Source organism: Streptomyces sp. NPDC051822 (assembly GCF_044452745.1).
Taxonomy (GTDB): domain Bacteria; phylum Actinomycetota; class Actinomycetes; order Streptomycetales; family Streptomycetaceae; genus Streptomyces.
On record NZ_JBITBZ010000003.1, the window covers coordinates 1 to 111855 of the forward strand.

Below are 111855 nucleotides of genomic sequence, written 5' to 3' on the forward strand. Positions count from 1 at the left end.
TGTGTTTTTTTTTTTTTGGTTTTTTGTTGGGGGGGGGGGGGGGGGGGGGGGTGGGGGGGGGGGGGGGGGGGGGGGGGGGGGGGGGCGGGGCCCCCCCCCCCCCCCCCCGGCCCCGGTTCCCGGCGCGGGAACCGGACGAGCTGAGGAGAGCACACCCATGCAGTTCGGCATCTTCACCGTCGGGGACGTGACCCCCGACCCCACCGACGGCCGTACTCCGTCGGAACACGAGCGCATCAAGGCGATGGTCGCCATCGCCCTCAAGGCCGAGGAGGTCGGCCTCGACGTCTTCGCGACGGGCGAGCACCACAACCCGCCGTTCGTCCCGTCGTCGCCGACCACCATGCTCGGCTACATCGCCGCCCGCACCGAGAAGTTGATCCTGTCCACGTCCACGACGCTGATCACCACCAACGACCCGGTGAAGATCGCCGAGGACTACGCGATGCTCCAGCACCTGGCCGACGGCCGGGTCGACCTCATGCTGGGGCGCGGCAACACCGGTCCGGTCTACCCGTGGTTCGGACAGGACATCCGCCAGGGCATCAACCTCGCCAAGGAGAACTACACACTGCTGCGCCGGCTGTGGCGCGAGGACGTCGTGGACTGGGAGGGCACGTTCCGTACGCCGCTCCAGGCCTTCACCTCGACACCCCGGCCCCTCGACGGCGTCCCGCCCTTCGTCTGGCACGGATCCATCAGGTCCCCCGAGATCGCCGAGCAGGCCGCCTTCTACGGCGACGGCTTCTTCCACAACAACATCTTCTGGCCCGCCGACCACACCCGCCGCATGGTGCAGTTCTACCGGCGCCGGTTCGCCCACCACGGCCACGGCCGGCCGGAGGACGCCATCGTCGGCCTGGGCGGACAGGTCTTCATGCGGAAGAACTCCCAGGACGCCGTACGGGAGTTCCGCCCCTACTTCGACAACGCTCCCGTGTACGGGCACGGCCCGTCCCTGGAGGACTTCACCGAGCAGACCCCGCTGACGGTGGGCTCTCCCCAGCAGGTCATCGAGCGGACCCTGTCGTTCCGCGAGAGCGTCGGCGACTACCAGCGCCAGCTGTTCCTGATGGACCACGCGGGCCTCCCCCTGAAGACCGTCCTCGAACAGCTGGACATCCTCGGCGAAGAGGTCGTGCCCGTGCTGCGGAGCGAATTCGCCAAGGGACGTCCGGCCGACGTGCCGGAAGCCCCCACGCACGCGTCCCTCCGAACCGTCCGGGAGGTGTCCGCCGCATGAAGCTGATCGTCGTCTCCGCGGGGCTGAGCACCCGCTCCTCCACCCGCCTGCTCGCGGACCGGCTGGCCGAGGCGGCCCGCGACGACCTCGCCGCCCGGGGGCAGGCGCCGTCGACCCGGGTCGTGGAGCTGCGGGAACTGGCCGGCGACATCGCCGACCACCTCGTGACCGGCTTCCCGCCGCCGCGACTCAGCGCCGCGATCGACGCGGTGACGGGGGCCGACGGCCTGATCGTGGTGACTCCCGTGTTCGCCGCTTCCTACAGCGGCCTCTTCAAGTCCTTCTTCGACGTGATCGACCCGGACGCCCTCTCCGGGAAGCCGGTCCTGACCGCGGCGACGGGCGGTACCGCCCGCCACTCCCTGGTCCTCGAACACGCGGTGCGCCCGCTCTTCGCCCATCTCCGCGCCGTCGTCGTCCCCACCGCCGTGTTCGCGGCCTCCGAGGACTGGGGCTCCGGGGGAGACGAGTACACCGACGGCCTTCCCGGCCGCGTCCGCCGGGCGGGCGCCGAACTCGCCGCGCTCATGGCGGCGCGCCCGGTCCGTGAAGAGCCCGAGGACGACGTCACCGTCCTCGAACGGCAACTCGCCGACCTGCGCTTCGACTGAGACGGGCCCCCGGGCCGGGCGACGGCGGGGTGGTTCCCACGGTTCATGGCGGGCCGGTGCACATGGTTCATACTGGTCCGCCGTATGAGCGTGAACCGAGTGACGACGAGGACCGTGCCCGAGGAACCCGAGGACCTACGGACACCCCTGCGCGGCCGGGACGCCGAACTGGCGTTCATCGAGGCGCGGCTCGACGCGCTCGACCGGGGCGAAGGCGGGATCATCCGCGTCGAAGGCCCCGTCGGCATCGGCAGGTCCAGGATCCTCGCGGAGGCCGCGGCAGCCGCGGGGCGGCGCGGGACGAGGGTCTTCCAGGGAGCGGCGGACCCCGACGAACAGTTCGTGCCGCTCGGCCCGCTCCTCGACGGTCTGCTCTCCGGCGAGGAACCGCTGTCGGGGGCCGTCCGCCTCAGGGACCTCGCCACGACACCCGGCCAGCGCTTCTGGCTGCTCCAGGAACTCGGGGACCGCCTGAGGGAGACGGCTCGGAACGGCCCCCTGCTCGTCGTCCTCGACGACCTCCAGTGGTGCGACGACCTGACCCTTCTCACCTTCAACACCCTCGCGGCCGGCCTCTCGTCGCACCCCATCCTGTGGCTGGTCGCCGTGCGCGGCGGCAGCGTGCCGTCGGGAGTGCGCACGACCCTGGACCGGATCCGGCGGGCAGGCGCACACGAGCTGGCGCTGGGACCGCTGGACGACCGGGCGACCACCCGGATCACCGAGGACGTCCTCGGCGCCGCCCCCGACCCGGACCTGCTCCGCGTCGCCCGCCGCGCCGAAGGAGTCCCGCGGCTGCTGGTCGAGCTGCTCGGCTCGCTGCGGGAGACGGTGACGATCGGGAACGGCACGGCCAGGCTGCCGGCCGGACCCCCCGCCCCACGGGCACTCCCCTCCGTCACGCGCCGCCTCGACCAGCTGTCCGACGAGGCACGGGAGCTGGTGCAGACCGCGGCCGCCGTGGGCGCCCCTGCCACCGTCGCGCTGCTTGCCGAACTGCTCGGCAGGTCCTCGGCGGCGCTCATCACAGCGGTACGGGAATCCCTCGACGCCGATCTGCTCACCGAAAGCGGGGACCGCCTCGCCTTCCGCCACGACCTGGTCCGCGAAGCGGTGGAAGCCGGCCTCCCCCTGCCCCTGCGTCAGGCCCTGCGCGGCCAGGCCGCCGAGCCGCCGCCGGGGACCGCGGCCTCCCCCGTCGAGCGTCCCGGGCCGTCGGCCGGGAGAGCACCGGCGGAGGCGGCGGGGGCCGGGGGAGCGGGGCCGGGAGACGTGACGGAGGCCGGCCGGCTGCGCACCGCCGCGGCGGAACTCGCGGCCACCGCTCCCGGACCCGCCGCGGAGCGCAGCCTCAAGGCCCTGGAACTCACCAGGGCGGACGCTCCGGAGCGGCCGCGGGTCATCGCCGAGACGATCCCGCTGCTCTGGCAGACGGACCGGGCCGGCCAGGCGCGTGAGCTGGGAGCCTCCGCTCTGACGGCCGGCGGTCTCGGACCGGAGGACGAGGCACGGATACGCCTCGCCCTGGCACGCCTCGCCGTAGGGTTCGACTTCTCCGAGGCGGTCCGGCAGGCCCGCGCCGGAGCGGCACTGACCGAAATCCCCGGGGACGTCAGGGGGCGACTGCTCGCCATGCTCGCCGTCGGCCTGTCGATGTCGGGCGAGCACGCGGCGGCGGAGCAGGTCGCCGCGGAGGCGTGGGAGACCGCGGCGGCGGCGGGGGACCGCTCCGCCGAGGCCACGCTGACGACGGTCCGCTCGGCCGTGAGCTTCCACCGCATGGACCTCGCCGAGGCGTTCCGGCAGGCCGAGCGGGCCGCCGCACTGGCCGACGCCCTGGGCGTCAGCACCTCGCTGTGGGTTCCCGAGGCCTTGTGGCACGCGCTCCTGTCGAACACCACCGGACGTTCCGTGGAGGCGCTCGCCGCCGCGGAGGACGGCATCCGGATCACCAGGGAGCAGGGCAGGACGGCGGCCACCCGGATGTGGCTCATGACCCGCTCCCGCATCCTCCTGGAGGCCGGACGGCTGACGGACGCCCGGGCCGACGCCGAAGCCGCGTCCGAGACGACCGACGATCTCCGTCCCGGCAACCTCGCCGACGTCACGCTCCGGTACGTGATGATGCGCGTCGCCCTCCACACCGGCGACCAGCGGACCGCACGAACGTACGCGGCGGAGGCGCGGCGCATGCGGAGCGACGTCGCACCCGTCGTCCGGCACTTCGGCTCCTGGATGCTGGCACTGATGGCCGACTTCGAAGGCCGGCCCGACCGTGCCATGGCCGAACTGGACGAGGTGATGACGTCGCCCGCCGCGGACCGGCCGGCCTACGCCGGCCTGGTCGACCCCGCCGACGCCCCGGTCCTCGTCCGCCTGGCGCTGCGCGCCGGGGCGCACGAACGGGCCGCGCAGGCGGTGGCCCTGGCCGAGCGACTGGCCGCGCTCAACCCCGAGCTCACCTTCCTCGCCGCCACCGCCGCGCACGCCCGGGGGCTCCTCGACAACGACCTCGCCCCGCTCGTACGTGCCGTCCGGCTGTACGAGGACTGTCCTCGGCCGCTGGCCCGGGCGTCGGCTCTGGAGGACGCGGGACGCAAGCTGGCGGCCACCCGCAGGCCCGAAGCGGTGCCGTACCTCGACACGGCCCTCGCGCTCTACGCGCGAGCGGGCGCCGAGCGGGACGCCGCACGGGTCCACCGGCGCCTGCGGGCCGCCGGCGTCCGCCGCCGACCCTCGACGGCCGGACGCTCCGGTGCGTGGCCCGAGCTGACGGCCGCGGAGACACGGGTGGTACGGCTCGTGGCCGGAGGGCTGACCAACCGGCAGGCGGCCGAGCACCTCTCCCTCTCGCCGCACACGGTGGGTTCGCACCTGCGCCGGGCCTTCACCAAGCTGGACGTCACCTCGCGCGGGGAGCTGACCCGGCTGGCGAGGCGTCGCGACAGCGGAGAGTAGTCGCTTCGTATCCCCCGCGGGCGTCGTGACAATGGACGATTCGTGTGATGTGCCGGGGGCGTCGCTTCCTCAGAATGATCAAGAGCCGCGGAACGGCGAAGTCCGCGGGGAACCGTTGATCGAGAGAGGAACAACGCATGACCGTAAGGCTCCAGCGAGCCCGACCCGGCAGCCCCGAGCTCCAGGCGCTGGTCGACGAGCTCGCCGAGCTGCTCGGCCGGTCCGTCGCCGTCGACGACCCGCTGGTCCGCATGGTCTGCACAAGCCGCCACTTCGGCGACGAGGACCCGGTCCGCATCGGCACCCTGTTGCAGGGCCGCGCCGACAACGCGACCATCCGCTACGTCCTCGACCAGGGCGTGACCCAGTGGTCCCGGGCCGGATTCATCGAGGGCCGTGACGATCTCGGGCTGCTGCCCCGTTACGTCGTGCCCCTGCGCGAGCGCGGGCATCTCCTCGGACTGCTCATGGTGGTCGTGCCCGAGAAGACGCTCGCGGAGCACGAGACACGTGCCGTCGCCCGGGCCGCGGACGCCATGGCCGCCCAGATGCACGGAGAGCACATCGCCGGCGACACCCGGAAGGCCGACGAACGGGACCTCGTCCTCGAACTCGTCGGCACCGACGTCGCCGCCCGCACCACCGCACGGCGGCGAGGCAGGGAACTCGGACTGCTCGGAGCAGCCGAGCACGTCCTCGTCACCGTCGTCCAGCTGAGCTGCGCGACCGAGCTCGTACGGCAGTCGGAGGCGGCCCTGTGGGGGGCGCTGGAAGGGTTCCGGCGGACGCGTTCGGCCCACGGCCTCATCGCGATCGGCAAGGAGCGGGCGACACTGCTCCAGCTGCGCGACCGCCCACCCGGCCAGGACGAGGTCACCGCGCAGTCCGCTCGCATCCTGGACGAACTCCGTACCTTCCTGGGCCCGTCGGCGGACCCCGTGGTCGGCGTCGGCGGCCGGCACCCCGGCCTGGACGACGCCTGGACGTCGTACGAGCAGGCGCTCGTGGCGGCGCGCGCGGCACGCCGGCTGCCCACCCTGAAGAGCGCCGGTGACTGGGAGCTGCTCGGGGAGCTCGCGGTGCTGTTCCAGCTCCCCGAGCACGCCCTGAACGCGACTCTGGTCCCGAAGCCGCTCCGTACCCTGAGCGGCACTCACGGCGGCGACCGCCTGCGGGACACCCTGCGCTGCTTCCTCGAACACGCGGGATCGATTCCCCGGACCGCGGACACGCTCGGCATCCACCGCACCTCGCTCTACTACCGCCTGCGCCAGATCCAGGAGATCACCGGACTCGACCTCGACGACGGTGCCCACCGGCTCACTCTGCACCTGGGCCTCAGGATCGAGGAACTCCTCGTCCCGGGCGGCGAAGGTGCCGCCTGACCAGGGCCCTCCGACCATGGACGTGCTTCGACAAAGCGAGGAGGATCCACGGCCCGATTCCTACAGCTCGCGGTGGTGCGGGCGGCGGGCCGCGTTCGATGATGTCCGAGACGGGCGGGACCGATGGACCGCCTCTGACCAGGGGAGAGGTCATGAAGGAACTGATCACGACGGACGGCGCGCGGCTCGCGTACCAGGACACCGGCGGCGCGGGCGTCCCGCTGGTGATGCTGCACGGCTGGGGGCAGACGCAGGCGATGTTCCGCCACCAGACCGAAGGTCTTGCGCCCGGCCGTCGCGTCGTCACCGTCGACCTCCGCGGCCATGGCAAGTCCGGCAAGCCGCGTCACGGCTACCGCATCGCCCGGCTCTCCCGCGATGTGCTCGAACTCGTCGACCATCTCGGTCTCGACCGTTTCGACGCCCTGGGCTGGTCCATGGGCGTCTCGGTGTGGTGGAGCTTCATCGACCAGTACGGGACCGGCCGGATCCGGCGCTTCGTCGCCGTCGACCAGCCCGCGGCGGTCGCCGCCGTACCCTGGATGACCGAGCGGGAACAGCGGGACTCCGGCGCCATCTTCGACGTGTCGGGGCTGTTGTACCTGGGTGCGGCCCTCTCGGGGCCGCAGGGCGCCACGGTCCGCGCCGACTTCGTGCGCGGCATGTTCTCCGGCGAGCCCGACCCCGACGTGCTGGCCTTCGTCCACGAGGAGATCCTGTCGACACCCGCCTACGCGGGCGTACCGCTGCTCTTCGATCACTGCGCGCAGGACTGGCGCGACGTGCTTCCCCGGATCGATGTGCCGACGCTGGTGATCGGCTGCGAGGGAAGCCATGTGCACCCCGATTCGCAGCGCTTCGTCGCCGAGCGGATTCCCTGCGCACGCCTGCACGTCTTCCCCTCCGACGTGGCGAGCTCGCACTTCCCCTTCCTGGAGAACCCCCCGGCCTTCAACGCCGTGGTGGAGAAGTTCCTGGCCGAGGAGCCGGCGAACGAGGTGTGAATCCGCCCTCCACCCGCCCGCACCTACGGCTAGGACTCCCCATGCCCCTCACACTGATGTCCCGTGCGCCCGAACGGGTGCCCCGGCAAGCGCCCGAACCGGCCCCGCCCCCCGCCCGCTCGGGGTGGCTGGTCCAGATGCTCTCCGAGATGCCGGGGACGAACGACCCGAACCACATCTACCTCGGCGTCCACGTCCGTGGACCCGTGACCGTCGTCCACGAGCGTGCCAAGACCCTGTTGGAGCCGAACGACCTCGTCTTCTGCGACCCGGCCCGACAGCACCTGCTGCGGTTCGGCGAGGACTGCCGGATGATCTTCTTCCGGGTGCCCCGCTGCTACCTGGGCGTCACGGAGCCGGAACTGAACCAGGTGCTCGGCGTACCCGTACGCGGCGGGGAGGGGATCGGGGCGCTGGCGTCCGACTTCCTGACCGCGCTCGCCGCCAAGGCCGAGTTCCGCCGGTCCACCATCGGGGACCGGCGTGCCCGGACGGCCGTACACCTCCTCACCGTCCTGGTCATGGAACTCCTCGAAGCGGACACCACGGACGAGGCCGACGACGCGTCCGGGGCCGGCCACGAGATGCTGTCCCGTATCCACGGCTACATCGAAGAGCACCTGATGGACCCGGACCTCTCACCGGAGTCGATCGCCCGCGCCCACCACATCTCCGTCCGGTACCTGCAGAAGCTCTTCCAGAACGACGGCAGCACGGTGAGCCAATGGGTACGGCGGCGCAGGCTCGAGTTCTGCCGACTCGAACTGGGCCGCTCCGGCCGCAGGATCACCATGGCCGCGGTGGCACACCGCTGGGGCTTCAGCAGCCCCTCTCACTTCAGCCGCACCTTCCGCGGGGCCTACGGCATGAGCCCCAGCGAATGGCAGGCACTGGCGACCTCGGCCCTCGCGACGACGACCGCCGGCGCCCCCCAGGACGAGCGAAGGCGCTGAGCCGTGTGTGCGCCGCCGTGCCGGCGCGGATGCGCGCACGTACAAGAGGTGCCGCTGCCGCGGTCCTACCGTGAGCAACCGTCGCACGGACCTCTCGCCGAACTCCGGGCCGCGCCCAGACCGTCGTGACGACGCCCCAACCGTGGCCCGATACCGAGAAGAGAACTCGCATGACCAACCCCACCGTCGTCCTCGTGCACGGTGCCTTCGCCGACGCGACTGGCTGGATAGGCGTCATCTCGGAACTGCGGAGCAGCGGCATCCCGGTGATCGCCCCGGCGAACCCGCTGCGGGGCCTGACGTCCGACGCCGCCTACCTCACCTCCGTCCTGGCCCAGGTCGACGGCCCGGCCGTACTCGTCGGCCACGCGTACGGCGGTGCGCTGATCACCGTGGCCGGCGCCGCGGAGAACGTCGTGGGGCTCGTGTACGTGGCCGCGTACGTGCCCCACGAGGGCGAGACCCTCGGCCAGCTCCAAGGGGGCTTCCCCGACCCCCCGCTGACGGGCAGCCTGAAGGAGTGGACCTACCCGCTCCTCGACGGCGACTCCGGGGTCGAGGTCACCATCGAGGAGGCGGCCTTCCCCTCCGTGTTCGCGGCGGACGTGCCCGAGGACGTCGCCGGCGCCCTGGCGGCGTCCCAACGCCCGCTCGCCAGGACCGCCTTCACCGAGACCGCGTCCGCGGCGGCGTGGCGGACCAAACCGTCCTGGGCCCTGGTGGCCGGGGCGGACCGCACGATCAGCCCCGAGGTCCAGCGCTTCGGCGCCGCACGCGCCGGCGCCGTCGTCGTAGAACTCCCGGACGCCTCCCACGCGGTCACCCTCTCCGAGCCCACCCGGGTCGCCGCCCTGATCATGGACGCGGTACGGGCGGCGAGCTGACCGACCTCTCTAGAGCCAGTCCCGCCGCTTGAACACCACGTACAGGCTCGTGCAGACCACCGCCATCAGCAGCACCGCGAACGGATACCCGCCCGCCCAGTGCAGCTCCGGCATGTGGTCGAAGTTCATGCCGTAGATCGTTCCCACGAGTGTGGGAGCAAAGAGAATGGCCGCCCAGCTTGAGATCTTCTTGATCTCCTCGTTCTGTTCGAAGCCCGCCTCCGCCAGCGCCCGCATCTCCGCGTTCTGTTGCTGGGTGACCAGGGTCGCGTTGACCGTGAGGATGTCCGTGAGGGCCTGGCGGAAGCCGTCGACCCGTTCGCTGGTGTGGGTGACGTGGTCGGCCACGTCGCGCAGGTAGCGCTGGAGTTCCTCGTCGGTGCCGTACTTCGCGAAGCCGGCCATCAGGGCGTGGAGCATGCCCACCAGGGGGCGGGTCGCGCGCTGGAACTCGACCATCTCGCGGGAGAGTTCGTAGATGCGGCGGGAGACCGCCGGGTCGCCGCCGAAGACCTCCGTCTCGATCTCGTCGATGTCGTTCTGGACGCCCGCCACCACCGGGGCGTAGCCGTCGACGACCGCGTCGAGGATCGCGTACAGGACCGCCTCCGGGCCCAGGGCGAGGAGCTCCGGGTCCTTCTCCATGCGGCGGCGGACCGTGGAGAGGTCCGGGGCGGCGCCGTGGCGGACCGTGATCAGGAAGTCCGGGCCCACGAAGACGTGCAGTTCGCCGAACTCCACCTCCTCCTGGGCGTCCAGGTAGCGGGCGGCGCGCAGGACGACGAAGAGGGTGCTGCCGTACCGTTCCAGCTTGGGGCGCTGGTGGGCCTCCATAGCGTCCTCGACGGCCAGCTCGTGGAGGTCGAACTCGGCGGCCAGGGAGAGCAGTTCCTGCTCGGTCGGGCGCTGGAGGCCGATCCACGCCATGCCATCCGGGTGTTCGCGCAGCTGGCGGAACGTCTCCGCGAGCGTCGCGGGGGAGGAGACCCGGTGGCCGTCCCGGTACAGGCCGGCCTGCATCACGCTCGGCCGGTCCGCTGGCGGCTCCGGGGAGGGTGCGGCGGCGTTCGCGGGTGGCTCCGCCGGGGAGCGGCGCCACGCGGCGCGGGGACGGCGGTCGGACATCGTCGTACACCTCCAGGGCGCCTGGCGGGATATGTCGTACATATCCTCGGTCGTCTCTCGGGCAGGATATAGGCGTGCACGGTCCGGTGCGGCATCCCGCCCCGGGGCTTCGAGGGGTACGGCGCACCCGGCCCCTTGCGGACCGTCCTTGTCCGCAAGCCCGAGTAGCGTGCGGCCATGGCCCTCAAGAAGATCCGCCCCGTGCTCGGCCCGCGCGCCCTCAACCGTGCCACCCTCGCCCGCCAGCTGCTCCTGAGCCGCTCCCCGACGGGTGTCACGGAGGCCGTCGGTCACCTCCTGGGCCTCCAGGCGCAGAATCCCAAGCCGCCGTACTACGCGCTCGCCGCCCGTCTCGACGGGTTCCGGCCCGAGCAGCTGTCCGCGCTCATGGAGTCGCGGGCCGTCGCCCGCATCGTGACCATGCGGTCCACCGTCCACACCCACACCGCCGAGGACGCGGTCGCGTTGCGCGGGCTCTTCCAGTCCGGGGCCGTCGACCGGGAGCTGGCCGCCTTCGTCTCCCGCGGCGGGCTCGACGGCGTCGACCTCGACCGGCTGGCCGCCCGCTCCCGCGCGCTCGTCGAGGAGCGGCCCCGTACCCCCAGGGAACTGCGCGACGAGCTCCTGAAGGAGTGGCCCGGCGCCGACCCGCAGTCCCTCTCCGTCGCCGCCCGCTGCCTTGTTCCCCTGGTGCAGGTCACCCCGCGCGGCCTCTGGGGGCGCGGCGGACGGGTCGCGCTCACCACGACCGACACCTGGTTCCAGGGCGTCGCCGACCGGGCCGCCGGTCTCGACGAGACCGTGCTGCGCTATCTCGGGGCCTTCGGGCCCGCCTCCGTCAAGGACATGCAGGCCTGGTGCGGCATGACCCGGCTCGGTGAGGCGTTCGAGCGTCTCCGGCCCGGGCTCCTGGTCTTCCAGGACGAGCGCGGCACCGAGCTGTTCGACCTCCCCGACGCGCCCCGGCCGGACGAGGACACCCCGGCCCCGCCCCGATTCCTCCCCGAGTTCGACAACCTGCTCCTCTCGCACGCCGATCGCACCAGGGTCGTTCCCGCCGAGCACCGCTCCCGCACCTGGAGCGGCAACCAGGCGCACCGCGTCTTCCTGCTCGACGGCTTCCTCGCCGGGACCTGGTCCCTGGACGAGGCGAAGGACCGCACCACCCTCACCGTCGAACCCTTCGCGCCCGTGACGCGTAGCCGGCGTGCCGCGCTCACGGCCGAGGCCGAGCGGACCCTCCGGCTCATGACGCCTCCGGGCACGCCGTACGACATCCGCCATGGCGAGGCACGCTCCTGAGGGGCGCCAGTTCTCCTGGTCTGCAAAGCGCCTTTACGCTTCCGTATGGCGAACGGCCCACGGGGACTACGAACCGCCTTGCCGGTCCTGGGAGAGGGATGCCGCCCCTCGTCGGCGTCATCGCACACCACTCGGAGGGAGCACGCAATGCCGAGAACGACAGTGGAGGAAGTCGAGGCCGCCCTCACCGAGGCGGGCTGGTCCCGGGGACGTGACGTCGGTTCCCGGCTGCCCGAACTCCTCGGCTTCGTCACCGACCGATTCACCGAGGAAGGCCATCCGGTCGAACCGTTCCCGGCCGCCCAGGACTTCGTCAGGGAATTCGGCGGACTGCGCCTGGTGATTCCGGGAACTCCGCCCGACTCCGTCGGATTCACACCACACTGGATCCACGAGGAGAGCGGCGAGGACGTCGCCGAACTCGCCGCGAACATCGGCAAGAAGCTCTTTCCCGTGGGATACGAGTCGTTCGACGGAGCCATGGTCCTCATCGACGAGACCGGGCGGTTCTTTCTCATGCACCACACCGGTCCCTATTTCCTGGGAGCGGACACGTACGAGGCCATCAGCTGTCTGCTGCGCGGTCCCCAGCAGGAAGCGCGGGACTACTTTCTCTGACCTCGTTCCGGGAACGGCCTCCTCCCTGCTCGTCCAGGGGGACGATCACCAGCCAGAACGACCCGACCGGTGACGGGCGCGAGGTGCGCCCCCAGGGCGACCCCGAGCACGGCGCGCCGGCCTCCCTCTGCCGCTCCTGCGTGGCCCTGGCCGACGCCCTCGGCATCACCGTCATCCAAGACGCCCCCCAGGTCGTGTCCGGAAAGTCCCGCCTGAGCCGCCCGGGCAGACGGCGCTACTTTCCGGACACGACTTAGAGCGGCGCGGCCCGCTACGGGCCGCCAGAACCTGTGCCGCGTCCAGCGTCACGGCAGCGCCCCCGCCCGTCGGGCCGCCACCACCGCCTCCATGCGTGTGTGCGCCCCCAGCTTCCGCATCGCCGAGCGCAGATAGCCCTTCACCGTCTCCGGCCGCAGTCCGAGACGCGCCGCCGCCGTCGCGTTCGTCGCCCCCGAGGCCACCGCCGCCAGGACGTCCGTCTCGCGCGGCGTCAGAGCCGGCCCCGCAGCGGATCCGGAGGCCGTGGCCACGGCGGAGCCCGAGGCGGACTCCAGGCGCCCGCACACCGCGAGCAGCCGCTCCCGCAGCTCCGGGTCCGCGACCCGGGGCGCCAGCTCGCGCAGCTCCCCGTACGCCTGCCGGACCTCCTCCCAGGACGGCCCCGAGGCCGGCGGCGCGAGCAGCCGGCCGACCTCGTCGACTACCGCGAGCGCCTGCTCCACGTCCCGGGCCGCCGCCACCGCCGCGTCGAAGACCCGCTCGCCGATCGGCAGGGCGTCGCGCATCGCCCCGTACAGCACGCCCCGTACCTTCCGGCGGACGACGACCGGCACCGCGATCACCGAGCGCAGCCCCTCCGCGGAGACCGGGCCGTCGTACTCGTGCGTGATGTGCCGCGCCGAGGGGTAGTCCGTCACCGCGCACGGCCGGGCGAGGGCCAGGCACTTCCCGCCGAGACCCGAGCCCGTCGTGATCGTGAGCCCGCGGAGGGCCGGGGTCACCGCCCCGTTCAGCTCGCCGATCCGCAGCACGCGCCCGTCGTACAGGAGTCCGCCGAAGACGACCGGGAGGCCGGTGGCGCGGCGCAGCCGCAGCAGCGCCCCGCGCAGCTCCGTGGATCCGGTGTGCTCCCGCACCGCTCTCTCCCCTCGCTCCCCGTCGCAGGCCGGCCGGTTCACCCCCGAACGGGGGTAGTGAGACCTGGGTCACTGATTACACGATGTCCGGGACCGGTGCCGCAACGAGGAGGACATATGACCGTGACGAGCGTGACCGGCGCGACGGAGAGGTTCCGGGCCGCCCGGGACTTCCTGCTCCAGCACCGCGAGGACTACGAGACGGCCTACGAGGGCTTCGCCTGGCCCCGGTCCGACCGGTTCAACTGGGCGCTCGACTGGTTCGACGTCATCGCCGAGGGGAACGGGCGGACCGCGCTCCACCTCGTCGAGGAGGACGGCTCCGAGACGAAGGTGTCCTTCGCCGGGATGGCCGCCCGCTCGAACCGGGTCGCGAACTGGCTCAGGGCCCAGGGCGTCCGCGCCGGCGACCGGATCATCGTGATGCTCGGCAACCAGACCGAGCTGTGGGAGACCGTCCTCGCCGCGATGAAGCTGCGTGCCGTCGTCATCCCGGCCACCCCGCTCCTCGGCCCCGCCGACCTGCGCGACCGCGTCGAGCGGGGCCGCGCCCGCCATGTGATCGTGCGCGCCGAGGACACCGCCAAGTTCGACGACGTCCCCGGCGACTACACCCGGATCGCGGTCGGCGGCGAGGGGGTGAGCTGGCTGGGGTACGAGCTCGCCGACGGCGAGTCCGACGTGTTCGAGCCCGACGGCGTCACCCTCGCCGACGACACCCTGATGCTGTACTTCACCTCCGGTACGACCGCCCGGCCCAAGCTGGTCGAGCACACCCACACCTCGTACCCGGTCGGGCACCTCTCGACGATGTACTGGATCGGCCTCAGGCCCGGCGACGTGCACCTCAACATCTCCTCGCCCGGCTGGGCCAAGCACGCCTGGTCCAACCTCTTCGCCCCGTGGAACGCGGAGGCGACCGTCTTCGTCCACAACTACACGCGCTTCGACCCGGCCCGGCTGATGGGCGAGATGGACCGGAACGGCGTGACCAGCTTCTGCGCCCCGCCGACCGTGTGGCGGATGCTGGTCCAGGCCGACCTGAGCCGCCTGAAGACCCCGCCGCGCGAGGTCGTCGCCGCGGGCGAACCGCTCAATCCCGAGGTCATCGAGTCGGTGCGGCGCGCCTGGGGCGTCACCGTCCGGGACGGCTTCGGCCAGACCGAGACAGCCGTCCAGGTCTCCAACAGCCCCGGCCAGCGGCTCAAGGAGGGCTCCATGGGCCGCCCGAGCCCCGGCTTCCGCGTCACCCTCGTCGACCCGGTCAGCGGGGCGCCGGACGTGGCGGAGGGCGAGATCTGCCTCGACCTGTCCGCGAACCCGGTGGGCCTGATGTCCGGCTACCACGGCGACCCGGAGAAGACGGCCGAGGCGATGGCCGACGGCTACTACCGCACCGGCGACATCGGCTCACGGGACGAGGACGGCTACATCACGTACATCGGGCGGGCCGACGACGTCTTCAAGGCCTCCGACTACAAGATCAGCCCCTTCGAGCTGGAGAGCGCCCTCCTGGAGCACGAGGCCGTCGCCGAGGCGGCCGTCGTCCCCGCCCCCGACCCGCTGCGGCTCGCCGTCCCCAAGGCGTACGTCGTCCTCGCGGCCGGCTGGGAGCCGGACGAGGAGACCGCGAAGGCCCTCTTCGCCCACTCGCGGGCCGTCCTCGCCCCGTACAAGCGGATCCGGCGCATCGAGTTCGCCGAACTGCCCAAGACCGTCTCGGGCAAGATCCGGCGCGTGGAGCTGCGCCGGCTGACCGCCGAGGGTGGCGGCAAGGAATACGTCGAGGGAGAGCTCGGATGACCCTGTCCTACGCCCACGGAGTGTCCACCACCGCACTCCTCGGCGACACCATCGGCGCCAACCTGGACCGGGCCGTCGCCGCCTGGCCCGACCGGGAGGCGCTCATCGACGTCCCCACCGGACGCCGCTGGACGTACGCCCGGTTCGGCGCCGACGTCGACCGCCTCGCCGGGGCCCTGCTCGGCAGCGGCGTACGGAAGGGCGACCGGGTCGGCATCTGGGCGGTCAACTGCGCCGAGTGGGTCCTCGTCCAGTACGCCACCGCCCGCATCGGCGCCGTCATGGTCACCATCAACCCGGCCTACCGCGCGCACGAGTTGGCGTACGTCCTCGACCAGGCGGGGATCACCCTGCTCTTCGCCTCGCTCTCGCACCGGACGAGCGACTACCGGGCGATGGTCGAGCAAGTGCGTTCGGAACGCACGGAGTTGCGCGAGGCGGTCTACTTCGGGGACGAGAGCTGGGACGCGTTCCTCACCCGTACGCCCGGAGAGCTGCGCCCCGAGCCGCTGTCCTGCGACGAACCCGTCAACATCCAGTACACCTCGGGGACGACGGGCTTCCCGAAGGGAGCCACGCTCTCCCACCACAACATCCTCAACAACGGCTTCTTCGTCGGCGAGATGATCGCCTACACCGAGCAGGACCGGATCTGTCTCCCGGTGCCCTTCTACCACTGCTTCGGCATGGTCATGGGCAACCTGGCCGCCACCTCGCACGGCGCCTGCATGGTGATCCCCGCGCCCTCCTTCGACCCGGCGGCCACGCTCAGGGCGGTGCAGGAGGAGCGGTGCACCTCGCTCTACGGCGTCCCGACGATGTTCATCGCCGAGCTGAATCTGCCCGACTTCGCCTCGTACGACCTCTCCACACTCCGCACCGGGATCATGGCGGGCTCGCCGTGCCCCGTCGAGGTGATGAAGCGGGTCGTCGCCGAGATGAACATGGCCGAGGTGTCGATCTGTTACGGCATGACGGAGACCTCACCCGTCTCCACCCAGACCCGGCGCGACGACGACCTGGAGCGCCGCACGGGAACGGTCGGTCGGGTGATGCCGCACGTCGAGGTGAAGATCAGCGACCCGGCGACCGGTGTCACCGTGGAGCGCGGCACTGCGGGGGAACTCCGCACCCGCGGCTACAGCGTGATGCTCGGCTACTGGAACGAACCGGAGAAGACCGCGGAGGCGATCGACACCGGCCGCTGGATGCACACCGGGGACCTGGCGGTGATGCGCGACGACGGCTACGTGCAGATCGTCGGCCGCATCAAGGACATGATCATCCGGGGCGGCGAGAACGTGTACCCGCGCGAGATCGAGGAGTTCCTCCACGGACACCCGAAGATCGCCGACGTACAGGTCGTGGGAATCCCCGACGAGCATTACGGCGAGGAGATCCTGGCCTGCGTCGTCCCCCGCGATCCCGCCGACGCCCCCACCCTGGAGGAGCTCACCGCCTTCTGCCGGGACCGGCTCGCCCACTACAAGATCCCGCGCAGGGTGGAGATCCTCACCGAGTTCCCGATGACGGTGAGCGGCAAGGTACGGAAGGTGGAACTGCGACAGCGGTACGGAATCGCCGGGCGTACGCGGTGACATGCCGGCGACGCCCCGAGGCTCACCCGCCGTTCCGCTCCTGGGCGGCCATGACCTCGTCGCCGTGCTCGAAGGCCCAGGCGCCGAACGCGTTGATCGGCGCCAGCAACGTCCGTCCCAGGGCGGTCAGTTCGTATTCGACGCGGGGTGGCGCCTCGGCATAGGAACGTCGTTCCACGAGGCCGTTGAACTCCAGCCGGCGCAGCGTCTCGGTCAGGACCTTGGGGCTGATGCCGCCGATGCGCTCACGGAGTTCGCCGGGGCGCCGGGGTCCCTCCCGCAGGCTCCAGATCAGCACGGCGTTCCAGGTGTGGGAGAGCAGGTCGAAGGCGAGGCGGGCGCGGCAGTCGGCGAGATAGGCGTCGGTCGTCACGTACCGAATGGTGCCTGACGGCTTTCCTAGTGTCGTCCCCGAAGCGGATGAGGCAGACGCGGAGAGGGGCGGAGAGTTGAAGATCGGTGTGCTGGGAACGGGGAACATGGCCGACGCACTGGCCACGCACTGGGTGCGGGCCGGGCACGAGGTGTTCGTCGGAGGCCGGGACGAGCAGAAGGCCCGACGGCTCGCGGCACGCATCGGGGGCTCCGCGGGACACGGCGGTCCGGACGAGGCGGCGTGCTTCGGCGAGGTCGTGCTGGCCGCACTGCCGTACGGCGCCGGGACGGACGTCGTCAGGGAGTTGCGGGGGCCGCTGAGCGGGAAGGTCCTGCTCGACTGTGCCAATCCGGTCGGGCCCGGCTTCCGGCTGCGGACGGAAGGCGGCCTTTCGGCGGCGCGCCGTCTCGCCGCGGCGGCACCGGGTGCGCGGGTCGTCAAGGCCTTCAACCTCTGCCACGAGGACGTGTGGCGGATGACCCCGCCGGCCTTCGACGGTCAGCCCCTCGCGGTTCCCGTCTGCGGGGACGACGAGGCGGCGCTCGCTCGCGTGTACCAGCTGGTACGGGACGTGGGCTGCGAGCCGGTGCCCGGAGGGGGGCTGGACCGGGCCGGACTGCTGGAGGCGACCGCCGCGCTGTTCATCGGACTGTGGGTGGCGGAGCAGGTCGACGTACGCGCGATCGCACCGCCGTTGGCGTACGCGACGGGCCCGAGCGAGGAGAGCGGGGGAGGCGCACCGCAGATCGGGTGAGGCGCACCGGGCATCGGGTCGGGCGCACCCGGCACCGGGGGGTTCGCACAGGGCTGCGCGCGAGGGGTCCTCAAGGGGCGGTTTCCTCCACCTCCCGGCGCATGCAGACGCGGGGCCATGCGGAGAGGCCGTGGGCGGACTCCGCGCGGCTGATGGCGCGCAGGCCCTCCGTCAGGGCCGGGTCGGACTCCGTGAGCGGGCGGAAGCCGAGCCGCGTGTAGTACGGGGCGTTCCACGGCACCTCGGTGAACGTCGTCAGGGTCAGCGCCGCCAGGCCCTGCTCCCTGGCGGACGCCGCCAGGTGCTCGATCAGCGACCGGCCGACGCCCCGGCGCGCGGCCCCGGGATGCACCGACACCTGCTCGATGTGGGCCGCGCCGTCGACCGTGTCGGCCAGGAGATACGCGACCGGACGATCGGCTGCGTCCACCGCCACCCACGCCCGGCCCGCGCAGCGGTACGACTCCATGACGTCCAGCGGCAGGGGGTCGTCGTCGGCGATCGCCGCCATGCCGAGGGTGCGGAACGGCTCGCCCGCCGCCCGTTCGATGTCCTGGAGCAGCGGGAGTTCGGCCGGAGCGGCCGCTCTGATGCGCATACGACAGTATGGCGCGGGCTCAGCCCGGACGGTCACCCGCGGCCGGACGGGGATCCGGCGGCGGCCGGTTCCGGTCCACCTCCGCCGGCCGGTCGAGCAGCCCGCCCTCCCGCGAGAAACGGGGCAGGAACAGGGCGAGCGCCGGATCGCCGTACAACGCCACGTACAGCTGGACCAGCCGGCCGTCCGTCACCTCGCTCCGATGCGCCGGCAGCGGATACCGCTCCCGCAGGACGGCGAGGAGGCGCCGCGCCGCCCGGGTGGGCGGCAGCAACCGCAACAGCGTCAGCGCCGCGAGCAGCGGCAGCGCGCCCGCCGCGAACACCACGGTCAGCACCGCACCGGTCGGCGCCGTCGCGTACGCCCCCACCGCGAGCGTCAGCGGTACGCAGCCGAGCAGCGCGCTGGCCGCACCCAGCCGCCCGGGCGATCCAAGGAGACCGGCCGCCCGCAGTTCGCTCCGCAGGGAGTCCACCGCCCGCCGCGCCTCGGGACGCATCACGAGGTCCCGCAACGGGAAGGCCCGGCGGAGCGCCCGGTGCACACCCAGCTGTACGGGGTCGGCGGTTCGCCCCGGCCCGCCGTTGGCCCGAATCGTATGTTTGCGGCCCGCCGCGACCGCCCCGCGCTGGTGCAGTGCCACGAGTGCCACGGTGACGGCCGCCCGCCGCCCGCCCCGCAGCAGCGCCAGTGCCTGCGGCGCCGGCACCTCGTCAGGGGGCGGGGCTCCGCTTCTCCGGCTGCGGGTTCCCCACAGCACCGCGGCGAGCAGCAGCTGCCCGCAGGCCGCTCCGATGAACCACCACATCCCCGTCGGCATGACGCCCACCCCCCGAGGGTGTTGTGCCCGGAAGACCGTGATCGTCACGCGTGAATGGCCGATTTCGGATGTCGAGGTCCTGGGGTTCCGGGCCCCTCGGGGCTCAGGCGCCCGTGGCCAGGCCTTCGGCGGCGTCGTTCACCGGCTGCGGGGTGCCCGTCAGGTCCAGGACGAAGAGCGGGAGACCGATCTCGGCGGCCCGTGACCGGGCCTCCGGTGTGTAGCCGGCCAGCGAGAAGCACACGCTCACGGCGGATGCGCCGAGTCCGTTGAGCCACAGGCACTCGACGGCCCTGAGCCCGGTGGGCCGGGTGCTCGGGTCGACCTGCGCGACGAGCCCCGGGGCCCGCAGGTCCACACCGGACGCGGGACGCTCCTCCGGCTGGACGACGTCCCGGAACCCGAGCCACCGCAGGTACCCGGCGGCAGCGGCGACCGCGTCCCGCGCGGTCCTGATCGTCAGGGGCTGGAAGGCGCCCCGGACCGGAGCGGGGCGGGGTCCGGTGGGCGGCAGGGGTATGTGCACGGGATAGCGCTCGGCGAACGGACGCGGTCGCGGGGGCGTGAGGGGCGCGTGGGGCCCGGGGGACCCATGGGGTCCGTGTGGCGCCGGCGGAGTCGGGGACGCGGTCGCGCGCGGCGGATCCTGGGGCTCCGACCCACCTGTGCCGGTGCCGGTCCCGGTGGTACCGGTGCTGGGCGCCGGCCCGGCGCCGAACCACTCCGAGCCGCGCTCGACCGCCCGGGGCACCGGGGGCCCGCCCGCGGCGGACCCGGTCGAAACCGGCCCGCCGACGTCCGCGACGTCCCCGACCGCTCCGATGCCCGAGCCGTCCACTGGCGCCTCGTCCGCCCCTCCGGAGGCCCCCGGCCGCACGGGTCGAACCGGCCGGACCGGTACCCGCAGGACCGTCCCGCACGAGCAGCCCAGCTCCGGGTGGGGCCAGTCGTCCTCCCGGCCGCAGGCGCCGCAGCGGACGGTGACCCACGCGTCCGTCCAGTTCCGGTGCGTGATCCGTTCCGCCGTCGCACCGGCCGTCACGGGCGGCGCCACCGGGCTTCCGCACGCGCAGGGGAAGACGGGCGCCGCGTAGGCCTGCGTGTGCAGGCATTCAGGACAGCGCACCGGTACCGACTCGCCCACGGTCAACCCCCTGTCGTTCCGACCGCCCCATCGTCCACCCATCCGCCCCTCCGGGGGAGGCACTTCGGCCACTTCCTCCGTCCCGGCGGGCGGACTTCTCTTGACGGCTCTCCGGAGCCCGACCTACATTGCTTCCGTATAGCAGAACAGTATTTCCGCATTACGGAAACAAGCGGAGAACAGTCGTACCGGGCTCTCGCAGCCGACCGGTGGGCTGGGATCCGCCCGGCCGAAGCAGGAGCACTCCCATGCCTCGTATGACCGCCGCCGCAGCGGCCGTTGAGATCCTCAAGCGCGAAGGCGTCACCCAGGCGTTCGGCGTCCCCGGCGCGGCGATCAACCCCTTCTACCGCGAGCTCAAGAACGTGGGCGGCGTCAACCACACGCTCGCCCGCCACGTCGAGGGCGCGTCCCACATGGCCGAGGGCTACACCCGTGCCAAGGCCGGCAACATCGGTGTCTGCATCGGTACGTCGGGACCGGCCGGCACCGACATGATCACCGGCCTGTACTCGGCGATCGCCGACTCCATCCCGATCCTCTGCATCACCGGTCAGGCTCCGGTCTCGAAGCTCCACAAGGAGGACTTCCAGGCCGTCGACATCGCCTCGATCGCCAAGCCGGTCACGAAGGCCGCCACCACCGTCCTGGAGGCCGCTCAGGTCCCCGGCGTGTTCCAGCAGGCCTTCCACCTGATGCGCTCCGGCCGCCCCGGCCCGGTCCTCATCGACCTGCCGATCGACGTCCAGCTGACCGAGATCGAGTTCGACCCGGAGACCTACGAGCCGCTGCCGGTCTACCAGCCGCGCGCCACCCGCGCGCAGGCGGCCAAGGCGCTGAGCTTCCTCCTGGAGTCCGAGCGCCCGCTGATCGTCGCCGGCGGCGGCATCATCAACGCCGACGCCACCGACCTCCTCGTCGAGTTCGCCGAACTGACCGGCATCCCGGTCATCTCCACCCTCATGGGCTGGGGCACCATCCCGGACGACCACGAGCTGGCCGCCGGCATGGTCGGCGTCCAGACCGCGCACCGCTACGGCAACGCGACCTTCCTGGAGTCGGACTTCGTCCTCGGCATCGGCAACCGCTGGGCCAACCGCCACACCGGTTACAACCTGGACGCCTACACCAAGGGCCGGAAGTTCGTCCACGTCGACATCGAGCCGACCCAGCTCGGCAAGATCTTCGCCCCGGACTACGGCATCGCCTCCGACGCCAAGGCCGCCCTCGAGCTCTTCATCGAGATCGCCAAGGAGCTGAAGGCCGCCGGCACGCTGCCCGACTTCTCCACCTGGGCCGCCTCCGCGCAGGAGCGCAAGGCCACCCTCCAGCGCCGTACGCACTTCGACAACGTCCCGATCAAGCCGCAGCGCGTCTACGAGGAGATGAACAAGGCCTTCGGCCCGGACACGCGCTACGTCACCACCATCGGCCTCTCGCAGATCGCCGCCGCGCAGTTCCTGCACGTCTACAAGCCGCGCCACTGGATCAACTGCGGCCAGGCCGGCCCGCTCGGCTGGACGATCCCGGCCGCGATCGGCGTCGCCACCGCCGACCCGGAGACCCCGGTCGTCGCGCTCTCCGGCGACTACGACTTCCAGTTCATGATCGAGGAGCTGGCGGTCGCCGCCCAGCACAAGGTCCCCTACGTCCACGTCCTCGTGAACAACGCCTACCTGGGTCTGATCCGTCAGGCGCAGGGCGGTCTGGGCATCAACTTCGAGGTCAACCTCGAATTCGAGAACATCAACACCCCGGAGATCGGCGTCTACGGCGTCGACCACGTCAAGGTCGCCGAGGGCCTCGGCGTCAAGGCCATCCGCGTCACCGACCCGGACAAGCTGGGCGAGGCGCTCGAAGAGGCCAAGAAGCTGGCCGTCGAGCACCAGGTCCCGGTCGTCGTCGAGGCCATCCTGGAGCGCATCACCAACATCGCGATGAGCAAGACGGTCGACATGAGCGACGTCACCGAGTTCGAGGAGCTCGCGACCGAGCCCGGCCACGCGCCGACCGCGATCAAGGCCCTGCAGGTCTGATCCAGGTATCCGGATCTGATCCGGGAGTCCTGACACGGCCCCCGTCCCGCTGAGCACCGGGACGGGGGCCGTTTCGCGGTCAGGGCGTACCCGTCCCCTGGGCCCGTACGAGCACCGCGCCCGCCTCCGTCCACTCGTACAGGACCGACCGCCCCGCCCGGCCCCTCCGTACGAGCCCGGCGTCGAGCAGCACCTTCAGATGCCGGCCCACCGAGCCGAGGCCCTGGCCGGTCAGGGCCACCAACTGGCTCGTGGACTTGGGGGATCCGAGCCGTACGAGGACTCCCGCGCGGGCCCCGCCGAGCAGCGCGCCGAGCGCCTCGGGCACCACGGGACCCGCCGCGTCCGCGAGGGCGCCGGCGCACGCGTACACGACGGCGTACCGCTCGGAGCCCTCCCAGGAGACCCAGCCCTGGTTCGGCGTCACGGGCACGAAGAGCAGCCGGCCGCCGTCGACCCGTCGCGGCGGGTACGCGCGCGGGTTGACCTGGAGCCGCCCGTCGCCCAGCCAGCGCATCCTGCCCGGGTTGAGCTCGTCGAGCGCGGCCGCCCAGCCGTCCCTGGCGAGCCGTGCGGTCCGTGCCACCACATCCGCCTCCAGGACCCGGCGCCGGCGCGGCCAGTCGGGCAGCACCGTCTCGTGCCACACCCACTCCAGGACGCCCGCCATGCGGTGCGGCAGGTCCCGCGCCGACCGCAGCGGCTCGGGTACGGGCCCGCCGATCGCCGTCTCCAGCTCCGGCAGGACGTCGGCCGGTTCGGCCTCCCTGACCGCCACGACCTCCTCCTCGAAGGACTGCTCGCGCTCGCCCAGCGGTGTCGGCGTCAGGAAGCCGGCGTTCCAGGTGGGCCCGAGGGCCGCCCGTACGAGCAGCGCGTCGAGCGGTTCCGCGGCGAGGCGCTCCCGGTACGCGGACAGGTGCGCGGCCAGCCAGGCCCGCTCGCCCGGGTGCGCGGCGGCCGTCACGTGGAGGGTCTTGAGCGCCGCGACGGTCTCGGCGAGCGGCGAGACGACGAACCTGCTCCCGGCCAGGGAGTCCGTGCCGATCTGCCACCAGCCCATGACACCGACCCCCGTTGTTTCGCACCTCGGCGAAACAATACCGGCGCGTTCGAGCCGCACCGGAGACTCCCCGGCATGCCCCGCTACCGCGACCTGTTCCGCACGCCCGAGTTCACCCCGCTCTTCCTCACCGGCTCCGCCCACTGCGCCGCCCAGACGGTCGCCGGGCTCGGTTTCGCCACCCTCGTCTTCCGCACGACCGGTTCCCCGTTGCTCTCCGCCCTCGCGATGTTCGGCCCCTCCCTCGCCCAACTGCTCGGCGCGACCACCCTGCTCTCGGCCGCCGACCGGCTGCCGCCGCGCGCCACCATCGCGGGGATGGGGCTCTTCTTCGCCCTGGCGACCGCGGTCCTGGCGATCCCCGCGCTGCCGACCTGGGCGGTCTTCGTGATCCTGTTCGCCGAGGGACTCGTGGCCTCGCTGGGCGGCGGAGTGCGCTACGGGCTCCTCAACGAGATCCTCCCCCGCGAGAACTACCTCCTGGGCCGTTCGGTGATGAACATGTCCGTCGGCGCCTTCCAGATCGGCGGCTTCGCCACCGGCGGCGTCCTGATCGCCCTGCTCTCACCGCGCGGCGCGGTCCTCGTGGGCGCCGGGCTCTACCTCGCCGCGGCGCTCCTCGCCCGCGTCGGCCTCGGCGCGCGCCCCCCGCGCGCCAAGGGCCGCGCCTCGGTCGCCGAGACCTGGCGCACCAACCGGCGGCTGTGGTCCTCGCCCGCGCGCCGCCGCTGCTACCTGGCACTGTGGGTACCCAACGGCCTCGTCGTGGGCTGCGAGTCGCTCTTCGTGCCGTACGACCCCGAGCGCGCCGGGCTCCTCTTCGCCTGCGGCGCGCTCGGCATGCTCGCAGGGGACACCGTCATCGGCCGTTTCCTGCCGGCGCGGCTGCGCGGCCGGATCCGCTTCCCGCTGCAGGCGCTGCTCGCGGCCCCGTTCCTGGTGTTCGCCCTGGACCCCGCGCTGCCGCTCGCGCTCGTCGCCGTGACGGTCTCGGCCGTCGGCTACGGGGCGAGCCTCCTGCACCAGGAGCGGCTGATGACCCTGGTGCCGGAGGAGCTGAGCGGTCACGCCCTCGGGCTGCACAGCTCGGGCATGCTGGCCCTCCAGGGGGTGAGCGCGGCGGTGGCCGGCACCCTCGCCCAGTACACGTCACCGCGCACGGGCATGGTGCTGCTCGCCCTCGCCTCGCTCACGGTGACCCTGGCACTCGCGCGGGCCGACCGGAGGGCCGGCGGGGCGCCCTCTAGCGAGGCGCCGTCGAGCGGTGCACGACCGTCTCCTCGCACGGTCCGTCGGCGAACAGCTTGAGCGCCTCCATCTCGTCCTTGTCGACCGACAGGCCCCAGCGCAGCTTGGTGCCGACCCACTCGCCGACGTAACGGCAGTACCGGGCGTTCTCCGCGGGCACCCACTCGGCGGGGTCGCGCCCGGCCTTGTCCCGCTGGCTGCGGGCGGTGACGGCGACGAGGGTCGCGGCCGCCCCCTGGTCGTTGGCGAACTTCTCGCGGCGCGCGGCCGTCCAGCCGGACGCCCCCGACTCCCAGGCCTCGGCGAGCGGGACGAGGTGGTCGACGACGAGGGTGGCGGGATCCGTGACGTTCTGGCCGTCGTAGTACGAGGTCCAGGAGCCTCCCGAGAGGGTGCAGTCCTTGCCGGTCCTCGGGGCGTCGACGGCCTCGGCGACGAGCACCTCCGCGCGGGTGTCGCAGCCGTCCGCCGGGTCGAGGCCCTTGTTCCAGTGGGCGAACGCCGTCTCCTTGTAGCCGGCCGGGTCCTCCGAGGCCTCGGGGAGCTCGGCGAGCGCGTCGGGGAAGAGGACGACGTTGGCGGAGAGGGCGTGGGAGGGGACGGCGAGCGGGGACAGGATCAGGGCGAGCGGCGCGAGACCGCGCATCAGGTTCTTGATCATGTCCCAGTGGATAGCGCCGTCCGAGGGGCGCATGGAACCGGAATCGCGGTGCGCTCCTCCGAGCGGGTGCGGACATTCACCGCAGAAACGATGCGCTGCGGGTCCGCACGGTCGGGGCGCACGCAGAAGAGCGCGGAACCAGGGACCGTAAACCTGGTTCCGCGCTCTCGTCTGATGACCGCCCGACGGCACGAGGCTGGCGCGACAGGACGTTCGCGCCGCCGGGCGGAGTCTTCGGGGTGTACGGGAGGAGTCTCAAGGTCCCCTTGAGGGGGGCGTTGGGACCGCGGCGGTGTCGACGGGCGCACCGGCCGTCCCTTCTTTCAGGTCAAGAAGGGGGGCCCGGCGTCCTTACCACCGCACTGGCTCGGCACCGCCGCGGTCCTCACGCTTGTCCGGTTCGCCGGCCACCCCTCATCCGGGTCGGCGATCCGGACCACGTACGGCACTGACCTCCCGTCAGGTGCCGTACGCAGTCTTGGTGTCGCTGTGCGGTCAGTCCTCGCGCAGGGCGCGGACCGCCTCCGCCACGCGCTTGCCGTAGTCCGCGTCGGCGGCGGCGAAGTGCGCGAGGTTCTTCTCGATGACGTCCTCGCGGGACACCTGGGACAGACCGCCGGCGATGTTGGCGATCAGACGGCCCTTCTCGTCCTCGGACATCAGGCGGTAGAGCTCACCGGCCTGGAAGAAGTCGTCGTCCTTGGTGTGCTGCGGCGCCTCGTGGGTGCCGGTCCAGCCGTGGATCGCGAGCGGCGCGGAGAGCGCGGCGTCTGTCTGGGCCGGGCCCTGGTACGAGTTGGGCTCGTAGTTCTTGTCGTGGCGCGAACCGTTGCGGGTGGCCATGAGGCCGTCCCGGCCGTAGTTCTGCGCGACGGTCGCCTTGGGGGCGTTCACCGGCAGCAGGGTGTGGTTCACACCGAGGCGGTAGCGGTGGGCGTCCGCGTAGGCGAAGAGCCGGCCCTGGAGCATCTTGTCCGGCGAGGGGCCGATGCCGGGGACGAAGTTGTTCGGGGAGAACGCGGCCTGCTCGACCTCGGCGAAGACGTTGTCCGGGTTGCGGTCGAGGACCAGCCGGCCCACGCGCTGCAGCGGGTAGTCCGCGTGCGGCCACACCTTGGTGAGGTCGAACGGGTTGAAGCGGTAGTCCACGGCCTCGGCGGCCGGCATGACCTGGACGTAGAGGGTCCAGGAGGGGTTCACGCCGCGCTCGATCGCCTGGAGCAGGTCGGTCTGGTGCGAGTTGGCGTCCTTGCCGACGAGCTCGGCGGCCTGGTCGGCGGAGAGGGAGCGGATGCCCTGGTTCGTCTTGAAGTGGTACTTGACGAAGAAGGCCTCGCCCGCGTCGTTGGTCCACTGGTAGGTGTGCGAGCCGTAGCCGTTCATGTGACGGTACGAGGCCGGGATGCCGCGGTCGCCCATGAGCCAGGTGATCTGGTGGGTGGCCTCGGGGGCGTGCGCCCAGAAGTCCCAGACGTTGTCCGGCTCCTGCTTGCCCGTGAAGGGGTCGCGCTTCTGCGAGTGGATGAAGTCGGGGAACTTGATCGGGTCCTTGATGAAGAACACCGGGGTGTTGTTGCCGACGAGGTCGTAGTTGCCCTCTTCGGTGTAGAACTTCAGGGCGAAGCCGCGGGGGTCGCGGACCGCGTCCGCGCCGCCGAGCGAGTCGGCCACGGTGGAGAAGCGGATGAAGGTCTCGGTCTTCTTGCCGACCTCACCGAGGAAGTTCGCCCTGGTGTAGCCGGTGACGTCGTCGGTCACCTCGAAGTAGCCGTACGCGCCGGAGCCGCGGGCGTGCACCACGCGCTCCGGGATCCGCTCACGGTTGAAGCGCGCGAGCTTCTCCAGCAGGTGCTGGTCCTGGAGGAGGAGAGGGCCACCGACGCCGGCGGTGGCGGAGTTCTGGTTGTCGGCGACGGGGGCGCCGGACTCGGTCGTAAGCACGCGCTTCGACATCGTGACCTTCCGTACGGGAACTCTGCTGAGGTGCGAGGAGCGTAAATTCGGCTCGAACGTAACGTCAACAGTTTGTTGAAAAGGAAGTGTGGTGTTCCGGTCGGCGGCGACGCCTGGGCGCGACAGGACAGGTGTCAGCGCCGCCGCCGACCGGAAATCAGGGGGCCCCGGTGAAGGGGCGCTGGGTCAGACCTGCTGGCCGGAGAGGCGCTCGACGGCGCGCAGCAGGGCCGAGTGGTCCAGGCCGCCGTCACCCTGCGCGCGCAGTGAGGCGACGAGCTGGGCGACGACCGCGCCGACCGGGAGGGCCGCACCGACGTTGCGGGCGGCGTCGGTGACGATGCCCATGTCCTTGTGGTGCAGGTCGATCCGGAAACCGGGCTTGAAGTCGCGGTTCAGGAAGTTGTCCTTCTTGCGGGTCAGGACCGTCGAGCCGGCCAGGCCGCCGTTGAGGACGTCCAGGGCGGCCTGGAGGTTCACGCCGGACTTCTCCAGGAAGACCACGGCCTCGGCGCACGCCTGGATGTTGACCGCGACGATCAGCTGGTTGGCCGCCTTCACCGTCTGGCCGGAGCCGTGCGGGCCGCAGAGCACGATGGTCTTGCCGAGGGCCTCCAGGATCGGCAGGGCCTCGTCGAAGTCGGCCTGCTCGCCACCGACCATGATCGAGAGCACGGCCTCGATGGCGCCGGCCTCGCCGCCGGAGACGGGCGCGTCGATGACGCGGATGCCCTTCTCCTTGGCGTTCTTGGCGAGGTCGACCGAGGTCTGCGGGGTGATCGACGACATGTCGACGATCAGCGCGCCGGACTTCGCGTTCTCCAGGATGCCGTTCTCGCCGTAGGCGATGGCCTCGACCTGGGGGGACGCGGGCACCATCGTGACGATGACGTCGGCGTCCTTCACGGCCTCGGCGATCGACGGGGCGGCGGTGCCACCGGCCTTCGCGAGGCGGTCCAGCTTGTCCTGCTCCAGGGTGAAGCCGGTGACCTGGTAGCCGGCCTTCAGGAGGTTCTCGGACATGGGGGAGCCCATGATGCCGAGGCCGATCCACGCGATCTTGGGAAGGTTGCTCATGGTGAGGGTGCCTCTCAGAAAAACTGGTGGTACGGGGAGGGGGTCGGCCGGTCAGCGGGCCGCGCGGGCCTCGGCCGGGAGCCACTCGAAGGACGCGGCGGCGTCGGCGGCCTTGTACTCCAGGCCGATCCAGCCGTCGTAGCCGGCCTTCTTCAGCTCGTCGAGGAGCTGCTCCAGGGGCAGGTCGCCGGTGCCCGGCGCGCCACGGCCCGGGTTGTCCGCGATCTGCACGTGGCCGGTCTTGGCCGCGTACTCGGCGATGACCTGGCCGACGTCCTCGCCGTTCATCGACAGGTGGTAGATGTCGAGGAGGAACTTGGCGTTGCCGAGCCCGGTGGCCGCGTTGACCTTGTCGACGACCTCGATGGCGGAGGGGGCGCTCACCAGCGGGTAGAGCGGCGACTCCGGCTTGTTGAGGGTCTCGATCAGCAGGATCGCGCCGATCCGGTCCGCCGCGCGGGCGGCCAGGACCAGGTTCTCCAGGGCGAGGGTGTCCTGGATCTGCGGGTCGACGCCCTCGACGCGGTTGCCGTAGAGCGCGTTGAGCGCCTTGCAGCCGACCGAGGCGGCGAAGTCGGCGGCCACCTCGATGTTGGCGCGGAAGCGGTCCGACTCGTCCCCGGGCACGGAGAGGGCTCCGCGGTCGGGGCCCGGGAGCTGCCCGGCGTAGAAGTTCAGGCCCACCAGCTGGGTGCCGGCGTCCTCAAGGGCTTGCCTGAGGGCGTCGAGCTCGCTCTGCCCGGGGGTGGCGGTGTCGATCCAGGGCCACCACAGCTCGACCGCCGTGAAGCCCGCCGCGGCGGCGGCCGCGGGGCGCTCCAGGAGCGGGAGTTCCGTGAAGAGGATCGACAGGTTCACATCGAAGCGCTGGTCCGAGAATCCCATGAGGGGTGCGCTCCTTCCGTATCGCGGAAGTAAGTTTCTGTCTGACGGAATGTTGCAAGGTGGGTGGCGCGCTTGTCAAGAGGTCCCCGCAGGTCCGGGGCTCCCCTCCGGCCGGGTGGGGCCGTAGCGTGGGCCCATGGTGCGTTTGAGAGTGGAGTTCACGACCGAGCCGTTCGACCTCGACGAGGCCCCGGCGCACGCGGTCGTGGCCCGAGAGGTCATCCAGTCCGCCGAACTGGACGCGGTCGACGTCGGCCCGTTCGGCAACACGGCGGAAGGCGGCGCCGACGCGGTGCTCACCGCCGTCGACGCGCTGCTGCGCCAGTCGCTCGCGGCCGGCGCCACCCGCGTCTCGCTCCAGGTGAACGTGATCGGGGAGGATGGCAAGTGAGCGAGCACCCCTTGGTCGCGGCGGTGAGGCCGCTGGTCGACGCCATGGGCGCCGAGGTGCTGGTCCCCGCGCAGGCGGAGGCCGACGACGTCGTCCTCTCCTGGGAGGGGGAGGACGTGCTCGCCGTACGGCTGCCCCAGCTGTCGGACTCCCTCGATCACATCCTGGCCGCGATGGAACGGCGGCACGGGATGCCACTGGCCGAGCTCGACCGCAGGTCCAAGCAGGAGGTCGTCCGGCTCCTGGAGGCGCGAGGCGCCTTCTCGGTGCGCCATGGAGTGGAGACGGTGGCGGGTGCACTGGGTGTCAGCCGCTTCACCGTCTACAACTACCTCAACAGGGAGACCGCCCTGAACAGGGAAAAGGCCCCCAAGAGCGACTAGTTGATCATGTGTGACCAGGAGCCGTCGTCCGTATGTCGGGACGACGGCTTTTGCGTGGCCGACTTTTCAACAAAGTGTTGACGTTGTGTTGCGGAGGGCGTTAGCTATCCGCAGCCCGTCCGACGCACAGCGAAAAACAGCCACGGAGGCTTCCCGTGACTTCAGGTACGACACCGGGTCTCACCCGGTTCAACACCTCGGCGGACAGCGAGGCCGTCGCCGCGCTCCACGAGGTGTGTTCCAGTTCGGCGTGGGGGAGCAGGATTCTCGCCCAGCGCCCGTACACCACCGCCGAAGCCCTCTTCCTCGCCAGCGACGCCGCCATGGCCGAGCTGACCGCCGAGGACCTGGCCGAGGCGATGGCGGGGCACCCGCCGATCGGTCGTCCGAAGGCAGGGGACCCGACCTCCTCCCGCGAACAGAGCGGGATGGCCGGCGCCTCCACGGAGCTCAAGGCCGAGATGCTCGAACTCAACCTGGCCTACCAGGACACGTTCGGACACGTCTTCCTCATCTGCGCCACCGGCCTGACCGGCGAGCAGATGCGCGACGCGCTCCGGAAGCGGATCGGCAACTCGCCCGAGGAGGAGCGGGAGATCGTCCGCACCGAACTGGGCAAGATCAACCGCATCCGGCTGACCCGTCTCGTGGAGACCCCTGAGACCCCCGAGACCTCCGAGGAAGAGAGTTCCGCATGAGCACCGACACCACGGCCTCGGTGTCCACGCACATCCTGGACACCAGCGTCGGCCGCCCCGCCGAGGGCGTCGCCATCTCGCTCGCGGCCCGCAGCGGCTCCGACGCGGAATGGATCACGCTCGGCGGTTCGGCCACCGACGCGGACGGACGATGCAAGGACCTCCCGGCGCTGCCGGAGGGCACCACCCATGTACGTCTCGACTTCGAGGTCGAGCAGTACTTCGTGAACAAGAAGCAAGCCGAGGCGCAGCAGGACGCCCCCCGCGTAAGGGACAGCGGTGCGTTCTTCCCGGAGGTGGCGATCACGTTCGCCGTCACCCCGGGCGAGCATTACCACGTACCGCTGCTGCTCAACCCGTTCGGCTACTCCGTATACCGAGGGAGCTAGCAGACATGCCCACGATTCTCGGCCAGAACCAGTACGGCAAAGCAGAGAACCGCGTCGTCAAGATCACGCGGGACGGCGACACCCACCACATCAAGGACCTGAACGTCTCCGTCGCCCTCTCCGGCGACCTCGACGACGTCCACCTCACCGGCTCCAACGCCCACTGCCTCCCCACCGACACGACGAAGAACACCATCTTCGCGTTCGCCAAGGAGTACGGCATCGAGTCCGCCGAGCAGTTCGGCATCCACCTCGCCCGCCACTTCGTGACGAGCCAGGAGCCGATCAAGCAGGCCCGGATCCGGATCGAGGAGTACTCCTGGGAGCGCATCGCCTCCTCGGACGCCAACTCCAAGTTCATCGGCGCCGAAGAGGTCAACCACTCCTTCGCCCGCAAGGGCCAGGAGACCCGCGTCACCCAGGTCACCTACGACGGCGAGAAGTGGGAGGTCATCTCCGGCCTCAAGGACCTCGTCGTCATGAACTCCACCAACTCGGAGTTCTGGGGCTACATCAAGGACAAGTACACGACGCTCCAGGAGGCGTACGACCGCATCCTGGCCACTCAGGTGTCCGCCAGGTGGCGCTTCAACTGGACCGACGACGACCAGCGCATGCCCAACTGGGAGCGGTCCTACGAGCAGACCCGCAAGCACATGCTGGAAGCCTTCTCGGAGACGTACTCGTACTCCCTCCAGCAGACGCTCTACCAGATGGCCTCGCGGATCATCAACCACCGCTCGGAGATCGACGAAGTCCGCTTCTCGCTCCCGAACAAGCACCACTTCCTGGTCGACCTCGAGCCCTTCGGCCTGAAGAACGACAACGAGGTCTACTACGCCGCCGACCGCATGTACGGCCTCATCGAGGCCACCGTCCTCCGCGACGGAGCCACGGCGCAGATCCCGGTCGACATGACCAACCTCTAAGCGGCATCTGAGTGACCGGGCCCCGCCCGCCCGCAGTCGGGCGGGGCCCGCACCAGACCGGAGGGAACCCCCATGGCACAGCCCGCAAAGGGGCCGGCAACCGCCGAAGGCCCGTGTCCCACCCCGCCGTCCACCCCTGCCACGGCCTCGACAGAGTGCCACCCGGTGGACGAGAAGCTCCCCGCCTCGCGGCTCGTCCCCGCGGCGCTCCAGCACATCGCCGCCATGTACGCCGGCGTGGTCACCCCTCCGCTCATCATCGGCCAGGCCGTCGGCCTGGACGCCGCCGGGATGACCCGGCTCATCGCGGCCGGCCTGCTCATCGCCGGCTGCGCCACCCTCCTGCAGACCCTCGGCATCGGACGCTTCGCCGGCAACCGGCTCCCGTTCGTCAACGCCGCCTCCTCCGCCGGAATCGCGCCGATGCTCGCCATCGCGGAGACCAGCGCCCCCGGACACCGACTCCCCGCCATCTACGGTGCGGTGATGGTCGCCGGCGTCTTCTGCCTCGCCGTAGGACCCTTCTTCGGCAGGCTCCTGCGCTTCTTCCCGCCGCTCGTCACCGGCGTCGTCATCACCCTCATCGGGGTCACCCTGATGCCCGTGCCCGTCGGCTGGGCCCAGGGCGGCGACAGGACCGCCGCAGACTTCGGCGCCATGAAGTACCTGGCGCTCGCGGGCTTCACCCTCGTCGTCATCCTGCTCTTCCAGCGCTTCGGCAAGGGCTTCGTCAAGCAGATCGCGCTGCTCCTCGGCCTCTTCATCGGCACCCTCGCCGCCGTCCCCTTCGGGATGGCCGACTTCACCGCCCTGCGCGAGGCCCCCGTCGCCGCCCTGCCCACCCCCTTCGCCTTCGGCGCCCCCGAGTTCCAGCCCGCCGCGATCCTCTCCCTCTGCATCGTCATGCTGGTCCTCATGACCGAGTCCAGCGCCGGGATGCTCGCCCTCGGCGAGATCTGCGAGCGGCGCAGCGACGGACGGACCATCACCCGCGGACTGCGCACCGACGGCATCGCCACCCTCCTCGGCCCCGTCTTCGGCGGCTTCCCGACCTCGGCCTTCGCCCAGAACGTCGGCGTCGTGTCGCTGACCCGGGTCCGCTCCCGGTACGTGGTCGCCGCCGCCGGCGGCGCCCTGATCGTCCTCGGCGCCTTCCCCGTCCTCGGCGCGGTCGTCTCGATGGTCCCGATGCCCGTCCTCGGCGGCGCCGGCATCGTCCTCTTCGGCTCGATCGCCGTCAGCGGCATCCGTACCCTCTCGGAAGCCGGACTCGACGACAGCTCCAACATCATCCTGGTGGCCGTCGCGCTCGGAGCGGGCATCATCCCGCTCGCCGCGCCCACCTTCTACGCCGGCTTCCCGGCCTGGGCGCAGACCGTGCTCGGCTCCGGCATCAGCGCGGGCGCGCTCGTCGCCGTCCTGCTCAACCTGTTCTTCCACCATCTCGGCACCCGGAGCCGTCACACGGCCCCGGCACTCAAATCCTCCTAGGGTCCTGCCGTGCCCACACCACCCCAGAGGAATGAAGGAACCACCGCCATGGCAGCACCTTCGGCAGCCCAGCGCATCGTCATCGAGAACGCGGCGATCGCCACGGTCGACGCGAACGACACCGAGTACGCCTCCGGCCACCTCGTCGTCGCCGACAACAAGATCGAGTCCATCGGTGCCGGCAAGGCTCCCGAAGGCCTGGAGAACGTGGTACGGCGGATCGACGCCACCGGTCACCTGATCACGCCCGGTCTCGTCAACACCCACCACCACTTCTACCAGTGGATCACCCGGGGTCTGGCGACCGACCACAACCTGTTCAACTGGCTGGTCGCGCTCTACCCGACCTGGTCGCGGATCGACGAGTCGATGGTGCGCGTCGCCGCCCAGGGCTCCCTGGCGATGATGGCCCGCGGTGGTGTCACCACCGCCATGGACCATCACTACGTCTACCCGAAGAACTCCGGCGACCTGTCCGGCGCCATCATCGGCGCCGCCTCCGACATGGGCGTCCGCTTCACCCTCGCCCGCGGCTCGATGGACATGAGCGAGAAGGACGGCTTCCTGCCGCCGGACTTCGCCGTCGAGACGACCGAGGGCGCGCTCGCCGCGACCGAGGAGACGGTGAAGAAGTTCCACGACGCCTCCTTCGACGCGATGACCCAGGTGGCAGTCGCCCCCTGCTCCCCGTTCTCCATCTCCACCCAGCTGCTCAAGCAGGGCGCCGAGCTGGCCCGCCGCCTCGGCGTGCGCATGCACACCCACGGCTCGGAGACCGTGGAGGAGGAGAAGTTCTGCCACGAGCTCTTCGGGATGGGCCCGACGGACTACTTCGAGTCCACCGGCTTCCTCGGCGAGGACGTGTGGATGGCGCACTGCGTCCACATGAACGACTCCGACATCGCGGCCTTCGCCCGCACCGGCACGGGCGTGGCGCACTGCCCGTCCTCCAACGCGCGCCTCGCCGCCGGCATCGCCCGCGTGCCCGACATGCTCAAGGCGGGCGTACCCGTCGGCCTCGGTGTCGACGGCACCGCGTCCAACGAGTCCGGCGAGCTCCACACCGAGCTGCGCAACGCCCTCCTCATCAACCGGCTCGGCGCCCACCGCGAGGCCGCGCTCAACGCCCGCCAGGCCCTGCGCCTCGGCACCTACGGCGGCGCGCAGGTCCTCGGCCGCGCCGACAACATCGGCTCCCTCGAAGCCGGCAAGCTCGCCGACTTCGTCCTCTGGAAGATCGACGGCCTCGGCCACTCCTCGATCGCCGACCCGGTCACCGCCGTCGTCTTCGGCGCGGCGGCCCCGGTGACCGCCTCCTTCGTCAACGGCAGGCAGATCGTCGAGAACAACCGACTGCTGTTCGCCGACGAGGAGCAGATCGCGCGCGACGCACGCGCGGAGGCGCAGCGCCTGGCCCGCATCACGGCCCAGGGCTGACCCTCCCCATGGAGTCCGACCGAGGGGGACGGCCCTCGGTCGGTCGCCGCGGACCCGAGCGGGGTCCGCGGCAGCCTGACCGGGAGGCGCCGTACGCAGAAGACGTACGGCGTCTCCCGGGACGGTGATGTCCGCCCGCACCCCCACCGGGCGCCCCGTCACCGCGTCGCGACTCCCCACGCGCGCACCCCACACCGCATCACCACGCATCGCCCCGCACCGCCCCCGCAACGAGCCGCACCTCCTGCACCTCGCACCGCATCGCACCACCTCCCTGAACCCCGCGTCCCCGCCGACGTGTAACCGACCGGAGGAACCGCCGTGGCCGCCAAGCCCCAGGTTCGCAATGCACCAGACGCAGGCTCCGCCCCCGAAGACCGGGAGACACACCCGGTCGACGAGACGCTGCCCCCAGTAAAGATGCTCACCAGCGGCCTCCAGCACGTGGCCGCCATGTACGCGGGCGTCGTCGCGCCGCCCCTGATCGTCGGAGCGGCCGTCGGCCTCTCCGGCACCGAACTCACCTTCCTGACCGGCGCCAGCCTCTTCACCGCAGGCCTCGCCACCTTCCTCCAGACGCTCGGCATCTGGAAGATCGGCGCCCGCCTGCCGTTCGTCAACGGCGTCACCTTCGCCGGCGTCGCTCCGATGCTCGCCATCGTCGACACCACCGACGACAAGGCCGACGCGCTGCCCGTGATCTTCGGCGCGATCATCGTCGCCGGCCTTCTCGGCTTCCTCGCCGCCCCCTGGTTCTCCCGGCTCGTGCGGTTCTTCCCGCCGGTGGTCACCGGCACCGTGATCACCCTGATAGGCGTCTCCCTCCTCCCGGTCGCGTTCGGCTGGGCCCAGGGGCCCAATCCCCAGGCCGAGGACTACGGTTCGACCACCTTCCTCACCCTGGCCGGCATCACGCTCGTCGTCGTCCTGCTGCTCCGCCGCTTCACCCGCGGTTTCCTCAAGCAGATCGCCGTGCTCGTCGGCCTCGTCATCGGCACCCTCATCGCCATACCGTTCGGCGTCACCGACTTCTCCCCGGTGACCGAGGCGGACATCGTCGGCTTCCCGACGCCCTTCCACTTCGGCGGCCCGCAGTTCGCCCTCGCCGCGATCATCTCCATGTGCGTGGTCATGCTGGTCTCCATGACCGAGTCGACGGCCGACATGCTGGCGCTCGGCGAGATCGTCGACCGGCCGGCCGACGAGAAGACCATCGCGGCCGGACTGCGCGCCGACACCCTCGGCTCCGCGATCAGCCCGCTCTTCAACGGCTTCATGTGCAGCGCCTTCGCGCAGAACATCGGCCTGGTCGCCATGACCCGGATCCGCAGCCGCTTCGTCGTCGCCTGCGGCGGCGGCTTCCTGGTCCTGATGGGCCTCTCGCCGGTCGCCGCCTCGCTCATCTCGGTCGTCCCCCGGCCGGTCCTCGGCGGCGCGGGCGTCGTCCTCTTCGGCTCGGTCGCCGCCAGCGGCATCCAGACCCTCGTCAAGGCAGGCCTGGAGAAGGACAACAACGTCCTGATCGTGGCCGTCTCCCTGGCGGTCGGCATCATCCCGATCACGGCGCCGGAGTTCTACCACGCCTTCCCCGAGACCGCGAAGATCATCCTGGACTCGGGCATCTCCACCGGCTGCGTCGCGGCCGTCCTGCTCAACGTGGTCTTCAACCACCTGGGCCGCGGCAAGGACGACGACGACGTCACCGCGCCCATGGAGCCGGGCGAGGAGATCTCCGGCAGCGCCACGGCGAAGGCGGCGCACGTCCACTGAACCCGCCCGACGCCCCACCGCCTGCCCCGGTCCCCGCGCACACCGCGGGGCCCGGGGCGGTCGTGCTGATCAACCCCAACACGTCCACCGCAACGACCCGGATGATGACCGCCATCGCCGGGCGAAGCCTCGCCCGCGCACTGCCCCTCCACGCCCCCGGCGGCGCCTTCCGCGTCCGCGGCGTCACCGCATCCCGCGGCCCGCGCATGCTCACCGACCCGGCCGCACTGCGCGCCGCGGCCCCCGAGGTCCTCGCCGCGGGCCTGCGCGCCGTGGCCGCGGGCGACTGCGCGGCGCTCCTCGTCGGCGCCTTCGGCGACCCGGGCGTGGCGGAGCTGCGCGCGGCGGCAGGCGTCCCCGTCGTGGGCATCGGCGAGGCGGCCCTCGCCGAGGCGGCCGCGGACGGCACCCCGTTCGGCATCGCCACCACGACCCCGCTCCTCGCCGACGCCATCGCCGCGCACGTGACGGCCCTCGGCATCGCCGACCGGTACACCGGCCTCCGCCTCACCACGGGCACCCCCGAACACCTCTCCGCGCAGCCGGCCCTGCTCGTCGACCGGCTGGAGCGAGCGGTCCGCGCCTGCGCGGAACGGGACGGGGCGCGGGCGGTCGTCATCGGAGGCGGCCCACTGGGGGAGGCTGCCGAGGAACTCCGTACCCGCTGCGGGATCGGGATCGTGGCCCCGATCCCGGCGGCGTGCCGCGCGGTCGTGCGCCTGCTGTCCGGCTGACCGCCACCCGGCCGGGCCGTGGGCCAGGGCAGGTGCGCGGCCAGATGCCCGGCCAGGTGCGCGGCCATCACCAAGATCAGCACCAGCTTCAGCATGAGCGACACCGCCGTCACCGCTCCACCCCGATCCGGCGACGGCACTCGTCGGCCAGCGCCGGGTACGCGGCGGCGATCGCCTCGTACAGCCGCCGCCGCAACAGCCGTTCGGCCTCGCCGCGCCCGGTCTCCCCGTACAGGCCGTCGAGCAGTCCCTCGTACCGCGCGAGGGCGTGCCGCAGATAGCTGACCTGCCACCGCACGAGGGCGCCGGCCGGCGCCCCGCGCGCCGCACCCTCCCGCGCCCCCAGCAACTGCCGGTGGCGCGCCGCCCGCCGCTCCAGTTCGGGTCCGGGGAGCCTGGGCACCTCGATCGGTTCCGCGCGGATCGAAGCGAGTACGGCGGCCCGGCGCCGCTCGGCGTACGCCACGGCGGCCGCCGAGCGGGCCGGGGCGAGTGCCGAGGTCTCCGCGAACTCGGGGGTCCGCTCCACGGTCTCGACCCGCGCGAGGAGGTAGAGCCGCAGGGGCGAGAGGGACCAGCGGCGCGGGTCCCGGCCCTGCAGATCGGGTGTTCCGAGCAGGTCCCGCATCATCGTGTCGGTCCAGCCGCGGCGACGTACCCCGGCGAAGGTCACGTAAGTCGTACGGTCCGTCATGATTCCCCCTGAATCGACTACGGAGAGTGATGTTCTCAGTGAAGCGCACGCCACTGACAACGCCCCCTTGCCCGGCTCCGCCCACCTGTGCGATATAGGTCTGGACCTTTTCGACGGACGGAGGCCGGCCCGTGCAACGCCCGCTCGCCGCAAGCCTGTTGACCCCCCTGGTGCTCGCCCTCACCCTCGCCGGGTGCGCGGGCGCCGCCGCACCCCCGCCCAAGGACACCCGCGCTCCCACCGCACCCGCCGGAGTCACCGCGACCGCGGGCAGCGCGAGCACCGTCCACGTCATGTGGAACGCGGCCACCGACGACCGGGCCGTCACCGGCTACGCGGTCTACCGCGAAGGCCGCAAGGTCAAGGACCTCCCCGCCACCACCCTGATGACCGACGTGGTCGGACTCGCCCCCGCCACCCGCCACCGCTTCACGGTCCGCGCCCGCGACGCCGCCGGCAACGCCTCGCCCCCGAGCGCCACCGTCACCGCCACCACGCTCCGCGCCGCCGCAGAGGACCGCACACCCCCCACCACGCCCACCGCCCTGCGCGCCGCACCCGACGGCAGCCGCGCCGCCACCCTCCGCTGGTCCGCGGCCCGGGACGACACCCGGGTCACCGCCTACGACGTCTACCAGGCCGACACCCGCATCCACACCGTGCCCGGCACCGCCACCACCGCCCACGTCACCGGCCTGCGCCCCGGCACCGCCTACGCGTTCACCGTCCGCGCCCGCGACGCCGCCGAGAACTCCTCCCCGGACAGCGCCCCCGCCGACCTCACCACGGCCCCCGCCCCGGGCGCGCCCGCGAACACCGCCCCCACCGCCCTCGCCGTGACCTCGGCCGACCGCGCGATCACCGTGACCTGGACCCCACCCGACACCGGCGCGCCGGTCACCCACCACGAACTCCACCTCAACGGCCGCTTCGCCACCACCATCATCTGGGGCACCGCCCCACCCCCCGGCCGCGCGACCTACACCTTCCCGGTCCAGGACCCCCCGGGCGCCCGCTACACCGTCACCCTCCGCGCCCGGCTCCCCGACGGCACCTGGGGCGACTTCTCGGCACCCCGGACGGCGGTGGTGCGCTGACAGCCCCTCAGATTGGCCGGAACCGCCCTCTTTCGCCCCGGACCGCCGCGCCTCACCCTGCGAACAGGGGACGCAGCGGCCACCGGGGGGAGGGGCGCCCATGTTCGAGCCGATGTCAGGGCCCTCGCCCGGGCCCCTCTACGTCCCCGCGCTACCCGCCCGCCGCAGCGCGCTCGCCGCGTACAGCCGGCTCCGACCCCGGGCACGCGCGTGCGTGACGCCGCTGTGGAGCATTCCTCCCCGGGTCGGCGGGGCCCGCGTCATGGGCCGGAGACCGCCTCACCCGCTCGACCCCGACCGCACCGCGCTCGCCGCCCACCTGAGGACCGCCCTGCGCACGATCGAGGTCGCGCAGCGCGGCCGGCCCGCCTGGGTGGACGCCTTCCACACGGAGGACGGGACGGAGCCGCTCGCCGCGGAGCCCTGGCTGACGGCGGCGGGCAGCCCGCTCCGGCCCGTGACGGGCGTCGAGCGGGCCCCCTCGCAGCAGACGGCCACGGCGGAGGCCGCGTGCCTCAGCGGAAACGGTCTCGGCGTCCGCGTGTTCCTGACCGTTCCGCCGGACGAGGGACTGAGGGACGCGGTCGGCGCTCTCCTGACCCGGATCGCGTTCGCGCACTGCCCGGTGGACCTGCTGCTCGACCTGGGCTCCGTCGTCGACGAGCACCACCCGGCGGAGAAGTGGGCGCTGCGCGCCCTCGCCCTGCTCGGCCCCCTGCACCCCTGGCGCACGGTCGTCCTGCTGGCCGGTTCCTTCCCCCGTACGTTCCCCGAGGACTACGGGGCGCCCCTCGCGGAGGCGCACCGCTTCGACTGGGACGTCTGGCACATGCTCACCGACGCCGCCGCAGCCGAACACACGGATCCGCCCGTCGTCTACGGCGACTACGGGGCCTCCCACACCGGCAGCGCCGACACGCCCCCGCGCGCGGGGGGCGGCCCACCGTGGGGCGTGGTGCGCTACACGACCGAGCGCACGTTCCTCCTCGTACGCGTGCCCACCGGGGGGCCCGGCCACGCGGACACGATCCGCTCGAGGGTTGGGGAGATCGTCCAGGCGGAGGGCTTCAGAGGGGAGGAGTTCAGCGAGGGCGAGCGCTGGCTCGCCTCCTGCGCGGCCGGAACGGGCCCTGTGGGGGTCGGCGGTCCCGAGGCATGGGCGCGAGCGGGCCACGTCCAGCACATGGCCCAGGTCGTCCGCGCCCTGCGCAGACGGCTGTGATTCCGCGCCGCTCCCCGCCTGCGTCGTCCGTCCGATTCGTCCCCGCCGAACTACTCTGGGAAGCGTGGCCGAGACCGTTCTGACCAACACCGGGCTCGAAAGCTTCCTCGACGGAGCGCCCGAGCGCCGCGATCCCGTGTTCGTCCGCGCCGCCGAGGCGGTTCTGGGGCTGCTCGCCCTGCGGGGAGCCGACCGGGGGAGCGGAGTGCCCGAACCGACGCCCGCCCTCGTGCGGCAGCTGCTCGTCGAGGACCTGCCCACGTTCGTCTACGCGGCGCCGGGAGAGCTGGACGTCTATCCGGCCGTGCTCGGCGAGCTCGCCGGTCGGTTCGACGGGGACCTGCGCGAGCGGGTCGCCGCCGTCGTGGACGAAGCAGCGCCCGACTTCGAGCGCGCCATGACCGACCCCGGCAACCTCACCTGGCACCGCTGGTACGCCTCGCTGCTGCGAGCCTGCGGCGCCGACCTAGCCGACCCCGACGACGTACGGAGCCGGCTCGCCGCCCTCGACGGGGCGCCGCTGCCCGACGGTGTGCACCGGGCCGACCTCATGGGGCGGACGGCCCTCGCGGACGTGCTGCTCGCCGAGGCGCTCACGCGCGCGTACGTCCGGGACGCCGAGGAGCCGCCCGCCATCGGGCCGCTGCTCACCGACCACGCCGTCGCGACCGGCATCGGGAAGGTGGCCGCCGCGCTCCAGGACCGGTGGACCGCCGCCGGGCTCGCCGAAGAGCTCGCCGGAGCGTACGCGCGGTTCGCGCCGGGACCCGACGCCTTCCCCCATCTGGTCCTGGCCGACGCCCTCCTCGACGAGCACCTCGACCACTTCGGGGACGTCGCCGTCCCCGTACCGCCGCCGCCCGCGATCGAGGCCGGGCCGGCCGAGCGGGACGCGGACACCCTCATCGCCGCCGTCGAGGAACTGGCGGAGGAGGAGTTCGAGCCCTACGGCGGGGAGGCGCCCCATCTCCTGTACGTGGTCTACCGGCGCGGCTGCTCGGCCGACTCCGTCGCCCGCAAGGCCGCCGAGTACGAGGACTGGTCCGTCGATCCGGACCTGGAGGACCTGCCGGTACCGGTTCCGGCAGAGGCGTCCGACGGGTACGCGCTGCCGCCTCTGCCGGAGCTCGTGCGGCTCCTCGGCACGGCGGACCTGACCGAGGCCGACCGGGCCGGGCTCGAAGGGGCCGCCCGCGATCTGGCCACCGTCCTCGACCGGCTCGCCGCCACCGGTCTGGTCTTCCGCACCGGCGACGCCTTCGGGCTCACCCCGCGCGGCGCGGGCGTCGTGCGCTACCTGCTCGGCGTACGAGGAGTCGCCGCGCCGGACGCCGACGAGGCCCGGGGGTGGGCGGCGCCCGAGATGGTGGCCGCCGCCGCGGGCTGGCCCGGGTGCGTCGCCACGCGCGTGCTCGCCGACTGGCTCCACGCGCGCGGGGACACCGCCGAAGCCTGGTCCGACCTGCTCGCCGCCCTCGGCGCCGTCCACGCCGGCACCTCCGACGCGGCGGCCGTCCGGGGGCTGTTCCACGCCCTCGACACCGCCGCCGCCCCGCCCGAGGCCCTGCGCGGGGCCCTGCGCGACCCGGTGATCGGCGCCTACGCCCACCAGGCCCTGCGCCTGCGGGGTGAACCCTCCGACCTGATCCAGGTGGGCCCCTCGGCGCGGGCGCTGTACGTCCTGGACGCGCTGCCCGCCAAGAAGGGCCCGCTGGAGTCCCGGCGTACGGCCTTCGACGAGGCGGCGGCGGCCTGGCCGGGCGGGTCCGCCGCTCTGGTGCGGGCGATGGCCGTGGCGGACCGCCATGAGACGGAGCGGGTCCTCGGCCCGCTCGGTCTCACCGCTCCCTGAACGTCACCCCGTGGTGAGGTACATGGAGGACGGTCCCGAGCCCGCCGTGTTGCGGCAGCTGTGGTTGCCGGTCGGACGGGCGTTGACCAGGGCGAGGCAGCGGCCGAGGGCCTGCTGGCCGTAGGCGTTGGGGTGCATGGACTCCTGGACGAGCCCCTGGGTGCTCTGGCTGTCGATCCAGCGCGCCCACTCGCTCGTCGTCCCCGAAGCGGGCACGGTCGAGGTCACCTGCTTGCTCGCCTTGGCGCAGACCTCGCGCCCTTGGAGGGCGTCGCGCAGGTCCATGAACTGCACGCCCTTGGCCGCGGCGACGCCCTTGAGGCGGTTGGCGATCTGCGGGACGAGGGAGTCGCGGGCCCAGTCGGAGTCGGCGTTCCAGAAGGGGCAGCCGCCGGTGTTCGTACGGGCCCAGCCGCTCTCGGAGTAGCGGTTGTCGGCGGCGCGGGGGATGGGGGAGGGGTACGACTGGAGGACGATCCGGTAGTCGGAGGAACCGTATCCGGCGCCCGTCATGACGGCCCTGATCTCGTCGACCGAGCGGCCGACGTCGGCCATCACCCCGTCGATCTTGGCGTCGACCTCGGCCTGCTGGTCGTCGTGGCAGTACGAGTACCAGACGATGTAGTCGGTCGCGCAGGTGGAGATGATGTCGGCGAACCCGAGGTCGTTGCCGCCGATGGAGAGCGCGATCAGCTTCACGTCGTGCGTGGCGGCCACGGCCGCCAGCTGGTCGGCCTGCGGGGCCTCGCCCTTGTAGGCCACGCCGCCCTGCGAGGCGCGGAAGACGTTGTCCGTCGTCGCGCCGGAGCAGGCGAGGTTGACGAGGGAGCTCGCGATCGGGCCCGCGCTCTTCACCTCGGAGGTGTCCGAGCGGTGACAGCCGCCCGCCGTGGCGCCGTACACCCGCGAGGTGTCGTACCCGCTGCCGGTCCAGGCGCGGTCGGTGCCGTTGCGGCTGCCGGAGTTGGTGAGGCTGTTGCCGAACCAGCGGCCGGCCTCGCCGGAGATGTAGCTGTCGCCCATGGCGACGACGGCGGTGGGGCCGCTGCCGGGGGAGGCCTGGGCGGCCGGAGTGGCGACGGAGGCGAGCCCGGCGGCGGTACACAGTGCCAGGAGTGCGCGGAGCGCACGACGGGGGGACGAAGGCATGGCTGTGCTCCTGCGGTGTGCGGTACGCAGTGATGTGGGGGACAGCCGCCGGCGCCGGTGACATGGCGGAATCTCGCACGCCCTGGCTTGTTACCGCTAGGTAGCTGCATATCTCGGTTCCGTCACGTCGCCTGCTACCTCACAGGGGGCACGAAAGGGCCCCGCCTCCCGGTGTTGTGCGACACCGGGGGCGGGGCCTTGATCGAAAAGGTCGTGGCGGCAGCTGTGCGGGCAGCCGGCCGACCCGTCTCGTGTTGCCGCGGTCAGCCGACCAGCTGCTCGTAGGCCGGCAGGGTCAGGAAGTCCGCGTAGTCCGCGTCGAGGGAGACGTGCAGGAGCAGGTCGTGCGCCTGCTGCCACTTGCCGGCCGCGAAGGCCTCCTCGCCGATCTCCGTGCGGATGGCGGCCAGCTCCTCGGCGGCGACCTCGCGGGCCAGCTCCGGAGTCGCCGTCTTCCCGTTCTCGAAGACGACGCCCGCGTTGATCCACTGCCAGATCTGCGAGCGCGAGATCTCGGCGGTGGCCGCGTCCTCCATCAGGTTGAAGATCGCGACGGCGCCGAGGCCGCGCAGCCACGCCTCGATGTAGCGGATGCCGACCTGCACGGCGCTGACCAGGCCCGCGTACGTGGGCTTCGCGTTGAGCGAGTCGATGGCGATCAGGTCGCCGGCCGCGACGGACACGTCCTCGCGGAGGCGGTCCTTCTGGTTGGGCTTCTCGCCGAGGACGGCGTCGAAGGAGGCCATCGCGATCGGCACCAGGTCGGGGTGGGCGACCCAGGAGCCGTCGAAGCCGTCGCCGGCCTCGCGGTCCTTGTCGGCCTTGACCTTCTCGAAGGCGACCTTGTTGACCTCGGCGTCCTTGCGGGACGGGATGAAGGCCGCCATGCCGCCGATCGCGTGCGCGCCGCGCTTGTGGCAGGTGCGCACGAGGAGTTCGGTGTACGCGCGCATGAACGGGGCGGTCATCGTCACCGCGTTGCGGTCCGGCAGGACGAACCTGGCTCCGCCGTCACGGAAGTTCTTGACGATGGAGAAGAGGTAGTCCCAGCGGCCCGCGTTCAGACCTGCGGCGTGGTCGCGGAGTTCGTAGAGGATCTCCTCCATCTCGTACGCGGCCGTGATGGTCTCGATGAGGACCGTGGCGCGGACGGTGCCCTGCGGGATGCCGACGTAGTCCTGGGCGAAGACGAAGATGTCGTTCCAGAGGCGGGCCTCCAGGTGCGATTCCGTCTTCGGCAGGTAGAAGTACGGGCCCTTGCCGAGGTCGATGAGCCGCTGCGCGTTGTGGAAGAAGTACAGGCCGAAGTCGACGAGCGCGCCCGGCACCGGACGTCCGTCGAAGGTGAGGTGACGCTCCTCCAGGTGCCAGCCGCGCGGTCGCATGACGACGGTGGCGAGCTGGTCGGCGGGCTTGAGGGCGTACGACTTGCCCGAGCTCGGGTCGGTGAAGTCGATGTTCCGGCTGTATGCGTCGATCAGGTTGACCTGGCCCAGGACGACGTTCTCCCAGGTCGGCGCCGAGGCGTCCTCGAAGTCGGCGAGCCAGACCCTCGCGCCGGAGTTGAGCGCGTTGATCGTCATCTTGCGGTCGGTCGGGCCGGTGATCTCGACGCGGCGGTCGTTCAGGGCCGCGGGGGCCGGTGCGACCTTCCAGGAGTCGTCGGCGCGGATCGCGGCGGTCTCCGGCAGGAAGTCCAGGGTGGACGTACGGGCGATCTCGGCGCGGCGCTCCGCCCGGCGGGCGAGGAGCTCGTCCCGGCGCGGGGTGAACCGCCGGTGCAGTTCGGCGACGAAGGCCAGGGCGGCCTCGGTGAGCACCTCTTCCTGACGCGGCAGGGGCTCGGCATCGACGACGGCCAGGGGGGACGGCGCTGGTGCGGACATGAACTGTCACTTCCTTCAGCGGACTTCACGGGCGGTGCCAGACGGCCGCCGGGCGTCGCGGAACGGCACGGAGTGCCGCAGGCGCCGAGATACGGCCGCAAGCGCCTTCTGTACGAGCAGGCGCTTCTGAACAGTGGATACTAGTTTCCTCATGGTGGAAGTTCAATGGTTTGTTGATGTCGAGATTCTCCGGATCGACAGACCATGTCGCTCAGTGCCAGGCCGTGCACACCCCGCTCACCCCTCACTCCGATCACTCCAAGTGGGACAGGTCCGCCTCCGTGTCGATGTCGTACGGCTCGGCCACATCCGAACAGTCCACCGGCGTGATCGCATCCCGGTGCGCCGCCAGATAGTCCCGCGCGCCCCTGTCGCCCACCGCCGTCTCGGCGATGCCCGCCCAGTGCCCGGCGCCGAACAGCACCGGATGGCCGCGCTCCCCGCCGTACGATGCCGCCGCGAGCGAGTCCCGCGAGCCGTACGCCGCCCGGACCCGGGCCACGGCCTCCGCCCCGATCCCCGGCTGGTCGACGAGCAGGACGAGCGCCGCGTCCACCCCGCGCGGATCGGCGGCGAGGGAGACAAGGCCGGCCCGCAGCGAGGAGCCCATCCCCTCCGCCCAGTCCGGGTTCTCCACCAGCACGCAACCGGTCAGCTCCGCCCGCTCCCGTACGGCATCGGCCGACGCCCCGAGCACCACGTGCACCACCTCGCACCCGGCCGCGCGCAGCACCCCCACCGCGTACTCGACCAGCGGCCGCCCCCGGTGGGAGAGCAGCGCCTTGGGCCGGCCGCCGAGCCGTCGCCCGCCCCCGGCGGCGAGGACGAGACCGGCGACGACGGGGTTTCGATCATGCGCTGTTGTCATGGGAAGTGCATACCGCATGAGGCGGAATGACACGGTCGCCTGAATTCCGTCCACCAAGGGTGGCGCGCCGGGGTGGCGAAGGAGTTAACTGGCCCGCGGCCCGCGGCTGCCGACCCCGTTTCACGGGTCGAACGGGCGAGGCCGGGTGTGTTCGGGGTACGGCGTTCTGCGCACAGTGTCGTGCGAGGGGGAGAACCGTGTTGCGAAGCGTGGGGCAGAGGCGAGTGACCGGCGAGGGCGTGGACCCGAGAGTGGCTGAACTACGGTCCGCCGTGTCCCGGCTACGACGCGAACTTGCCGCCCACCGTGTGGAGTTCACCGACCGGGGCATCGCGGAGGACGAGCTCGCCGCCCTGGACGCGATGGCGCTCAGCGGCGCCCCCGAGGTACGGCGCCTTCGCCGCTCGCTGCTGCTCGTCGCGGGCTGCGTCGGATCCGTCAGCGCGCTCGCCGAGGCACTCGCCGGCGTCCGCCGCGCCGTCGAACTCTTCGGGCCCCCGCCCGCCCAGGACGCCGGTCCTACCGCCTGATCGCGAGGCGTCCTCGCACCCGCCCGGGACCCCGTCCTACCGTCTGATCAGCCGGCGCGCGGTCGCCGTCGCCACCGCCGCGGTGCGCGAGTCCACGCCCAGCTTCGCGAAGACGTGCACCAGATGCGACTTCACCGTCGCCTGGCTCAGGAACAGCACCTTGCTGATCTGCTGGTTCGACAGGCCCTCGCCGACCAGCTGGAGCACTTCGAGCTCCCGCTTCGTCAGGGCCTCCGCCGGGGTCCGCATCCGGTCCATCAGCCGGTGCGCCACCGCCGGGGCGAGCGCCGACTGACCGGCTGCGGCCGTCCGGACCGCCGCCGCCAGCTCCTCCGGCGGCGCGTCCTTCAGGAGGTAGCCGGAGGCGCCCGCCTCCACCGCCGCCAGGATGTCCGCGTCCGTGTCGTACGTCGTCAGGACCAGCACCTTCGGGCCGCCGGGCGCCGCCGTGATCGCCGCCGTCGCCTCCGAGCCGTGCATCCCGGACCCGAACTGCAGGTCCATCAGAACCACGTCCACACCGCCGGCCGCGGCCAGCTCCACCGCCCGTTCGGCGGTGGCCGCCTCCGCGACGACGGCGAAGTCCGGCTCCGTGTCGAGAACCGCGCGCAGACCCGCCCGTACCACCGGATGGTCGTCGGCCAGGAGCAGACGGATGGTCATGGTTCACACTCCAGCGGGGAGAGGGAGGGACACGGCGACGGCCGCGCCCTGGCCGGGCGCGGACTCCACGGTGAACGTGCCGCCCAGCGACTCCGCCCGCGAGCGCATCGCCGGAAGCCCGAAACCGCCGTCCGACGAGGGCCGGCCCACGGCGGCGGGATCAAAACCCTTCCCGTCGTCGACCACGTCCAGGGTGACCGAGGCGTCCATGAACGACAGGGTGATCTCGGCCCGCGAGGCCCCCGCGTGCCGCACCGTGTTCGCCAGCGCCGACTGGGCGATCCGCAGCAGCGCCACCTCGTACGGGGTCGGCAGCTCGACCGGCGTACCGCTGACCGAGAAACGCACCCGCGGCCCCGCCCCGACCGGCCCGTGCGCACCCGGTCCGGCGCCCGGCTCGCACAGGCGCTCCAGCGCCGCCGCCAGGGAGCCGTGCTGCAGGTCCGGCGGCGACAGGGCGCGGACGAAGCGCCTGGCCTCCGCCAGGTTGTCCTGGGCCGCCTGCCGCGCCCGTTCGATGTGTCCCCCGGCCGGGGAGCCCGGCGGCAGGGCCCGCTCCGCCGCCCGCAGCAGCAGCTGGATCGAGGACAGGCCCTGCGCGAGGGTGTCGTGGATCTCGCGCGCGAGGCGCTCCCGTTCGGCGAGCGTCCCCGCATGCCGTTCCGCCGCCGCCAGCTCCGCCCGGGTCGCGAGCAGCTCCTCGATGAGCCGGCGCCGCCGTTCGCTCTCCCGGTACAGGGCCTGGTAGCCGAGGACCGTCGCCACCGCGACCGCCGCGCCGAGCAGCGGCCCGATGAAGACGCCCGGGTTGAGCGGGGCGCCGTGTCCCAGGTACGACAGGATCGCCGCGCCCGCCGTCAGCGCGACCACCGGCAGCGACCAGCGCGCGGGGAGCAGGTGCAGCTGCACGAAGTACAGCGGGAACGCCACCCAGAGCGCCTCCGGGGTGAGCCACAGCAGGACGAGCCAGGACGCGCCCAGGACTCCCAGCCACACGGCGGCGCCCCGCCGCGAGTCGCGCACCGACGGCAGGTAGGAACCGGCCGCGTAGACCGCGCCCGTCACGACCGCCATCGCGGTCCCGGCCGCCGACCCGGCCCGGACCGCCGTGAGGGCGAGCAGGCCCGCCGTCAGCAGGTGCAGGCAGAGGCGCAGCGCGCGCGGGGCAGGGGTGGGGGAGGGCCGCTCGGTGGGGTGGGGGGACGAACGCCGTGGGGGGCGGAGGGAGGAAGGGGGGCGCATGGTTCCTCCAGCGTAGACAGCGGCAGACAATCCGGACTCAACCGAAAGTTTGATTGCGGGGCCATCCGTGGCGCGATGCCGGCCGGGCACCCCGCGGACCACTCTGGTCAGCATGTTCGTGGCATGGAGAGACCTCGGATTCGCCAAGGGGCGATTCGCACTCATGGGCACCGTGATCGTGCTGATCACCCTGCTCGTCGGATTGCTGTCAGGGCTGACGGCCGGACTCGCGCGGGAGAACATCTCCGCGATCACCGGGCTGCCCGCCGACCGGCTGGCCTTCGCGGCGCCGCCGTCCGGGCAGGCGGTCTCCTTCACCAACTCGACGGTGACGGAGGAACAGTGGCGCCGCTGGTCGGAGCGGCCCGGGGTGACGGCCGCGGCACCGCTCGGCATCCGTACCCTCAACGCCGCCGCCGGGGACCGGACCGCCGCCGTGTCCGCCTTCGGTACGGAGCCGGGCGCCGGTCTCGCGCCCGCGGCGCCCGCTGCCGGGCGGGCCGTCCTCTCGGAGTCGGCCGCCGAGGAACTGGCCGTGACCACCGGTGACGCCGTCCGCCTCGGCCCCCTGGAGCTCACCGTCGCGGCGGTCGCCGGCGACGCCTCGTACAGCCACACCCCGGTGGTGTGGACCTCGCTCGACGACTGGCAGAAGCTCGGCCACACCGGCACGACCGTGCAGGAGCAGGCCACCGTCATCGCCCTGAGGGGCGCCGACGGAGGCGAGGGCGCCGACTGGGCGGCCGGGGACGAGGCCGTCGGCACCGAGGCGCGGACCGTCGACGAGGCCCTCACCGCCATAGGGTCCTACCAGGCGGAGAACGGCTCGCTCCAGCTCATGCGCGGCTTCCTCTTCGCCATCTCCGCCCTGGTCATAGGAGCCTTCTTCACCGTCTGGACCATCCAGCGCAGCGGCGACGTCGCCGTCCTCAAGGCGCTCGGCGCCTCGACCCCGTACCTCCTCAAGGACGCCCTCGGGCAGGCCGTCCTCATGCTCACCGCCGGCACCCTGCTGGGCACCGCGCTCGCGGTCGGCATCGGCGCGCTGGTCAGCGGCGGGAACGTGCCCTTCGTACTGGAGCCGCTCACCGTCCTCGGACCGGCGGCGGTGATCGTCGTGCTCGGTGTCCTCGGCGCGGCGCTGTCCATCCGGCGGATCACGGCCGTCGACCCTCTGACCGCCCTCGGGAGCGCCCGATGAGTCTCGTCCTCGATTCCGTCACCCTCACCTACCCCGACGGGGACGGCCGCCTCACCGCCCTCGACGCCGTCTCCCTCGACGTCCCCGCCGGTACGCTCACGGCGGTCGTCGGCCCCTCCGGCTCCGGCAAGTCCAGCCTCCTCGCGGTCGCCGCCACCCTGGTGACCCCGGACCGGGGACGCGTGGCCGTCGCCGGTACGGACACGGCGGCGCTCACCCCGGCCGACAAGGCGCGACTGCGGCGCGAGCACATCGGGATCGTCTTCCAGCAGCCCAACCTGCTGCCCTCGCTGAACGCGGCCGAGCAGCTGCAGGTGATGGCCCACCTGTCCGGGCGTCCGCCGAAGGCGGTACGGGGCCGGGCCCTGGAACTCCTCGACGCGGTGGGCCTCGCGGACCAGGCGCACCGCAGGCCGCACCAGCTCTCGGGCGGCCAGCGGCAGCGGGTGAACATCGCGCGGGCGCTGATGAACGAGCCGTCCGTGCTGCTCGTCGACGAGCCCACCAGCGCCCTGGACCACGAGCGGGGCGCGGCCGTCATGGACCTCCTGGCGAGCCTCACGGTGGAGCGCGGCACGGCGACGGTCCTGGTCACCCACGACCGCGCGCACCTCGCCCGCACCGACCGCACGGTGACGGTCCAGGACGGCAGGCTCACGGCGGAGCCGGTACGGGCCTAGGGGGTGTCTTTCCGATCATGCCGGGCTCGCGGGGTCTGGCGCCGCGCCTCGCCGCGTTGTCGTCGGTTGCCATGGCTCCGCCATGGCGCCCTCCTCGGCCTTGCGATCCACGGCACCAGACCCCGCTCCCTGATCCGACCTGATCGGCAAGACACCCCCTAGGTGTATTGACCCGCAGGGTTGTTGACACGGCTGATGGGCGGGTGTCCGTTGAGTGCGGTGTGGCAGCGGTGGTGGTTGTAGGTGTGGAGGAAGTCTGTCAGGGCTTCGGTCCGCTCGTGGTTCGAGGTGTAGGGCCGCAGGTAGGCCCATTCGTCGAGCAGGGTGCGGTTGAAGCGTTCGACCTTGCCGTTCGTTTGGGGCCGGTAGGGGCGGATCTTCTTGTGGGCGATGCCGGCAGCGGTGAGGGTCCGGGTGAAGAGCTTGGACTTGTAGCAGGCGCCGTTGTCGGTCAGGACGCGTTCGACGGTGATGCCGTGGTCGGCGAAGAACACGTTCGCCCGTTGCCAGAAGGCGATGGCCGTGTGCTGGCGTTCGTCGGGCAGGACCTCGCTGTAGGCCAGGCGTGAGTGGTCGTCGATGGCTGAGTGGATGTAGCTGTAGCCGATGACCGGCTTGCAGCTGCGGCGCTGGTCGGTGGTGGCCTGGCGGTTGCGGTCGCCGGCCGTCCTGCCGACGGTCCGCCATCCACCGCCGTCGGGGATGTTGCCGAGCTTCTTGATGTCGACGTGGACCAGCTCGCCCGGCCTGGCCCGCTCATAGCGTCGGATCGGCTCGCCGGTGGGCCGGTCGAGCCAGGCCAGACGGTTCAGGCCGTGCCGGACCAGGATGCGGTGCACGGTCGAGGCAGACAGGCCCAGGACCGGGCCGATCCGTGCCGGGCCGAGCTTGCGCTCGGTCCGCAGCCGGCAGACACGGCTTTCAACCGTGGCGGACGTCCGGTGCGGGGTCGTGTGGGGTCGACTGGAACGGTCGTGCAGACCCGCGTCGCCCTCGGCCCGCCAGCGGCGGACCCATTTGTGGGCCGTGGGCCGGGATATGCCCATCTCCGCGGCAACGTGCGCCACCGGGCGGCCGGACAAGACACGCTCGACCAGGATCCGCCTGCCGTGAACGGTCAGCCGGGCATTACGGTGGGACACGAAGACCTCCGTGTGCGGTGTGGAGCCTAGACACCTCCACCACACCGGAGGTCTTCGCCACGTTCAAGACCAGGCCAGTGTCAACAACGCTCGTGATCAATACACCTAGGGGCTGAGCCGGTCAGCCGAACCAGACGACGAGGCGGACGTTCTCGTCCCCGTGGAGGGCCGCCAGCCCGCCCATCGCCGCCCACACCGGGCCCCAGTCGCCGTCCGGCGGGGCGAACATGCGGGGCGTGAGGGTCACGGCGCGGTACACGGCGCCGTTCCAGGGGACGTCGGCGCCCGGTGGCCACTCCTGCGGCATCAGGTCCTCGCCGAAGAGCTCCTCCGCCGCGTCGAGGACCTCGATCGGTGTCCAGGGCACCTGGTGCAGGGCGAGTTCGCCGCCGGGTCCTGGCCGCCACTCGCCGACGCGGTTCCCGTCGGGCCCGTCGCCGAGCGGCACGTCCCAGTCGACGGCCGCGACCTCGGCCCACGTGGCGTACGAGTGACCGTGGTGCAGCTCATCGGACATGCGCGGGACCGGCTCGGAGACGTCCTCCGGGCAGCCCCGCCGGTCGAACAGGGCCCGGTCCACCCCGAGGGCGCCGCCGAAGCCGAAGAGGCACTCCCACGCGTGCCGGTCGCGGCCGAGCGCACCGGCCGGAAGGCCGAGCGCGAAGTCCCACCGGCCACCGTGCTCGCGTATCTCGATCACACCGTCGATGTCGACACCCATGGCTACGACCCTAGGGTCCGTGCCAGGGGTCTGTGCCAGGGTCCGGATCTGTGATGGGCTCAGGCCTGCCCGTTCCCGTTCCCCGCCGTGTTCGCGAGCGCCGCCGACAGTTCGCGGGCGACCTGCTGGAGGATCGGGACGATCTTCTCCGTGGCCGCCTCGGTGACGCGGCCCGCCGGGCCCGAGATGGAGATCGCCGCGGCGGTGGGGGAGTCGGGTACCGGCACCGCGAGGCAGCGGACTCCTATCTCCTGCTCGTTGTCGTCGACGGCGTACCCCGTCTCGCGGACCGCGACGAGCGCGTCGAGGAAGCCGTCCGGCGTGGTGATGGTCTTCTCGGTCGCGGCGGGCATGCCGGTACGGGCGAGCAGCGCGCGCACCTCGTCCGCCGGGGTGTGCGCGAGGAGCGCCTTGCCGACACCGGTCGAGTGCGGCAGCACCCGCCGGCCGACCTCGGTGAACATGCGCATCGAGTGCTTGGACGGCACCTGGGCCACGTACACGATCTCGTCGCCGTCGAGCAGCGCCATGTTCGCGGTCTCGCCGGTCTCCTCGACGAGCCGCGCCAGGTAGGGGCGGGCCCAGGTGCCGAGGAGGCGGGAGGCGGACTCGCCGAGCCGGATGAGGCGGGGGCCGAGCGCGTACCGCCGGTTGGGCTGCTGGCGCACGTAGCCGCAGGCGACCAGGGTCCGCATCAGGCGGTGGATGGTGGGGAGGGGCAGTCCGCTGCTGGCGGAGAGCTCGCTCAGCCCGACCTCGCCGCCGGCGTCGGCCATCCGCTCCAGGAGGTCGAAGGCACGCTCAAGGGACTGGACGCCCCCGCTTGCGGCGGGCTTGGCGGCGTCGGTGGTGCTGGCGCTGGACGTCGGCACGTCAACGGTCCTTTCGGGGCAGGCGGGCAAGGCAGCAGCCTACCGGGCCACCGGCCGGGGCACCCGGCCCCGGGGTCGGCGTCGGCGCCGGTCAGGGGGTGTTTGTCCGGTGTCGGCAGGGCCCCGGGCGGGGGCAGGGTCCACCCCGCATGTGCGGAGCTACGTTCTACTGTACGGAACTTCCATTCCACTTTGTGGAAACGTCTAAGCCGGGTTCGATGACGGCCGATGCTGGAAGTGTGCCCTTGACGACATGTCGCCTGGAAGTGAAGACTCCTTTTCAACAGTTCGTTGAATTTCCTGCTGCAGTGCTTGAAGAAGGGGTACGGGTGGACGTCAACCTGGTCCTGCGCTCGACGCGTGTCAACACCCCCGAAGGGACCCGCCCGGCGTCGATCGCCGTCTCCGGGGAGACGATCGCGGCCGTGCTGCCGTACGACGCCGAGGTACCCGACGGCGCCCGGCTCGAGGACGTCGGCGACGACGTCGTCCTGCCCGGACTCGTCGACACCCACGTGCACGTGAACGACCCGGGCCGCACCGAGTGGGAGGGCTTCTGGACCGCCACCCGGGCGGCGGCGGCCGGTGGCATCACCACCCTGCTCGACATGCCCCTCAACTCCCTCCCGCCGACCACCACCGTGGAGAACCTCCGCGTCAAGCAGGAGGTCGCCCGCAGCAAGGCCCACATCGACGTCGGCTTCTGGGGCGGGGCGCTCCCCGACAACGTCAAGGACCTGCGTCCGCTGCACGACACCGGCGTCTTCGGCTTCAAGTGCTTCCTGTCGCCCTCGGGCGTGGAGGAGTTCCCCGAGCTGGACCAGGAGCAGCTGGCGACCTCGCTGGCGGAGATCTCCGGCTTCGACGGCCTGATGATCGTGCACGCCGAGGACCCGCACCACCTCGCCGCCGCGCCCCAGCGCACCGGCGGCGCGTACGCCGACTTCCTCGCCTCCCGCCCCCGGGACGCCGAGAACACGGCGATCGAGAACCTGGTCAACCAGGCCCGCCGGCTCAACGCCCGCGTCCACGTCCTGCACCTCTCCTCCTCCGACGCGCTGCCGCTCATCGCCGCCGCCAAGGCAGAGGGCGTCAAGATCACCGTCGAGTCCTGCCCGCACTTCCTCACCCTCACCGCCGAGGAGATCCCGGACGGCGCCACCGAGTTCAAGTGCTGCCCGCCCATCAGGGAGGCCGCCAACCAGGACGCCCTGTGGCAGGGCCTCGCGGACGGCACGATCGACTGCATCGTGTCCGACCACTCCCCGTCCACCGCGGACCTCAAGACGCCCGACTTCGCGTCCGCCTGGGGCGGCATCTCCTCCCTCCAGCTCGGCCTGCCCGCCATCTGGACCGAGGCCCGCCGCCGCGGCCACACCCTGGAGGACGTCGTCCGCTGGATGTCCGAGGGCCCGGCCCGGCTCGCCGGACTCACCCGCAAGGGCGCCATCGAGGCCGGCCGCGACGCCGACTTCGCCGTCCTCGCCCCCGACGCCACCTTCACCGTCGACCCGGCCGAGCTCCAGCACCGCAACCGGATCACCGCCTACGCCGGCAAGACCCTCAGCGGCGTCGTCACCTCCACCTGGCTGCGCGGAGAGCGCATCGTCGACCACGGCACCCTCGCCGAGCCGACCGGCCGCCTCCTCGAAAGGAACAACTGACCCGTGAGCACCGGCATACCCTCCTTCACCGGCGACGCCAGCCCCTACGGCGGCGGCGACCCGTACGCCGACTACCGGATGGCCGACTTCCCCTTCACCCGGTACGCGGACCTCGCCGACCGCCGCCTGGGCGCCGGCGTCATCGCCGCCAACGACGAGTTCTTCGCCGAGCGCGAGAACCTGCTCAAGCCCGAGGCCGCCGAGTTCGACCCCGAACACTTCGGCCACAAGGGCAAGATCATGGACGGCTGGGAGACCCGCCGCCGCCGCGGCATCTCCGCCCAGCAGCCCCACCCCACCCAGGACGACCACGACTGGGCCCTCGTACGCCTCGGCGCGCCCGGCGTCGTCCGCGGCATCGTCGTCGACACCGCCCACTTCCGCGGCAACCACCCGCAGGCCGTCTCCGTCGAGGCCACCTCCGTCGCCGGCTCGCCCTCGCCCGAGGACCTCCTCGCCGACGACGTGAAGTGGACGACGCTCGTCCCGCGCACCGCCGTCGGCGGCCACGCCGCCAACGGCTTCGCCGTCGACGTCGAACAGCGCTTCACCCACCTCCGCGTCAACCAGCACCCCGACGGCGGCATCGCCCGCCTCCGCGTCTACGGCGAAGTCGCCCCCGACCCGGCCTGGCTCGCCGTCCTCGGCACCTTCGACCTCGCCGCCCTGGAGAACGGCGGCCAGGTCGAGGACGCCTCCGACCGCTTCTACTCCCCGGCCACCAACACCATCCAGCCCGGCCGCTCCCGCAAGATGGACGACGGCTGGGAGACCCGCCGCCGCCGCGACAAGGGCAACGACTGGATCCGCTACCAGCTCGCCGCCGACTCCGAGATCCGCGCCGTCGAGATCGACACCGCGTACCTCAAGGGCAACAGCGCCGGCTGGGCCGCCCTCTCCGTCGCCGCCGAAGGCTCCGACGAGTGGACCGAGATCCTGCCCAGGACCCGCCTCCAGCCCGACACCAACCACCGCTTCGTGCTCGACACACCGGCGGTCGGCTCCCGCGTCCGGATCGACATCTACCCGGACGGCGGCATCTCCCGCCTCCGCCTCTTCGGCTCCCTCACGGACGCCGGTACGGCGCGGCTGACCGCCCGCCACCAGGAGCTGGGCGGCTAGCCCCCCCCGAACTGGGCGGGTACGACACCCCGCCCGGCCCGCGAGGGCGCACCGACCCGACAGCACCGGTGCGCCCTCCCCCTTTTTTTTGGGGCTCGGTTCGCCTCCGGGGCGCTCAAGCCGGGCTCACAGGGCCGCCCGTGCTCGCCTCCCTCGTTCCTCGGGAGGCTCCGCGCGCTCGGCCCTGTTCCCCCGGCCGCGCCCCTTCGGCTCACTCGCCAGGTCCTACCTGGTGGGCGTCACACGCCTACGGGCGCACGCCCACACCCCGTCACGCCGCATGCCCGCCGTCCACCGCGAACTCCGCGCCCGTCACGTACCGGCCCTCGGGGCCCGCGAGGAAGGCGACCATCGCCGCCACCTCCGTCGGCGTACCGAAGCGGCCGAGTGCCGTCATCGTCGCCTGGCCCTCCGCGTACGGGCCGTCCGCCGGGTTCATGTCCGTGTCGACCGGACCGGGGTGGACGATGTTGGCCGTGATGCCACGCCCGCCGAGTTCTCGGGCGAGGGCCTTCGTCAGGCCGACGAGCGCCGACTTGCTCATGGTGTACAGCGTGCCGCCGGGACCCGGCACCCGCTGGGTCATGCAGGTGCCGATCGTGATGATCCGCCCGCCCTCCGGCAGCCGCCCGGCCGCCGCCTGAGAGGCGAGGAAGGCGGCCCGGACGTTGACCGCCAGGACCCGGTCCACGTCCGCGAGGGGCAGGGACTCCAGCGGTCCGAGGACCCCGACGCCCACGTTGTTCACGAGGACGTCGAGCCGCCCGAGCGCGTCCGCCGCCCAGGTCACCGCTCCCGCCGCGTCCCCGGCGTCGGCCGCGTCGGCCCGCAGGGGCAGCGCCTTGCGGCCGGCCGCCTCGATCCGCGCGGCGACCTCCTTGGCCCGGGCCTCGTCCCGTACGTAGGTGAAGGCGACGTCGGCGCCCTCCCGGGCCAGCCGCACGGCCGTGGCCGCGCCGATCCCCCTGCTGCCGCCCGTCACCAGGGCCGCCGTACCGTGCATCGTGCCGTTCGTCGTGGACATCCCGAAACCTCCGCGAGTCGTACCAAGTGGTTGCGGGTTCAATGAAAGTCGCCGGGGCCGCCGGACGCTGGCGGGAATCGGACCCCGACCCGACCCCGCCCCGGGCACCCCGCCCCGGGCTCACTGATGACTTTCCCCGGGCGGCGCGGTCGGTACGGGTGAGACACGATGGTCCGGAGAACGAAAGGGCACCCGCCATGGCCACCCTCAGCCTCACCCAGTTCCTCACCCTCGACGGCGTCCACCAGGCCCCCGGCGGCCCGCAGGAGGACCCCAGCGGCGGATTCGAGCACGGCGGCTGGTCCGTGCCGTTCGGCGACGAGGGCTTCGGGCAGTACATGAACGAGGTCTTCACCCGCCCCACCGCCTTCCTCCTCGGCCGCCGCACGTACGAGATCTTCGCGAGCTACTGGCCGCGGCACGACGACCCCGCCGACCCCGTCGCCTCCAAGCTCAACGCCCTCCCCAAATACGTCGCCACCACCACCCTCGACTCCGCCGACTGGACCGGGACCACGCTCCTGCGCGGCGACGTGGTGAAGGACGTCGCCGACCTCAAGGAGAGCCTCGGCGGCGAGATCCAGATGCACGGCAGCGGCGGCCTCGCCCGGACCCTGCTCGACCACGACCTGATCGACACCCTGCACCTGCTCGTCTTCCCGGTGATCCTCGGCACCGGCCGCCGCCTCTTCTCCGACGGCGTCCGCCCCACCGCCTTCCGCAACACCGCGTCCCGCACCACCGGTTCGGGCGTCGCCCTCCTCACGTACGAGCTGGTGGGACGGCCCGAGTACGGCAGCTACTGACAGGGAGGGCCGCGGAAAGGTGTAGCCACCACGGGCCCTGCCGGGTACGGTGATCGCTCCGCGTGCGAGCCGTCGAAGTCTCCACATCGCCCTGAGAGTTGGAGAACGGCCCACGATGTCGGCTTCGATCGCCGCCCCCCTGCCCCTCAGCGCCCCCCGGCGCGCCTGGCTCACCGACCTGCCCGTCCTGCTCGTCGCCGTCGTCTGGGGCGCCAGCTACCTCGCCGCCAAGGGCATCACCACCACCCACACCGTCATCGCCGTCCTCGTCCTGCGGTTCGCGGTGGTGCTGCCCGTCCTCGTCGTCGCCGGATGGTCCAGGCTGCGGGCGCTCAGCGCGGCCCAGTGGCGCGGCGCCGCGACCCTCGGGCTGATCCTCAGCGGGATCTTCCTCCTGGAGACGTACGGCGTCGTCCACACCTCCGCCACCAACGCGGGCCTGATCATCAGCCTCACCATGATCCTCACCCCGCTCGCCGAGGCCGCCGTCACCAGGGTCGCCCCGCCCCGCGCCTTCCTCGCCGCCGCCGGGCTCTCCGTCACCGGAGTCGTGCTGCTCACCCAGGGCGGCGGGTTCACCGCCCCCTCCCTCGGCGACCTCCTCATGCTGCTCGCGGCCCTCGCCCGTACCGTCCACGTCCTGGCCATGTCCCGGACCAAGGCCGTCGAGTCGGCCGACTCGCTCTCCCTCACCACCGTCCAGCTCGGCTCCGCCGTCGCCGTCTTCGCCGTCATCGCGGCCTTCCCCGGCACCGGCGCCTCGCCCTGGACGGTGGCCCTCGACTTCGGCCCTCGCGAATGGGCCGGACTGCTCTTCCTCTCCGTCTTCTGCACGCTCTTCGCCTTCTTCGTGCAGATGTGGGCGGTGCGCCGCAGCTCCCCGTCCCGCGTCAGCCTCCTCCTCGGCACGGAACCGCTCTGGGCCGCCGCCGTGGGCATCGCCCTCGCGGGCGACCGCCCCGGGGTCCTCGGCCTGGCGGGCGCCATCCTCGTGCTCGCGGGCACCACTTGGGGCCGCCGGGCCGCCGACAAGGACGCCGGGTAGGTTCTTCGACCATGCGTTCACTGGTCTACGACAACGAGTTCCGCGCCCGAGCCCGCCGCACCCAGGGCTGGGGACTCGCCCTCCTGACCGTCGCCGCCCTGTGCTGGGTCTGGTTCGGTGTCCTGCTCCTGACCCCGTACGAGGACGGTGACGGCGGCGGCAGCCCCTGCCCCGCGCTCCTCACCAGCGAGTACGTCCACCACGACGACTGCGTCGAGGCCCGGGACTGGCCCGGCCTCCTCGCCGTCCTCGGTGGCTCCGTCCCCTTCGCCGTCATCGGCGGCGTCCTCTACACCAGCGGATCCGTCTCCCACCGGATGGCCGAGCACCTCGCCGAGGTGAAGCGCCTCGACACGGCGAGGGACTGACCCCGCACACGGGCGGGCCGCTCAGGACTTCTTCGGCACCCGGTCCGACACGATCAGGAGCACGACGCCGAGGACCGCGATCACGATGTCGGCGAACAGCTCCCGGCCCTGCAGGAACCCCACGTTCTCCGTGACGAACCGCGTCACACCGAAAAGCCGGAACCAGCCGTCCGTCAGCTCGCGCACCACCCCGGCCACACCGAAGAGGGCGAGCAGGAAACCGATGACCTCCAGAGACTTCTTCATGAAGTGATCATGACCGGGGGCGGTTCCCCGCCGCGTCCGCCTCCGGTCCACGCTCCCCGCTACCGAAGTATCGACCTCCGCGACTTCGGTACCTCCCCGGGCCGCCCATGCCCCGCCCGGCGCCCCCGCCTGCGTACATTGCGGACATGACTCGCACGGACCGGCAGCGCCGGCTGCTCCCCTCCCACCTGGTCGAACCGGGCGCGAGCGGGACGGCCCGGCCGCGCCGTACCGTCCGCGACTGGATCGTGGACATCTCGCTCTTCCTCCTCGCGTCCCTCGTCGGCCTCGTCGCCGCCGACGCCGCGGCGGAGTACAGCAGCGAGCCGGTCATCCTCTTCGACCAACTCGCCGGCGCCGCCGCCTGCTGCGCCCTCTGGCTGCGCCGCCGCTGGCCCACCGGCCTCGCGATCGCGCTCACCCTGGTGAGCGTGGTGGCCCCGGTCGCGGGCGGCGCCCTCCTCGCGAGCCTGTTCAGCGTCGCCGTACGCCGTCCCTTCCGCGAGGTGGCCTGGCTCGGGGCCCTGGCCGTCGCCGCCTCCACCGTGCAGGTGTTCATCCGGCCCGACCCCACCCTCAACGCCGGCGTCTCCGCCGTCCTCGGCTTCGTCCTGATCCTGCTCGTCACCGCCTGGGGCATGCTCGTCCGCTCCCGCCGCCAGCTCGTCGAGGCCCTCAGGGAACGCGCCCGCCGCGCCGAAGCGGAGGCCGAACTGCGCGCCGCCCAGGCCCAGCGACTCGCCCGCGAGTCCATCGCCCGCGAGATGCACGACGTCCTCGCCCACCGGCTCACCCTGCTCAGCGTGCACGCCGGAGCCCTGGAGTTCCGGCCGGACGCCCCGCCCGAGCAGATCGCCCGCGCCGCCGGGGTCATCCGCGACAGCGCCCACGAAGCGCTCCAGGACCTCCGCGAGATCATCGGCGTCCTGCGCGCCCCCGGCGAGAACGGCGACGGCGGGCACCGGCCGCAGCCCACCCTCGCCACCCTCGACGCGCTGATCGACGAATCCCGCGAGGCCGGGGCGGACGTCGTCCTCGACAGCACCGTGGACGACCCGGCGACCGTGCCCGCCGCCACCGGCCGCACCGTCTACCGCATCGCCCAGGAAGCCCTGACCAACGCCCGCAAGCACGCGCCCGGCACGAAGGTCACCGTCACCGTCCGGGGCCGCCCCGGCGACGGCCTCACCGTCGGCGTCCACAACCCGGCACCCGCCGGACCGGTCCCGCACGTCCCCGGCTCCGGCCAGGGCCTCATCGGACTCACCGAACGCGCCGCCCTCGCCGGCGGCAGACTCGAACACGGCCCGGACCCCGACGGCGGATTCACCCTGCGCGCCTGGCTACCGTGGCCCTCATGACCATCCGGCTGCTCATCGTCGACGACGACCCCCTGGTCCGCGCGGGCCTCACGTTCATGCTCGGCGGCGCCGAGGACCTGGAGATCGTCGGCGAGGGCGCCGACGGCCGCGACGTCCCCGAACTCGTCGACCGGCTCGCCCCCGACGTCGTCCTCATGGACATCCGGATGCCCCACGTCGACGGGCTCACCGCCACCGAACGGCTCCGCTCCCTCCCCGGCGCCCCCGAGGTCGTCGTCCTCACCACCTTCCACGCCGACGAGCAGGTCCTGCGCGCCCTGCGGGCCGGCGCCGCGGGGTTCGTCCTCAAGGACACCCCGCCCGCCGAGATCGTCGCCGCCGTCCGCCGGGTCGCGGCCGGCGACCCGGTGCTCTCCCCGGCCGTCACCCGCCAGCTGATGACCCACGTGGCGGGGGAGCCGCACCGCCCCCGGCGCCCCGCGGCCCCCGACCGGCTCGCCGAACTCGCCGACCGCGAGCGGGAGGTGGCCGTCGCCGTCGGCCGCGGGCACTCCAACGCCGAGATCGCCGCCGAGCTCTACATGAGCGTGCCGACCGTCAAGACGTACGTGTCGCGCGTCCTCGCTAAACTCGGCCTCAACAACCGCGTCCAGATCGCCCTGCTCGTCCACGACGCGGGCCTCCTCGACGCGGAGGACGGCGCCTAGGGGGTGTCTTGCCGATCAAGCCCTGAATAGGCTGACCGGATGACCGACACCACCGCCGAAGCCGCCGCCCTCGACCTCGCCCGGAAGGTGCTGGACGCCCAGCCGTTCAGCCGCCTCCTCGGAGCCACCGTCACCGCCTTCGGCGACGGGGGCGCCACGCTGGAGCTGGCGATCCGGGAAGACCTGCGGCAGCAGAACGGATTCGCGCACGGCGGGGTCCTGTCGTACGCCGCCGACAACGCGATCACCTTCGCCGCGGGCACGGTCCTCGGCCCTGCCGTCCTGACCGCCGGCTACTCCATCGACTACGTCAGGCCCGCCGCCGACGGCACCCTGCGCGCCCGCGCGGAGGTCCTGCACGCGGGCCGCAGGCAGGCGGTGGTCCGCTGCGAGCTGCTGACCGTCGACGCGGACGGCGTGGAGACGCTGTGCGCCCTGGCCCAGGGCACGGTCCGCTCGACGAACCCCTGAGAGCGGCCGCCCGGACGTGGCGTCGACCGACTGGGTGACCGGCCGGTCGTGACGTCACCCGGCTATTCGGTGGCGCCGTCCACCCGTACCGGCCGGTGCTCCCGGCGCGAGCGCTCGCACGCCTCCGCGATCCGGAGTGCCGCGAGGGCCTCCCGGCCGTCGCACGGGTTGGCCGCCTCGCCCCGCACCAGCCGTACGAAGGCGTCGAGTTCCGCCTCGTACGCGCCGCCGAACCGCTCCAGGAACCCCGACCAGGGCTTCCCCGGCGCGGCCGGCCCCTGCGGCTCCACCGAGGTGAGCGGGGTGCGGTCGTCCAGGCCCACCGCGATCTGGCCCCGGTCGCCCGCCAGTTCCATGCGGACGTCGTACCCGGCGCCGTTGCGGCGGGTCGCGGTCGCCGTCACCAGCGTGCCGTCGTCCAGGGTGAGCAGCGCGGCGGCCGTGGACACGTCCCCCGCCTCCCGGAACATCGCGGGGCCCGCGTCCGAGCCCGTCGCGTACACCTCCACGACCTCCCGGCCGGTCACCCAGCGGACGATGTCGAAGTCGTGCACCAGGCAGTCCCGGAAGAGACCCCCGGAGAGCGGCAGATACGCGGCCGGCGGCGGCTCCGGGTCGGACGTCACCGCCCGTACGGTGTGCAGCCGGCCGAGTCTTCCCGACCGGACGGCCTCGCGTGCCGCCCCGTACCCCGCGTCGAAGCGCCGCATGAACCCGAGCTGCAGCTCGGTCCCCGCCTCCGCCACCGCCGCGAGCGCGACCCTCGTCCCCGGCACGTCCAGGGCGATCGGCTTCTCGCAGAACGCGGGCAGCCCCGCCGCCGCCGCGCGGGCGATCAGCTCGGCGTGCGCGGCCGTCGCCGACGCGATCACCACCGCGTCCAGGGCGTGTCCGAACAGCGCCGTCACGTCCGGCGCCGCCTCCGCCCCGAGCGCCCCCGCGACCCCGGCGGCCCGGGTGGCGTCCGCGTCCGCGACGACCAGCGACGCGACCTCCGGGTGACGGGCCAGCACCCCCGCGTGGAAGCTCCCGATCCGTCCCGTACCGATGAGTCCGATGCGCATGGGCCCACCGTGGAGGCGCCCGTCCACCGTGTCAAGGAGGTGTCAGGACAACCGGACGTCACGACGTCCCGTCAGCGGCTTCCGGCCGTCACCTTCCTGTCCTCGGCGCCCCGGGCTACGCTCCCCCCGTGTCCAAGCAGTCCGGCTCCTCCCTGCCCCCGCTCGCCGTGGACCGCACCAGTCCGGTCCCGCTGTACTTCCAGCTCGCCCGGCAGCTGGAGGACGCCGTGGCGGACGGGAGGCTGACACCGGGCACCCTCCTCGGCAACGAGATCGACCTCGCCACCCGTCTCGGACTCTCCCGCCCGACCGTCCGCCAGGCGATCCGGACGCTCGTCGACAAGGGCCTCCTCGTCCGCCGCCGGGGGATCGGCACCCAGGTCGTGCACAGCACGGTCCGGCGCCCGCCGGGACTCAGCAGCCTCTACGACGACCTGGACGCCGCAGGACAGCTCCCCGCCACCCGGGTCCTCGTCAACCGCCTCGAACCCGCCACCGCCGAGGTCGCGGCTGCCCTCGGCGTACCGGAGGGCCACGAGGTCCTCTATCTGGAACGGCTCAGGACCGCGCACGGCGAGCCCCTGGCGTACCTGCGCAACCACCTGCCGGCCGGGCTCCTGGAACCGGACGGCGAGCGGCTCGGGACCACCGGCCTCTACCGGCTGCTCCGCGCCGCCGCCCTCACCCTGCACAGCGCCCGCCAGGCCGTCGGCGCCCGCGCCGCGACCGCGGCGGAGGCGGCGCTGCTCGACGAGCGGGCGGGCGCCCCGCTGCTGACGATGGAGCGGGTCACGTTCGACGACACCGGCCGGGCCGTCGAGTACGGCTCGCACCTGTACCGGGCCGCCCGCTACTCCTTCGAGTTCCAGCTGATGGTCCGTCCGTAGCCCTGGACGGCCCCCCTGACCGGCGCCAGGATCCGCATGACCGATACTGCAATGCACGCAGGACACAGCACGCAGAAGGACACAAAGGAGGGCACCGCCTCGTGACCAGGCTTCGGACCGGAGGGGTACGCGCCGCAGTCGGCGCCGTGCTCGCGCTCGCGCTCACAGGAGCACTCGCCGGATGCAGCAGCACCGGCGGAAAGCGGGCCGAGGACGCCCGCAAGGCAGCCGAGGCCCAGGGCAGGGCGGCCGTCGACACCCCCCGCTGGACGGTCGCCATGGTGACGCACTCGGGTGACGGCGACACCTTCTGGGACATCGTCCAGAAGGGCGCCAGGCAGGCCGCCGCCAAGGACAACATCAACTTCCTCTACGCCCACAGCGACGAGGCCCAGCAGCAGGCGCAGCTGATCGACTCGTACGTCTCCAAGGGCGTCGACGGACTCATCGTCACCCTCGCCAAGCCCGACGCCATGAAGGCCGCCGTCGAGAAGGCCGTCAAGGCGGGCATCCCGGTGATCACCGTGAACTCCGGTGCCGCGCAGTCCAAGGCGTACGGCGCGCTCACCCACATCGGCCAGGACGAGACCGTCGCGGGCGAGGCCGTCGGCGAGGAACTCGACAAGCGGGGGAAGAAGAAGGCGCTCTGCGTCCTGCACGAGCAGGGCAACGTCGGCCACGAGCAGCGCTGCGCCGGAACGAAGAAGACCTTCGGCGGCGAACTCGTGAACCTGTACGTCGACGGCACCAACATGCCCGACGTCAAGGCGTCCATCGAGGCCAAGCTCCAGTCCGACAAGGACGTCGACGCCGTCGTCACCCTCGGCGCGCCCTTCGCCGACGCCGCCGTGCAGGCCGCGAAGAGCGCCGGGAGCAAGGCCGAGGTCGACACCTTCGACCTCAACGCCAAGGTCGCGAGCGCCCTCCAGGCCGGCACCCTCGGCTTCGCCGTCGACCAGCAGCCCTATCTCCAGGGCTACGAGGCCGTCGACCTGCTCTGGCTGTACCGCTACAACGCCGACGTCCTCGGCGGCGGCAAGCCGGTCCTGACCGGCCCGCAGATCATCACCAAGGACGACGCCGCGGCACTCGTCGGCTACGCGGAGCGGGGCACCCGATGAGCTCCACCGCCCCGCCGTCGGACGGCATCGACCACGTCGACGAGCGGCTCCTTCGCACCTCCCCGCTGAAGAAGCTGCTCGCCCGGCCCGAACTGGGCTCGGTCGTCGGCGCCGTCGCCGTCTTCGTCTTCTTCTCGGTGGTCGCGGACAGCTTCCTGCGTCCCTCCAGCCTCGGCACGGTCCTCTACGCGGCCTCCACCATCGGCATCATGGCGGTCCCCGTCGCGCTGCTCATGATCGGCGGCGAGTTCGACCTGTCCGCCGGCGTCCTGGTCACCAGCTCGGCCCTCGTCTCGTCGATGGTCAGCTACCAGATGACGGCGAACGTCTGGGTCGGCGTCGGCGTGTCGCTGCTCGTCACCCTGGGCATCGGCGTCTTCAACGGCTTCATGCTGACCCGTACCCGACTGCCCAGCTTCATCATCACGCTCGGCACCTTCCTCATGCTGACCGGCCTGAACCTGGGTCTCACCAAGCTGATCAGCGGCACCGTCTCCACCAAGACCATCGCCGACATGGAGGGCTTCTCCTCCGCCCGAAAGCTCTTCGCCTCGGAGCTCACGATCGGCGGCGTCGAGTTCAAGGTGACCATCCTGTGGTGGCTCGGTCTCGTCGCGCTCGCCACCTGGATCCTGCTCAGGACCCGCTTCGGCAACTGGATCTTCGCGGTCGGCGGCGGCGCCGACGCGGCCCGCGCGGTCGGCGTCCCGGTCTACCGGACGAAGATCGGCCTCTACATGGGCGTGGCCTTCTGCGCCTGGATCGCCGGTCAGCACCTGCTGTTCTCCTTCGACGTCGTCCAGTCGGGCGAAGGGGTCGGCAACGAGCTGATCTACATCATCGCGGCCGTCATCGGCGGCTGTCTGATCACCGGCGGATACGGCTCCGCCATCGGCTCCGCGGTCGGCGCCCTCATCTTCGGCATGACCAGCAAGGGCATCGTGTACGCCGAGTGGAACCCGGACTGGTTCAAGTTCTTCCTGGGAGCGATGCTCCTCCTGGCGACCCTGCTGAACGCCTGGATCCGCAAGCGTGTGGAGGCCACCAAGTGACCACGGAACGGACCTCCCTCGTCGAGCTCGACGACGTCAGCAAGTACTACGGCAACATCCGCGCCCTCGAAGGAGTCTCCCTGGAGGTCCGCGCGGGCGAGATCACCTGCGTCCTCGGCGACAACGGCGCCGGAAAGTCGACCCTCATCAAGATCGTCGCGGGCCTGCACCGGCACGACGCGGGCACCTTCCGCATCGAGGGCGAGGAGGTCGCCCTCGCCAACCCGCGCGACGCCCTCGACCGGGGCATCGCCACCGTCTACCAGGACCTCGCCGTGGTCCCCCTGATGCCGGTCTGGCGGAACTTCTTCCTCGGCTCCGAGCCCACCAGGGGATCCGGCCCCTTCAAACGGCTCGACGTCGGCCTGATGCGGTCCACCACCCGCGAGGCTCTGCTCCGCATGGGCATCGACCTGAGGGACGTCGACCAGCCGATCGGCACCCTCTCCGGCGGCGAGCGCCAGTGCGTGGCCATCGCCCGCGCCGTCCACTTCGGCGCCAAGGTCCTCGTCCTCGACGAGCCGACGGCCGCGCTCGGCGTCAAGCAGTCGGGCGTCGTCCTCAAGTACGTGGCCGCCGCCCGTGACCAGGGACTCGGCGTGGTCCTCATCACGCACAACCCGCACCACGCCTACCTCGTCGGCGACCGGTTCGTCCTCCTCAAGCGCGGGGTGATGGCCGGCAGCCACACCAAGGGCTCCGTCACGCTCGACGAGTTGACCCGGCAGATGGCCGGCGGCACCGAGCTGGAGGACCTGCGCCACGAACTGGAGAGGCCCTCCGGCGCGTGACCCCCACGCTTTCGTCGTGACGGCCCCTTCACACCCCACCTGGCAGAATCGGAGCCGATGAGTACCTACCGTGACCTCGCGCACCGGGGATCCGCCCGCGGCACCGTGCTGCGGACCGTCGGGACCCGGGAGCGGCGCTCCCACCTGACGGCGCCCCGGGTGCCGACCGTCGGCATCGACATCGGCGGTACGAAGGTGATGGCCGGTGTCGTCGACGCCGACGGCAACATCCTGGAGAAGCTCCGCACGGAGACCCCGGACAAGTCCAAGAGCCCCAAGGTCGTCGAGGACACCATCGTCGAGCTGGTCCTCGACCTCGCCGACCGGCACGACGTGCACGCGGTGGGCATCGGCGCGGCCGGCTGGGTCGACGCCGACCGGGCCCGGGTCCTCTTCGCCCCGCACCTCGCCTGGCGCAACGAGCCGCTCAGGGACGCCCTGCAGGGCCGCCTCGCCGTCCCCGTCATGGTGGACAACGACGCGAACACCGCCGCCTGGGCCGAGTGGCGCTTCGGCGCCGGACGCGGCGAGGACCACCTCGTCATGATCACCCTCGGCACCGGCATCGGCGGCGCCATCCTGGAGGACGGCCAGGTCAAGCGCGGCAAGTACGGGGTCGCCGGCGAGTTCGGCCACATGCAGGTCGTGCCCGGCGGACACCGCTGCCCCTGCGGAAACCGCGGCTGCTGGGAGCAGTACAGCTCCGGCAACGCCCTCGTCCGCGAGGCCCGCGAGCTGGCCGCGGCCGACTCCCCGGTCGCGTACGGACTCATCGAGCGGGTCAAGGGCAACATCCCCGACATCACGGGGCCGCTCATCACCGAGCTCGCCCGTGAGGGCGACGCCATGAGCATCGAACTGCTCCAGGAGATCGGCCAGTGGCTCGGCGTCGGCATCGCCAACCTCGCCGCCGCCCTCGACCCTTCCTGCTTCGTCATCGGCGGCGGCGTCTCGGCCGCCGACGACCTCCTCATCGGCCCCGCGAGGGAGGCCTTCCGCCGCCATCTCACCGGCCGCGGGTACCGTCCCGAGGCCCGCATCACCCGCGCCCAGCTCGGCCCCGAGGCCGGGATGGTCGGCGCCGCCGACCTCGCCCGGCTCGTCGCCCGCCGCTTCCGCCGCGCCAACCGGCGTCGGGTCGAGCGGTACGAACGGTACGAGCGCTACGCCCAGGCCCTGCGCAACGGGACCTCGGGCCGGGCCGCCCGCATCCCCGAGGACCCGCCTTCATGACCCTGCCCCACCAGTCCACCCCCGCCCGCACCCCGCAGGACAAGCTGCCCGAGGACCGCCGGCACATGATCCGCCGGCGCTGGCTGACGGCCGTCATCATCGTGCTGCTCGTGGGGATCCCCGCCGGCTATCTCGTCATCTCCGCGGGTCAGAGCCGTGACAGCGGCCGCGACAAGGAGCGCGAGTCCTCGGCGGCAGGCCTCCAGGACAACTGGCCCTCGCTGATGAAGCGCCGGGTCTTCGAGGTCCCGGTCCCGGCCGGGTCCTGGGGCGTCGCCTACTACGAGACCAGCAACTGGAAGACGAGCCGGCTGTACGTCCAGTTCACGACGACCGCCACCGGCCTGGACGCCTTCCTCGCCGAGTCCGGCACCAGCCGGGCGGCGCTCGCCCCGGGCCGTGTCACCGTCGGCGAGCGGGACACCGACATCGCCGGCTGGACCTTCACCGAGGGCATGAACTGGGCGGGCACGAGCGTGAAGCGCGAGAAGCCGCGCCCCACCACGGACCTCACGGTCGACTTGACCGACCCCGCGTTCCCGCGGGTCTTCGCGGTGTCGACGACGAGCCCCTGACCCCCTCCTGGGCAATCGAGCGCCTGACCGGATCCGGTCAGGCGCTCTTCTCCATGCCCGGACGCAGCCGGCCGAGCAGGGCGTAGAGGGTCGCGCTCTCGTCCGCGTCGAGGGTGTCGAGCGCGCCGCTGGTGGCCTGCATCTCCTCGCGGACACGGCGGATGACCTCGCGGCCCTCGTCGGTCGCGACGACGTTCTTCACGCGGCGGTCGGCGGGGTCGGGCTCGCGGCGCACCAGGTCGCGGGCCTCCAGGCGGTCGATGATCCCGGTGACGTTGGACGCGTCGCACACCAGGAGGGTGGCGAGGGCGCGCATCGGGAGCGGGCCGTTGAGCTGGGCGAGGACCTTCGCCTGGGTGGAGGTCAGACCGTGGTGCGCCGCGGCGGCGGCGAAGTCGCGCCACTGGGCGGTGCCGATGGCGGCGAGCAGCTCCAGGAGCTGGAGTTTCGTGGGGGTCTGGGGGGTCGTCGCGCTCATGGTGCGAGGGTACTCAGAATGCTTGACATTATCAATTGTTTACTTGACCCCCTCAACTAACCGGGTCTACCGTCACCGAAGTACTTGATGACGTCAAACATCGATGGCCTGAAGCTCCGACGCTGACAGGCACTGAAAAGGCCCCCTTGCCATGAGTCACACCCCCGCCACGTCGGCGCCGTCCGTGCCCCCCGCCGCCGACCCCCGGCGCGAGACGGTCGTCGTCTTCGCCCTCAGCCTCGCCGCCATGGTCGTGTCGATGATGCAGACCCTGCCGGTCCCGATCCTCGGCCTCATCCGCGCCGACCTCGGCGTCTCGACCGCCGACGTCAGCTGGGTGACCACCGCCACGCTGCTCTCCGCCGCCGTCTTCACCCCGCTGCTCGGCCGGTTCGGTGACCAGCACGGCAAGAAGCCCACCCTCGTCGCCGTCCTCGTCGTCATGGTCGCCGGCTCCGTCGTCGCCGCCCTCGCGACCTCACTGCCCCTGCTGATCCTCGGCCGGGTCCTCCAGGGCGCCGCCACCGCGATCTTCCCGCTCGCCCTGTCCGTGCTGCGCGAGGAGGTCCGCCCGCAGAAGCTGCCCGGCGCCATGTCCCTGGTCAGCGGCACCCTCGCCTTCGGCAGCGGCCTCGCGCTCGTCGCGACCGGCCTGCTCACCTCAGGCTCCGGCGCCGACTACCGCAACGCCTTCTGGATGGCGACCGGCTTCGCCGCGCTCGCCCTGCTCGCCGTCGTCCTCCTCGTCCCGGCGACCCGCCACAAGACCGGCGGCCGCACCGACCTCCTCGGCGCGTTCACCCTCGGCCTCACCCTGCTGCTGCTCCTGCTGCCCATCTCGCAGGGCAACGAATGGGGCTGGACCTCCGGCCGCACGCTCGGCGCCCTCGCGGGCGCGGCCGTCATGGCCGCGGTCTGGGTCCTCACCGAACTCAAGGTCCGCGAGCCGCTCGTCGACATGAAGATGTTCGTCCACCGGCCCGTCCTCATGGCCAACCTGGCCGGCGTCCTCGTCGGCTTCGGCATGTTCGCGAACTTCCTCGGCGTCTCCTACCTCGTCCAGATGCCCGAGGCGCTCACCGGCTACGGCTTCGACGCGTCCATCCTCCGCGCCTCCGTCCAGTTCCTGCTGCCGGGCGCGATCGTCTCGTTGCTCGCCTCCCCGATCGGCGGCATGCTGGTCCGCCACCGCGGCCCGCGCACCGCCCTGGCCCTCGCCGCCGGCCTCGGCGCCCTCGGCTTCGCCTGGCTCGGCCTCGACCACGGGCACACCGTCTCGGTGATCGGCGCCGGCATCGTGGTCGGCGCGGCCGTCAGCTTCGGTTACGCGGCCATGCCGGCGGTCATCATGGCCAGCGTCCCGCACCACCAGAGCGGCATCGCCAACGGCATCAACTCGATCTCCCGCTCCACGGGCAGCGCGATCGGCAGCGCCGTCGTGACGACGATCCTGGCCTCCCGGACCCTGGACCACCTCCCGGCCGGCGCTCCGCAGCTGCCCGCCGAGTCCGGCTTCACCCTCACCTTCTGGATCGGAGCCACGGCCTTCGCCCTGGTCGCCGCCATAGCGGGCCTCGGCCTCCGCCCCGGCCCCGCCACCCGCCCGTCCCCGGCGCCCGTCCCCGCCACAACCCCCGAGAAGGTCACGGCCGCTTGAGGAGAGCGGCCCTAGGGCCGCGGGGGCAGGGTCTGTTCCGTCCAGATGGTCTTGCCGTGGCGGGTGTAGCGGCTGCCCCAGCGTTCGGTGAGCTGGGCGATCAGGAAGAGGCCCCTGCCGCCCTCCTCCGAGGCCTGGGCGCGGCGCATCCTGGGCTGGGTGCCGCTGCGGTCGGAGACCTCGCAGATCAGCGAGGCCGCGAGGATCAGCCTCAGTTCGATGGGACCGCCCGCGTAGCGGATGGCGTTGGTGACCAGTTCGCTGGCCACCAGCTCGGTGGTGAAGGCCAGTTCGTCCAGGCCCCATTCGGACAGCCGGCCCAGTACGTGTTCCCGTGCCTCGGCCACCACCGCCGGATCCGCGTCGAAGGTCCAGCTGGCGGTGGACCGGGCCGGGATCCCGCGGGTCCGCGCGAGCAGGAGCGTCACGTCGTCCGACAGCGGGCCGGGAACGAGTCCCGCCACCATCTCCGGACCGGCGTCCTCCAGGGACCGGCCGACGGCGAACGCCGCCGACAGCGCGTCCCCGAGCGCCGCCATCCCCTGGTCCAGATCGTCGTGGCCGCGCTCGATCAGGCCGTCGGTGTACAGCGCGAGGACGCTGCCGTCCGCCACCTCGAACTCGGAGGGCTCGAAGGGCAGTCCGCCCACTCCCAGCGGTGGCCCGGGGCTGAGGTCCAGGTAGCGGACCGTGCCGTCCGGAGCCACCAGGGCCGGCGGGGGATGCCCCGCGGCGGCCATGAGACACCTCCGGGTCACCGGGTCGTACGTCAGGTACAGGCACGTGGCGCCGAACGAGCCGAAACCGGGCCCGGCCCCCGCCGGACGCGTCGCCTCGCCGGCCTCCATCACGAACTGGGTGACGAGGTCGTCGAGATGGGTCAGCAGCTCGTCGGGTTCGAGGTCCAGGTCCGCGAGCGTCCGTACGGCGGTACGCAGCCGCGCCATCGTGGCGGTGGCCTGCAGGCCGTGCCCGACGACGTCCCCGACGACGAGCGCGACCCGCGCGGAGGAGAGCGGGATGACGTCGAACCAGTCGCCGCTGACCCCGGTGGCCGTGTCGGTCGGGAGGTACACGCTCGCGGTGTGGACCGCGACGGTGTCGGTCGTGGGGGACGGCAGCAGACTGCGCTGCAGGCTGATCGCGGCGTTCCTCTCCCGGGCGTACCGGCGCGCGTTGTCGATGACGAGGGCGGCCCGCGAGGCGATCTCCTCCAGGAGGGCGAGGTCCTCCGCGACGTACGGCGGACGCTCGTCCCCCCGCCCGACCCGGATCCGGCCGAGGAGCAGGCCCCGGGCGCGCAGCCACGTACGCATTCCGTGCGGCGAGGGGAAGTCGTCGTCGGCTCCCTGTTCCGAGGCCGGTGACCACATCCGGCCCGACAGGACACCGTCGGAGTCCACTTCGACGTCGGTGCCGGTGCCGGTATGGGTATCGGCACCGGGGCGGGCGCCCGCCTCCGCCGTCAGACGCAGGGTGTGCATCCGGTGGGCCTCCGGCGCGGGTTCCTCGCTCGTGAACACGGCCTGCGCGACCTCGATGACGGCCACGTCGGCGAGTGCCGGAACGAGCACCTCGGCCAGCTCCCGTGCCGTCTCCCCGGCTGACAGGTTCGTGCTCAGCACCGTGCTCACCCGGTGCAGCAGATCGAGGCGGCGCTGCGAGAGCCGCTCCTCCGTGACGTCGAGGAACAGGGCGGTGACCCCCGCGACCGCGCCGCTCGTCTCCTGGAGGCGGAACGCCGACACCGCCATGATCCGGCCGGTACCCGGGTCGACATGGGTGTGCGCCTCCACGTCGACCGCGACCAGCGGAACCCCGGTCTCGAGCACCTCCCGCAGCCGCGCCTCGATCACGCGGGCGTCCGACTCCCACAGGAAGTCCGCGAGCCGGACCCCGCTCAGATCGGCGGGCACACCCGAGTAGGGCAGGAGGTGGGTGTTCGTCCGTACCACCCGCAGATCCCTGTCCAGTACGGCGAGACCGACACGCTCCTGGAGGAACAGCTCCCGCATGAAGGCGTGCCCCTGGCGCCACTGCGCGACCAGCGCGCGCGGGGCGAGGAGGACCAGGGACTGGTGCGCGCGACCGGACCGGTGTGCCTCGTCGAGCGGCAGGACCCGGAACAGCACGTCGTCGCCGCCGTCGGGGGCGAGCCGCGCCTGCCCCTCCCAGACCGGTCCGTCCCGCTGGGCCAGGACCGCCGGCCAGGTCGCGGGGTCCGCGAGCAGGTCCCGGATCCGCCGCCCGCACAGGTCGTCCGCCGTACGGTTGAGCAGCGCCTCGGCCGCCGGCGTACAGCTCAGGATGGTTCCGCCCGCGTCCACGACGAGCCCGGCCGCGTGCCCGGCGTCGAGCGGGTCGTCGTTGCTGCGGGCCATCCGGGTGCACACTCCGTTCCACGCCTGGTCGCCGGCGAGGACCATGCCTCCATGCCACTCTGCCCGGGCTCGCGCTCCCCGGCATGCCGGGGAGGCCGAATGGCGGGCGGAGGAACCGGACGCGGCGCCCCGGCGCTCACCCGCTCCGGCTCACGCCGAAGGCCAGTCGACCTTCAGCACGCGCAGGAGCCGTGCCACCTCCGCCGCGACGGACGCGCGCGCGGGCCCGAGGTACTTGCGGGGGTCGGCGGTCTCGGGGTGGGCGTCGAGGTGGTCGCGTACGGTCCGGGTGAAGGTCTTGTTGAGGTGGGTGGCCACGTTCACCTTGGTCATCCCGGCCGTGACCGCCTTCGCGAGGTCGTCGTCGCCGACCCCGGAGGAGCCGTGCAGGACGAGCGGCACGCCCACGGCGGCCCGCAGGCGGGCGATGAGACCGAAGTCGAGGACGGCGTCGCGGGTCAGCATGGCGTGCGAACTGCCCACGGCGACGGCCAGTGCGTCCACGGCCGTCGCCGTGACGAAGGCGACCGCCTCGTCGGGGTCGGTGCGGACGCCGGGGGCGTGGGCGCCGTCCTTGCCGCCGACCTCGCCCAGTTCCGCCTCGACCCACACGCCCGCGCGGTGGCACAGGTCGGTGATCTCCCGGGTGGCCGCCACGTTCTGGGCGTAGGGCAGCCTGGAGGCGTCGAACATGACGGAGGTGAAGCCGAGTTCGACGGCCTCGCGGACCAGGTCGGCCGATTCGGCGTGGTCGAGGTGGACGGCCACGGGGACGCCCGCCCCCCGGGCGACGGCGAGGGTCGCGAGGCCGATCGGCGCGAGCGCACCGTGGTAGCGGACGGTGTTCTCGCTGATCTGGAGGATGACCGGCAGCCCGGCGCTCTCCGCTCCGGCGACGATCGCCTCGGCGTGCTCGATCTGGATGACGTTGAACGCTCCGACGCCCGACGTTCCCGCGTACGCGGGGGCGACGATCTCGTCAGTGGCTGACAGGGGCATGGCTTTCTCCACGGGAACGACGCACGGAACGGGGCGTACGGGGACGGACGTACCGGAACAGGCATACGGAACGGGCGGGCCGGGGCCCGGGCGTCACGCCTGAGGGCTGTCGAGGATCACCGAGCGGGTCAGGTTCCGCGGCCGGTCAGGGTCGGCGCCCTGCGCCTCCGCGAGCCGGACGGCGAGCCGCTGGGCCAGGACGAGGTCCGCCAGCGGGTCGAGCGCGCCGGAGCCGCCGTCGGATTCCGCGACCATCGTGCCGCCGACCCGGGCCACGTCGTCGGCGAGCCCCTGCGGGGTCGGACCGAACACCCACGCCACCCGGCCGGGCCCGGTGATGCTGATCGGCCCGTGCCGGTACTCCATGGCCGGGTACGCCTCCGTCCACGCCCCGGCGGCCTCGCGCATCTTCAGGCCGGCTTCGAGGGCCAGCCCGTAGGTCCAGTGGGTGCCGAGGAAGGTGAACTGCTCGGCGGCGCACACCTCGGCGTCCAGGTCCTGGGCGATCGCCCGCCGCGCGTCGGAGATCGCCCGGTCGAGCGGCCCCACGCCGCCCGGCAGCGCGTCCTCCGTCTCCAGGTGCGCCCGGAGCAGCGCGAGCACGGTGGTGGCGAACCGCGTCTGCACCACCGACTCCTCGTCTGCGAAGCCCAGTACGGCGACGCTGTCGGCGATCCGCATGACGGGGGTCTCGGGGTCGGCGGTGACCGCCCCGGTCGGCACGGTGCCCTTCAGCCGGCTCAGGACGTCCAGGACCTCGGTCGTGGTGCCGGACCTGCTGATCGCGAGCACGCGGTCGTAGCGGCGCCCGTGCGGGAACTCCGAGGCCGCGAACGCGTCCGTCTCGCCGTGACCGCCGCGCTCGCGGAGTTCGGCGTACGCCAAGGCCATGAACCAGGAGGTCCCGCAGCCGACGACGGCCACGCGCTCGCCCCGGCGGGGCAGGACGTCGGCGTGGAGGCCCAGCGATTCCTTGGCCCGCAGCCAGGTGTCCGGCTGCGAGGCGATCTCGACGGCGGTACGGGACGACGCTGTGGTGGTCATACGGAACGGCTCCTCGGGGAGTGCGTGAAAGCGCATGATCAGGGCTTGTTTCGAACACTTGCGAGCATATTTGGTGCGAGAAGTATGTCGGAACGGCAGCTCGTGGTCCAGAGGGCGCGGCCGGGACCGGCGTGGCGCGGGCCCGCAACCCCGGGGCTGCATGCCCTTCCGTCCACGCGTTACGCTCCCTGTCCATCGGTGAACGGCCAAGGAGCTCCGAAGCATGTCCAAACACGAGCGGTGGAACGCGCTCCTCGAGCTGCTCGCCGCCGAGGGCAGGCTGGAGGTCGAGGAGGCCGCCGCGACCCTGCGGGTCTCGGCCGCGACCATCCGGCGGGACCTCGACGAGCTGGCGGAACAGCAGATGCTCGTCCGGACGCGCGGCGGAGCCATCGCCCACGGCGTCTCCTACGAACTGCCCCTGCGGTACAAGTCCTCGCGGAACGCCTCCGAGAAACAGCGCATCGCGGCGGCGGTCGCCGAACTCGTCGGCGAGGGAGAGGTCGTGGGACTCAACGGCGGGACCACCACCACGGAGGTTGCCCGCGCCCTCGCGCTCCGGGTGGGCGGCGGACGGCGCAACGCGCCCGAGACCTCGGCGCCCGCCTTCACCGTCGTGACCAACGCCCTGAACATCGCGGGCGAGCTCGCCGTACGGCCCCAGATCAAGATCGTGGTCACCGGCGGGGTGGCCCGCCCCCAGACGTACGAGCTGGTGGGGCCCCTGACGGCCGGTGTGCTGAAGGAGGTCGTCCTCGACGTCGCCGTCCTCGGCGTCGACGGGCTCGACGCCCAGCTCGGTGTGATGACCCGCCAGGAGGACGAGGCGAGCATCAGCAGACTGTTCGCCGAACGCGCCCAGCGTGTGGTCGTGGCCACCGACTCGTCCAAGATGGGCAAGCGCGCCTTCGCCCGGATCTGCGGACTCGACGCCATCGACGTCGTCGTCACCGACTCGGGCGTGCCGGCCGACATGGTCGCGAGCCTCGCCGACCACGGCGTCAGGGTGATCGCGGTCTGACGGACCGGGGTACGGGCGGAACCGGGCCGCCCCCGGACCTCGGCAGAGGTCCGGGGGCGGCTGGTCGACGCGCCTGATCAGGGCGCGACGGCCATGTCGAAGAGGTGGATGTTGCCGTTGCTCGGCAGCACCACGAAGTCGACCTGCTTGGCGGGGTCCAGCGGGACGGAGTGGGCGAAGACGCGGTACTCGATACCGGCGTTCCCGTATCCGCTCGGCCGGTTGCGTCCGTCGCTCGACGCCACCAGGGTCGCCCCGTGGGCGTTCGCCGGGTCGAACGACCAGTTCGGGAAGCCGAAGGTGCCGGTGGAGCTCGTCCCGTCGGTGTAGTACACGGTGGCGGTGCCCGAGGCCCCGCTGGTGACGCCCGAGCCGAGGAACACGAGCCTGCTGCCCGAGCCGTTCAGGGTGACGGCCTGGCCCGACGCGGTGACGTTGTTCCGGGTGCCGCTCGGCACGTCCGGCCAGACGAGGCGTGCGCCGAGGGCGTCGACGGCGCCGCCGGGGCGCAGTCCGACGTCGGCGAGCTTCTGCGCGGAGAAGCTGTTCCCCTCGCCGTCGTAGTCGCCGGGCGCGGTGTTGCTCTCGTCGGTCACCGCCACGTTGTTGTACGCGTCGGCCAGCCGGGCCAGGGGGGTGCCGCTGCGCTGGGTCCTGGTGGCCGTGGCCGAGCCGCGTCCGTCACCGCCCTGGTAGGTCGCGGTCGCGGTGAACGTACGGACGGTGAAGCCGTCGCGCTGCTCCGGCACCTGGATCCGGAAGGTGGTGTCGGAGGAGGCTCCCGCGGTGAGGGAGCCGTCCACGCGGACGGCGGAGGGCTGTACGGCCCAGCCGGCCGGTCCGCCGAAGGACACCGTCAGCGAGCGCATCCGGGCCGGTCCGGCGTTGGTGACGGTCACCTTCACCGTGGAGATGGCCGGACCCGCCAGGTCCACGGGGGAGATCGTCAGCTCCGTGGCGGCGGCCGGCAGCGGCTCCGCCTCCGCGGCGGCCGCCGTCCCGACGGCCGTCGCGGTCGGCAGGAGGGCGAGCGCCCCCGCCACGGCAACCGCTCTGAGCGTTCCGATCAGTCCTGCTGATCTCACGTGCTGCTCCTTCTCGGGAGGGGCGGAGGGGTCAGGCGACGGGCGGCATGTCGGTGGTGCGCGAGTCGAGGCCCATGCGGAGGTTGACCCAGGAGCCCCGGGTGAAGTCGGGGACCTGCACGGGACGGCCCTTGGCTGCCAGGGACATGACACTCAGGGGGACGGGGGCGCACCAGGACGCCGAGTCGTACACGTCGATGTCGGGCACCAGCCCCGCCCGCATCAGCTGGACCGTCCGCCACTGCAGGACGTAGTCCATCCCGCCGTGACCGCCGTTGTTCGCCGCGTCGTCACCGATCTTCTTCCACAGCCAGTGGTCGAACTCCTTGCGGTAGGAGCCGAAGTCCCGCCAGGCGTGACCGCTGTGGTCCGGCTCGACGTAGATCCGTCCGCCGCCGGACGACACCACGCCCGCGTAGTCCTCGAAGATGCCCCGGGTGCCCGCGAGGCTGTTGATCCGGCTGTACGGCCGGGGGGAACTCACCTCGTGCTCGGCGCGGATGACCCGCCCCTTGGCGGTGTCGATCAGACAGGTGACCAGATCGCCGTTGACGTACGTCTCGTTCCAGGAGGGGTGGTTCCTGGGCACGAACCGCTCCCGGTAGTCGGCCAGGCCCTTGGGCTCCGTCGCCGTGGCGCGCAGCGTGGTCATGCGGTCGCCCCGGTTGATGTCCATGGCCGCGGCGATCGGCGCGAGGCCGTGCATGGCGTAGAAGGAGGCGGTGCTGCGGGTGTGCCACAGCCGGCGCCAGGAGTCGGTGTAGTACGTGTCGGAGAACAGCAGCGCCCGCAGGTCGTGCAGGTAGCCGCCGTGTCCGTTCGTGATGTCGCCGAACAGTCCCTCGTGCGCCATCTTGAGCATGGCCAGCTCGTTGCGGCCGTAGCTGCAGTTCTCCGACAGCATCAGATGGCGCCGGGTCCGCTCGGAGGTGTCGACGAGGTCCCACAGTTCGTCGAGGCCGGTGGCGATGGGCAGTTCGACGACGACGTGCTTGCCGGCGAGCAGCGCGGCCTTGCCCTGCTCGTAGTGGAACTCCCACGGCGTGGCGATGTAGACGAGGTCGATGTCGTCGCGCCGCAGCATCTCGGCGTACGAGTCGGCCGAGCCGCCGAACTCGACGGGACGCGGCTTGCCGGCGGCGGCCAGCCGGTCGGCGACCCTCCCGGCACGGTCGGGGCGGATGTCGCAGACGGCGGTGACGGTGCAGCCGGGCACGACCGACCAGCCCGTGGTCATGCCGGAGCCGCGGTTGCCCAGACCGATCACGCCCACGCGGACCGTCCGGTGCACGTCGTAGGGCACGTCGATCATCGACGTCTGACCCGGCTTCCGGGCCGGTGCGGGCACCGCCGTGCCCGCCGCGACCGCGTCGGGGGCCGCCCCGACCCCCGTCGCGAGGGCTCCGGTGGCGGCAAGGGCACCTCCCAGAAGCAGGCGGCGGGAGACTGCGGAGGTTCCTGTCATGGATTCATCGCTCCTCGGTACGGACGGCACGGGCGCGTGACGACTGTGACGGGGCGATCAGAGGCATGTCAATAGGTGCTCACTAAAGGGGAGTTACACGCAAGGTCGCGCATCCCCGGCCGTTTTCGATGCGTGGACCCGGCGCGACATGAGCAACCGGATTCCTGGGTACGGACCTCGCAACCCGGCTCTCGGAACCAGCTGTCGGAACCGGCTCGCGGCGCGACGGCCTGCTCACCGCCCGGCGCTCGCACCTCCCGCCGCGCCGAGGCGGGCCACGGCCTCGGCGACGGCCTCCGTGGACTTGCAGAAGGCGAAACGGGCCAGCCACCGGGGGGCGTCGGCACGATGATGGAAGGCGGAGCACGGGATGGCCACCACTCCGGCGCGCTCCGGCAGGTGGCGGCAGAACTCCACGTCGTCCCGGTAGCCCCAGCCCCGTACGTCCGCCAGGACGAAGTAGCCGCCCTCGCCGGGAAACGCGGGCAGCCCCGCCGCTTCGAGTCCGGCCGTCAGCAGGTCGCGACGGGCGGACAGCTCCTCGCGGAGTTCGACGGCCCAGCTCTCGACGTCCCACAGCGCCCCGGCCACGGCGGCCTGGAAGGGCGTGCCCGCGGAGAAGGTGACGAACTGCTTGACCGAGAGGAGGGCGTCCACCAGCGGGGCGGGTCCGCAGGCCCAGCCGATCCGCCAGCCGGTCACGTTGAACGTCTTGCCCGCCCCGGAGACGACGAGGGTGCGCTCCCGCATGCCGGGCAGGGCGGCGATGGTGCGGTGCGCCCGCCCGTCGTACGCCAGGTGCTCGTACACCTCGTCGGCGACGACGACCACCCCGTACTCCCGGCAGAGGGCGGCGACGACGGCGAGTTCCTCGTCCGTGAAGACCTTCCCCGTCGGGTTGTGCGGGGAGTTGAACAGCAGCACCCGGGTGCGCGGCCCGAAGCCGGCCCGCAGCGCGGCCTCGTCCAGGACGAAGCCTCCGTCCCGCGCGGCGAGCGGCACGGTCACGAGACGGGCGCCGGCCAGCTCGGCGCAGGCCGAGTAGGCGTCGTAGGAGGGGTCGAAGGCGAGGACCTCGTCCCCCGGGTCGCAGAGGGCGAGCAGGGCGGCCGACAGCGCCTCGGTGGCGCCGGCGGTGATCACCACCTCGGTGTCCGGCCGGTACCGGACACCGGTGGTGCGCCGACGGTAGGAGGCCACGGACGCGCGCAGCTCGGGGAGCCCGGCGGCGGGGGAGTACTGGTTCAGGCCCTTCTCCACGGCCGCGGCGACCGCGGCCGTCAGGGCGGCGGGGGCCGCCATGGCCGGCGCCCCCTGCCCCATGTCGACGGCCCCGGTTCGGACGGCCAGGTCCCTCATCTCGCTGAAGACCGACGGACGGAAGTGCCGGATGCGGACGGCTCGGTCACGGTCACGGCCTGATCGACAGGACACCTCCTAGCCCTGTGCGAGTTCCGCGCGGATGGTGTCCCCGTGGTACCAGGGGTTGCCGGCGGCCTCGGAGATCAGGTTCCGTGACTCGGTGTCGCGGGCCCGGCCGAGGTCGAGGGTGAGGTACTGGACCAGTTCGAGGGCGGTGAAGTACTTCCGCATGAAGGTCGGCTGGTCCAGCGGGATCGCGGTGACCTCGATGTTGCGGTTCTGCGGCAGGTCGGCGGTCAGCAGCCGGATCAGGTTGGCCGTCTTCTCCCGGGTGTACTCGTCGTCCTCGTCGTCCTGGAGGATCAGCACGCTGTGCTTCCGCGTCGGGTCGGAGAGGGTCGCGACCTCGCTGTGGCAGAACTCGTGGAAGTAGTTGCGCGTGGCCGGGACCATCGCGATCTCGTTGAGGTGCATCTTGGCCAGCTTCAGCAGGCTCTCGTACCACTTGGGCGACGCCAGCATGATGACGTTGGCGTCCTCGCTGCGGGCCGCTGCCAGGCGGGCCAGCTCGCGGTGGGCCGGGGTGAAGTCGTTCGCCAGGTGGTCGGGGAGCGCCGCCACCTCGGCGCGGAAGTCCTCGGAGATCAGGCCGAGTTCGTAGAACATGTCGAGGAGGATCGCGAAGTACTGGCCGACGTGGAACAGCGGGTACTCGCGGTCCGGCTCGCTGAGCTGCCAGCGGGCGATGGAGACGCCGTGCTCCTCGCCGAGGTCGCCCAGCCTGCCGCCGGAGGTGAGCAGCAGCACCCGGTCGTGGGCGTGCGCGAGCCGGTGGAAGACGTGCAGCGGCTCGTTGGAGTGGCCGCTGTAGGAGCTGAGGACGACGAGCGTCCGCTCGTCCTCGATGACGGATTCCGGTATGAGGTAACGGAAGTCGTAGTCGTTGACGACGTGGAACTCCAGCTCGCTGTCGACGGAGGTGAAGAAGGCCCGGACGACGTCGGAGACGATGGCCGAGCAGCCCATGCCGGTGAACACGACCCGCTTGAAGTGCCCGTTCTTCATGCGGTCCCGGAGGGCGGGGGTGATCTCGGCGATCGAGTACTCCTCCGGCTTGCGGAAGCCGCCCCGGTACTGCGTGTTCAGAAACTCCTCGTACCGATCGATACGCGACTGCATGGGGTGTTCCCTTTCGGTTGTCCGTGCGGTGGGAGGCTCGGGGGTGACCTTCGGATCCGGCGTCGCACGCCGCTACCACATGAACTGGCCGCCGTCGACGATGAACTTCTGCCCGGTGATGTAGGCGGCCTTCTCGCTCACCAGGAACTCCAGCGCGTCGGCCATCTCCTCCGGGCTGCCGATCCGGCCCTGGGGGATCTCGGCGAGCAGCAGGTCCCGGTGTTCCTGTTCGTCCGTACGGAAACGCGTGCGCATCTCCTCGGTGTCGATCATTCCGGGGATCAGGGAGTTCACCCGGATCGCCGGGGCGAGTTCGAGCGCCAGGCACTTGGTGAGGTGCAGCAGACCGGCCTTGCTGGCGCAGTAGTTGGCTCCGTTGAGACGCGGCCGGATGCCGGTGGTGGCGGCCACGTTGACGACCGATCCGCCGCCGGCCGCGAGCATGGCCGGGGCCAGGGCCCTAGTCATGTAGAAGGGACCGGACAGGTTGGCGGCGAGGACCTGGTCCCAGTCCGAGGCGGTCATCTCCAGGAACGGTCCGTCGATGTTGCGGCCCGCGTTGTTGACGAGTACGGACGGGGCGCCGTGCTCCTCCAGGACGAGCGCGGTCACCCGGGCGACGTCGCCGGCGTCGGAGACGTCCGCCCGTACCGCCGTGAACCCGCCGCCCAGTTCCTTCTTCGCGAGGGCGGCGGACTCCTCGTCGCCCCGGTACAGGGCGACGACCCGGTGGCCCGTCGCCAGCAGCCGCCGGCTGAGGCTCACCCCGATTCCCTTGGTGCCCCCGGTGACGACGGCAACGCGTTCTGGCATGGGATCCCCCCTCGGACCGACGGCTGTCGGGGATCACCCTTCACGGCGGGAGCGCGCGTAACCAGAACGTCGCCATGCTGGTACTCCGACTACCACTCCCGTCCTCAGCCGGGCTTGCCCGCCATGACGACCAGGCCCGGCCCGGTGTGCTCGTCCGCGGGCAGCCGGAGTTCGGCGACGGGGCGCAGCCCGGCCCGCTCGATCAGCTCCACGAGCTGGTCCGGCCGCCACTTGTGGGTCGTCCAGCGGACGGGCACACCGCCGTAGGCCTCGGTGCGCCGCAGGTCCTCGTCGCCGACGTGCGTCGCGGTGATGAAGTGCCCGCCCGGCTTCAACGCCCGCGCGAACAGGGCGAGAACCTGCGGCAGGACGTCACGGGGCAGGTTGAACAGCGACCACCACCCGAGCACACCGCCGAGGGACGCCTCGGCGAGGTCGAGGTCGGTCGCGGACGCGACGTCGAAGCGGCACTGCGGATGCAGACGGCGCGCGTTCTCGATCATCCGGGGGGAGAGGTCCACCCCGGACACGTCGAGTCCGCGCTCGGCCAGGTAGGCGGTGACCGTTCCGGGTCCGCAGCCGACGTCGAGGACGGGCCCGAGCCCGCCCACGGTGTCGGCGAAGGCGTCGATGGACGCCTTGTGCCAGGGGTGGCGGCGGATGTCGCCGATCCCGGTCGTCACGACCATGTCGGCGTAGTTGTCGGCCACGCGGTCATAGGACTCACGGACCACGTCGAGATCGGCGGGGCTGTCGATACGGTGTGCGCGCATCGGCCCACGATAGGACCGCGCGCCCGACCCGGGTCCGGCAGGGCGGGAGCCCGGATCGGGGTCGCCCACGGGCTCACCCCGGCACGGGAACGCACTCGTCGAGCAGGTCGACGACGTCGCGCCAGGCCCGTCGTGCGTGCCGCGGGTGGTACCCGACGCCGGGGACCACGTCCTGGTCGACCGGCGGGTGGTGGAAGGCGTGCAGGGCGCCGCCGTAGACCACGAGCCGCCAGTCGACGCCCGCGGCCTCTATCTCGGCGGCGAAGGCCTCCCGTTGGGCGGGCGGCATGATCGGGTCCTCCGACCCCACGCCGGCCCACACCGGGCAGCGGATGCGCGCGGCTTCGCCGGGACGGCCCGTGGTCAGCGCGTTGACCGTCCCGATCGCGCGCAGGTCGACGCCGTCGCGCCCGAGTTCCAGTGCGATGGCGCCCCCGGTGCCGTAGCCGACGGCGGCGATCCGGTCGGGGTCGGTGCGCGGTTCGGCGAGCAGGACGTCGAGCGCCGCGTGCCCGATGTCGCGCATCCGGTCGGGGTCGGCGAGGAGGGGGGTCACGCGCGCGAGCATCTCCCCGGGGTCGGTGAACCAGCGCCCGCCGTTGATGTCGAACGCCAGCGCCACGTACCCCAGCTCGGCCAGGGAGTCGGCCCGGCCGCGCTGGAAGTCGTTCAGACCCGGCCCCTCGGGGCCGACCAGGACCGCGGGCCGGCGGTCGTCACCGGCCGGGAGCGCGAGGTGCCCGATCATCGTCAGGCCGTCGGCCGGATACGCGACCGTGCGCGTGGTAACCGTGCTCATGGGCCCGGATTCTAGTGATCGTCGAGCAGGCCGGGCCGGTCCGCCGCGCGGTGTCGGGGCGGGATGTGAACCGCGCATTCCGGTGGCCGGAAGTGACCGACCCTGCCGCCGGGTCGGCCGCCGCGCACCTGGCCGGATCCGTCTCCCCATTCTTTCCCTATGCACCGTTCTCGGAGGGAAGGAGTACGTATACCAGCAGGCATCAGGCCTATCGCAACCGCAAATCCCAGCGTTTTCCAGCCACTTGAACGCGCGGCGCCAGGGCCTCCGCTCTCAGCGAACTGTTCCGCACCCGAGCGGCCCCCGGCATGAGTGCGTGTTAGCTTCGCCATATGTGAGGGTGGGGGCTGTTCACTCCCGCTTCGCTGACCGAATGGACGGAACCCGGCCGGACGGCCGGGACCTCGCAAGATGAGGAGTGAAATCAATGGGCGCTGAGCAGTTCCCGCTCGGATCGCACCGGATGCCGCCTTACGGCCTCGACGCAGGTGACATGCCTGGCGGTGACGCTGTTTACAACCGGCTTCTCAACGACCGTATCGTCTTCCTCGGCAAGGAAGTCGACGACGAGATCGCGAATCGCATCACCGCGCAGTTGCTGATGCTCGCGGCGGACCCGACCCGCGACATTTACCTGTACATCAATTCCCCCGGTGGTTCCGTCACCGCGGGAATGGCCGTGTACGACACGATGCAGTACATCAAGAACGACGTCGTCACCATCGCCATGGGATTCTGCGCCTCCATGGGCCAGTTCCTGCTCACCGCGGGCGCGCCCGGCAAGCGCTTCGCGCTGCCGCACACCAAGATCCTGATGCACCAGCCCTCGGCCGGATTCGCCGGCTCCGCGTCGGACATCAAGATCTACGTGGACCAGCTCAAGCGCACCAAGCTGGAGATGGCCGAGCTCATCGCCCACCACTCCGGCCAGTCCACCGAGACGATCACCCGCGACTCGGACCGCGACCGCTGGTTCACCGCGCAGGAGGCCAAGGACTACGGCCTGATCGACGAGGTCATGTCGGTGACGTCCGCGACGCCGGGCCTCGGCGCCGTCTCTCCCCGCTAGCTCTTCTCCCGCCTCCCGGCGGATCCAGCACCCTTCCCCACCCGGAGGACCGCGCGCCATGAGCACGCCCACTTCTTCCCCAGCATCCGGACCGGCCGGCTCCGGTGCCATGCTCCCGCAGAGCCGCTACATCGTGCCGCGTTTCATCGAGCGCACGTCGCAGGGCACCAGGGAGTACGACCCCTACGCCAAGCTCTTCGAGGAGCGCATCATCTTCCTCGGCCACGAGGTCGACGACGTCGTGGCGAACGACATCATGGCCCAGCTGTTATGCCTGGAGTCCCTGGACCCGGACCGGGACATCTCCCTGTACATCAACTCGCCCGGCGGCTCCCTGACGGCGCTCACCGCCGTCTACGACACCATGCAGTTCGTCAAGCCCGACATCCAGACCGTCTGCCTGGGACAGGCCAACTCGGTGGCCGCCGTGATCCTGGCCACCGGTACGCCCGGCAAGCGCGCCGCCCTGCCCAGCGCCCGGATCCTGCTGCAGCAGCCGCACAGCCACGGCACCCAGGGCCAGGTCTCCGACCTGGTGATCCAGGCCACCGAGGTGCAGCGGCAGCGCGCGCTGGTGGAGGGCATGCTCGCCGCCCACACCCGGCGGGACCTGGACCAGATCCGTGAGGACGTCGAGCGGGACAACGTCCTCACCGCCGAGCAGGCGCTGGAGTTCGGGCTGATCGACCACGTCATCAGTCCGCGCTCCCTCGTCCGCGCCCGCTGACGGACGCGCGCCGGCCGAACCGTCGACGCCCGGCGGGGCCGGGGAGTCCGCTCCCCGGCCCCGCCGCCGTCGCTCCTCAGTGACCGGACAGCTGCGGCAGGTGGTACACGACCTCGAGCGAGGGGTGCATGCCGTCGGCGAGGATGACGAGGCGCATCGGGACCGTGCCGTGCCGGGGATGACGGAGCCGCCGGACCTGCGGTTCCGTGTTGAGCACCCGGTACTCGTCCCACCAGGTCCGGAAGTCGCCGCTGACCTGCTTGAGGTCGTCGACCATCTCGCTGACGCAGCTCCGGCCGGGGAAGCCGGCCGACACCGCGCGGAGCCTGCCGACCTGGTCCCGGGCATCGCGCCGCCAGTCGGCCAGCCGCACCCTCGCCTCCGGCACGGTGAACAGCCACCAGAGCAGGTTCCGGCGGGCCTCCGGCATACGGCCGAAGTCGGTGTACCACTCGGCGGCGGCCTCGTTCCAGCCGAGGACGTCCCCCATCTTGTTCACGATGTACGCGGGGTTGGGGCTCAGTGAGTCGGCCACCTGCTGGAGGGCCGCCTCGGTGGGCGCGTGTCGTCTTTCGATCCGCTGGGGAAAGGTCCGGCTGTGGACGAGCTGGTGCATGTACGCGCGCTCGTGTTCGGCCAGATTGAGGGCGCCGGCCAGGCTGTCCAGGACCTTGAATGATGGAGAAACGTTCCTCCCCTGTTCGAGGAGCGTGTACCAGGTGAGGCTCAGACCCGCGAGTGCCGCCACTTCCTCCCGACGGAGGCCGGGCGTGCGACGCCGGGAGCCGTTCGGGAGATGGACATCCGCCGGAGTGAGTCTTTCGCGTCGAGTGCGTAAGAAATGAGCGAGTTCCTGCCTGCTGACTTCGTTGTCTAAGGCAACACCAGTCATCAAATTTCTTCTTCCGCGATTAAGAATTCCACCGTATCCGCCGTCGTGAGCCGTGTTCCACGCGCAGCCTAATACATGGGTCGCAGATGAATTGAGACGTAGATCAAGGTTTGGGTGTGACGGCGCACGGGTATTGTGAAATCTTCGGGGAGTGGTTTTTGGCCAAGATCGCCCCGGTGTTCAACTGGTCTTCGCCCTCGCGTAATTCCGGGTGCAAACCGCCCAGGGAAAACGCCGACGAGCCGGCGTACGTGCACCGGCTCGTCGGCCCTCCGGAAAACCGGCTCAGTAATCGGTTTTCTCGCCTCTCATTCCGCGGCCCGTGCCACGTGCTCGGCCACGACGGAGACGTGCGGCTCGTCCAGGAGCACGAGGTGGTCGCCGGGAACGTCGACCACCTCGACCCGGCCGGTGGTCAGTTCGCGCCAGCCGTTCGTCGGGTCCTCGTGCAGGCTGTCGGCCGCGCCGTGCATCGGTTCGAGCACCTTGGGCAGGGGAGCGGTCGCCCGCAGCAGCACGAGATCCTCGTCGGCCGGCTCCGGCCGGTAGGTGAGCAGCGCGTGCCAGTGCGCCCTGAACATCGCGAAGAGACGGCGCACCGAACGGTGCGAACCCTCCACCGGCAGGATGCCCGCCGCCGTGGCGCGCTCCACGACGAAGTCGAACTTGCCCTCGGCGTCGAGCCCTTCGGGGATGGCCTCCAGTGGAGCCTCGCCGCCGCGCTCCATCCACAGCAGCTCCCAGAAGAACCACTCGAGCAGCGAGTCGTCGGCGACGCTCGGCCGTTCCCCCGGGGCGAGGGCGATCGGGTCGATGAGGATCAGGGAGGCGACGTCCTCCGGGTGGGTGCGGCGCAGCTGCCGGGCCATCTCGAAGGCGATGAACCCGCCGAACGACCAGCCGCCGATGACGTACGGGCCGTCCGGCCGCACGCGGCGGACCGCCTCCAGGTAGCGGGCGGCGATCTCCGGTACGGAGTCGGACGGTTCGACACCCGGGTGGGTGCCGGCGGCCTGCAGCGCGTACACCGGCCGGTCCTCCGGAAGGTGTTCGGCGAGGCGCAGGTAGCAGAGCACGTTGCCGCCCAGCGGATGGACCAGGAACATCGGCGGACTGCTGCCCGTCGTGCGGATCGGGACGACCGGGTCGTAGGCCACCTCCGCCTCCCGCTCCCGCAGCCGCCGGGCGAGGCCCGCGACGGTGGGGGTACCGATGAGGGACGACAGCGGGACGTTGACCCCGAAGAGCTTCTCGATCGTCACCACGAGCCGCATGGCGGTCAGCGACGTGCCGCCGAGCGCGAAGAAGTCGTCGTGCACGCCGACGTCCGGTACGTGAAGGAGCTCGGCGAACACCCCGGCCAGCGCGCGTTCCTGCGCGTCGCGCGGCGCCACCCGGCCCTCGCTCACCCGGGCGACCAGGGCCGTGCGGCGCAGAGCTGCGTCGTCCCGCTTCCCGCTCGGGGTCAGCGGCAGCGCGGGCAGCCACGCGAAGTGCGAGGGCACCATGTAGTCGGGCAGGAGCCCGCGGAGCCGCGCCCTGAGGTCCTCGACCGGTGCCGCTCCCTCCTCGCCGACGAGGAAGGCCGCGAGGAAGGCGTCGGCGCCGTCGCGGTGGCGGGCCACGACCGCGACCTCGCGGACGCCGGGGTACTCGTCGGCCAGTTTGGTCAACGCCAGCTCCACCTCGGCGAGTTCGACGCGGAAGCCGCGTACCTTCACCTGGGAGTCCTCCCGGCCCAGCCAGACGAGGTCGCCGCCCGGCAGGAGGCGGGCCAGGTCGCCGGTGCGGTACAGGCGCTCGCCCGGCTCCCCGTAGGGGTGGGGCACGAAGCGTTCGTCGGTGAGGTCGGGGCGCCCCAGGTAGCCCTGCGCCAGGCAGACCCCGCCGATGTGGATGACGCCCTTCGCGCCGGGTGGCACGGGCCGCATGTCGGCGTCGAGCAGGTACAGGTCGATGCCGTCCAGGGGTTTGCCGATCGGCGGCAGCGCCGGGAACTCCGCCGGGTCGCCGGTCATCGTGAAGGCGGTGAGGAGATGGGTCTCGGTGGGGCCGTACTGGTTCTCGAGGACCGTTCCCGGCACCGCGGCGCAGAAGCGGCGGATCTCGTCGGTGACGCGCAGCTGCTCTCCGGAGGAGATGATCACGCGCAGCGCGGCCGGGCGGATGCCGAGGGCCTCGGACGCCTCCGCGAGCTGCTGCAGGGCGACGTACGGCAGGAACACCCGCTCCACCGACTCCCGTTCGAGGAGCCGGAGGAGTGCTGGCATGTCCCGCCGCTCCTCCTCGCGGACGAGCTGGAGCGTGCCGCCGCCGCACAGCGTCGAGTAGATCTCCTGGAAGGAGACGTCGAAGCTCAGCGGCGCGAACTGCAGCGTCCTGCCGCCAGCCGCCCCGCTCGCCGCCGGGATCTGCCACTCCATGTAGGAGGCGAGCGTCCGGTGCGGCAGCATGACGCCCTTCGGCTCGCCCGTCGACCCGGAGGTGAACAGGATGTACGCGGTCGTCTCCCCGGTGACCTCGGGCAGTGCCACCGGCTCCAGGCCGTCGTCCGCCGCGAGCGCCTCGTCGAGCGGCAGCACCTCGGCCGCGGGGAAGAGGGCGGCATGGCGCTCGGGCGCGAGGACACGGAAGGGATCCGAGCGATCGACCATCAGCGCGAGCCGGTCCGCCGGGTACGTCACGTCCAGGGGGACACAGGCCGCGCCCGCCCTGGCGATGCCGAGCACCGCCGCCACGACCTCCGGTGAGCGGTCCATCGCCAGGCCGATACGGGCACCGGCGCCCGCACCCAGGCGCACGAGCCGGCGGGCCACCCGTCCCGCGGCCTCGTCGAGGCGCCGGTACGTCCACCGCTGGTCCTCGAAGGCCACGGCGATCGCGTCCGGCGTCGCGGCGGCCCGCTCCGCGAAGCGGTCGGTGACCAGGGCGGGCAGCTCGGTGCGGGGGGAGGGCGCGACGGCCGGGGCGAGGAAGCCGAAGCCGACGGTCTCGTCCGGCCGCTCGACGATCCGGCGCAGCAGCTCCACGTACACCCGGCCGAACCGCTCGGCCTGGGCCCTGGTGAAGACCCGGCCGTCGTGGTCCATGCGCAGCCAGATCCGCTGGTCGGCGGGGTCGACGACCGCGTTGACCAGGAGCTTGAAGTTCGTCTCCTCGTAGGTGCGGAAGTCCGTCAGCTCCACGCCGGTGCGCCGCAGCAGCTCACCGAGGACCCGCGGGTCGACGTAGTTGAACGCCGACTCGATCACGGTGTCGCCGCCCAGGTCCTCCTGGACGGCACTGAGGGGGTAGTGGCGGTGGGGGTGCGCCTCCTGCTCCCGCAGATGGGCCTCGCGCACCACGTCCAGCCAGCTGCGCGGCCCGGGACCGACGCGGATCGGCGTCGTACCGAGGAACAGGCCGGCGATCCGCTCGGCCCCGTCGAGCTCGGGCCGACCGTGCATGACGAGGCCGGTGACCACGTCGTCCGTGCCGCCGAACAGCCGGAGCAGCAGACAATGCGCGGCGAAGAGTACGGACTTGACGGGAACCGACCGCTCCCGGGTGAAGCGGCGCAGCGCCTCGCCGAGACCGTCGGGGAACTCCACCCGGTGCGCGAAGACGCCCTCGGAGCCCGGTGCCCCGTACGGACGGAAGCCGTCGAGCTGTACGGGCTCCGCCCCGGCGAGCTTGTGCCGCCAGAAGCTCCGTGCGGCCTCGGAGGCCAGGGCGCGCCGCTCGTCGAGCACGTAGTGCGCCGCGGACGGCAGCGGGCCGTCCGCGACGGGCTCCACGTCCTGCCCGGCCTCGTGCAGGTAGTCCTGGAGCAGCTCGCGGACCAGGGTCGCCACGCTCCAGCCGTCGAGGATGGCGTGGTGGAAGCTGAGGACGAGCTCCACCGAGTCCCGCAGGGCGTGGGCCCGGAAGAGGTAGAGCGGCGGGCGGTCGAAGTCGTAGGCGTGGTGCCGGCGTTCCACGATGTGCGCGCGGACGGCGGCCTCGGCCTCCTCGGCGCCGGCTTCGCGCAGATCGACCGCCTCGAAGCCGCCGTCGACTTGGGAGTGAACGGTCTGCAGGGGTTGGGAGAAGCCGGCGAGGGAGAAGCCGGAGCGCAGCACCGGATGGCGGGCGACGAGCCTGCCGAACGCCGTGCGCAGCGCCTCCTCGTCCCACGGGAGACGCAGCGAGTAGCGGAAGACGTCGTGGTAGACGGCCGAGTTCTCGTGCTCGCGGCTGTGGTAGAGCAGGCCGAGCTGGAGACGGGTGGCCGGATAGGCGTCGGCCAGGCCCGCCACGCGGGCCCGGTCCACGGTCGGCACCAGGGCGAAGGGCTCGAGAAGCGCCGTGCTCCCGGGGGCCGCCGAGGTGCGCACGCGTCCGGCGAGCCCGGCCACCGTGGGGTTGAGCACCAGGTCGGCCAGGGTGAAGCGGACGCCCCGCCGCTCCGCCAGGGCGCGGATCCGCAGCATGAGGATGGAGTCGCCGCCCAGGGCGTAGTAGTTCTGGTGCACCCCCACGCGCTCCACGGCGAGGACCTCGGACCAGACGGCGGCGAGCGCGGCCTCGACCTCGTCGCGCGGTGCCTCGTCACCGGCCGCGGAGAGAGTGGGCGCCGGGAGCCTGCGGCGGTCGGTCTTGCCGTTCGGGGTGAGCGGGATCGTGTCGAGCCGCGTGAAGTGGGCGGGGATCATGTACCCGGGCAGGGTGGCGGCCAGGTGGCCGCGCAGCACGGCCGCGTCCAGGTCCTCGTCGGCCGTGTAGTAGCCGACGAGGTACGTGCCGCGGTCGGCCGACCTATGGCCGGTGACGGCCGCCGCCCGGACGCCGGGGCAGGTCGCCAGGCGGTCCTGCACCTCGCCCGGTTCGACGCGGTTGCCGCGGATCTTGACCTGGCCGTCGATCCGGCCCAGGTACTCGATGTCCCCGCTCGCCAGGCGGCGGACGAGGTCGCCCGAGCGGTACATGCGGCCGCCGGGCACGAACGGGTCGTCGGCGAACCTCTCCCGGGTCAGCTCCGGCCGGTCCAGGTAGCCGCGGGCCACGCCGACGCCCGCGATGCACAGCTCGCCGGGCGCGCCGACGGGCTGCGGGCCGCCGTCCCGGTCGAGCACGTACAGGCGGGTGTTGTCGATGGGCCTGCCGATCGGCACACGGCCCACGGGCCGTGCGGGGTCGGCGGGGCAGTCGAAGTACGAGACGTCGACGGTCGCCTCGGTCGGCCCGTACAGGTTGACGAGCCGGGGCGCCGCCGTCCCGGCGAAGATTCGGTTGAAGCGGTCCACCAGGGCGGGCGGCAGCGCCTCGCCGCTGCAGAAGACGTGGTGCAGCGACCTGGTGTCGTCGAGCAGCCCGGGGGAGTCCTCCAGGAGGTCGAGGAAGGTGGCGAACATCGAGGGGACGAAGTGGACGACGCCGACCCGGCGGCGGGCGATCGTGCGCAGGATCTCCCGCGGGTCCTTCTCGCCGCCCGGCGGCAGCAGGGCGAGGGAGGCGCCCTCGACGGCCCACCAGAACAGCTCCCACACCGAGACGTCGAAGGAGACCGGCGTCTTCTGCAGCAGGACGTCGCCCTCGCCGACGGGGTAGCGGCGCTGCATCCAGGCCAGCCGGTTGACCACCGAGCGGTGCTCGACGACCACCCCCTTGGGCCTGCCCGTGGAGCCCGAGGTGTAGATGACGTAGGCCGGGTCGCGCGGCCCGGCGGCCGGCTCCAGGGGCGCGTCGGAGGCCCGCGGCAGGTCGTCGACGTCGAGGACGGGCACCTGGCCGCCGAGCACCGTGCCACCGGCCCCGGCCACCCCGGCGGCCCCGCCGCCCGCCACCAGGACCGCCTTGGCGCCCGAGTCCTCGACGAGGAGGCGGATCCGCTCCGCCGGATGATCGGGCGCCACCGGCGTGTAGGCGGCCCCCGCCTTCAGTACGCCGAGAAGGGCGGCCGGCAGGGACAGGCAGCGCTCCATCAGCACCGCCACCCGGTCACCGGGCCCCACGCCTCCGTCCCGCAGCACCCGCGCGACGTGGTCGGCCCGCTCGTCGAGCCCGGCGAAGGTGACCGACCGCCCGGTGGCGTCGTCGACGACGGCGGTGCGGTCCGGCGTACGGGCGGCCTGCTCCTCGAACAGCCCGTGGAGCGTCCGGTCCGCCGCGTAGTCCACGGCCGTGTCGTTGCAGCCGGCCACGAGCGCGGCCCGCTCGTCGGCGTCCAGCATGGAGATCTCGGCGAGCGGCCGGTCCGGGGAGTCCAGGGTGCGTTCGATGACGGCCTTCAGATGACGGCCCACCGCCTCGACGGGAAAGTCCTCGTCGAAGACGTCGCAGCCGTAGTCCACGTCGACGAGGAGGTCGCCGACGTCGTCGAGTTCGTTGACGACGACCGCGAGGGCGTCCGTGTCGTGGGCGCGGGCCTGCACCACGGTCCCGTACGAGAGGCCGGGGATCTCCTGCTGCCGCGGCCAGCGCAGATGCGCGATGGTCACGTCGAACAGGCGGCGCGGCCCGTCGCTGCTGTGCAGGGGGAGGTCCCGCAGCACGTCGCCCAGGGCGAGCCGCTCGTGCGGCTTGAGTGCGCGGGTGGCGCTGCGGATCTCCGCCACGAGTTCGCCCATGGTCCTGCCGCCCGACGGACGGGCCACCAGCGGCAGGGTGTTGGCGAAGTGGCCGACCGTCCGGCGCTGTTCGTCGGTGGGCCGGTTGAGCAGCGGGACGCCGAGCACGACCTCCTCGGTGCGCAGCACGCGGGAGAGGTAGACGGAGAAGGCGGCGGAGACGAAGGCGAAGACCGAGTCGCCGCGCTCGCGCACGCGGTTCACGAGGGCCCGTTCGATGACGAAGCTGTGGCGGGCGCTGCGCCGCGCGCCGCTGGCCTCCTTCCGGGGGAAGAACTCGGGGACGACGTCCGCCATGGCCTCCCGGAAGAAGTCACGGTCGGCCCGGTGCTCCCGCGAGACCCGGTAGTCCTCCTCGGCACGCACGAAGTCGACGTACTGCGGGGCTTCGGCGGTGAGCGGGACGCCGGTGCGCAGGACGTGCGCGTAGTCGGCGCGGACCCGTGTCATGAACAGGTTGAGGCCCCAGGCGTCGGCGACGATGTGGTGGGCCTTGACGTGCGCGTGGACGACGGAACCGGACTCCACGAGGAGGGTCAGCTCGGAGGTCCGGCCGCCGCGCAGGTCGAAGGGCCGGTCGAAGGACTCGCGTATCCAGCGGCGGCAGGCGGCCGCCGGATCGGCCTCCGAGCCGAGGTCGACGGTACGGACCTCCGGCACGTCGGCGAGCCACTGGTGAGGCGTTCCCTCCACCTCGCCGAAACGGAGCCGGAACGCGTCGGCGGCCACGGCCGCCCGGTGCAGGCATTCCGCCAGGAGCCCGAGGTCGACGGGGCCGCGGAAGCTGTCGTAGATCTGGCAGTTGAACTGAGGGTTTTCCGGAAAGTTCGAGTTGGCCGCCCAGACATCACGCTGATAGGCCGTCAGCGGAGTACGCGCAATGGCATTCACAAGCTTGGTCCCCTCGCACCAGTCTGCTGATCCACGCCCGATACTGCCCGGGCATGCGGAACGCATCCTGAACGCGGGGATCCTGGTAGTCGCAGTACTCGGCTGAACGGGATTGCCGATGAATGGTTTTCGGTCTTGTAGTCGAACCGACCCGGTTCCTCTTCGGCGCTCCGGCGGCCCCGTCGAGGCGATACGGAGATGAACACCGCACGATTCACGCCACCGGTGCGGGCGGCCACCGCCCGCGGGCCCTTGTGTGATCACGGGGGTGTGTTGTTGCCTCTGGTGCATCGACACCCGCTCAGGTTCGTCAGGCGGGCGACATGTGTCCGCAAGGGAAGACGCCGGCGATCTTCCGTTCGACGATCTTCCGTATCGTGAAGGGACCACCATGACCGAACCTTCGGCGGCCGCCACGGACGAACTCTGGAAACTGGTGTACACCAGCTTCCGGTTCCCGTTCCTGCACGCCGCGCAACGCCTGGAATTGTTCACCCTCCTCAAGGAGCGGCCGGGCGTCACCATCGACGAGATATCCGGCGCGTTAGGACTGGAAAAGCGCGCGGGACACGTACTGCTGCTCGGCTGCACCGCGTTCGAGCTCGTACGCAAGGACGGCGAGGGATATCACAACACCCCCGCGACCGATCTGCTGGCGGGCGATCCGGGTGCGTTCATGCCCGTCATCATTCGCTACACCCACGAGATGTTGTACCGGCCGATGGGCTGGCTCTACGAATCGCTGGTGAACAACGAGAACCTGGGTCTGCATCGCGAGCTGCTCGCCGGATCCTCGGCGACCACACTCTACGAACTCCTCGCCGAGGACGAGAACCTGGAAAAGGTCTTCACCGCAATGATGGAGCACCAGAGCCGTTCGGTGGTCGAGGACTTCGTCAATGCCGTCGACTTCTCGTCCTACCGTCGCGTACTGGACGTCGGCGGTGGCACCGGAACCAACGCCATCAGTTTCGCCCAGCGATGGCCGGAGCTCGAGGCGACCATCCTGGAACTGCCGAACGTGGCGAAGATGGCGAACGACCGGATCGCCGAGGCCGGCCTTTCCGATCGGGTCCGCGCGATCGGAACCGACATCATGCAGGACGAGTTCCCCACCTCGTCCCACGACTGCGTCGTGTATTCCCGCTTCCTCGAGATCTGGTCCCCCGAACAGGTCCGCAGCCTCTTCGAGAAGACCTATCGCGCGCTGGAGCCGGGCGGTCATCTGGTGATCGTCGCCTGTGCCCAGGACGACGACGAGACCGGTCCCGCCCACGCCGCCTTCATGTCGGCGTACGTCCACACGATCGCGTCGCCCGAGGGCCGCGTCTACACGCCGCGGGAATTCGAGCAGTGGTACACCGAGGCGGGTTTCGAACCGCTGGACCGCCAGTACCCCGGCCGGTTCGACGTCATCCTCCGCGCCCGCAAGCCCAAGGCCGGCTGACCCGGCCCGCACGCCCCCGCACGGCACGTCGTCGCCCAGAGAGTCGCAGAAGCGCTGGCCGGCCGCCTTGACCGGCGGCCAGCCGATAGGAGCGGGAAATGACGCAGCACTCCACACGCAAGGCCCTCGTCGTCGGTGCGGGGATCGGCGGGCTCGCGGCCGCGGCCACGCTGCGCCGGGCCGGCGTCGAGGTCCGGGTCTTCGAGCGGGCTCCCGAGCTGCGCCCGGGGACGACGGCGGTCTCCCTGATGTCCAACGCGATCCTGGCGCTGCGCACGCGGGGCATCGACATCGCCCCGAGCCTCGACAAGCGTGCCGAGATCTTCGACGAGCTGAAGTTCCTCACCCGGCGCGGCGGGCTGATCAGGGCGCTCCCGTTCCGTGAACTCGCGGACCGGCTCGGCGCGTCCAACTACGCCGTCCACCGGGCCGATCTCCAGCAGGCGCTGCTCGACGCGCTCGGAGACGACCTGACCATCGAACTGGGCGCCGCCGCCGCAGGGTTCGTCAGCGGCGACGACGGCGTCGAGGTGACGTTCGAGGACGGGCGGACGGCCTCGGGCGACGTCCTGATCGGCGCGGACGGCTTCAACTCGGCGCTCCGCAGGCAGGTGGCGGGCGCCGACGAGCCGCGGCCCGGCAACTACGAGTGCTGGCTGGCGACCGTGCCCTTCACGCATCCACGGCTGACCAAGGGCTACGCCGCGCACTACTGGGGGCGGGGCCGGCGGTTCGGCCTCGCCGACATCGGCCACGGCCGCGCGTACTGGTGGGGCACGAAGAACGTCCCCGCCGGGGCGTCGGGGGCGTACGGGTCATCGGGGGCTTCCGGCGCGGCCGGGGCTTCCGGCGGCGGGCGTTCCGGCAAGGCGGAGATCGCCCGCCATTTCGCCGGCTGGGCCGACGAGATCCAGGAGGTGATCCGGGCCACCCCCGAGGAGACGATCGTCCGGATCACCGCCCAGGACCGCCCCTTCCTCCAGCGCTGGGGCACCGGACGCATGACCCTCCTCGGTGACGCGGCGCACCCGATGCTCGTGAGCCTCGGCCAGGGCGCGGCGCTCGCCATCGAGGACGCCGTCGTCCTCGCCGCGCACATCGAGCGGGCGAAGGACCCGGCCTCGGCCCTGCGCGGCTACGAGGACGAGCGCAGGCCGAGGACCGAGGCACTGGTCGCCGCGGCCCGCGCGCTCAGCGAGACGGAGCAGCTGGAGGGCCTGGTCCCCGCCACCATGCGCGACCTGTACTTCCGGTTCGCGCCCCTGTCCAAGTTCACCAGCCAGAACGAAGCCGTCCTGACCTGGCCCCCGCTGGGATGACCACGTGATCAGGCCGCGGGCCGGCGGCCACCGGAGTCCGAGCGCCCCCGGCCCGGCCGGCGCGGTGCGCGAGCCGTGCTGGCTCACGGTCCCCAGTACCGGGCGAGCGGCCCTTCCTGGTACGGGGCGGGGACGTAGTCGCCGAGGGCGGCGTCGAGGTCGGCGCGGACCTGCGGCGGGAAGACGGCGGCGTCACGGACGATGAGAGCCGTGTCCGTGGCCTCGGTCGCGACGACCGCCTGGGTGTGCTCCAGCTGCGTCCAGAGGGTGACGATGACGAAGGCGAGGATGATCCCGTAGATGGCGCCGAACATCCCCAGCGTCACCCCGACCATGTCGTTGTGCTCGCCGTCGGCCAGTGACGGATGTCTGCGTGCCGGGTGTCAGCCGATGCCCGCCTCGGCCTCGGCCTAGCCCTCGCCCTCGGCGGTGAGCGGCGGGACGTCGGGGTACGGCCGGGGGTAGGGGGCGCCGACGGCGAAGCGGGAGGCGAGGGCGTCGGCGAAGGCCGCGGCGATGCGCAGTTCACCGTGGGCGTTGGGGTGGGTGCCGTCCCAGGTGTGCTCGGCGGCGACGAACTCCGCCGCCGTCTCGGCCACCACGACGGGGGAGGAGGGACTGCCGAGGTCCTTGGCGACGGCTCGGATCCGGTCGTTGGTGGCGGCGACCCTGGCACCGAAGTCGGCCTCGTCGACGGCCTTCCGGCACTGCAGGAGGGTGCCGAGCACGAACCGCAGGTCCGGGCGGGCCCGTCGCGAGTTGGCGATGAACTCGCGGAGGTTCTCCTCGAAGACGGGCGGCTCGACGCCGTACCAGAACAGGTCGTTGATGCCGAGGAGCACCAGCAGGTAGTCGGGCCGGTACTTCCGCACCTTGGCCTCGATCTCGTCCTTCTCGGAGAGATAGGGGCGACCCCACTGGGCGTCGTGGCAGGGGTCGAACTCCGGGTCGGCGTACGTCAGGTCGCCGTCGCCGTCGCCGTCGCCTTCGCCGGCCTCGGCGGTGCGGACGCTGTCGAGCGTGTTCTTCGGACCGACGAGGCCGAGACTCACCTCGTGCTCACGCAGGTGCTTCCAGAAGCGGTAGCGCCACGTCCAGTCACCGCTGCTGCCCTGGCTGATCGAGTCACCGACGATCATGATGTCGATCACGTCGGGGGTACGGGCGGGGTCTGCGAGGGACATGCTGTTCTCCCTGGGGAAGCCCGGAGCCGGCGCGCTCGCAGGCTGAGACTGCCTTCACGAGGCCGGCCGCCGACTGCATGTCCGTCACCCTACGAAGGACATTCCCGACGGGCTTCCCGGCGGAGCCGCCCGGGTGACGCGACGCACCGCACGTCACCGGGTGCTTCGCTCGCGACACCGCGGGGCTTCAGTGCTCGCCGCCTTCATGCGTCGGACGTCCGTCCCGGGCCCCTCGCGGTTTCCGTGTTCCGGCAGCGGCCCGTACACGCGCCCCCGTACGTTCCATCCTGCAGCAGGGACGTGTCGCCGGCGCTGCCGCATCCAGGCAGTCTTCGACGGTTTCCCGATGCCGGGTGCCGACCCCGACGAAGGGCGTGCCAGTCTTGGTCCCCGCGCGTCAAGAAGTCGTCAGCGACGCGTCAGGAACAGGGGAGGGGCCGTGACGGACAGGGAGCCGGGCGAGGAGTATCTGGAGGGTTACGCCGAGATCCTGGAGAGCGTGTGCGCGACCCGGCGCAGGCTGACCCGGGAGGAACGCGAGACCCTGCGCTCGTGCGGGGAGCGGGCCGCCGAGGCCGGTGTCGGGCTGCGGTCCCTCGTGCGGGCCCACCTCGCCGCGGCGCAGCGGGTGCGTCCCGGCCTGCCGCCGACCGCCGCCGACCATCTCCTGAGCGCCGTCGAGCAGGCCGTCGACGCGTTCGCCGAGGGCCACGAGCGGGCGCAGCACCTGGCGGTACGTCAGGAGGAGGCGGCGCGGCGGGAGTTCATCGACGACCTGCTGTACGGGCGGAGCGATCTCGGGCGCCTCGCGGAGCGCGCCGAACGCTTCGGGCTGCTGCTGTCCCACGCGCACGCCGTGGCCGTCGCCCAGGGACCGGAGCCGTACAGCGACGGCTACGCGGTCACCCGTACCGTCGAGTCCTCCCTCGTCGCCCGCTTCGGCGACCGCCGCATCCTGCTCACCACCAAGGACGGCCGGCTGATCTGCGTCGCGCCCGCGGACGAGCCCGACGTGCTCGCCCACTTCGCCAAGCAGGCGTACGCCGCGACCGACGGCGGCCGGGTCGCCGTCGGCCGCCCCCACCCGGGCGCGGGCGGCGTCGTCCACTCCTACGAGGAGGCCCTCAACGCCCTCGACCTGGCCGCCCGCATGGGCCTGGACGAGCCGGTCCTGTACGCCGCCGACCTCCTCGTCTACCCCGTGCTCACCCGCGACCGGCAGGCCATGGCCGAACTCGTCCGGACGGTGCTCGGCCCGCTCCAGGGCGCCCGCGGCGGCGCGCGCCCCCTCCTCGACACCCTCACCGCGTACTTCGACGCGGGCTGCGTCACCGCCCAGGCGGCCCGCCGCCTCAGCCTCAGCGTGCGGGCCATGACGTACCGCCTCGACCGCATCCACCGCCTGACCGGCGCGGACCCCGCCGACCCGGTCCAGCGCTACACCCTCCAGACGGCCGTCATCGGCGCCCGCCTCCTGAACTGGCCCCACCAGCCCCTGTAGAGCCCGCGGAGTCGACGCGGCGGGCCGTCTCTCTGCGAGGCGGCCATGGCGCCGCCTTCCCGGCAGGCTCTCCGTCCGGACGGACTTCGACACCAGGCCCGCTCGCTCCTACGACCTGCGGGATGTCGCGCGGGGGAGCGAGGAAGCCACGGATCCGGTCAGGGATGCGGTCACGGATTCCAACACGAACGAACAGAGAAGCGCAGCACACTTCTTGACCTGACGTCAGCGGGTTCCTACGCTCGCAGCTGTGGGAGCGTTCCCACGCCCCTTGAGCACCCAGGCCCTGCGAGAAGCCGCGTCAGGGCACCCCCATGCCACGGAGGTCCTCATGGCCGACGCACACCGGAGCCACGGTTCGGCTCCGCGGACCACCCCCAGGGCGGGGAGCCGGTCGAGGAGCAGGCTGCTGCGCGGCGTGACCGCCGCCGCCCTCGCCTTCTCCGCGCTCGCCGGACTGCCGCAGACCGCGCACGCGGCCACCGCACGGCAGGTGGAGCGACTCGACCGGGGCCTCACCAGCACGCACACCAGCACCGGGAACCTGGTGTCGTGGCGCTGGCTCGCCACCGATCCGAACGACGTGGCGTTCAACGTCTACCGCGGCACCGTCAAACTCAGCTCCACACCCGTCACGGCCTCCACGAACTACTTCGACGCCGGAGCCCCCGACTCGGCCGACTACACGGTCCGAGCGGTGGTCAACGGCACGGAGCAGCCGTCCTCCGAGCACGCCCTCCAGTTCCGCCCCGGGTACCTCGACGTGCCGATCTCGCCGCCCGCCGGCGGGACGACCCCGGACGGCGTGGCCTACACCTACGAGGCCAACGACGCCTCCGCCGGCGACCTCGACGGCGACGGCAGGCTCGACCTGGTCCTCAAGTGGCAGCCGACCAACGCCAAGGACAACTCGCAGTCCGGCTACACCGGCAACACGATCGTCGACGGCATACGGCTCGACGGCACCCGGCTGTGGCGCGTCGACCTCGGCCGCAACATCCGTTCCGGCGCCCACTACACGCAGTTCCAGGTGTACGACTACGACGGCGACGGCCGGGCCGAGGTCGCCATGAAGACCGCCGACGGCACCCGGGACGGTACGGGCACGGTCGTCGGCGACTCCTCTGCCGACCACCGCAACTCCAGCGGATACGTCCTGGCCGGCCCCGAGTACCTGACGATGTTCAACGGCCAGACCGGCAAGGCCATGGGCATCGTCGACTACGTCCCCGCCCGCGGCACCGTGTCCTCCTGGGGCGACTCCTACGGCAACCGCGTCGACCGCTTCCTCGCCGGCACCGCCTACCTCGACGGCGCCCGCCCCTCCCTGATCATGGCCCGCGGCTACTACACCCGTACGGTCGTCGCCGCCTGGGACTGGCGGAACGGCCAGTTCACCCGCCGCTGGACCTTCGACACCAACTCCTCCACCAACACCGGCAAGGGTTATGACGGCCAGGGCAACCACAGTCTGTCGATCGCGGACGTCGACGCCGACGGCAGGGACGAGATCGTCTACGGCGCGATGACCGTCGACGACAACGGCGCCGGCCTCTGGACGAACCGGCTCGGGCACGGCGACGCGGGCCACGTCGGCGACCTCGACCCGTCCCGGGCCGGCCTGGAGTACTTCAAGGTCTCCGAGGACAAGACCAAGCCCGGCTCCTGGCTGGCCGACGCGCGCACCGGACAGGTCCTGTGGCAGACCGCCTCGGGCGCGGACAACGGCCGGGGCGTCGCCGCCGACATCCACGCCGGCAGCCCGGGCGCCGAGGCCTGGTCCGCCTCCGACACCACTCTGCGCTCGGCGACCGGAGCCTCCCTCGGCCGGGAACCGTCCAGCATCAACTTCCTGTCCTGGTGGGACGGCGACACCGTCCGCGAACTCCTCGACGGCACCCGCATCGACAAGTACGGCACCTCCGGTGACACCCGCCTGCTGACCGGCTCCGGTGTCTCCTCCAACAACACCACCAAGTCCACCCCCGCCCTGTCCGGCGACATCCTCGGCGACTGGCGCGAGGAGGTCGTCTGGCGGACCAGCGACAACCGCGCCCTGCGGATCTACTCGACGCCCCACCAGAGCGGCACCAGGATCACCACCCTGCTCCACGACACCCAGTACCGCACCGCCCTCGCCTGGCAGAACACCGCCTACAACCAGCCCCCGCACCCGAGCTTCTTCATCGGCGCCGGCATGCCCACCCCGCCGCGCCCGACTGTCTACACCCCCTGAACGACGGCGCGACACCCTGAACGACCGTGAGGAGACTCAGCGCCGGCCGCGGCGTCGTACCCCCTGGGAGCGGATGACCAGGAGCCCCGCCGCGGTCAGCGCGACAAGAGCGAGCGTGCGGGGCAGGACATCACGGGCAACGTGACGCGGGGCCCCGGCTGCTGTGCAGGCCGGGGGTTTTCCGGCCGTGGGCGGACGGCCGGACGCGACCGCTACGCCGCCAGGAATTCGAGCGCCCGCGCGACGAACCTGTCGTGGTACTGGAAGATCCCGCCGTGTCCGGCGTCGGGATAGAGCGGCTCCAGCTCGCCCCGGGGCAGCCGGGCCGCCAGGTCCAGGGTGTTCTCGCTCGGGACCATCCGGTCGCTCTCGCCGTTGGCCACCAGGACCGGTTGGTGGATGTGCGACAGATCGGTCGGCGTCTGGAGGCCCCAGCGGTGGATGGCCTTCAGCTGGGCGCGGAACGAGGAGACCGAGATGGCCTTGTCGCGGTCGTCCGTGCGCTCCTTCAGCCGGTCCAGGAAGGCGTGGGCCGCCCGGCGGCCCACAGCGGTGTCGGGGAAGAAGAGGTACCGCTTCGGGTCGTTGCGGGTCGCGACGCCTCTGAGGATGTCCTTGATGGTGATCCGGGTGACCTTGTCGATGCCGGGGCCTCCGGCGGGGCCCGTGCCCGCGAGGATGACCTTGCGTACGAGCTGGGGCTCCTGCGCCGCGATGACCTGGGCGATGAAGCCGCCCATCGACAGGCCGAGCAGGTCGACCCGGTCGTACCCGAGGGCCCGGACGAACAGCACCGTGTCGCGGGCCATCGCCTCGATGGTGTCGGGCGTGGAGCCGCCGGACGCGCCGACGCCGCGGTTGTCGTAGGTGATCACCCGGCGATGGGCGGCGAGTCCGTCGACGACGCGGGGGTCCCAGTTGTCCAGGACCGCGGACAGGTGGTTGAGGAGGATCAGTGGCACGCCGTCGTCCGGGCCGAGCTCCCGGTAGACGAAGTCCACACCGCGCACGGACACGGAGCGGGTCGGCGTGTTCGCGTACGAGGTCGGGGTGGGGGTGCGGGAACTGGACGGTGTGCTCATGACCGGGTCCTAGAGGAGTGCGGGGGGAGTGGGGCGGTGCGGCAGTGGGGCAGTGGGGCAGTCGGGGTGTGCGGGCTCGTCTTCGTCGGCGACGGTCAGCGCCTGAGTTCGTTCCCGTCCTCACGTCATCGCGACGACGACCTTGCCGGCCTTGGCCCGCCCCTTCTCGACGTAATCCATCGCCTGGAGCGTCTCCTCGAACGGGAAGACGCAGTCGACGACAGGGCGGATCCTTCCGGCGTCGATGAGGGGGGTGAGCTCGCGCAGCTGGTCGCCACTGGCCTTCATGAACAGGAACGAGTACGTCACGCCCTGACGCCTGGCGCTGCGCCGGGTCCTGAAGCTCAGCGCACTCATGGCCAGGCGGAGGACCGGGTTCGCGCCGAGTTCGCGGGCGAAGGCGGCGTCGGGCGGACCCGCGACGCTGATGGCCATGCCCCCGGGCTTGAGGATCCGCAGGGATTTGGCGAGGTTCTCGCCGCCGAGGCTGTCCAGGACGACGTCGTAGCCGTCGAGGACGGTCTCGAAGTCCTGGGTGCGGTAGTCGATGACCTCGTCCGCGCCGAGTTCCCTGACCAGATCGGCCTTGGCGGTGCTCGCTGTGGTGGCCACGTGCGCGCCCAGCGCCTTGGCCAGCTGCACGGCGACGGAGCCGAGGCCGCCTGCGCCCGCGTGGACGAGGACCTTCTGGCCCGGCCGTACGCGTGCCCGTTCGACCAGTGCCTGCCATGCCGTGAGGGCGACCAGGGGGAGGGACGCGGCCTCGGTCATCGTGAGGCTGTCCGGCTTCGGGGCCAGATCGTCCTGGTGGACGGCGAGGCGTTCGGCGAAGGTGCCGATGCGGTCCTTGTCCGGCCGGGCGTAGACCTCGTCGCCCACCGCGAAGCGGGTGACGGACGGGCCGACCCGGACGACCTTCCCTGCGAGGTCGTTGCCCAGGACGAGCGGGAGACGGTAGGGCAGGAACGACTTGAAGGCCCCGTCGCGGAGCTTGATGTCCAGCGGGTTGACGCTCGCCGCCCGGATCTCGACCAGGACGTCCTCGGCGCCGACCCGCGGGTCGGGTACCTCGGCGGCGCGCATCCCGGCCGGACCGCCGTACTTCTCGACCAGGAAAGCCTTCATCGTCGTCTCCGTTCCGATCCCCGTCCGCGGGAGGACGGGGTCTTCGTTCGTACCGGGCTTCTCCCAGTACGAGACAGTTTGTGGCGTTCTGTTGACTGTGGCGCAGGCTGTCGCTCACTCGGCCGCCTTCGCCCTTCGGGCCACCGGTACGACCGGGGCGGCGACGCGGTCGGCGACGCCTCCCTGGAGGTGGTTCAAGGAGGCGGCGATCCCCTCGTGGGGCGCGCCGAGCGGCACCGCGCTGACCTCGGCCGGGCGGGTGTACTGCTCGTCGGTCACCCGGACGTCGAGGGCGCCGAGGCGGCTGTCGAGCCGGCCGAGGTCGCGCGGGCCGATGATCGGGACCAGCGTGGCCACCGAGCGGGCGGCGCGCTCGCGCACCCAGGCGACCACCACCTGGGCGGGCGCCACGCCCGGTCTCCTCGGCGACGGCCAGGACGGTGTCGACGACGGCGCCCAGTTCTTCAGGTCCGCGAGGGTCACCGTGCGAGAGACGCGCCAGGCGGGAAGTCGGACAAGGCGGCGTGGTGGATCTTGCCGGCGCTCACCAGGTCGTCGAGTCCGTGCAGGAGCGGAGATCGGCTTTCCGGTCAGCTCCTCCGCCTCCCCGAACTGGTAGCCGTCCGCGCTGCCGAGGAGGGTGCCGCCCGCCTCGGCGAACCGGTCGGACATGCGGCGGGCCTCTTCCGGCTCGGCGCCGGCGCTCCGGCCGGTACCGAAGTTCGCCGTGCCGGGCGCGTACTCGGACACGCGCAGTCCGGTCCGGTGTCCGAAGGTCGTGTAACGCATCCGGTGTCCTTGCGTCAGGAAGCTCGGAGACCTGAGGCCTGAGGGCTCGGTCTGAGGGCGTCGCGTCGGTCTGAGGGCGGAGGCCTCGCGGTGGGGAGCCTCAGGCGGCGTTCGGCTGCGGCGTGGCGGCCAGGCTCTGCTTGACCTGACGGCTGAGTTCGTCGGCGACGATCTCGGGCAGGCCCGTCTCGATGCCGCGCAGGGCCTGCGCCGCGACGTCGGAGGCGGAGACCTTCTGGTCGGCGGGGATGCCGGCGGCCATGTCGGTGTCCATGTAGCCGACGTGCAGCGCCGAGACGGCGATGCCGCGCGGCGCCAGCTCGTCGCGGGTCGCACCGGTCAGCGCCCAGGCGGCGGCCTTGGACGCGGCGTAGGAGCCGAGGCCGGCCGGGTGCAGCCAGGACAGGACGGACAGGACGTTCAGTACGGCGCCGCCGCCGTTGCCCTCGATGACGGGGGCGAAGGCGCGGGTCGCGGCGAGCGGGCCGAAGAAGTTGGTCTCCATCTCCCGGCGCACCTCGTCGGTGTCGCTGCCGATCAGCGTCGCGCCGGTGGAGATGCCCGCGTTGTTGATCAGCAGGGTCGCATCCGACGCGATGCGGGCGGCCGCACGTATCGATGCCTCGTCCGTCACGTCGAGCCGCAGGGGGGTCACGCCCGGCACGTCGACCGTCTCGGGGCGGCGGGCCGCCGCGTACACCTTCGCGCCGCGCTCCGCGAGCTGGGCGGCCAGGTGCCGCCCGAGGCCCCGGTTGGCGCCGGTGACGACCGCGACCGCGTTGTTCAGATCCATGCCTGCTCCTGGTCTTCGGCGGGTGCCGTCGAGCTGCCCGCACATTTAGATTATGCAACCAATCTAAACACGGGTCTACGATAGATGCCAGTCGACATCCAAATGGGAGGGTGATCATGGGCCGCGTATCGCAGGCGCAGGCGGAGGAGAACCGCAGGCGGGTGGTGGACACCGCTTCGCGGCTGTTCCGGGAGCAGGGCACTCAGGTGAGCGTCGCCGACCTGATGAAGGCGGCCGGCCTGACCCACGGCGCCTTCTACAAGCAGTTCGCCTCCAAGGAGGCGCTCGTCGACGAGGCCACCGCCCACGCGTTCGAGGAGCTCACCCGGGGCCACACCGCAGGCCTCGCTCGGTACGGCGGGCAGCGCGAGGCCGCCCAGCGGGCGCTGATCGACGCCTACCTCTCCGTCGAACACCGCGACGACGCGGCGGACGGCTGCCCGGTCGCCGCGCTCGCGACGGACATCGCGCGCGAGGGTGGAGGGGCCGAGGCCCGGCGTGTCTACACCGAGGGCGTGGCCGATTTCGCCGCCTTCCTCGGCGGAGAAGACCAGGACGGCATCGCCCGCCTCTGCACGCTGTTCGGCGCCCTGGTCCTGTCCCGGGCGACCAAGGGCTCCCCGCTCTCGGAGGAGATCCTCGCCGCGGCGCGCACGGCCTTGACGGAAACCGCCTGACCGGCGGCGTGGCGTCAGGCGTATGCCGGTCGCGCCTCGCGCGGGCGACCGGGCCGACCGGGCGTTCACGGCCTCGCGACCCCACAGCGGGGCACCCGGTGGGTGGACCGTCAGCCCGCCCGCTCCACCGGGGTGACCAGGACCAGGGGGATCTCCCGGGCCGTCGTGGTGCGATAGTGCGCGTACGAGGGCATCGGGGCCACCACCGCCGGCCTCAGGCGCGCCGACTCGGCCGCCGCGGCCGGCCGGGCCGTCGCGGTGAGGGTGGCCGCGCCGACCTGGAGGGTGACCGCGGGGGAGGCCGGCAGGGTCAGGTACCAGGCCGGGTGGCGGTCCGCGCCCGTGCCGGACGCCGTCAGGACGTACGCCTCCCCGTCCCGGACGTGTGCCGGCGCCGTGGGGCGCAGGGGGCCGGACCTGCGGCCCCGGGTGGTCGGAAGCAGGTCGGCCGTTCCGGGGCGGGGGTGGCCACCGGTCTCCTCGAAGCGGCGGATGTGGTCGGCGATCCGGGGGTTCGGATTGTCGTGGACCGTGTCGTTCATGCGGCGGACACTCCCGCATGGGTCCGGTGCAGGGTCGGGGCTTCGGCCTCGTCCAGCAGCGCGCGGGCGAAGTCCTCGTGCGTGATCCGGCTTCCGGCGGCCGACGGAGCGCGCACGTATCCGCCCGAGGGCTCGCCCACCGGGTCGAAGTCCCCTGCCGGGCTCAGTACCGCCCAGTCCAGTGCCTCCGGCGCGCTCGCCCGCAGCGCCGCGGTGCCGGCACCGTGGCCGACGTATAACTCCCGCCACTCCTGCGGACATCCGGGGGCGTCCATCAGCAAGTCACCGGACGCGGTGGGCGGTACGGATGCCGGCCCCACCGACACCAGCCGCTTCACCCCGGCGGCCGGTAGCCCCTCCGCGAGGGCGCGGGCGACGGCGGGGAAGAACTCGCCGGGGGCTGCCCCGGGCTCGCACACGGCGACGATCGCCGCGTCGTGCCCGGCCGCGAGCCGCGCCACGGCCGCAGGATCGGTCACGTCACCGTCGCTCCGCGAGGCCGTGGTGACCTCGTGGCCCCGCCGCCGGCCCTCCGCCACGGTCGCCCGGCCGACCCGGCCGTCGGCCCCGAAGGCGATGATTCTGCTGCTCTTCGCTTCCATGGCCGGAGCGTGGGCCGAGGGCTGGTTTCCGATCGGATACCGCCTTACGGCGAGGATCGTGACGAAGCCGCAGGCCGGACGGGCCGCTCTGGATCCCGAGACGTTCGACCCCGTCTGCCCGTCCCCGCTGGTGCCGTTCCGCGTGGGCGACAAGTGGGCCGCGCTGATCCCGCGATGCCTGCAGGACGGTCCCCGCCGGTTTTCGGAGCTCAAAGTCCCGCTGCGCGGTGTCGCGGCGAAGTCGCTGACCCAGTCCGTGCGCGGGCTGAAGCGGGACGGTTTCGTCGTACGGGAGGAGTTCGAGGGCACGGAGCGGCGTGTCGAGTACGCCCTGACCCCGCTCGGCCTGGGTCTGCTGGGCCCGCTGGACGCCGCCTGCGCGTGGACGCGGGAGCACTGGGACGAGCTCATCGACGCGCGAGCGGCGAGCCCTTCGGGGGCGGCGGATCTCTGACCGCACCAGGAGGCAGGTCGGTGACCGGCCCCCGCTGGAGCCGACGCCTCGCCCCCGGGCTCAGGCGAGGGCGGTGACCAGCAGGGTGAAGGCGGCGATGATGACGGCGACGCGGACGTAGTGGAAGCGGTCCCAGCGGTTCAGCTGCTCCTTCCAGTCCTCCGGCCGGTTCTCGGGGGTCCACGTCTTGTTCCGGTTGTTGATCGGGACGAGCAGCAGGAGCGACATGACCACGCTGAGGATCAGCAGCGCGCCGGCGGTGACGAGGAGTCCGGCGCCGTCCTGGTCCCATCCGGCGACGGCCCAGACCGCGACGAGGACGAGCGAGCCGATGTACCAGAACGGCATGACGGCGCCGAGCATCCGGCCGCCGTGGCTTCGGGCGAGCTGGCTGCTGTCGTCGGGGAGGGCGCTGACGATCGGGTTGATGACGAAGGCGACGGAGAACTCCACCCCCACCATCAGGCCGACGATCACGGTGGTGACGATCTCAAGTGCGTCGAGCATGGCGGCCACTCCTTGAATCTAGTGTTGCTAGATGATGGGGCAACGCTAGTACTACTGCCGCTTGGTTGTCTAGCGGTGCTAGGATCGAATCATGTCGGTACAAGAACGCAAGGAGCGCGAAAGGGCTGTCCGCGAGCGCCTCATCGTGGCGACGGCCCGCGAACTCGCCGAGCAGCAGGGCTGGGACGCGGTCACCACCCGCCGGCTCGCCGAGCGCATCGAGTACAGCCAGCCCGTCCTCTACAGTCACTTCCGCGGCAAGCGCGAGATCATCGGCGCCGTCGCCCTGGAAGGCGCCGCCGAGCTGGCCGTGGCACTACGGGCCGCGACGTCCGCCGCCACGTCCGCCGCGACCGCCGCAGCGGCCCCTGCCGCGGGCGACCCGCGCGCCCGGGTCAGCGCCCTCGCCCGCGCCTATCTCGACTTCGCCGAGCGCAACCCGGCGGTCTACGACGCCATGTTCCAGCTCGACGGCGGTCTGGCGTTCGCGGACGAGGACACTCCGGAGCCCTTGAAGGACGGCTTCGCCGCCCTCCTCGAGACGCTCGCCGAGGTCGCGGGGGAGGGGGTCCATCCGGGCCTGTTCACCGAGGTGTTCTGGGCGGCCCTGCACGGGCTGGCCACCCTCACCCGGGCGGGCCGGTTGCCCAAGGGGGACGCCGAGCGGCGAGCCGAGCTGCTGGTGGACCGGCTCGCCGTGGTGTGACGCGTCGTCGCGGCGGGCGGCGGACCGGGTGTGCGTTCCGGTCCGCCGCGTCTCACTCCGCGCCCCGAGGTTCCGGCGAGCCGTTCCGGCGGCGGGCGTAGAGGCGGCCGAGGGGCTCGGTGCTCAAGCCGTGCAGCACGATGCTGACCATGACGGTGATCACCATCACCCGGGAGATGAAGTCGCCTCCGCCGGTGGCGGGCAGCTCGAGCGCGGCGAGCAGGCCGAAGACCACCGAGGTCACTCCTCGCGGCCCCATCCACCCGAGGAACAGGGCGTCGGACAGGGGCAGGTCCGTACCGATCAGGGCGAGCGTGACGGGCACCAGGCGCACCAGGGTGACGGCGAGCAGAGCGTAGAGGATGACGGACAGGTGGAAGCCGTCCCAGAACTCGTCGTTGACCAACTGGCCGAAGAGGAACCAGAGGGCGAGCGTCAGCAAGGTCACCAGGTCGTCCGTCATCGTGACGGTGCCCGCCGGGACACGCCGCAACGCCGGAGCGATGCAGACACCGGCGACGAAGGAGGCGACGAAGCCGTTGCCGCCCATGGCCCCGGACAGCGAGTACGCGGCGATGGGCACGCTCAGCACCGCGAGCCTGGTCGCCACAGGGAGCGTCCAGCCCCTCTCCCAGGACCGGCACAGCAGCCATCCGCTCACGTAGCCGATCAGTGATCCGGCTCCGACGGCCAGGACCGCCGCTCCGACGGCGTGGAGGAGGGCCGCGGCGTAATCCGCGCCCGCCGTGTGGGTCTCGGCGGCGGCGGCGACGCAGAGCAGGAACAGCGGTGAGACGATGCCGTCGCTCAGGCCGCCCTCGACGACGAGTACGTCCCGGAGGCGTGCCGGGATGCGCCTGTCCTTCACGACGGCCGCGGTGGGCGCCAGGTCGAGGGGGACGACGACGGTCGCCAGGGCCGCGAGGACCCATCCGGGCTGATCGGGGAAGAAGACGAGCGCGGTCAGGAAGGCGGCGCCCAGGGTCATCGGCAGCGCGGCCCCCAACAGGCGGGCGATGACCCGCCTCTCGCGCCGGATGACTCCTGCCGGAACCTCGGTCGCGTCGACGAAGAGCAGCAGGGCGAGGACGACCTCCACGGCGTGCTCGAAGCCGGCCATGTCGCCGAAGTCGAAGACGAGCGGCGGGTCGGAGCCACTGGTGAGGGCGATGCCCGCCACCATCATGGCGACCGGTGCGGTGATGCTCCAGAGCGCGAGCCGCCGTGAGAGGACGCACCAGGTGAACAGGATGCCCGCGATGACGGTTACGGCAAGCAAGACCATCCGCGCTTTCGGAGGGGTTCCCGGAAAGACGCAGCGTAGGGCGAATGCCGCGGCGGCTCGTGCGAGCACGCCGACGGCCGCGCGTCAGGTCCCCGACGCCGCCGAGGCGACGCGTCCACCTGTCGTACGCGCTGTCGACCTGGGAACGGCCGTTCCGCTTCTGCGTGCCGCGCCTTTGCCGCCCCCGCCACTCCCGACGGCGCACGGCGCGCCGTCGGGAGTGGCGGACGTGCGCGGTCAGGCGCGCGTGTTGACGCTCACCGGCCGCGATCCGGTGGGCGGCGTCCAGCCCTGAAGCGTGGCCGGGATGCCGACGCGGGTGTTGCGGTTGATGACCTGGAAGTGGAGGTGCGCGCCGTTCGCCGCCCCGGTGGCCCCCGACCAGCCGATGATCCGGCCCTGCGGGACCCAGTCGCCCGTGTTGTGGATCGCCCGGTTGAGGTGCGCGTAGTGGGTGCACTGGCCGTTCGAGTGGCGGATGATCACCTCGATCCCGTTCTGCCAGTACGGCGACCAGTCCGAGACGAGGACCGTGCCGCCCTGCGCGGCGGAGACCTCGTAGTTCGCGGGCAGTGCGAAGTCCCAGGCGTACTCGTTGTACGGGCCGGTGTGCGAGTACGTGCCCTCGGGGCCCTGGGTGACGAGGTAGGACTCACCCGCCGGGTAGGGAAGTTCGTAGGAGTGGTCGACGGCCGAGGCGGGGGCGGCCGCGATGAGGCCGATCCCTGCGACGGTGAGTGCCGAGCTCGCCATGGCGCCGAGTCTGAGGAGAAGTCGTCTCGCCTTGCGCACTGCACGCCTCCTGTGGGGAGTCTGCGTCGGACCGGGAACACTGGCATCAACTGTCCTGTGGGACAAGGCTGTTGAAAGAGCTCGCAGAAAGTCGGTGAAGGCCGGCTCGGGAACGCGGGCGCCCGGACCGACCTCGGTCGGGCGGGAGTGGCAGGGGCGATGGTGGCCGGCCACGGGGCCGGTGATCGGCGCGGAGTCGGCGCCGCCGGCGATGGGGCCGCCGAGATTCCGGCGTGAGGTCGAACAGGGGGCCCGGGTCCTTCTCCGATTCATGCGGCATAGGCACGGCTATGGGGGCAGCTTCACGCAGCCGGGCCCCCGGCTATGGGGGGAGCCGTGGGAGATGAGAGGGTCTGGCGGGTGAGTGAGACATCGACGAACACCCTGCAATACCGCGTAGACGGGCCGGACGAGGCCCCGGTCCTGGTCATGGGGCCGTCCCTCGGCACCACATGGCACATGTGGGACCGGCAGATACCCGAGCTCACCCGGGACTGGAAGGTCGTGCGCTTCGACCTCCCCGGGCACGGCGGCGCGCCCGCCCAGCCGTTCGGTTCCGTCGCCGAGCTCGGCGACCGGCTGCTCGCCACCCTCGACGAGATCGGCGTCCAGCGCTTCGGCTACGCCGGCTGCTCGCTCGCCGGCGCCGTCGGCCTGGACCTCGCCCTGCGGGCCCCGCACCGGGTCGCCTCCCTCGCCCTCGTCGCCACCTCGCCCCGGTTCGGCAGCGCCGACGAGTTCCGGCAGCGCGGTGTCATCGTCCGCACCAACGGCCTCGAACCCATGGCCCGTACCGCCCCCGAGCAGTGGTTCACCCC

General features: G+C 72.0%; 102 protein-coding genes (1 of these 102 only partly in view). 55 read left to right on the forward strand and 47 right to left on the reverse strand.

Annotated elements, in window-relative coordinates; translation table 11 throughout:
• The first annotated feature begins 157 nt into the window (after positions 1–157).
• From ACIA8N_RS10470 to ACIA8N_RS10500, 7 genes are all read left to right on the forward strand, one after another.
• A complete protein-coding gene (locus ACIA8N_RS10470) occupies positions 158–1243 on the forward strand; it encodes an LLM class flavin-dependent oxidoreductase (protein WP_365779796.1) in 1086 nt (361 codons plus the stop codon).
• A complete protein-coding gene (locus ACIA8N_RS10475; RefSeq protein WP_365779798.1) occupies positions 1240–1854 on the forward strand; it encodes an FMN reductase in 615 nt (204 codons plus the stop codon). The genes ACIA8N_RS10470 and ACIA8N_RS10475 overlap by 4 nt, the downstream gene beginning before the upstream one ends.
• An 84-nt stretch (positions 1855–1938) precedes the next feature.
• Positions 1939–4812, forward strand: coding sequence for an AAA family ATPase (locus tag ACIA8N_RS10480; RefSeq protein ID WP_365779800.1), 2874 nt, complete (start codon positions 1939–1941; stop codon positions 4810–4812).
• A gap of 137 nt (positions 4813–4949) precedes the next feature.
• Positions 4950–6197, forward strand: coding sequence for a helix-turn-helix domain-containing protein (locus ACIA8N_RS10485; RefSeq protein ID WP_365779802.1), 1248 nt, complete (start codon positions 4950–4952; stop codon positions 6195–6197).
• Between the two features lie 152 nt (positions 6198–6349).
• Complete coding sequence (locus ACIA8N_RS10490) at positions 6350–7201, forward strand: alpha/beta hydrolase (protein WP_365779804.1); 852 nt, start codon at positions 6350–6352, stop codon at positions 7199–7201.
• A gap of 41 nt (positions 7202–7242) precedes the next feature.
• A complete protein-coding gene (locus tag ACIA8N_RS10495; protein ID WP_365779806.1) occupies positions 7243–8154 on the forward strand; it encodes a helix-turn-helix domain-containing protein in 912 nt (303 codons plus the stop codon).
• 170 nt (positions 8155–8324) lie between these two features.
• Positions 8325–9038, forward strand: a complete 714-nt coding sequence (locus ACIA8N_RS10500; protein ID WP_365779808.1) for an alpha/beta hydrolase — start codon at positions 8325–8327, stop codon at positions 9036–9038.
• A 9-nt stretch (positions 9039–9047) separates the two neighbouring features.
• Here the strand turns inward: ACIA8N_RS10500 and ACIA8N_RS10505 are convergent, their stop codons facing one another.
• Positions 9048–10163 (reverse strand): magnesium and cobalt transport protein CorA, encoded by a 1116-nt coding sequence (locus tag ACIA8N_RS10505; protein WP_365779810.1) that lies wholly within the window; start codon positions 10161–10163, stop codon positions 9048–9050.
• A 177-nt stretch (positions 10164–10340) separates the two neighbouring features.
• On the opposite strand from ACIA8N_RS10505, the gene ACIA8N_RS10510 reads away from it, so the two are divergent.
• Both ACIA8N_RS10510 and ACIA8N_RS10515 read left to right on the forward strand, forming a co-directional pair.
• A complete protein-coding gene (locus ACIA8N_RS10510) occupies positions 10341–11465 on the forward strand; it encodes a winged helix DNA-binding domain-containing protein (protein WP_365779812.1) in 1125 nt (374 codons plus the stop codon).
• A gap of 147 nt (positions 11466–11612) precedes the next feature.
• Positions 11613–12083 carry an SUKH-3 domain-containing protein gene (locus ACIA8N_RS10515; protein WP_365779814.1) on the forward strand — a complete coding sequence of 157 codons (471 nt, stop codon included), beginning with the start codon at positions 11613–11615 and terminating at the stop codon, positions 12081–12083.
• A 305-nt stretch (positions 12084–12388) separates the two neighbouring features.
• On the opposite strand, the gene ACIA8N_RS10520 is transcribed toward ACIA8N_RS10515, so the two are convergent.
• Positions 12389–13219, reverse strand: coding sequence for a helix-turn-helix transcriptional regulator (locus tag ACIA8N_RS10520; protein ID WP_365779816.1), 831 nt, complete (start codon positions 13217–13219; stop codon positions 12389–12391).
• 117 nt (positions 13220–13336) lie between these two features.
• Here ACIA8N_RS10520 and ACIA8N_RS10525 point away from each other — a divergent pair, with 117 nt between their 5' ends.
• Together ACIA8N_RS10525 and ACIA8N_RS10530 are read left to right on the forward strand one after the other, a co-directional pair.
• Positions 13337–15022: an AMP-binding protein gene (locus ACIA8N_RS10525; RefSeq protein WP_365779818.1), complete on the forward strand. Its 1686-nt coding sequence runs from the start codon at positions 13337–13339 to the stop codon at positions 15020–15022.
• Positions 15019–16620 carry an AMP-binding protein gene (locus ACIA8N_RS10530; protein WP_365779820.1) on the forward strand — a complete coding sequence of 534 codons (1602 nt, stop codon included), beginning with the start codon at positions 15019–15021 and terminating at the stop codon, positions 16618–16620. Before ACIA8N_RS10525 ends, ACIA8N_RS10530 begins: the two co-directional genes overlap by 4 nt.
• Before the next feature lie 22 nt (positions 16621–16642).
• Here ACIA8N_RS10530 and ACIA8N_RS10535 read toward each other — a convergent pair whose 3' ends face one another.
• Positions 16643–16993, reverse strand: coding sequence for a helix-turn-helix domain-containing protein (locus ACIA8N_RS10535; RefSeq protein WP_365779822.1), 351 nt, complete (start codon positions 16991–16993; stop codon positions 16643–16645).
• Between the two features lie 76 nt (positions 16994–17069).
• On the opposite strand from ACIA8N_RS10535, the gene ACIA8N_RS10540 reads away from it, so the two are divergent.
• Positions 17070–17750 (forward strand): NAD(P)-binding domain-containing protein, encoded by a 681-nt coding sequence (locus ACIA8N_RS10540; protein WP_365779824.1) that lies wholly within the window; start codon positions 17070–17072, stop codon positions 17748–17750.
• 70 nt (positions 17751–17820) lie between these two features.
• Here the strand turns inward: ACIA8N_RS10540 and ACIA8N_RS10545 are convergent, their stop codons facing one another.
• The 3 genes from ACIA8N_RS10545 to ACIA8N_RS10555 all read right to left on the reverse strand — a co-directional run bounded on the left by ACIA8N_RS10545 (position 17821) and on the right by ACIA8N_RS10555 (position 19694).
• Positions 17821–18348: a GNAT family N-acetyltransferase gene (locus tag ACIA8N_RS10545; protein ID WP_365779826.1), complete on the reverse strand. Its 528-nt coding sequence runs from the start codon at positions 18346–18348 to the stop codon at positions 17821–17823.
• A gap of 19 nt (positions 18349–18367) precedes the next feature.
• Positions 18368–19168, reverse strand: a complete 801-nt coding sequence (locus tag ACIA8N_RS10550) for a TIGR04222 domain-containing membrane protein (RefSeq protein WP_365779828.1) — start codon at positions 19166–19168, stop codon at positions 18368–18370.
• Between the two features lie 103 nt (positions 19169–19271).
• Complete coding sequence (locus ACIA8N_RS10555; protein ID WP_365779830.1) at positions 19272–19694, reverse strand: hypothetical protein; 423 nt, start codon at positions 19692–19694, stop codon at positions 19272–19274.
• An 875-nt stretch (positions 19695–20569) separates the two neighbouring features.
• Here ACIA8N_RS10555 and gcl point away from each other — a divergent pair.
• The gene (gene gcl, locus ACIA8N_RS10560; RefSeq protein ID WP_365780129.1) at positions 20570–22348 is read left to right on the forward strand and encodes a glyoxylate carboligase; all 1779 of its coding nucleotides are present in this window, start codon (positions 20570–20572) and stop codon (positions 22346–22348) included.
• Positions 22349–22427: 79 nt separating this feature from the next.
• Here the strand turns inward: gcl and ACIA8N_RS10565 are convergent, their stop codons facing one another.
• On the reverse strand, positions 22428–23411 hold the full coding sequence (locus ACIA8N_RS10565) for a winged helix-turn-helix domain-containing protein (protein ID WP_365779832.1): 984 nt from the start codon (positions 23409–23411) through the stop codon (positions 22428–22430).
• Between the two features lie 75 nt (positions 23412–23486).
• On the opposite strand from ACIA8N_RS10565, the gene ACIA8N_RS10570 reads away from it, so the two are divergent.
• On the forward strand, positions 23487–24719 hold the full coding sequence (locus ACIA8N_RS10570; protein ID WP_365779834.1) for an MFS transporter: 1233 nt from the start codon (positions 23487–23489) through the stop codon (positions 24717–24719).
• Here ACIA8N_RS10570 and ACIA8N_RS10575 read toward each other — a convergent pair.
• From ACIA8N_RS10575 to ACIA8N_RS10590, 4 genes are all read right to left on the reverse strand, one after another.
• Entirely contained in the window at positions 24655–25320 is a 666-nt protein-coding gene (locus ACIA8N_RS10575; RefSeq protein WP_365779836.1) for an HNH endonuclease, read from the reverse strand. The genes ACIA8N_RS10570 and ACIA8N_RS10575 overlap by 65 nt on opposite strands.
• Positions 25321–25815: 495 nt before the next feature.
• Positions 25816–27273: a catalase gene (locus tag ACIA8N_RS10580; protein WP_365779838.1), complete on the reverse strand. Its 1458-nt coding sequence runs from the start codon at positions 27271–27273 to the stop codon at positions 25816–25818.
• 186 nt (positions 27274–27459) lie between these two features.
• The gene (locus ACIA8N_RS10585) at positions 27460–28350 is read right to left on the reverse strand and encodes a 2-hydroxy-3-oxopropionate reductase (protein WP_365779840.1); all 891 of its coding nucleotides are present in this window, start codon (positions 28348–28350) and stop codon (positions 27460–27462) included.
• Positions 28351–28401: 51 nt separating this feature from the next.
• Entirely contained in the window at positions 28402–29235 is an 834-nt protein-coding gene (locus ACIA8N_RS10590) for a TIM barrel protein (protein ID WP_365779842.1), read from the reverse strand.
• Between the two features lie 139 nt (positions 29236–29374).
• Here ACIA8N_RS10590 and ACIA8N_RS10595 point away from each other — a divergent pair, with 139 nt between their 5' ends.
• From ACIA8N_RS10595 to ACIA8N_RS10635, 9 genes are all read left to right on the forward strand, one after another.
• Positions 29375–29626 carry a hypothetical protein gene (locus ACIA8N_RS10595; protein ID WP_078946193.1) on the forward strand — a complete coding sequence of 84 codons (252 nt, stop codon included), beginning with the start codon at positions 29375–29377 and terminating at the stop codon, positions 29624–29626.
• A gap of 44 nt (positions 29627–29670) precedes the next feature.
• On the forward strand, positions 29671–30009 hold the full coding sequence (locus ACIA8N_RS10600; protein ID WP_365780130.1) for a helix-turn-helix domain-containing protein: 339 nt from the start codon (positions 29671–29673) through the stop codon (positions 30007–30009).
• Between the two features lie 155 nt (positions 30010–30164).
• Positions 30165–30707 carry a 2-oxo-4-hydroxy-4-carboxy-5-ureidoimidazoline decarboxylase gene (uraD, locus tag ACIA8N_RS10605; RefSeq protein ID WP_365779844.1) on the forward strand — a complete coding sequence of 181 codons (543 nt, stop codon included), beginning with the start codon at positions 30165–30167 and terminating at the stop codon, positions 30705–30707.
• Entirely contained in the window at positions 30704–31096 is a 393-nt protein-coding gene (gene uraH, locus ACIA8N_RS10610) for a hydroxyisourate hydrolase (RefSeq protein ID WP_365779846.1), read from the forward strand. Before uraD ends, uraH begins: the two co-directional genes overlap by 4 nt.
• A gap of 5 nt (positions 31097–31101) precedes the next feature.
• Positions 31102–32025: a factor-independent urate hydroxylase gene (gene pucL / locus ACIA8N_RS10615; RefSeq protein ID WP_365779848.1), complete on the forward strand. Its 924-nt coding sequence runs from the start codon at positions 31102–31104 to the stop codon at positions 32023–32025.
• A 72-nt stretch (positions 32026–32097) separates the two neighbouring features.
• Entirely contained in the window at positions 32098–33516 is a 1419-nt protein-coding gene (locus tag ACIA8N_RS10620) for a nucleobase:cation symporter-2 family protein (RefSeq protein WP_365779850.1), read from the forward strand.
• A gap of 48 nt (positions 33517–33564) precedes the next feature.
• A complete protein-coding gene (locus tag ACIA8N_RS10625; RefSeq protein ID WP_365779852.1) occupies positions 33565–34953 on the forward strand; it encodes an 8-oxoguanine deaminase in 1389 nt (462 codons plus the stop codon).
• 321 nt (positions 34954–35274) lie between these two features.
• A complete protein-coding gene (locus ACIA8N_RS10630; protein ID WP_030222405.1) occupies positions 35275–36723 on the forward strand; it encodes a nucleobase:cation symporter-2 family protein in 1449 nt (482 codons plus the stop codon).
• A 62-nt stretch (positions 36724–36785) separates the two neighbouring features.
• Positions 36786–37457, forward strand: a complete 672-nt coding sequence (locus ACIA8N_RS10635; protein WP_365779855.1) for an aspartate/glutamate racemase family protein — start codon at positions 36786–36788, stop codon at positions 37455–37457.
• A gap of 109 nt (positions 37458–37566) precedes the next feature.
• On the opposite strand, the gene ACIA8N_RS10640 is transcribed toward ACIA8N_RS10635, so the two are convergent.
• The gene (locus ACIA8N_RS10640; protein ID WP_365779857.1) at positions 37567–38151 is read right to left on the reverse strand and encodes a hypothetical protein; all 585 of its coding nucleotides are present in this window, start codon (positions 38149–38151) and stop codon (positions 37567–37569) included.
• Between the two features lie 131 nt (positions 38152–38282).
• On the opposite strand from ACIA8N_RS10640, the gene ACIA8N_RS10645 reads away from it, so the two are divergent.
• The 3 genes from ACIA8N_RS10645 to ACIA8N_RS10655 all read left to right on the forward strand — a co-directional run bounded on the left by ACIA8N_RS10645 (position 38283) and on the right by ACIA8N_RS10655 (position 42322).
• On the forward strand, positions 38283–39248 hold the full coding sequence (locus tag ACIA8N_RS10645) for a fibronectin type III domain-containing protein (RefSeq protein ID WP_365779859.1): 966 nt from the start codon (positions 38283–38285) through the stop codon (positions 39246–39248).
• Between the two features lie 100 nt (positions 39249–39348).
• Positions 39349–40470 (forward strand): hypothetical protein, encoded by a 1122-nt coding sequence (locus ACIA8N_RS10650; RefSeq protein ID WP_365779861.1) that lies wholly within the window; start codon positions 39349–39351, stop codon positions 40468–40470.
• A gap of 64 nt (positions 40471–40534) precedes the next feature.
• Positions 40535–42322 carry a hypothetical protein gene (locus ACIA8N_RS10655; protein WP_365779863.1) on the forward strand — a complete coding sequence of 596 codons (1788 nt, stop codon included), beginning with the start codon at positions 40535–40537 and terminating at the stop codon, positions 42320–42322.
• A gap of 3 nt (positions 42323–42325) precedes the next feature.
• Here the strand turns inward: ACIA8N_RS10655 and ACIA8N_RS10660 are convergent, their stop codons facing one another.
• The 3 genes from ACIA8N_RS10660 to ACIA8N_RS10670 form a co-directional block, all read right to left on the reverse strand.
• The gene (locus ACIA8N_RS10660; RefSeq protein ID WP_365779865.1) at positions 42326–43471 is read right to left on the reverse strand and encodes a GDSL-type esterase/lipase family protein; all 1146 of its coding nucleotides are present in this window, start codon (positions 43469–43471) and stop codon (positions 42326–42328) included.
• A 263-nt stretch (positions 43472–43734) separates the two neighbouring features.
• Positions 43735–45357, reverse strand: a complete 1623-nt coding sequence (gene aceB / locus ACIA8N_RS10665) for a malate synthase A (RefSeq protein ID WP_365779867.1) — start codon at positions 45355–45357, stop codon at positions 43735–43737.
• Positions 45358–45610: 253 nt separating this feature from the next.
• Positions 45611–46225, reverse strand: coding sequence for a nucleotidyltransferase family protein (locus tag ACIA8N_RS10670; protein WP_365779869.1), 615 nt, complete (start codon positions 46223–46225; stop codon positions 45611–45613).
• A gap of 197 nt (positions 46226–46422) precedes the next feature.
• Between ACIA8N_RS10670 and ACIA8N_RS10675 the strand changes: the two genes are divergently transcribed.
• On the forward strand, positions 46423–46755 hold the full coding sequence (locus ACIA8N_RS10675; RefSeq protein WP_365779871.1) for a DUF5955 family protein: 333 nt from the start codon (positions 46423–46425) through the stop codon (positions 46753–46755).
• Between the two features lie 36 nt (positions 46756–46791).
• Here the strand turns inward: ACIA8N_RS10675 and ACIA8N_RS10680 are convergent, their stop codons facing one another.
• Together ACIA8N_RS10680 and ACIA8N_RS10685 are read right to left on the reverse strand one after the other, a co-directional pair.
• Positions 46792–47418, reverse strand: coding sequence for a response regulator transcription factor (locus ACIA8N_RS10680; protein ID WP_365779873.1), 627 nt, complete (start codon positions 47416–47418; stop codon positions 46792–46794).
• A gap of 3 nt (positions 47419–47421) precedes the next feature.
• On the reverse strand, positions 47422–48660 hold the full coding sequence (locus ACIA8N_RS10685; RefSeq protein ID WP_365779875.1) for a sensor histidine kinase: 1239 nt from the start codon (positions 48658–48660) through the stop codon (positions 47422–47424).
• A gap of 112 nt (positions 48661–48772) precedes the next feature.
• Here ACIA8N_RS10685 and ACIA8N_RS10690 point away from each other — a divergent pair, with 112 nt between their 5' ends.
• Positions 48773–49861: an ABC transporter permease gene (locus tag ACIA8N_RS10690; protein WP_365779877.1), complete on the forward strand. Its 1089-nt coding sequence runs from the start codon at positions 48773–48775 to the stop codon at positions 49859–49861.
• Positions 49858–50541, forward strand: coding sequence for an ABC transporter ATP-binding protein (locus ACIA8N_RS10695; RefSeq protein ID WP_365779879.1), 684 nt, complete (start codon positions 49858–49860; stop codon positions 50539–50541). The genes ACIA8N_RS10690 and ACIA8N_RS10695 overlap by 4 nt, the downstream gene beginning before the upstream one ends.
• Positions 50542–50699: 158 nt before the next feature.
• On the opposite strand, the gene ACIA8N_RS10700 is transcribed toward ACIA8N_RS10695, so the two are convergent.
• The 3 genes from ACIA8N_RS10700 to ACIA8N_RS10710 form a co-directional block, all read right to left on the reverse strand.
• Positions 50700–51683, reverse strand: a complete 984-nt coding sequence (locus tag ACIA8N_RS10700; RefSeq protein ID WP_365779881.1) for an IS481 family transposase — start codon at positions 51681–51683, stop codon at positions 50700–50702.
• A gap of 121 nt (positions 51684–51804) precedes the next feature.
• A complete protein-coding gene (locus ACIA8N_RS10705; protein WP_365779883.1) occupies positions 51805–52404 on the reverse strand; it encodes a hypothetical protein in 600 nt (199 codons plus the stop codon).
• A gap of 59 nt (positions 52405–52463) precedes the next feature.
• On the reverse strand, positions 52464–53276 hold the full coding sequence (locus ACIA8N_RS10710) for an IclR family transcriptional regulator (protein WP_365779885.1): 813 nt from the start codon (positions 53274–53276) through the stop codon (positions 52464–52466).
• A gap of 329 nt (positions 53277–53605) precedes the next feature.
• Between ACIA8N_RS10710 and allB the strand changes: the two genes are divergently transcribed.
• Both allB and alc read left to right on the forward strand, forming a co-directional pair.
• Positions 53606–54940: an allantoinase AllB gene (allB, locus tag ACIA8N_RS10715; RefSeq protein ID WP_365780131.1), complete on the forward strand. Its 1335-nt coding sequence runs from the start codon at positions 53606–53608 to the stop codon at positions 54938–54940.
• A 3-nt stretch (positions 54941–54943) separates the two neighbouring features.
• Positions 54944–56062 (forward strand): allantoicase, encoded by a 1119-nt coding sequence (alc, locus tag ACIA8N_RS10720; RefSeq protein WP_365779887.1) that lies wholly within the window; start codon positions 54944–54946, stop codon positions 56060–56062.
• A 271-nt stretch (positions 56063–56333) separates the two neighbouring features.
• Here the strand turns inward: alc and ACIA8N_RS10725 are convergent, their stop codons facing one another.
• Positions 56334–57086, reverse strand: a complete 753-nt coding sequence (locus ACIA8N_RS10725) for an SDR family oxidoreductase (RefSeq protein WP_365779889.1) — start codon at positions 57084–57086, stop codon at positions 56334–56336.
• A gap of 197 nt (positions 57087–57283) precedes the next feature.
• Between ACIA8N_RS10725 and ACIA8N_RS10730 the strand changes: the two genes are divergently transcribed.
• The 3 genes from ACIA8N_RS10730 (at position 57284) to ACIA8N_RS10740 (ending at position 59305) form a co-directional block, all read left to right on the forward strand.
• Complete coding sequence (locus ACIA8N_RS10730) at positions 57284–57892, forward strand: dihydrofolate reductase family protein (protein ID WP_365779891.1); 609 nt, start codon at positions 57284–57286, stop codon at positions 57890–57892.
• A 115-nt stretch (positions 57893–58007) separates the two neighbouring features.
• Positions 58008–58937, forward strand: a complete 930-nt coding sequence (locus ACIA8N_RS10735) for a DMT family transporter (protein WP_365779893.1) — start codon at positions 58008–58010, stop codon at positions 58935–58937.
• Positions 58938–58948: 11 nt separating this feature from the next.
• Entirely contained in the window at positions 58949–59305 is a 357-nt protein-coding gene (locus ACIA8N_RS10740; RefSeq protein ID WP_365779895.1) for a hypothetical protein, read from the forward strand.
• A gap of 21 nt (positions 59306–59326) precedes the next feature.
• Here ACIA8N_RS10740 and ACIA8N_RS10745 read toward each other — a convergent pair whose 3' ends face one another.
• Complete coding sequence (locus ACIA8N_RS10745) at positions 59327–59551, reverse strand: hypothetical protein (RefSeq protein WP_365779897.1); 225 nt, start codon at positions 59549–59551, stop codon at positions 59327–59329.
• 146 nt (positions 59552–59697) lie between these two features.
• On the opposite strand from ACIA8N_RS10745, the gene ACIA8N_RS10750 reads away from it, so the two are divergent.
• From ACIA8N_RS10750 to ACIA8N_RS10760, 3 genes are read left to right on the forward strand one after another with little or no spacing between them, the layout of a single operon-like run.
• A complete protein-coding gene (locus tag ACIA8N_RS10750) occupies positions 59698–60912 on the forward strand; it encodes a histidine kinase (RefSeq protein WP_365779899.1) in 1215 nt (404 codons plus the stop codon).
• A complete protein-coding gene (locus ACIA8N_RS10755; RefSeq protein ID WP_030554777.1) occupies positions 60909–61580 on the forward strand; it encodes a response regulator transcription factor in 672 nt (223 codons plus the stop codon). The genes ACIA8N_RS10750 and ACIA8N_RS10755 overlap by 4 nt, the downstream gene beginning before the upstream one ends.
• 39 nt (positions 61581–61619) lie before the next feature.
• A complete protein-coding gene (locus tag ACIA8N_RS10760) occupies positions 61620–62051 on the forward strand; it encodes a PaaI family thioesterase (RefSeq protein WP_365779902.1) in 432 nt (143 codons plus the stop codon).
• A gap of 62 nt (positions 62052–62113) precedes the next feature.
• Here the strand turns inward: ACIA8N_RS10760 and ACIA8N_RS10765 are convergent, their stop codons facing one another.
• Positions 62114–63115 carry a Gfo/Idh/MocA family oxidoreductase gene (locus ACIA8N_RS10765; RefSeq protein WP_365779904.1) on the reverse strand — a complete coding sequence of 334 codons (1002 nt, stop codon included), beginning with the start codon at positions 63113–63115 and terminating at the stop codon, positions 62114–62116.
• A gap of 167 nt (positions 63116–63282) precedes the next feature.
• Between ACIA8N_RS10765 and ACIA8N_RS10770 the strand changes: the two genes are divergently transcribed.
• From ACIA8N_RS10770 to ACIA8N_RS10795, 6 genes are all read left to right on the forward strand, one after another.
• Positions 63283–64002 carry a GntR family transcriptional regulator gene (locus ACIA8N_RS10770; protein ID WP_365780132.1) on the forward strand — a complete coding sequence of 240 codons (720 nt, stop codon included), beginning with the start codon at positions 63283–63285 and terminating at the stop codon, positions 64000–64002.
• A gap of 101 nt (positions 64003–64103) precedes the next feature.
• The gene (locus tag ACIA8N_RS10775) at positions 64104–65123 is read left to right on the forward strand and encodes a sugar ABC transporter substrate-binding protein (protein WP_365779906.1); all 1020 of its coding nucleotides are present in this window, start codon (positions 64104–64106) and stop codon (positions 65121–65123) included.
• The gene (locus tag ACIA8N_RS10780) at positions 65120–66175 is read left to right on the forward strand and encodes an ABC transporter permease (protein ID WP_365779908.1); all 1056 of its coding nucleotides are present in this window, start codon (positions 65120–65122) and stop codon (positions 66173–66175) included. The genes ACIA8N_RS10775 and ACIA8N_RS10780 overlap by 4 nt, the downstream gene beginning before the upstream one ends.
• Positions 66172–66966, forward strand: coding sequence for an ATP-binding cassette domain-containing protein (locus tag ACIA8N_RS10785; protein ID WP_030554769.1), 795 nt, complete (start codon positions 66172–66174; stop codon positions 66964–66966). The genes ACIA8N_RS10780 and ACIA8N_RS10785 overlap by 4 nt, the downstream gene beginning before the upstream one ends.
• Before the next feature lie 57 nt (positions 66967–67023).
• Positions 67024–68199, forward strand: a complete 1176-nt coding sequence (locus ACIA8N_RS10790) for an ROK family glucokinase (RefSeq protein ID WP_365779911.1) — start codon at positions 67024–67026, stop codon at positions 68197–68199.
• A complete protein-coding gene (locus ACIA8N_RS10795; RefSeq protein WP_365779913.1) occupies positions 68196–68774 on the forward strand; it encodes a hypothetical protein in 579 nt (192 codons plus the stop codon). Before ACIA8N_RS10790 ends, ACIA8N_RS10795 begins: the two co-directional genes overlap by 4 nt.
• 37 nt (positions 68775–68811) lie before the next feature.
• Here ACIA8N_RS10795 and ACIA8N_RS10800 read toward each other — a convergent pair whose 3' ends face one another.
• Entirely contained in the window at positions 68812–69252 is a 441-nt protein-coding gene (locus tag ACIA8N_RS10800; RefSeq protein WP_365779915.1) for a MarR family transcriptional regulator, read from the reverse strand.
• Between the two features lie 151 nt (positions 69253–69403).
• Here ACIA8N_RS10800 and ACIA8N_RS10805 point away from each other — a divergent pair, with 151 nt between their 5' ends.
• Entirely contained in the window at positions 69404–70909 is a 1506-nt protein-coding gene (locus ACIA8N_RS10805) for an MFS transporter (protein WP_365779917.1), read from the forward strand.
• 11 nt (positions 70910–70920) lie between these two features.
• Here ACIA8N_RS10805 and ACIA8N_RS10810 read toward each other — a convergent pair whose 3' ends face one another.
• From ACIA8N_RS10810 to ACIA8N_RS10820, 3 genes are all read right to left on the reverse strand, one after another.
• Complete coding sequence (locus ACIA8N_RS10810; protein ID WP_365779919.1) at positions 70921–73335, reverse strand: SpoIIE family protein phosphatase; 2415 nt, start codon at positions 73333–73335, stop codon at positions 70921–70923.
• Between the two features lie 105 nt (positions 73336–73440).
• Complete coding sequence (locus ACIA8N_RS10815; RefSeq protein WP_365779921.1) at positions 73441–74289, reverse strand: class II fructose-bisphosphate aldolase; 849 nt, start codon at positions 74287–74289, stop codon at positions 73441–73443.
• A 93-nt stretch (positions 74290–74382) separates the two neighbouring features.
• Positions 74383–75333, reverse strand: coding sequence for a sugar isomerase (locus tag ACIA8N_RS10820; protein WP_365779923.1), 951 nt, complete (start codon positions 75331–75333; stop codon positions 74383–74385).
• A gap of 223 nt (positions 75334–75556) precedes the next feature.
• Here ACIA8N_RS10820 and ACIA8N_RS10825 point away from each other — a divergent pair, with 223 nt between their 5' ends.
• Complete coding sequence (locus ACIA8N_RS10825) at positions 75557–76354, forward strand: DeoR/GlpR family DNA-binding transcription regulator (RefSeq protein WP_365779925.1); 798 nt, start codon at positions 75557–75559, stop codon at positions 76352–76354.
• A 77-nt stretch (positions 76355–76431) separates the two neighbouring features.
• On the opposite strand, the gene ACIA8N_RS10830 is transcribed toward ACIA8N_RS10825, so the two are convergent.
• The 7 genes from ACIA8N_RS10830 to ACIA8N_RS10860 all read right to left on the reverse strand — a co-directional run bounded on the left by ACIA8N_RS10830 (position 76432) and on the right by ACIA8N_RS10860 (position 83830).
• Positions 76432–77439, reverse strand: coding sequence for an NEW3 domain-containing protein (locus ACIA8N_RS10830; RefSeq protein WP_365779927.1), 1008 nt, complete (start codon positions 77437–77439; stop codon positions 76432–76434).
• 31 nt (positions 77440–77470) lie between these two features.
• Positions 77471–78904, reverse strand: coding sequence for a Gfo/Idh/MocA family oxidoreductase (locus ACIA8N_RS10835; RefSeq protein ID WP_365779929.1), 1434 nt, complete (start codon positions 78902–78904; stop codon positions 77471–77473).
• 234 nt (positions 78905–79138) lie between these two features.
• On the reverse strand, positions 79139–80263 hold the full coding sequence (locus ACIA8N_RS10840) for an aminotransferase class I/II-fold pyridoxal phosphate-dependent enzyme (protein ID WP_365779931.1): 1125 nt from the start codon (positions 80261–80263) through the stop codon (positions 79139–79141).
• 78 nt (positions 80264–80341) lie between these two features.
• Positions 80342–81445: an SIS domain-containing protein gene (locus tag ACIA8N_RS10845; protein ID WP_365779933.1), complete on the reverse strand. Its 1104-nt coding sequence runs from the start codon at positions 81443–81445 to the stop codon at positions 80342–80344.
• 72 nt (positions 81446–81517) lie between these two features.
• The gene (locus ACIA8N_RS10850; protein WP_365779935.1) at positions 81518–82258 is read right to left on the reverse strand and encodes a glucose 1-dehydrogenase; all 741 of its coding nucleotides are present in this window, start codon (positions 82256–82258) and stop codon (positions 81518–81520) included.
• A gap of 104 nt (positions 82259–82362) precedes the next feature.
• Entirely contained in the window at positions 82363–83031 is a 669-nt protein-coding gene (locus ACIA8N_RS10855; protein WP_365779937.1) for a class I SAM-dependent methyltransferase, read from the reverse strand.
• A gap of 73 nt (positions 83032–83104) precedes the next feature.
• The gene (locus ACIA8N_RS10860; protein WP_365779939.1) at positions 83105–83830 is read right to left on the reverse strand and encodes a dienelactone hydrolase family protein; all 726 of its coding nucleotides are present in this window, start codon (positions 83828–83830) and stop codon (positions 83105–83107) included.
• A 463-nt stretch (positions 83831–84293) separates the two neighbouring features.
• Between ACIA8N_RS10860 and ACIA8N_RS10865 the strand changes: the two genes are divergently transcribed.
• Together ACIA8N_RS10865 and ACIA8N_RS10870 are read left to right on the forward strand one after the other, a co-directional pair.
• A complete protein-coding gene (locus tag ACIA8N_RS10865; protein WP_030221063.1) occupies positions 84294–84899 on the forward strand; it encodes an ATP-dependent Clp protease proteolytic subunit in 606 nt (201 codons plus the stop codon).
• Between the two features lie 58 nt (positions 84900–84957).
• On the forward strand, positions 84958–85626 hold the full coding sequence (locus ACIA8N_RS10870; RefSeq protein WP_365779941.1) for an ATP-dependent Clp protease proteolytic subunit: 669 nt from the start codon (positions 84958–84960) through the stop codon (positions 85624–85626).
• A gap of 76 nt (positions 85627–85702) precedes the next feature.
• On the opposite strand, the gene ACIA8N_RS10875 is transcribed toward ACIA8N_RS10870, so the two are convergent.
• Complete coding sequence (locus ACIA8N_RS10875; protein WP_365779943.1) at positions 85703–86518, reverse strand: helix-turn-helix transcriptional regulator; 816 nt, start codon at positions 86516–86518, stop codon at positions 85703–85705.
• A 308-nt stretch (positions 86519–86826) separates the two neighbouring features.
• Positions 86827–93996: an amino acid adenylation domain-containing protein gene (locus ACIA8N_RS10880; RefSeq protein ID WP_365779945.1), complete on the reverse strand. Its 7170-nt coding sequence runs from the start codon at positions 93994–93996 to the stop codon at positions 86827–86829.
• 391 nt (positions 93997–94387) lie between these two features.
• Here ACIA8N_RS10880 and ACIA8N_RS10885 point away from each other — a divergent pair, with 391 nt between their 5' ends.
• Both ACIA8N_RS10885 and ACIA8N_RS10890 read left to right on the forward strand, forming a co-directional pair.
• Positions 94388–95443 (forward strand): methyltransferase, encoded by a 1056-nt coding sequence (locus ACIA8N_RS10885; RefSeq protein ID WP_365779947.1) that lies wholly within the window; start codon positions 94388–94390, stop codon positions 95441–95443.
• 98 nt (positions 95444–95541) lie between these two features.
• Positions 95542–96762, forward strand: coding sequence for an FAD-dependent monooxygenase (locus ACIA8N_RS10890; protein WP_365779949.1), 1221 nt, complete (start codon positions 95542–95544; stop codon positions 96760–96762).
• An 83-nt stretch (positions 96763–96845) separates the two neighbouring features.
• Here ACIA8N_RS10890 and ACIA8N_RS10895 read toward each other — a convergent pair whose 3' ends face one another.
• On the reverse strand, positions 96846–97097 hold the full coding sequence (locus ACIA8N_RS10895; RefSeq protein WP_365779951.1) for a hypothetical protein: 252 nt from the start codon (positions 97095–97097) through the stop codon (positions 96846–96848).
• 75 nt (positions 97098–97172) lie between these two features.
• On the reverse strand, positions 97173–97946 hold the full coding sequence (locus tag ACIA8N_RS10900; RefSeq protein ID WP_365779953.1) for a GDSL-type esterase/lipase family protein: 774 nt from the start codon (positions 97944–97946) through the stop codon (positions 97173–97175).
• A gap of 439 nt (positions 97947–98385) precedes the next feature.
• On the opposite strand from ACIA8N_RS10900, the gene ACIA8N_RS10905 reads away from it, so the two are divergent.
• Positions 98386–99447 carry a helix-turn-helix domain-containing protein gene (locus ACIA8N_RS10905; protein ID WP_365779955.1) on the forward strand — a complete coding sequence of 354 codons (1062 nt, stop codon included), beginning with the start codon at positions 98386–98388 and terminating at the stop codon, positions 99445–99447.
• A 331-nt stretch (positions 99448–99778) separates the two neighbouring features.
• A complete protein-coding gene (locus ACIA8N_RS10910; RefSeq protein ID WP_365779957.1) occupies positions 99779–101683 on the forward strand; it encodes a rhamnogalacturonan lyase in 1905 nt (634 codons plus the stop codon).
• A 212-nt stretch (positions 101684–101895) separates the two neighbouring features.
• Here ACIA8N_RS10910 and ACIA8N_RS10915 read toward each other — a convergent pair whose 3' ends face one another.
• The 4 genes from ACIA8N_RS10915 to ACIA8N_RS10930 all read right to left on the reverse strand — a co-directional run bounded on the left by ACIA8N_RS10915 (position 101896) and on the right by ACIA8N_RS10930 (position 105472).
• Positions 101896–102765 (reverse strand): alpha/beta hydrolase, encoded by an 870-nt coding sequence (locus ACIA8N_RS10915; RefSeq protein WP_365779959.1) that lies wholly within the window; start codon positions 102763–102765, stop codon positions 101896–101898.
• A gap of 120 nt (positions 102766–102885) precedes the next feature.
• Positions 102886–103890, reverse strand: coding sequence for an NADP-dependent oxidoreductase (locus ACIA8N_RS10920; RefSeq protein ID WP_365779961.1), 1005 nt, complete (start codon positions 103888–103890; stop codon positions 102886–102888).
• Between the two features lie 114 nt (positions 103891–104004).
• Entirely contained in the window at positions 104005–104679 is a 675-nt protein-coding gene (locus ACIA8N_RS10925) for a hypothetical protein (RefSeq protein ID WP_365779963.1), read from the reverse strand.
• A gap of 100 nt (positions 104680–104779) precedes the next feature.
• A complete protein-coding gene (locus ACIA8N_RS10930) occupies positions 104780–105472 on the reverse strand; it encodes an SDR family oxidoreductase (protein ID WP_365779965.1) in 693 nt (230 codons plus the stop codon).
• 116 nt (positions 105473–105588) lie between these two features.
• On the opposite strand from ACIA8N_RS10930, the gene ACIA8N_RS10935 reads away from it, so the two are divergent.
• Entirely contained in the window at positions 105589–106149 is a 561-nt protein-coding gene (locus tag ACIA8N_RS10935) for a TetR family transcriptional regulator (RefSeq protein WP_365779967.1), read from the forward strand.
• 110 nt (positions 106150–106259) lie between these two features.
• On the opposite strand, the gene ACIA8N_RS10940 is transcribed toward ACIA8N_RS10935, so the two are convergent.
• Positions 106260–106691, reverse strand: a complete 432-nt coding sequence (locus tag ACIA8N_RS10940; RefSeq protein WP_365779969.1) for a nitroreductase/quinone reductase family protein — start codon at positions 106689–106691, stop codon at positions 106260–106262.
• A complete protein-coding gene (locus ACIA8N_RS10945) occupies positions 106688–107293 on the reverse strand; it encodes an NAD(P)H-binding protein (RefSeq protein WP_365779971.1) in 606 nt (201 codons plus the stop codon). The genes ACIA8N_RS10940 and ACIA8N_RS10945 overlap by 4 nt, the downstream gene beginning before the upstream one ends.
• A gap of 58 nt (positions 107294–107351) precedes the next feature.
• Between ACIA8N_RS10945 and ACIA8N_RS10950 the strand changes: the two genes are divergently transcribed.
• Positions 107352–107747, forward strand: coding sequence for a helix-turn-helix domain-containing protein (locus ACIA8N_RS10950; RefSeq protein ID WP_365779973.1), 396 nt, complete (start codon positions 107352–107354; stop codon positions 107745–107747).
• 60 nt (positions 107748–107807) lie between these two features.
• On the opposite strand, the gene ACIA8N_RS10955 is transcribed toward ACIA8N_RS10950, so the two are convergent.
• Entirely contained in the window at positions 107808–108254 is a 447-nt protein-coding gene (locus ACIA8N_RS10955) for a DUF1772 domain-containing protein (RefSeq protein WP_030211252.1), read from the reverse strand.
• A gap of 91 nt (positions 108255–108345) precedes the next feature.
• On the opposite strand from ACIA8N_RS10955, the gene ACIA8N_RS10960 reads away from it, so the two are divergent.
• Entirely contained in the window at positions 108346–108960 is a 615-nt protein-coding gene (locus ACIA8N_RS10960; protein WP_365779975.1) for a TetR/AcrR family transcriptional regulator, read from the forward strand.
• A gap of 52 nt (positions 108961–109012) precedes the next feature.
• Here the strand turns inward: ACIA8N_RS10960 and ACIA8N_RS10965 are convergent, their stop codons facing one another.
• Both ACIA8N_RS10965 and ACIA8N_RS10970 read right to left on the reverse strand, forming a co-directional pair.
• Positions 109013–110239, reverse strand: coding sequence for a cation:proton antiporter (locus ACIA8N_RS10965; RefSeq protein ID WP_365779977.1), 1227 nt, complete (start codon positions 110237–110239; stop codon positions 109013–109015).
• A 243-nt stretch (positions 110240–110482) separates the two neighbouring features.
• Positions 110483–110998: a M23 family metallopeptidase gene (locus tag ACIA8N_RS10970; protein WP_365779979.1), complete on the reverse strand. Its 516-nt coding sequence runs from the start codon at positions 110996–110998 to the stop codon at positions 110483–110485.
• A gap of 399 nt (positions 110999–111397) precedes the next feature.
• Here ACIA8N_RS10970 and ACIA8N_RS10975 point away from each other — a divergent pair, with 399 nt between their 5' ends.
• Positions 111398–111855, forward strand: partial view of an alpha/beta fold hydrolase gene (locus ACIA8N_RS10975; protein ID WP_365779981.1) — the beginning only. The gene runs 793 nt beyond the window's last position; only the first 458 of its 1251 coding nucleotides appear in the window; the start codon lies at positions 111398–111400; the stop codon falls past the right edge of the window.

What these genes read in the sequence shown, in the direction of transcription:
- ACIA8N_RS10885 (WP_365779947.1), top strand. Translation starts at nt 94,388, where the DNA reads ATGACCGAACCTTCGGCGGCCGCCACGGACGAACTCTGGAAACTGGTG.
- ACIA8N_RS10500 (WP_365779808.1), top strand. Translation starts at nt 8,325, where the DNA reads ATGACCAACCCCACCGTCGTCCTCGTGCACGGTGCCTTCGCCGACGCG.
- ACIA8N_RS10705 (WP_365779883.1), bottom strand. Translation starts at nt 52,404, where the DNA reads ATGGGTGTCGACATCGACGGTGTGATCGAGATACGCGAGCACGGTGGC.
- ACIA8N_RS10815 (WP_365779921.1), bottom strand. Translation starts at nt 74,289, where the DNA reads ATGCCCCTGTCAGCCACTGACGAGATCGTCGCCCCCGCGTACGCGGGA.
- ACIA8N_RS10510 (WP_365779812.1), top strand. Translation starts at nt 10,341, where the DNA reads ATGGCCCTCAAGAAGATCCGCCCCGTGCTCGGCCCGCGCGCCCTCAAC.
- ACIA8N_RS10765 (WP_365779904.1), bottom strand. Translation starts at nt 63,115, where the DNA reads ATGCGCATCGGACTCATCGGTACGGGACGGATCGGGAGCTTCCACGCG.
- ACIA8N_RS10960 (WP_365779975.1), top strand. Translation starts at nt 108,346, where the DNA reads ATGTCGGTACAAGAACGCAAGGAGCGCGAAAGGGCTGTCCGCGAGCGC.
- ACIA8N_RS10795 (WP_365779913.1), top strand. Translation starts at nt 68,196, where the DNA reads ATGACCCTGCCCCACCAGTCCACCCCCGCCCGCACCCCGCAGGACAAG.
- ACIA8N_RS10600 (WP_365780130.1), top strand. Translation starts at nt 29,671, where the DNA reads ATGGGCGCCGAGGTGCTGGTCCCCGCGCAGGCGGAGGCCGACGACGTC.
- ACIA8N_RS10620 (WP_365779850.1), top strand. Translation starts at nt 32,098, where the DNA reads ATGGCACAGCCCGCAAAGGGGCCGGCAACCGCCGAAGGCCCGTGTCCC.
- ACIA8N_RS10480 (WP_365779800.1), top strand. Translation starts at nt 1,939, where the DNA reads ATGAGCGTGAACCGAGTGACGACGAGGACCGTGCCCGAGGAACCCGAG.
- ACIA8N_RS10475 (WP_365779798.1), top strand. Translation starts at nt 1,240, where the DNA reads ATGAAGCTGATCGTCGTCTCCGCGGGGCTGAGCACCCGCTCCTCCACC.
- ACIA8N_RS10860 (WP_365779939.1), bottom strand. Translation starts at nt 83,830, where the DNA reads ATGAGCACGGTTACCACGCGCACGGTCGCGTATCCGGCCGACGGCCTG.
- ACIA8N_RS10915 (WP_365779959.1), bottom strand. Translation starts at nt 102,765, where the DNA reads ATGAGCACACCGTCCAGTTCCCGCACCCCCACCCCGACCTCGTACGCG.
- ACIA8N_RS10930 (WP_365779965.1), bottom strand. Translation starts at nt 105,472, where the DNA reads ATGGATCTGAACAACGCGGTCGCGGTCGTCACCGGCGCCAACCGGGGC.
- ACIA8N_RS10575 (WP_365779836.1), bottom strand. Translation starts at nt 25,320, where the DNA reads ATGATCAAGAACCTGATGCGCGGTCTCGCGCCGCTCGCCCTGATCCTG.
- pucL (WP_365779848.1), top strand. Translation starts at nt 31,102, where the DNA reads ATGCCCACGATTCTCGGCCAGAACCAGTACGGCAAAGCAGAGAACCGC.
- ACIA8N_RS10865 (WP_030221063.1), top strand. Translation starts at nt 84,294, where the DNA reads ATGCCGCCTTACGGCCTCGACGCAGGTGACATGCCTGGCGGTGACGCT.
- ACIA8N_RS10940 (WP_365779969.1), bottom strand. Translation starts at nt 106,691, where the DNA reads ATGAACGACACGGTCCACGACAATCCGAACCCCCGGATCGCCGACCAC.
- ACIA8N_RS10895 (WP_365779951.1), bottom strand. Translation starts at nt 97,097, where the DNA reads ATGGTCGGGGTGACGCTGGGGATGTTCGGCGCCATCTACGGGATCATC.
- ACIA8N_RS10790 (WP_365779911.1), top strand. Translation starts at nt 67,024, where the DNA reads ATGAGTACCTACCGTGACCTCGCGCACCGGGGATCCGCCCGCGGCACC.
- ACIA8N_RS10470 (WP_365779796.1), top strand. Translation starts at nt 158, where the DNA reads ATGCAGTTCGGCATCTTCACCGTCGGGGACGTGACCCCCGACCCCACC.
- uraH (WP_365779846.1), top strand. Translation starts at nt 30,704, where the DNA reads ATGAGCACCGACACCACGGCCTCGGTGTCCACGCACATCCTGGACACC.
- ACIA8N_RS10585 (WP_365779840.1), bottom strand. Translation starts at nt 28,350, where the DNA reads ATGAGCAACCTTCCCAAGATCGCGTGGATCGGCCTCGGCATCATGGGC.
- ACIA8N_RS10920 (WP_365779961.1), bottom strand. Translation starts at nt 103,890, where the DNA reads ATGAAGGCTTTCCTGGTCGAGAAGTACGGCGGTCCGGCCGGGATGCGC.
- ACIA8N_RS10545 (WP_365779826.1), bottom strand. Translation starts at nt 18,348, where the DNA reads ATGCGCATCAGAGCGGCCGCTCCGGCCGAACTCCCGCTGCTCCAGGAC.
- ACIA8N_RS10910 (WP_365779957.1), top strand. Translation starts at nt 99,779, where the DNA reads ATGGCCGACGCACACCGGAGCCACGGTTCGGCTCCGCGGACCACCCCC.
- ACIA8N_RS10695 (WP_365779879.1), top strand. Translation starts at nt 49,858, where the DNA reads ATGAGTCTCGTCCTCGATTCCGTCACCCTCACCTACCCCGACGGGGAC.
- ACIA8N_RS10680 (WP_365779873.1), bottom strand. Translation starts at nt 47,418, where the DNA reads ATGACCATCCGTCTGCTCCTGGCCGACGACCATCCGGTGGTACGGGCG.
- ACIA8N_RS10945 (WP_365779971.1), bottom strand. Translation starts at nt 107,293, where the DNA reads ATGGAAGCGAAGAGCAGCAGAATCATCGCCTTCGGGGCCGACGGCCGG.
- ACIA8N_RS10870 (WP_365779941.1), top strand. Translation starts at nt 84,958, where the DNA reads ATGAGCACGCCCACTTCTTCCCCAGCATCCGGACCGGCCGGCTCCGGT.
- ACIA8N_RS10955 (WP_030211252.1), bottom strand. Translation starts at nt 108,254, where the DNA reads ATGCTCGACGCACTTGAGATCGTCACCACCGTGATCGTCGGCCTGATG.
- ACIA8N_RS10515 (WP_365779814.1), top strand. Translation starts at nt 11,613, where the DNA reads ATGCCGAGAACGACAGTGGAGGAAGTCGAGGCCGCCCTCACCGAGGCG.
- ACIA8N_RS10670 (WP_365779869.1), bottom strand. Translation starts at nt 46,225, where the DNA reads ATGACAACAGCGCATGATCGAAACCCCGTCGTCGCCGGTCTCGTCCTC.
- ACIA8N_RS10835 (WP_365779929.1), bottom strand. Translation starts at nt 78,904, where the DNA reads ATGACAGGAACCTCCGCAGTCTCCCGCCGCCTGCTTCTGGGAGGTGCC.
- ACIA8N_RS10525 (WP_365779818.1), top strand. Translation starts at nt 13,337, where the DNA reads ATGACCGTGACGAGCGTGACCGGCGCGACGGAGAGGTTCCGGGCCGCC.
- aceB (WP_365779867.1), bottom strand. Translation starts at nt 45,357, where the DNA reads ATGTCCGCACCAGCGCCGTCCCCCCTGGCCGTCGTCGATGCCGAGCCC.
- ACIA8N_RS10935 (WP_365779967.1), top strand. Translation starts at nt 105,589, where the DNA reads ATGGGCCGCGTATCGCAGGCGCAGGCGGAGGAGAACCGCAGGCGGGTG.
- ACIA8N_RS10740 (WP_365779895.1), top strand. Translation starts at nt 58,949, where the DNA reads ATGCGTTCACTGGTCTACGACAACGAGTTCCGCGCCCGAGCCCGCCGC.
- ACIA8N_RS10750 (WP_365779899.1), top strand. Translation starts at nt 59,698, where the DNA reads ATGACTCGCACGGACCGGCAGCGCCGGCTGCTCCCCTCCCACCTGGTC.
- ACIA8N_RS10495 (WP_365779806.1), top strand. Translation starts at nt 7,243, where the DNA reads ATGCCCCTCACACTGATGTCCCGTGCGCCCGAACGGGTGCCCCGGCAA.
- ACIA8N_RS10690 (WP_365779877.1), top strand. Translation starts at nt 48,773, where the DNA reads ATGTTCGTGGCATGGAGAGACCTCGGATTCGCCAAGGGGCGATTCGCA.
- ACIA8N_RS10850 (WP_365779935.1), bottom strand. Translation starts at nt 82,258, where the DNA reads ATGCCAGAACGCGTTGCCGTCGTCACCGGGGGCACCAAGGGAATCGGG.
- ACIA8N_RS10660 (WP_365779865.1), bottom strand. Translation starts at nt 43,471, where the DNA reads ATGCCTTCGTCCCCCCGTCGTGCGCTCCGCGCACTCCTGGCACTGTGT.
- ACIA8N_RS10565 (WP_365779832.1), bottom strand. Translation starts at nt 23,411, where the DNA reads ATGGGCTGGTGGCAGATCGGCACGGACTCCCTGGCCGGGAGCAGGTTC.
- ACIA8N_RS10550 (WP_365779828.1), bottom strand. Translation starts at nt 19,168, where the DNA reads ATGCCGACGGGGATGTGGTGGTTCATCGGAGCGGCCTGCGGGCAGCTG.
- ACIA8N_RS10780 (WP_365779908.1), top strand. Translation starts at nt 65,120, where the DNA reads ATGAGCTCCACCGCCCCGCCGTCGGACGGCATCGACCACGTCGACGAG.
- ACIA8N_RS10760 (WP_365779902.1), top strand. Translation starts at nt 61,620, where the DNA reads ATGACCGACACCACCGCCGAAGCCGCCGCCCTCGACCTCGCCCGGAAG.
- ACIA8N_RS10875 (WP_365779943.1), bottom strand. Translation starts at nt 86,518, where the DNA reads ATGACTGGTGTTGCCTTAGACAACGAAGTCAGCAGGCAGGAACTCGCT.
- ACIA8N_RS10855 (WP_365779937.1), bottom strand. Translation starts at nt 83,031, where the DNA reads ATGCGCGCACACCGTATCGACAGCCCCGCCGATCTCGACGTGGTCCGT.
- ACIA8N_RS10745 (WP_365779897.1), bottom strand. Translation starts at nt 59,551, where the DNA reads ATGAAGAAGTCTCTGGAGGTCATCGGTTTCCTGCTCGCCCTCTTCGGT.
- ACIA8N_RS10485 (WP_365779802.1), top strand. Translation starts at nt 4,950, where the DNA reads ATGACCGTAAGGCTCCAGCGAGCCCGACCCGGCAGCCCCGAGCTCCAG.
- ACIA8N_RS10725 (WP_365779889.1), bottom strand. Translation starts at nt 57,086, where the DNA reads ATGTCCACGACGAACGGCACGATGCACGGTACGGCGGCCCTGGTGACG.
- ACIA8N_RS10800 (WP_365779915.1), bottom strand. Translation starts at nt 69,252, where the DNA reads ATGAGCGCGACGACCCCCCAGACCCCCACGAAACTCCAGCTCCTGGAG.
- ACIA8N_RS10625 (WP_365779852.1), top strand. Translation starts at nt 33,565, where the DNA reads ATGGCAGCACCTTCGGCAGCCCAGCGCATCGTCATCGAGAACGCGGCG.
- ACIA8N_RS10925 (WP_365779963.1), bottom strand. Translation starts at nt 104,679, where the DNA reads ATGCGTTACACGACCTTCGGACACCGGACCGGACTGCGCGTGTCCGAG.
- ACIA8N_RS10580 (WP_365779838.1), bottom strand. Translation starts at nt 27,273, where the DNA reads ATGTCGAAGCGCGTGCTTACGACCGAGTCCGGCGCCCCCGTCGCCGAC.
- ACIA8N_RS10640 (WP_365779857.1), bottom strand. Translation starts at nt 38,151, where the DNA reads ATGACGGACCGTACGACTTACGTGACCTTCGCCGGGGTACGTCGCCGC.
- ACIA8N_RS10805 (WP_365779917.1), top strand. Translation starts at nt 69,404, where the DNA reads ATGAGTCACACCCCCGCCACGTCGGCGCCGTCCGTGCCCCCCGCCGCC.
- ACIA8N_RS10840 (WP_365779931.1), bottom strand. Translation starts at nt 80,263, where the DNA reads ATGAGGGACCTGGCCGTCCGAACCGGGGCCGTCGACATGGGGCAGGGG.
- ACIA8N_RS10650 (WP_365779861.1), top strand. Translation starts at nt 39,349, where the DNA reads ATGTTCGAGCCGATGTCAGGGCCCTCGCCCGGGCCCCTCTACGTCCCC.
- ACIA8N_RS10970 (WP_365779979.1), bottom strand. Translation starts at nt 110,998, where the DNA reads ATGGCGAGCTCGGCACTCACCGTCGCAGGGATCGGCCTCATCGCGGCC.
- ACIA8N_RS10825 (WP_365779925.1), top strand. Translation starts at nt 75,557, where the DNA reads ATGTCCAAACACGAGCGGTGGAACGCGCTCCTCGAGCTGCTCGCCGCC.
- ACIA8N_RS10505 (WP_365779810.1), bottom strand. Translation starts at nt 10,163, where the DNA reads ATGTCCGACCGCCGTCCCCGCGCCGCGTGGCGCCGCTCCCCGGCGGAG.
- ACIA8N_RS10900 (WP_365779953.1), bottom strand. Translation starts at nt 97,946, where the DNA reads ATGTCCCTCGCAGACCCCGCCCGTACCCCCGACGTGATCGACATCATG.
- ACIA8N_RS10820 (WP_365779923.1), bottom strand. Translation starts at nt 75,333, where the DNA reads ATGACCACCACAGCGTCGTCCCGTACCGCCGTCGAGATCGCCTCGCAG.
- ACIA8N_RS10685 (WP_365779875.1), bottom strand. Translation starts at nt 48,660, where the DNA reads ATGCGCCCCCCTTCCTCCCTCCGCCCCCCACGGCGTTCGTCCCCCCAC.
- ACIA8N_RS10735 (WP_365779893.1), top strand. Translation starts at nt 58,008, where the DNA reads ATGTCGGCTTCGATCGCCGCCCCCCTGCCCCTCAGCGCCCCCCGGCGC.
- ACIA8N_RS10490 (WP_365779804.1), top strand. Translation starts at nt 6,350, where the DNA reads ATGAAGGAACTGATCACGACGGACGGCGCGCGGCTCGCGTACCAGGAC.
- ACIA8N_RS10810 (WP_365779919.1), bottom strand. Translation starts at nt 73,335, where the DNA reads ATGGTCCTCGCCGGCGACCAGGCGTGGAACGGAGTGTGCACCCGGATG.
- ACIA8N_RS10530 (WP_365779820.1), top strand. Translation starts at nt 15,019, where the DNA reads ATGACCCTGTCCTACGCCCACGGAGTGTCCACCACCGCACTCCTCGGC.
- ACIA8N_RS10755 (WP_030554777.1), top strand. Translation starts at nt 60,909, where the DNA reads ATGACCATCCGGCTGCTCATCGTCGACGACGACCCCCTGGTCCGCGCG.
- gcl (WP_365780129.1), top strand. Translation starts at nt 20,570, where the DNA reads ATGACCGCCGCCGCAGCGGCCGTTGAGATCCTCAAGCGCGAAGGCGTC.
- ACIA8N_RS10570 (WP_365779834.1), top strand. Translation starts at nt 23,487, where the DNA reads ATGCCCCGCTACCGCGACCTGTTCCGCACGCCCGAGTTCACCCCGCTC.
- ACIA8N_RS10730 (WP_365779891.1), top strand. Translation starts at nt 57,284, where the DNA reads ATGGCCACCCTCAGCCTCACCCAGTTCCTCACCCTCGACGGCGTCCAC.
- ACIA8N_RS10590 (WP_365779842.1), bottom strand. Translation starts at nt 29,235, where the DNA reads ATGGGATTCTCGGACCAGCGCTTCGATGTGAACCTGTCGATCCTCTTC.
- ACIA8N_RS10890 (WP_365779949.1), top strand. Translation starts at nt 95,542, where the DNA reads ATGACGCAGCACTCCACACGCAAGGCCCTCGTCGTCGGTGCGGGGATC.
- ACIA8N_RS10845 (WP_365779933.1), bottom strand. Translation starts at nt 81,445, where the DNA reads ATGCAGTCGCGTATCGATCGGTACGAGGAGTTTCTGAACACGCAGTAC.